The sequence below is a fragment of the Mucilaginibacter sediminis genome (genome assembly GCF_051903035.1).
Lineage (GTDB): Bacteria > Bacteroidota > Bacteroidia > Sphingobacteriales > Sphingobacteriaceae > Mucilaginibacter.
The window spans coordinates 5,764,223-5,879,565 of the sequence record NZ_CP170602.1; the positions used below are offsets into that span (position 1 = coordinate 5,764,223).

The window sequence follows — 115,343 nt, forward strand, 5'->3', positions numbered from 1 at the left end:
AAGTTGCCCAAATCAAAATCTTTTTCCTTTACATCGCCATCCCTCAATACCTGTAGGTATTCGCTCATCAGGTAATCATAAAAGGAGTTGAAGCTGGGGAACACCTCATGATTAACCGCGAGGTATTCGTAATAGCCGTTAATGGCACCGGAGATGGCCACGTATTCTGACCGGTTATAATCGCTGCTCTCTTTTTTCCATAAAGCGAGTAAGAGGGTTTTCAAACTTTCCTTTTTCTCTACATCAAGTACATCATCCTTACCAATGTAAAAAGGGTTAAAGCGGATGGGATTGTCCTCGGTATAAGTGAAGTAATAACCGCCTACCAGGTCACAAAGCCCTTTATAGCTGCCGCCAATATCAATCGTTACGCAATGGGTACCCTCTTCGTATAAGCTGCGCAACAGGTGGTTCATTGCAAGCGATTTACCTGCACCGGATGAACCGCAGACAAAAAGGTTCCGGTTGGTAATCAGGCCTGACTTCATCGGCGCGTTAAACAGGTCGATATGTACCGGCCTGCCATAACTCCGGTCGCCTAAGCGCAAGCCAGAACCATCCGACCGGCTCATGCCCTCCAGGTTAAAAAAGCAGGTGGCCTGTTCTGCGAACGTATCAAACGTGTCATTCATTGGGAAATCCGCTTCGTTGCCGGGCATGCCCGCGTACCAAACCTGCGGTGCTCCGTCGGTTTCCTGCTTGCATACTGCGTCCATTTGCGCCATCGCCGAACCAACCTTGTTTTTCAATTCTGCCAGTTCTTCCCGATTATCCGACCAGGCCAGCACGTTAAAGTGCGCTTTTACAGGCAAGCGCTGCTGACTGATAGCCTCGTTTAAAAAATCATTGCAAGCATCACGGGATATGGCGTTTTCTCGGGAGTAAGCGGAAAGCGATTGTAACCGTAGCTTCTTCGCCTCTAATAGTTTAATGGTTTTCTGCGTATCGCCAATAAACACGAACTGGTTGTAGATATGGTCACAATCCAAAAACTGGCCCAATGGTGAAGCAAAGCCAATACTGTATTTTGTCCGGTCAGTAGAATATTTATCATAATTGATCCGGCTGCCGCAAAGTGGAGGCAGATCTTCCGCATCGGCCAGTGTGTATAATTCCACATGCTTATCGCCAACCCGTATCTCGTCCTTAATATGGATATCCCGGATAATCGGCTGTTGTCCCCGGTTCAACAAAAAGCAGTATTGCTCAATAATACCTGCCTTATTCGCCGTTCCTGCCAATTCATCATCGGTAAGCCGGTTTAAAGCAAATAAACCGCTATCGGTCAATATCCTTTCAAACTGCCCGCAGGTAGACATAAAGTTTTGAAACAGGCGCTCGTCTTTCAATTCCACCGGGGCGATGGATTTTCGTAGGATATTGGAATAGGCTGAACTGGATAGCTTGCGGCCCAGAGGCTGTAAGGTCAAAAAGATATAACACCGGTGGTCTAAATATGGCCTGCCGGCAAAATGCTTTTCTGCTGCCGCGCCCAACATACTTTCGGCTGCTCTTTTGCCGTCCGCTTTTACTTTCGCCGTGGTGAACCAATCCAATTTATGAAATATGGTGCCCGGTAAAAATCCTCGCATCGCTTTAACAAATGCCTGGTGCCCGGCTTCAAAGTCCTGAGCTGCCTGTGTACCGAACTCCGGCAAGTTCAATTCATAGCCAATTGTCCGGTCCCCCTGCATGGAAATCATCGTACCGTTCTCTACTTTCCAAATGGGCAATATTTTCTCGATATCGATCATACAGCAGCCTTTCCCGACGTTTTTAATGTCGTAAATACCCGCCTCGACTTAAACCGGACATAGGTTGGCAGCCCGCGTTTTGCAAAGAATTTCCCTAAACCATGCACACCAAAGCGTTTTGATAAGCGGAATACGCTAAATATCAATACACCGCCCAACGCAAATACCAGCGGAACGGTAATAAGCAACCCAGCACCCAAAAGATATAAAGCCACGAAGGTCAACAACAAAACCACCAGGCCCCCGGCAAGCCAGCCTATGTATTGACCGTACAGCCCCTTAAACTCAATTGGTTTATTGATACCTTTGTTTATTTGATATACTGAACTCATAATTTCTGTTGTTTAAGGACCAGGTACGAGCAAAGCGATCTTGCCATTCTTTTTGCAGGCTTTGCGCTTTGCCCGTCCTGATCCAGTTAATTTTTTAAACCGGCTTTATATCCCGAAAAAGGATTTTAGTACCGTTGCCACCACCACTAAAAAGATACAGGAGCCGAACCATGCCGCTGCCACCTTGTTGGTATCAGGTTCCCCGGCATTCCATTTATTGAAGACTTTTACTGCCCCAACCAAACCGACGACTGCACCGATGGCATACATCAAGTTACAGCCCGATTCAAAATACCCTTTGACCTTATTTGTCGCTTCATCGATCCCAGCTGAACCGTCGGCCGCGTAAACTGATATGCTGCAAAGCATATTGTACACGCAAAGCGTCATCGATAACAGCCACCATTTCGCCAAGACTTTTTTGTCCGCTTTCTTAAAGATTTTTTTCATGCAGAATAAATTTTGTTTTCGTTTCCTTGCAGGCCGCACCATGCGGCCCATTTTCTCGTCAAGGATTTGAAACCAAACCTTACTTGCTCAAAAGCACCCCGTTAAAGTGCGCCTTTCAGCTCTGTCGCGGTAACCTCGAAATCCAGCGTGGCGGATTCGTTCACCTGATCGGCCACCATCAGGTAAAAGGTTTCCAATAGGTTACTTTTCCGCAACCGCGGGTACCGGCGTACCTCAGCATTAACCGCTTCAATTAAATCAGTTTTATCCAGTTCCTTCGAATCAAACAGCTGTTTAACGTCTTCCATCAGGTCGAACAGATCCGTTTGCAACACTTCGGCAGCCTGACCGGCATCGTCAGCAACCTGTGCTGCGTCAAATGTTTCAGGAGGAAGGAAACTGAAATGGTTTTGATTGACCACGCTTACCCCATCAGGTTCGGCAACCTTGCCCATCAGGTCGTCGGGGCCTTCTTCAAAATCGTCCTGCCAGGCATGTTTTAAAGGGTCGACTTTAGGCTTACTACCGGACAAAAAAGCGAAGACCTCTTTACGGTAAAAGAGCAGTAAAATGACCACCAGCCAGATCAGGCTGAACACCCATGCGGCAATCAGGAATTGTTGCCATGTGAATAATTGTAACATAAAATATTTTGTTTTTAACCCGGCACGACATTGTACCGGGATGACATTTCAAAAGTGGGGTAATTGTCAAAACTGGTTAGGGGACTTAGATGGTGTCACCCTAAGGATTCAAAATAAGTCATTGATTACCAGTGTTTAAATTATTGCTGTTTTCATCTTGTTTGTGTCTCGACTTAGCTGCCGCCTTTGCACGCCGTTCCTTACGTGCGCGTTTTTCTTCCTCCGCTTCGGCATCATAGACGTTTTTACGGTCGATCCTTGCAATGATTTCCCACCGCATCCTGTCTAAAAAATCAGTAGGGCTGATCTTTTTTCTGCGTTCTATTTCTTCGAACCGCCGCGTAGGCCTGCCGATCCTGATGTGCAATGACTCTTCCATCCATTCGAAGATTTCCGATAGTGTTGCATTGCCATCGTTGACCTGTTTCGTTTCATAGATTCCATAAGCCAGTTCAGCCAGGTTGATACTATCTCCCGTCCAGCGCATTTTGCGGGCCTGTCTTTGTTTTGGTAGCGGAATATCAACCGTGCCACTACTTTTATCTAAGATGTTCTTGACCGCTATGCTCAACATTTCGTAGGCTCTGAACTTCGCAAACAAGTAACCACACGTGGTAGGAAAGATTTGATCAAATTCCGGGATGTCAGGCGCTAAACTACCGGCGTCAGCATTTTTTATAAAAAATAATTTGTCCAGTTCAGTTCCGCAGTTTTTATAATAGCTATGGTGTAAGGGGTATCTTGCGGTTAAACGGCCAAGCATACGTAATTCATCAAGCCAAAAAGCTTTCATTTTTTTTTGCGTGGTACAGGGCCGTGTTGTATTCATTAGGTACCATTCATGATGATAAATAGACCAGGCGTAAAATTTTGGCAATACAGACTTGCAGTAAATAATAGCCTCTTCACCCGACGCAATTGGATACTTATACAAATGATCTGATAAGAAATGAAGAGAATTACGGATGATACCTAGAGCTTTTATCAATCTTTCGTGGGAAGACATGGTTTCCTCTGCCAGTATTTGTAAAGCTGCCTCCATGCTTTCATAAGCCCGTTCACATACATCTAATAACATAAAACTGAGAATTAAAATGAGTATCCTTTCGGCCCCTGTATACCGGGGTGTTAACTCTCACCCGAAAAGAATAATGAGTAAATATTCATCCATAGGCGACCACTTATTAAACACCCACACAATAAAAAACAAAACCAAATGTTAATTATTAAGCAAGTATTATTTAATACAAAGTAAATTGATCGGTATTTTTTCTGATTTGACATTTATCAAAAACAAATTAAATATTTAATAGCGATGGATACAGAACTGATCATGCAGACCGTCAATCATATTTCGCCGGTATCAGATGCCGTTAAAATCCGGCTGAAAGAATATTTAAAAGAGGAACGCTTTCCTAAAAAGTACCAACTATTGCAGGAAGGCCAGACAGCAAAAAAAATTTATTTCATCAAGGAAGGATTTGCAAGAGCATTTTACTATACTGCCGACGGCAAAGAATGTACAGCTTGGTTTATGGGAACCGGTGAATTCATGATTTCCGTATTCAGCTTCTTCACCCAAAAGCCGGCAGCAGAAAATATCGAACTATTGGAGGACAGTACTCTGCAATCTATTACCTGGGCACAATTGCAAACGCTTTATAAAGAATTCACAGAATTTAACCTTATCGGTCGGATCATTACTGAAAAGTACTACATTGAAAGTGAAAAAAAATCGATACTACTACGAACCCTAACAGCCAAGGAACGATACCAACAACTTGTCAAATCTAATCCTGACATTTTGCAAAAAGCTTCGCTTAGCCAGATCGCGTCTTTCATTGGCATAACACTCGAAACACTTAGCAGATTAAGAGGTAAACGAGCACATTAGACAAAAAAAGAGAATAAGCTGAATAGCTTTTGGTATTATTTCGTTAAGGTTAGTTCATCAATCGTTAACAATGAGGCTTTAGATTCGCACTGCGAGAGAGAATTATACCTGGTTTAAAGCTCTAAGGCTTACCCCATAAAAGAATCTCTCGCATCTTTAATCAATACAAATATCATCGTACTTTGACAATTCAACTTAAAAAGATTTTTTTCAATCTTTTTAACACCATATCTTTTCAACTTTAAGTCAATAAAAAAAGAAGGAGATACTTTATCCTTTTAATTATTGATTTCTTAAAAAACGGTTAAAAGTTTGTTAACACTACCCCCATAGTTTTGCTTCGCGAGAGGGAATTATACGTGGTTCGAAGTTTTAAGGCTTACCCCATAAAATAATCTCTCGTATTTTAAACACAAACCCATATCACAATACCTTGACAACTCAAACTACCGAGGACTTCTGTAAAGTCAATCCACCTAAACCACGAATTTTTTCTTATTTCATTGGTATAGATGTTTCCAAAAACAAGTTGGATATCGCATTATATCAAGATAATATTTTTATCAGCCATAAGGTAATTGAAAATAAAGTTGAAGATATTTCAGATTATGTCAAAGAAATTAAATCGCATAACAGATATATGGTTAGCAAATCTGTTTTCTGCATGGAGAATACCGGCAATTATTGCAATCCTCTTTTAACATTTTTAAGTAAGATTAAGGCAAACATTGTAGTCGAAAGCTCGCTTCATATACGTAATTCATTTGGGACCGTCCGGGGTAAATACGACAAAATAGATTCCATGCGTATAGCTCAATACGCTTATAAAGATCGTGATAGACTTCGAATATGGGAGCCAAGAAGGCCGATAATTAACTCACTCGCTAGCCTATTTACGTTGAGACGCAAACTGTTGGATTTGAAGGGAGCAGTAACGATACCACTGACCGAGCAACTTGCCTTTTCGACCCCAATAATTAAGCAGCAAAATAAAGCGCTTTGTAAAAATAGCCTTGATGCAATATCTAATGACCTAAAACAAATAGACGGTTTTATAGCTAACGTTATAAGGTCTGATCCTCGTTTGAATAGATTAATGGAAATCATTACCTCAGTTTCCTCTGTGGGGCCGGTAACAGCTCTGTTAATTATAATAACAACAAATGAGTTTAAAAATATTAGTGACCCAAAAAAATTCGCCTGTTATGCCGGTGTTGCTCCGTTCGTTAAAGAATCCGGAACAGTTACAGGAAAGGCAAAAGTCTCCAATATTGCCAATAAAAAAATGAAAGCTCTGTTAAATTCATGCGCAGTAAATGCGAGTCGCTTTAGCCCGGACCTACGCGAATATTATATAAGAAAGACGGAAAAAGAAGGTAAAGCTAAAATGTCAGTTCTAAATGCCATTCGGAACAAGTTAATATTAAGAATATTTGCCTGTGTAAAGCAAGACAGGCTATACAATATAAAGCAGCCCGACATCAAATATAGTAGTAAAATTTATTTTAATGAATTTGATCCAGTTTCCTAATTGGCAAGGTCCACTATAAAGATTTAAACGGCTTGGAATTTTCAGAAATCTCAGGAGCAAGACCTAATCTTGGATATAATTCAAGCCGTTTTTCATTATTTAAAATAAGTGGTAAGGGAATTATCAGAAGTCGCAGATTAAAGATCTAATCCTTGATAAAATCTTATCACTTATTTTAATCGTGTTTTTTGTGTGGTGCTATCTGTTGTAAGATTTCAACTTTTTCGCGTTCGCTCGCTAGAAGTCGTTCATAAAGTTTTTTATTTTCTTCAATCACTTCAAGCCATTTGTCTATCGGGTTAAACGTACAGTGCAAATTTGTAGAGGAAAAAAACGCCCCTGCACCGCTGCTGTCATAAAAAGAATTAAAATAAGTCACAGCCGCTTGTTCATCAAAATTCTTGATCGCTTCTTCAGGCACTTTCAACACTCTTGCTACTTGTGTTAGTAATTCAGGCTCTAATGTTTCCTTGGATTCAAGTAACGACACCCTTTTCTGACTCCATTCCTCACCAAGTGCATAGGCTAAGGCTTCTTGTTTAAGGCCAAGCATTTCCCTGAAACGTTTAATGTTACGGCCTTGATGAATGTTCTTTGGTGTGTCAGTGGTAGCGCTCATGGGTCAGATATATGATAGTATGATATATAAACAAATGTAACAAAAAAATATGCTTGTGTTGAAACGCCTGTTTTAGAAATACCAGGAGAATAAATTATGCCCTGATATTTCTTCGATAGAAACAGGCGGGAATGGTTTAGCATTTTCCGTCTCGTCAACTTTGTATTGTCGGCCATTATAGACAGGAGTGATTAAAGCATATCTACTGTATTTATACGCATTATCGCCGCGAAACTAACGATTAAGGTTTGCACAACCTACATTCTATGGGGTATTGAATTCTTTAATCTATTTAAATATTGGCTCTGGTGATGTTAAGCGGCTCAATGGTTGGGTGGCAACCCAACCTTGACCGCTTTCAGGAATTAAAAAGCTTATACAATGTAGAGGGTTTACAGTGCATGCAGATTCCCAATAACATCTTGTTGGACTACAAGATGATTGGCTGAGACAGATTGAAAACGTATTTAAAAAATGGCTTAAATCGATTATTTATGAAAAACAACGACTTTGCACCATGGGAGTATTCGCCAGGATATTTACGCCAATTTGAGACACAAAATCCACTTTTGGTATTAACAAAGAGCTATAACTCAGAATGGACACCCCATTTTAATAAATATTTCAAGGAGTTGAAACCTTACGGATTTCTTGGAGAAGATAATCATACAATTGATGATGGTCCTATTTCAGAAGCTTATGTCTGCGATCACAACAGTATTTTGATAGAATCGGCTTATATGCTTTTCCTTTCGAATGATCATAACGGCAAGATGTTGTCTATTCCAACAGACCAACAGCTACAAAAGGAGAGGGCGACATGGTTATATTTCCCCAAAAAAAATTCCACCGCTGAATTGAAGAATCCGTATCTCGCTATTGAAAGTGTATTTAAACAGTTAAGCCCCTTTGCAATGCACGGAATTCTTTATAAATTTTTTAATGATAAATTAAATAACAGGACACCGAATCCCGAAGAAGATCCGATCTCCCCGGTTAGGTTTTACGAAAGCATTACAAAATTGTATTCAGCATTTTGGGTAATTTCTCAGAGGAATTCTAAAAATCCATACTTGAAAATCCCAATTAAGAAGAATGTTCAAACGAAATCCGATCGATTAAAAAGAAGTTTTTTTTCTAAGGGCTCATTTCATGAAACTTATTTCACTAATACTATTAGTCAAATCGAACAAATGATCCTCGATGAATTGATTAGGATAATTACCAGAGAGATACCGGCAATTTCAATGATGAGTTATTTAGGTAAGTATTCAAAAGTCTTTGCTTATTTTCTGCTTGTAATCATTGATGATAAAAACTCGTCCTCTTGTATTGAAGTTGCCAATAAAATTGAGAATCTGTGTAATAAGCGTGTACCGGTTCTCGTTTTAGTGCATTTCGGCAAAGATTTCAAAACTGGGATATCCGTTGGGCGGCGTTTTTTTATCAATGCATTAAAAAACGGAATTATAGTTTATAGATCACAAGATTATCAAATGGCTGATCTGCCAATTTTGGCTCAAAATATCATTCGGATCGAGGCAAACATGGATTGGTTGCACTGGGGCAGCAAAGCGAAAGATTATCTTCAATCGGTCGAATTTAATTTTGAGAAAGAAAATTATGGTACGGCTGCATTTCATTTGCATCAACTGGCAAAGAACACTTTAGTTCAAATAATTAAAGTTATATGTGGCTATAATACAGACACTAATGACCTTCTAAAGTTATTAAAAATAACCCTTATTGCTACAAATGAGTTATTTAAAATCTATGAATCTGACCAAACAGATTCAAATTTCATTGTGATTCTTCAAAACGGCTATGTAAAATATATGGTCAAATCGGTTTATCGGCCGGAAAGACATATAATCGAAAATGCCATAAAAAAAGTGGGTAAACTGATCGATACAGCGGAAGGGTTGTATAAGGAATTCTTAAGTACACTTAATGTAGGTAGGTAGCGTATTTATACACCCAAAGTGATCATTTGTTTTTTTTATAATACGTCAATTAAGAAACCTAAAGCTGCATTGTCTCAGGTATGGCCGGCCATATTATTTTGTAATTAGTAGCTTGGTCAGGCGTGGCATTTTAGTTGTAAATTCGCATACCAATCATTAAGCAATGAAATATCTCAGGCTCAATAATAATCATGAATACTTTAAAGATGGGCTACCTGCGCGATTTCTGGGCAATATTGGCGACCTGAATATCATAATCGGGGCTAACAATACTCGCAAAAGCAGATTCTTGCGCACCATAATTAACCAGGAGCACAATGTATTATTTGAGGCACCAGAAAATTTCAATTTACTTTATAATGAAAGCCTTTGTCTTTTTGATGAACTTTCAAAAAAAGGTAAAGAGACATTGGATGAAAAAATCCTGCAATTCCAGTTTGTCCCTGGCGGAGAAGGTCAACCTATCTATGATAGTATTAAGGAATACTTTGGTGCTAACAGCCAAATAGATTTTTTTCAGTTTAAAACCACATTAAATAATCTAAATGAGTCTTTAGTAGCAGTAGCTATTCCATCTGGTTTCGACTCGCTAAAAACGATTGCTAATCGGGCCTACCATGCCGTAAATTTATTTATATGGGTTTATGACCTTTTAAAGAAGGACGTTCCTAATAGTAGGCATTTTGAAAAAACAAACGTGTTAAATGTGCATTGGAAGCATAATTTAAGGGACAACGAAGCCTTTCCTGATTTTGCCCTAAAGTTCAGCATATTGAAAAAATTGCAGAAATATCTAAAAATAATTTGTGATCTTAAATTTGAAGATTTCAATAAAACCTTAATTTACATTCCTGTCTTACGCACTTCCAGAATGATTGTGGGCTTTAAAGATGATGTTTATGCACAAACGATATTAACACAACATTTCTCCGGCCCGACCAGTAAACTTAAAATTGAAACTGGAATGGAATTGTACAAAAAAATAGGGATGGCCAGGAATACCAGCCGTAAACGGGCAAACAGTTTTCGCGAATTCGAGAAATTTATCGGAAAAACATTTTATCAAAACGAGGATATTCATATTGTTGCCGAGCAAACAGAAAAAGGCGAAGAACGAAATATAAAAGTCACTCTGCCGGGGGAAAATGAGGATGTGGCTATGCATAATTTGGGAGATGGGGTACAGGCGGTCATAAATTTATTGTTTCCCATTTTCGACGCCGAAGATGGAGCTTGGGTATTTATTGATGAGCCAGAAAATCATTTACATCCTGGTTATCAAAACATTCTAATTGATGCCTTAGCGAATAATAATTTTTTAAAAGAAAAAGAACTTCGGTATTTTATCAACACGCATTCAAATCATATTCTGTCCGCTGCCCTAATGACTGCAAGCGCGGGGGAAATCATGGTATTTAGTCGACGTGACAAAGATTCATCATCTATCCAATCTTTTAATGGGTTGGCTTATCATACGCTGGAATTATTAGGCGTATTTAATACTTCAGTACTTACCAGCAATTGCAGTATTTGGGTCGAGGGGGTTACAGATCGCTTTTACCTGCAAGCATTCTTACATGCTTATGTTCAAACTTTGGCGGCCGATAAAATAAGGCCTATTGAAGGCCTCCACTTTTCGTTTGTCGAATATGGGGGAATAAACCTACTGCATTATGAGTTTGACCATGAATTTCATACAACTGAAAAAATAGGAATTGAAAACAAGATCGAAGCCTACTTCATTAACAGCAACGTATTTTTACTTGCAGATAACGATTTAAAGAATAACAAGCACCTGCCCTTTGAGAATATAACGCGAGGTAATTTTATCTACTGCCAAACTGAAGTGCCAGAAATTGAAAATGTATTGCCTGACTCCATTATTAAAGGCTATTTAGAGGATGTATTTGGTTATGAGGATAGCATTTTAAAGAAATGCTTTCCGATAAAAGCCGGTATAAAATTAGGTCGTCATTTTAAAGACAAGCTGCCTTATGGAAAAGGTTTTAGGAAAATCGAAGGTGATGGTGGTACATTGAAACCATTCTATAAAAAAGGGCTGGCAGATTATGTTCATAAAAAAATTATAGCGAACAAGTTTGAATGGAAGGATCTAGAAGCCTCGTCTTTTTTGGTAAAAAGGATTCCAGAACTCTATGAGTTTATCAGCAGTAAAAACCATGTTGTCAGTTGATACCCGATTTTGGCGTTATACAACCGTTATTGATTATAAACACTGGTTTCTTTTGCTTTTCTCTCAGGCGAATGAAAGTAAAGTAGTCCAAATCTGTAATCTCAATGAATAAATTATAAACTCCAGGAATAAATCGCAATGCTCTTAATGAATAAGGTTCTTTCAAAATAACGATTAATACGGATTGTTGCAATGTAGTCTAACATCAATTTCCTCCCCAATATCCTTTAAGATGAATGAAAATTGGAGCCTCACATTTATTTAAAGGCGAAGTACCTCCCTTTTTTAGAAATACCGGGAGAATAAATTATGCCCTGATTTTTCTTCAATAGAAACAGGCGGGAATGGTTTAGCAGTATTCAAGTGACCAACTTTGTATTGCCGGTCAATGGAGGCCGGCTTAATGAATTGGTTATGTATTGCGGTGTTTATGCTCCCTGGGATCACTACCCCAAATTTCTTCGCCAATCAGAGGTTAGGAATCCGCTGATCACTCTTAAAGGGTTCTTCGATGCCAATGATGTCGAAGGCCATTATGAAAAGCTGAAAAGGTGGCGACATTACGTTGTTAATGATGAGCATTATGATGACGAGCGCTTCGGGCCGGGTAATCTGCTCTATGATTACGAACTAAATTTGAGGTTACTGGAATCGCTTTACCTGCTGTTATTGGAAGACGAAGAGCCGTCCTATAGTGATGATAAGATCACCGAAGAACAGCTTGCCAGCGAAAAAGAAGAATGGGCCTGGTATCCCAATCATTTTACTAAGAAGGAATTGCTTAACCCGTACCTGGTTATAAAAGCCGCCTTTAATGAAATACAGCCGGAAGCGTTCAGAGATCACCTTTGGGAATGGATAAACGCAGCTTTATCAAGTAACGCGATAGACGAGACAACAACACCCGGAGAGATCATTACGGTATATGAGCACATTAAAAAAATGTACTCGGCAGCGTGGCTGATCTTTCAGCGGGAAACGGCACAGCCATTTTTAAAAGAAAAACCGGTAGAGGATAATAAGATATTGTGCGAATCTGAAGATAAAAAAGCTTTAAGCGTTATGGCAGACTCGGTCAGAAAGAACGTTTCGATTAAAGCGACACCGGCCCAAAAACTTGGGTTAAAAGAAGTCACGAAACTGATCTTAAAAATAGAGCCCACCGTACAGATGGTATGCCACTTCCATACTTCTGAGGAGCCTTTTATTTTTTTCCTGCTGATCATTGTTGCAAACGACCAGGCATTTACTAACGATGAAATCGCCGCCAGGATAGAGCAGGGCTGCGCTCACCTGGTAACCATCGCGGCGTTTGTCAAAAAACAGAAGTGGTTTGAAAAACCAGAGCGTAAAAGTTCAAGCTTTTACTATTATGCCTTTAGACTAAAGGATGTCACCTACCAATCTACATCTGTAACGATACCGGAGTACCCGAAATACGGGCCGTATATGACCCAACAAGAGATCGATGAAATATGGGATAGAACGGGTCATCATGGACATGAACTGTACTTTAAAGCACAGCAATTGCAAATGGACAAGAATTACACTGAGTGTCTTTCAACAGTAAAAGAAGCCATAAACTATACACTGAAATCAATGATTGCGATGATGACAGGCTTCATGCCGGCAACAAATGATCATAACCGGTTATTAAAAATGTCGCTGCTTTGTTCCGTAAAGATCTGGGGGATTTTTCATAAAGATACAGAATCCAGTATTGCCGCTATGGACTTGCTCAATCTGAATGAACCTCTCCTAAATGGCCCTATAGCACAAACAGAGAATGAAACAGGTATGAATGTATTGATGCTGAATGCTTACCTTCTGAATATGATAGCAAGGGATGAATACCAGGAACGCATGGCAGATGTGAACCACCATTCAACCTGATAACTAAAAAAAAGTTTTTGATATGGAAAAACAGCCGATAAAACTCAGCGACGGGCAATATAACGAACTGCAGGAAATTGCAAAAGTATTGACCAGCAATTATCAAATTGAAAAGGTTATCTGCTTTGGTGCGTTAAGTTCCATGACTACAGGTAATACCTGTTTTATGCAGCCAGATCATAGTATGAAAAATACCTATTATCTGTTAGTCCTGACCACAGAGACCAAAAGGATTGAATATGTCATGCAGGATTTTATCAGTAGCCATTTTCCCGGCGTATTTATCATTGCGCATGGGCTGTCTACGGTGCTGGAGGCGGTGTACAGGTACGACCGGTTCTTTGTGGATGCCTGCCTGAATGGTCTGTTGGTATACACGTCTGATGGTTTTACCATGTCCCCGGAAGGTAATGCAGACAATACGGAGGGAAGTTATTTAAAAGACGAGGAAGCTTTTTCCCGAATGTATAGCATGGCTTCCGGCTTTTTAGAAAGCGCCTTAGACTGCTTTGAAAAAGGATTTTTCAACAATGTGGCTTTCCTGCTGCACCAGTCAGTGGAACAAGCCTGCCGGGGATTGATCCGGCTGTATACTGGTTACAGGGCCGATATACACAACATTGAGCGTTTGTTATACCTGTGTGAATGTTTTTCCGCCGAACCTTCAAGGCTGTTTAAGCGGCACTTTAAAGAAGATAAAAGACTGTTCCGGGTATTGGCCGGAAGTTATACAGAGGCAAGATACAGGGACAATTACGAGGTCGGAGATCAAGATGCAGACAAACTTTGCTCACTTGTCAAAGCATTCCTTGACTTGACGCTTGAATTGTCATCAAAAGAACCGAACCGGGAAACTGCTAAGAGCACAGTGGTAGAACAGGCAGCGGTCGTGGATTATTCCCCGGCCCTGCCTGCCTCCCTGTGAGTATCAAATCTTGTTGGGATATTATATAAAAACGATGTAACCGAAAATAATCAGTTAAGACACTGAGGTTGACAGCCAGGGGCCGTGACATTTGTCCGGCTCCCCTGTCTCTTAATCCCCAATTAATAAATGAGATAAAATATCAGTTCAAAACAGCTAAATAAAACGAATATGTATTGCGGAGAAACAGCGCCATGGGATCATTTCCCTAAGAATTTACGGATAGGCGAATTCCTTGACCCCTTACAGGTCATCGTTGAATTTTTTAGCACCGGGCAGCCGCCTGAACAGTTGAGGAAATTAGAAGCGTGGCGATATTTTGTAGTTGAGGAAGAATACTACAATGATCCGAAATTGGGTCCTGAGCCACTCTTGCTAAGGTATGATCTGCATTTAAGATTGATGGAAGCTGCTTACCTCAAACTACTGAAATTTAAGGATGACAACATAGATACGCAATCAATACAGCCCGGACAGCTCGAAAACGAACGCCGTATGTGGCCATACTTCCCGGCGGATTTCTCAGGTGAAGAATTATCTGACCCCTATGCAATACTCGAACAATCTTTTGATCGTTATCCGCCGCAAGCCTACAGGGACAACCTCCATGCCTGGCTACATGTTGCCTTATCTACTCGTACAGATTTCGAAACGCTGCCTCCGGGCGAGATCATGTCATTTTACGAAAACATGCGACGATTATGTAATGGGGCATGGTTGATACGACAACGAGAATCGGGAAACGCCATAATGAAAAGTTAAAAGGAAGCATTGCCATAATTATCCGCTAATTAGCGTTACAACAATAGCATAGCATCATAAGCAGTATTGGCGGGCGGTTCGGGTTCTCAGGCCGCCCTGCCTTGCTGCAAAAGGGGCAGTTTTGGTTTCGCGAAATAAATGGCCATATTTGAAAATATAAAAGGGTCAACTCTGACCCTATTGTGATAAGGTTTAGGTTTAAAGTCCCGGCGGCGAGCGCTTAGGGACTTTTATTCGTTAACAGCAAATTGATGTTGTGCTAATTTACTTCAGGGTTTAAAAATCTAGGCGTAAAACGTGACAGAACTTATAATGAAACAGCTCGTTGCGATTCCTCACCATTTGCCTGCGTTTCATCAACCGCTTCGGGTTCGCTGACATCCAGCTTTTTAAGTTCAGTAGTCAACAACCTTTCAATATCCCTTTTGATACTTTTATATTTTTCGTGAATATCTTGCTCCGTTACCTTAGCGATTAAGGGAAGTGGCTCGTAATTTTCTTCTTCCCGTTTAATAGCCGCATGGTCATTTTGTAACTCCGCATGGAACATCTTTAATTCGATTTTACAATCCGGGTTATCCGCCACAATTCCCACAAACTCTCCGGAGGAAAGCGCAGCTATCTTCGATGCAGGTATAGCATAATCCAACTGCGTTGACTTGGAAATAGATGTATCTGAACTGTTAATACTCAGGCTTTCGCGGTTTTGCATGATCTTCCCGAAATTTTCGCTCATCTTTTTCGCTGTGTCGCCGGTTACCTGACCGCAGATAACATTACCTACGATTCCCGTAATCACATCTGCGTGATCGACCCCGTAATCCTTCTTTAACTGGCTGAAATCCTGGATACCGATAGCCACACTGATCAAATTCGATCTGCCGGTACTGATCGTGGGGATCAGGTCGGCTGTCAAGGTTGGGAATTCATCGAAGATCAGGCTACTTTTTAATTTTCCTTTCTTGTTGATCAGTTTAAGCATCCTGTTCACATACAAAGAAAGTACCGCACCATACACCTGCAATTTTTGCGGGTTGTTACCCATACAAACGATCTTAGGCTCTTCGGGGTTATTAATATCTAAGGTAAAATCATTACCGGATAGCACATAATACAATTGCGGTGAAGCTAAACGGGCCAGACCAATTTTGGCGGAAGCTATCTGCCCCTCTAATTGCGCCATTGCCTTGTTATGATAGGCCGATATGAACGGATTGATCAACACCTTGATCTCTTCTTGCTGTTCCAATACCGCGAAAAGCCTGTCATAGTCCGTTTGCATCAATTCGATGACATGCGGTAAAGTACAATACTTGCCGTCCTCATATTTGCGCAAATACCATATAATAGCCGTCAGGAAATTGATCGGGCTTTCCACGAAGAAGTCACCTTGCTTTTTTAGCCATTCCCGGTTTAAACCCAGCATAATGGTGCGGCTGGATTCAGTAGCATCCGTAATATCCTCCATGCTTTGTGGATCGAGGGGGTTACAGCGATGGTAGATTTTGTCAAAGTCAATCACCCAAAAAGTGGGTTTGATCTTATAATTATTTTTATATTTTAACAAGGCGTTGTAGGCGATCCGGGTCAGGTCATCAAACTTGAAATCATATAAAAATATACTATGGCCTTTACGAATGTGCTGGTCTATAATGTGACGGATTACGAAATATGTTTTTCCGGCACCTGCCAGGCCCAAAACCGCCGTTGAGCGATGGGGATTTATAACGTTTACCCAAGAATCCCTTATCTTTCCGTTCAATTTATACTTAGCGGGCAGGTTAATGGAGTACTCATTTTCCAATAGTCTTTCTTCCTGCGGGAATGTCTCATTGTCCCTGTTAAAAATGTCCTTATTTAGGTTCGCCTTAATTAACCTTGACAACCAGGTGCCGCCGGTCAGGATCAGCAGGTAGCCTATTCCGGTGATGCCCATGTATAGGGTAGCTAACATGCTATTTCCGGCAGGCAGATGGAAAACCAGCAGGCTCGAAAAGTAGATAAGCAGCCCACAAAGCAGGTAGGCTACGATGCTGTTCCACTGGATTTTCTCGTCTTTTTTACCCTTTGCACCCAGGAGCGATACGAACAAGAGAAGTAATGCTGCCAGTTTGGGTATGAGCAGGCCCCTGAATAAGCCGGTTTTGGCGATGTTGCCGATAATACGGTCAGTAAATAACGCCGTCCAGTGCCATTCTTTGAACGCCTGGTAACAAGCCAAATAAAAATGAACGCTTAATATCAATAAGCTGATAAGCCTGGTCAGATCAATGATCTTGCGTAAGCCCTGTGTATCCTCGCCTGTATTCATAATAATTTCTTATAGTGTTAATTGGTTGTCTTGTGAGATGCCCTTACGTTTCTTTCTCCGGCGTTTTCGCGACATAGCTGCCGATGGTTCGTATTCTGACTTTTCAAAAAGCGCTTCTAAAAACTTTGTTGGCTCCGGTGGCCGGAGATAGATATTATCCGGTTCGCCTTTTTTGAGGTATTGCGTTTGCTGCTGTGCTTTTAAATAGCTTTTTGGCTTTACGGATTTGTCGGTTAAAGCGAACCTTTCCGTTAGGGCTTTGGCACTATATGCCTTGCCAAGGTCGCTGCCATTAAATACCGTACGGTTCTTGTTATCAATAACGGTCAGGCCATAAACAAAACCGTTTTCGTTCTGTCGGAAAACTGCATGGATTTGATGCCGTTGTAGTTCTTTCAGAAAAGTGGCTTTGGATATGTCCGTATAATTACTGAAGACTTTATCAATAGATTTCTTCAAGTCATCTTTAAATGGCTTCCGCTTCTCGTTGTTCGGCTCAAATTTTTCTTCGAGGGTTTTAAAAGTCGGCTTGCCGTTCAAACTGCTGGACTTAAATGGGATCCCGATCTTGTTACCGTCCTTGTCCAGTATCGAATAGATCAATCCTTTCTTTTCAAACATCAACGTATCCTCCCGGCCCCGGTCGGCAACAACGTTGAATTGTTTGAGTACCGCATTTAGTTCTGCTATAGAGGTGAATTTGTAGGTGCGGGTGACTTCGTTGACAATATTGGTGATCGCCCTTTTGGTCGGTGTTTTTCCGTAAACCGCTTTTTCTATGTTAATCGGCTTGATGCCTAATGCTTCTTTTAACCCTTTACCCTCGGCTTTAACCAGGCCATATGCGACCTCCAGTTCTTTACGGGCGGGTTCAGAAAGCAGCGTGCCGATGTTATGCACATCAATACGTTTACCGTCAGCCTGCATATTGGTGGTGACGATATGTACGTGATCATGTGCCGCATCTCGATGCTGATACACCAAATAGGGCTGGTCGTCAAATCCGATCTTATCCATATAGGCAGCCGTGATCTGTTGCAGCTTCGCCGTGCTGATCTTTTCCGAGGTATCAAAATTTAGCATAATATGCAGTGCATTGGTTTTTACCCTACTGTTGAGCATTGTCAGGTTTTCGAAGCGGGTTAGCTTGTTTTTAAAACTCAATTGTTCGATATCGCCGCCAAAACGGCTCGCCATAATGAGTACGGCTTTGTTAGCCTCAACCTTTTTCTCATTATACATCAGCAAGCCACGGATATTTTTACCGGTGATTATTTTTGCAACCATTTTGCAGATAGTTGGGATATGATAATTAATAACCTGTCTATTTTTTCTTCGACTTTTTCATACCGCTCGGCTACCTTTAGGATAAAAAAGTTCTTTTGTGCCTCATTTTGGGAGATGTGAAAACTGCGGGTCAGCTGGTTGATGTTTATGCCAATGGCTTTCAGTTCTTTTCGGATTGTGCTCAATTCTTCCATCGGGCCGTTGAGACTGATGTCTTTATGAAAATAGAGGATGCGTTGTTTTCGCAGGATCTTCCTGACCACTTCGCCTAATGACTGACAGTTGCTGTTGTCCCGTATCTGTTCCAGCTTTTTAAACTGGCTTTCGCTCACCCGCATGATGATAGGGTGGCTCAAAATCTCGTCCTGGTCTTCGGCTTTTTTACGGCTCATAAATACATGTTTACTGGTGTCCAGAAACCGCAAGCTCCGAAGCGGTTTCCCCGAGGGATGAGGGCAAGATCTTTTCGTGTATACGAAAATACATCTTGCCGTTAACTGGCGTTAACAGTCTCCTGGGAAAAAGTCCTTCATTTAAGCGAAGTTTCTGATCTAATTAATGTTTGTAATTTGCAGCCTTGCGGCAATTAAATGATGGTGTCCAAACTTTCCATTTCACTCCGTGAAACGGAAAGGCGTAAGCGCCTTTTGACTGTGTGCCTGGGATGCTCCCGGACACGTTTAATGATGGGCTTGTCGTTTAACTTTGGTTTCCATTTAGTATGCGTTCTTGCGATTGTTCTGCTCATGGTGATTCGTTTCAATGAGCCAAAAGTGAAGAAGGGGGAGTTTGTTATTTGGGGAGTTTAATGGGGTGACCCCTTAGATTTCATCGTCTTCCTGCTCGTGCCAATCACCAGTATCAATATTAAGGCCTTCCATTTGTATGTCACCTTTTGGAAAGTTTTCGTCTATGACCATCGTTAAAGCACTGGTAAAAGGGAATGAAGTCGGCGCTTCTAGGCCGTCACCATTTCTCAGATCACTGTTGGAACCCCATTGTAAGATCACCTCAATGTTACCGCTGACTTCGATATAGACCAGGTCGCTGCTTAATCCGGTAATTTTGATCATGGTGGTCTCAATATCTTCCAGGCTGTAATGGCTGGCTAATTCATCTAAGGCCTCCATACTATCCACGATTGCGTTTCTAATGAAAGCTTCATCAATATCGCTTTCCAGTACATCGATCAATTTTTCTCGACAATTTTCAATCGCAATCATAAATTCCTGGAAGGCGCGGACTACCCCAGAGGAAAGTTCCGCTACTTTTTCTTCCGGAATCCCGAATGTGCTTTCATTTACGTGGGTATATTTGCTCAAGAGCGCAACCGTGCTAATCACTCCTTTAATGTAAGTCTTGATATCAAAAAGATTTTCTTCTATATAATCTATGTCAAGGCCACCATGTATTGCATATCTAACACGCTGGGCGCGGCTAATGCCATTCTCCTTATCTGTTTCGTTTTGATACCAGGAACATGCTAAGACTTCTTCATCCGGCGCTAGGCTGCTTAATACATGCCTGGATAGCTCACGTATACCGCAAGCAAAATTATTGAATCGAAGCTTGTTGTTTTGATCTGATAGATTGTTAATTGATGCGATAAGCAATTCCTTTTGAAAATCGTTTGTGGCAAACTGTTCTGACTGATGTAGAAACTCTTCTATCATAATGGATGAATGTAGCTAATATTTAAAATTAACTGCAATAAATTTAAGGGGTGACCCCGTTTATCACCCCTTTGTAGAAATCATATTTGTTCGATTATTGGTCTTTAATATTTACTAGATGAGTAAACACTATAAACCATATACACCGGAAGAAGTGATTGAAATACTAAAAAAGCACGACCCAAATATTACCCTTGAAAAGGCAAAATTAATCTTGGATGCCATGCGAAAATTGGCTAAATTAACGCTGGAACAAGAATTTAATATATGAAAACAGCACATTTATACGTGCGGGTCAGCACGGATGAACAGGCCGATAAGGGTTATTCTCAACGTGACCAACATGACCGGTTGGTTCGGTATTGTGAACATAGCGGATATAAAATCGGAGAGGTCATATTTGAAGATCACTCGGCTAAAACTTTTAAACGCCCAGCATGGGAAGCGTTTTTAAAAACCTTAAAAAAGCAAAAGGGACGTGCCGACTTGGTTCTATTCACAAAATGGGATAGGTTCAGCAGAAACGCCGGTGATGCTTATGCCATGATCAGTAAGTTAAAGTCTATAGGAATCGATCCGCAGGCTATTGAACAACCATTAGACATGTCTGTTCCCGAAAGCAAGATCATGTTGGCGGTCTATTTAGCTACCCCTGAAGTGGAAAATGACCGTAGGGCAATGAATACCTTTAATGGTATGCGGCGGGCAAGAAAAGAGGGGCGATATATGGGACCAGCGCCAGTTGGCTATAAGAATAAGGTTACAGAAAATGGCAAAAAGTATATTGCCGTGCAAGAACCGGAAGCCAGTTTAGTCAAGTGGGCATTTGAGCAGATAGCGGAAGGGGAGTTTGCCGCCGATCAGGTGCGCAAGCAACTTAATGCGAAAGGTCTGAAATGTGGCAGTGCGCATTTCTGGGGTGTGATCAGAAATCCTACTTACTGCGGCAAAATTGAGATTGCTAAATATAAAGATGAAGAAGCCTACTTGGCCGAAGGGCAGCATGAGGCGATTATTTCTGAAAGTTTATATTATAAAGTGCAGGAAATCCTTGCATCACGCGAAAAGGGGAGATACGGGCCAAAAATGGTTTCTTTAGATCATTTGCCGCTTCGTCAACTTATCGTGTGCGAAAAGTGTGGCAGACAATTGACCGGCAGCTCTTCAAAAGGGTATAGTGCGTATTATACTTATTACCATTGCACGAAAGGATGTAAAACGAGGTTTAAGTCGGAAGAATTAAATGAAAGATTTGAAAAGTTGCTTTTCTCTTTCGAAGTTAAGCCAGGCATGCTGGAAATTTATGAGAATGAATTAATGGCCGAATACAGTAAAAGGAATACCAATAGAACTGTAGCTGGTAAGCGTAAAGATATTATTGCCCAGATACAGACCGTTAATCTCAAACTGACCAATGCGAGAAATAAATATTATTCAGGCGAAATAGATGCGGATGAATACCGGAAATTTAAATCGGATTGCGATCAAAAAATCAGACAGTTTGAAGTTCAGCTTGAAGGTGTCGTTTCGGGGGCTGTCAAGATAGAGAGATTGCTTAAAAATGCCGTTTCCTGCGTTTCAAGGCTGCTTTTATTGTACAAAAAATATGATTCAGTGGGCAAAAGACAGCTGATCATGTATATTTTCCCTCAAAAATTATACTTTGATGGAACACGTTTTCGAACTGTTTTGCTTAATGAGGCTATTGCTGAAATGTTCCTGATTCCCAGTAGTTTACGGGCGAAAAAAAAGCAGGAAAGTGAAAAATTTTTCACGTTTCCTGCTGTAGTAGCGGGGAGCAGGATCGAACTGCCGACCTTAGGGTTATGAATCCTACGCTCTAACCATCTGAGCTACCCCGCCGTTTTTATTTTAATCCTCTTTTTACATGGTTGTTAAAAAGAGCAGCCCTGTTTATAAAACAATGGGCTTCCTTAAAAAGGTTTGCAAATATAGCAGAAATTCGTTTTCTTTAGAAAAAATGTTAACATTTACTGCATAACCTGTTTTCAAGTATAAACCCCGATGTCCGAAAAAAAGAAATTTACTATTGAGTATGAGATAAAATCATCTCCAAGAATACTGTTCACGTTCCTAAATGAGCCTAACGGGTTAGCACAATGGTTTGCCGATGATGTAAATGTTCGTGACCAGGTTTTTACTTTTACCTGGGACGATGAACCGCAAAAAGCCAAACTTATTTTAGTTAAAGAAAATAAACTTGTAAGGTTCAAATGGCTTGAGGACGAGCCGCAATGCTATTTTGAAATGGAAATTTTGCAAGACGAACTAACCAATGATGTAGCCCTGAGCATCACCGATTTTGCAACGGAAGACCAGATCCCCGAACGAAAACTGATATGGGATAACCAGATTGATTACCTCATTAGCGTACTGGGCGCGTAAGGCCAATTTAATTTTAGCTAATTTTGTATTATCAAACGCTAATTTTGCGTTAATGAAAATTAACCTGCACGGTTGCGCGTTTTTTATCCTGTAAATACAAATTGCCCTGATGAAAAAGATCCATCTTTTACTGCTTAAATCATTTATAAGGCCTTTTGTAAGCACGCTGTTCATCGTAATGTTTGTGTTGCTGATGTTGTTTTTGTTTAAATACATCGACGACCTTATAGGCAAAGGCTTTGCCTGGTATATCATCCTGGAGCTGATGATGTACAACTCGGCAACCAACGTGGCAATGGCGCTGCCGCTATCGGTATTACTATCAACCATTATGACTTATGGCGCACTGGGCGAAAATTATGAGTTGGTGGCTATTAAAGCTGCTGGCATTTCGTTACGCCGGGCAATGTATCCCATGATAATTGTTGTATCAGTATTAAGTATCGCTGCATTCTTCTTTTCAGATTATATGTTGCCGATAGCTAACCTGAAATATTACTCCTTATTGTATGATGCCCGGAAGCAGAAATCGGCCGATTTACTGCCCGAGATGATATTCAGTTCCAGCTTTCCGGGTTACACCATTCGTGTAACCAAAAAAGATCCAGATGGGCAAAGGCTGTATGGTATTATTATTTACAAAAAGAACGAGGAAACCAATAATACCGAAGTGACAATGGCCCATGAAGGTACCATGTTTCGTACTATGGGTGATAAGTTTTTGGTGCTAAAACTAAAGGATGGTGTAAATTATGTGGAATCAAAAAGCGACGGTGCCAACTATGATTTGCGGCAACGCTTCACCCGTTTCCGTTTTAAAGAAATGGAGCAAAAATTTCCGCTGGATGCCTTTAAAATTAGCCGCACCGATGAAAATGAGTTTAAGTCGGCATCGCAGATGATGAATTTAAGGCAGCTTAAGTTTTTTGTTGATTCGAGCCAAAAGGCCACGGATGCCGCTGTAATGCTCAATTATAAGCTTATTACACCCTACATCAAGTATTTTAATTTGCCGGCCAAATCAAAAGTGAAATATATTGCTGCCGATAAAGATGTACTAAAAAGTATGAAAATTGCAGATCAGCAGATGGCCTTATCAAGCGCTGCATCTGAAGTACGGTCGGTAAAAGATTTTTTGAAAAATCGTGCCGATAAATATAGTAACGATGCTTCCACCATCCGCCGGTACGACTCGGAAGTGCAAAAGAAATATACCTTATCCGCAGCATGTATCGCTTTATTTTTAATAGGTGCTCCCCTGGGCGCTATTATCCGCAAAGGTGGGCTGGGGCTTCCGGTGGTAATTTCGGTGATATTTTTCCTTATCTATTATATTATATCAACCATAGGCGAAAAATCAGTAAAGGCAGGTAATGTTAATACGGTATTTGGCATGTGGGTAGCTATTATTGTGCTAACGCCCATCGGGCTCTTCCTTTCCTATAAAGCCGCTACCGATTCGGTGATATTTGATATGGAGGCCTATAAAAGATATTTTAATAAAATCTTTAAACGCAAGGACGCCTGACACGCGCCCCGCCTCCAAAATCATTTTACATAGTACCGACCAGAATCATTTTAATATAGTTTAAATTTGTTTAAACTTTAATACATCATGGCACCCTTTTAGGCTTGCCATACGTAATATACAGATAATGTTAAATACAATACAAGAAGCTATAGAAGATATACGGTCAGGTAAAATGATCATTGTGGTTGATGACGAGGACAGGGAAAATGAAGGTGATTTTTTAACCGCTGCCCGCAATGCAACCCCCGAGGCAATAAATTTTATGGTACGCCATGGCCGCGGCCTGGTTTGCGCACCTATTACGGTAGATAGAGCCCGCGAACTTGAACTGGAGCCGATGGTGAGTCACAATACTACGTCGCACGAAACTAATTTTACGGTCTCTGTTGATTTATTAGGGCACGGTTGTACAACCGGCATATCGGCTACCGACCGTTCAAAAACAACACTGGCATTAATTGACCCTGCCACTAAGCCCGAAGATTTAGGAAGGCCAGGCCACATATTCCCGCTTATTGCCAAAGATGGAGGCGTTTTGCGCCGGTCGGGCCACACCGAAGCCGCTATCGATTTGGCTGTTTTGGCTGGTTTTGAACCCGCCGGAGTTATATGCGAGATCATGAAAGAGGATGGCGACATGGCCCGCCTGCCCGATCTGCTGGTTATGGCAAAAGAATTTAACCTGAAGATTGTATCTATAAAAGACCTGATAGCATACCGTTTAAATGCCGAAACACTGGTTAAAAAAGAGGTTTCGGTGAAAATGCCAACCGAGTGGGGCGATTTTGAAATGATTGCCTATACCCAACTGGATACCGGCGAAAATCATCTTGCCCTGGTAAAAGGCACCTGGGAGCCCGGTGAGCCTATTTTAACCAGGGTACACAGCTCATGTGTTACCGGCGATATCTTTGGATCATGCCGCTGCGATTGTGGCCCACAGTTGCACAAAGCAATGGAGATGATAAGCAAAGAAGGCAAGGGGGTTGTTGTTTACATGAACCAGGAGGGTCGTGGTATAGGCCTTATCAATAAGTTAAAGGCTTATCACCTGCAAGAGAACGGTTATGACACCGTTGAAGCAAATGTTAAATTGGGCTTTAAAATGGATCAGCGCGATTATGGCGTTGGGGCGCAGATATTACGCAGCCTTGGAATTTCAAAAATGAGGCTGATGACCAATAATCCTAAAAAACGCGCAGGCCTTATTGGCTACGGGCTGGAGGTTGTTGAAAATGTACCTATCGAAATAGCATCAAACCCACATAACGAATTATACCTGCGTACCAAACGCGACAAAATGGACCATGCCATTATGCGCGATCATTAAGATTTTAGATGTGCAGATTACAGATGTGCAGATTTTAGATTACAGATGTGCAGATGCAGAGAAATTAGATAATAAAAAGCAGGTTGATTAATGTCAGCCTGCTTTTTTGCATTAAAATCTGTCTTTTTCATTTTCAAATCTTCAAATTACCAAATTTTCAAATTTTCTTCATCTGCATATCTGAAATCTGAAATTTGCACATCAATATTCCATCTGCACATCAATCTGCTAATCCTCATCATCCGGTTTGGTAACAATAGGATTGAGGTTTGTTACCGGTAATGGTGTTACCGGGGCCTGGGTGCGTTTGCCGCTTCTGAAAAGGTTGCGGATAAACTCGCGGAAGGTGTCAAAATCCCGTTGATAAACTAAGCCCAACCCGTTTACATACTGTGGTAGTAACTGGTTATTTAAATTGTTTAAGGTGGTACTGTTTAATATCCGGTACGAGTACCTGGCAGTTAAGTTACCATCTTTCCTGATGCGGTACAGGGCTTCAAAATCCTTGTTAATATTGTTAAAGCTTTGATTGAAAAGGGTAGTGTTATTGTTGTTAAATAAATCGTTTGAGGCCGTGTTGGTAAACAAACTTCCGTTGAAGGAAAGCCTGTCATTAAAGAAGCGAAGCGAAGCGCTGGCTTCATTAAACGAACGGATGTTTAAATCAAAGTTTTTAATGTTTGATTGCGCTATCAGGTTATTTAGTTTATTAAAAGCGAATTCGGTAACAGCATCGCCGGCTGTACTTATTACCTGGTTGGTTAAACTGTTATTACTGCCCGACGAAAACTGCCTGCGCACAATGATGCTTAACGCCTGCTGGCTGCGGTTGTTATTATCAGACAGGTAAGTAGCCACATCATCCTTTACCGAAGGGTCGGTAGGGAAGTTAAAGTCAAAGTCGATAACAGGTAATAATAACGATTTGGTTAGTATCAGCTCGGCCTGCACCAGTACCTGCTTGTTGCCCTGCGGCGATTGCAAGCCCGCGGCCGTATATAACGGCGAACGATCTGTACGTACCTCGTATAACGCTTTCAGGTTTATTTCGGCGTTTGCCGGGTTGCCTGTCCACCTGATTGTACCGCCCTGGCTTACTGTAAAATTTTTACTGATAAAGTTTTTGGCCGTAAATTCAAATTTGCCCGTGGTTATTAAAAAGTCGCCATACATTTCAAAATCGCCCAGGCTGTTAATGTTCAGCTTTAGGTTATTGGCCACGCCGCTGCCTTCCAGCAAACCATAATCGGTGGCTATTCTTACAACGGTTTTTTCATCGGCGGTTAAATCAAAATTAAGGGTTACGCCATTAAATGCACGCTCTTTGGCAACAACCTTCGCGGTATCGCTATGACTTACAAATTTTATAAAATCATATTCGCTTGCTGTTGATGAGGTGTTAAGCGGGATATTGAAAATTGTGCCGGCCTCGGTACGCGCGGTTATATCAATCTTCATGTTATCAACCGGGCCTTTGAAACTAAAATTCCCGGTTCCGTATGCTGTGCCATAGTATACGTGGTTATTCTTAAATGTGGTATTCAATGCCAGCAGGTTTTTGGCAACAAGGTCAACCTCGATATCCGGGTTAGATGGGTTGTTCAAATCTATAGTGCCATTGGCAGTTCCTGTGCCGCCTCGCTTATCTTTAAGCACCATGTTATCTATCTTAATAATGCTGTTAGCCACGTTTACCCTGGTATTAACCGTATACGCTGTTTTTAAATAATTAACCGTTACTCCTGTATTTACCAAAGTCACATCACCGTTTAATTTTGGTTTCGACGGGCTGCCCGAGAGCTTCAAATTGGTAGAAATATTTCCTTTAACATCCGACACCAGGTCTTTAATGAATGGCTCAAAAATGATGGCCTCGGTTTGATTCATTTTTACATCAAAGTCCAGGTTATCTTCAGTGTCTTTACCGAAGGCGTATATCCCCGATAGGTTCATGGTTTCAAGGCCGCGGTTAACAATGTTTAATTTCATGTCGGCCTGCTTGCGGTCGTTATCCAGTGTTGATACCAGTTTTACATTACCAATAAGCGTTTTGTTCATGGTAAGCGAATCGATAGTCAGCTTGGCATCAACACCTGGATCTGCGGTAATGGCGGTCATATTTACATCGCCATTGAGGTAGCCCTTTAAAAATATGCCCGATGTTTTGGTGAGCTGGTTAAGCGTACGCATGTTAAATTTCTCAAACGTGAGTTTTAATACATCAGTAGGGTTATCAGATATAAAGCCATTTATCCTGACCTTTTGACTTCCGTTTGATAACTCGAACCCCGTTACCTGTGTTTTGCCATTAAGTAGCCGGATGCGTACCTGCTCCTGTATTTTCCACTTTTCATGCTCCAGGATCACGTCTGAGGGTAGTAGTTTTAATTTGGCTGTAGTGTCTTTGCCAAATTCAACCAGGCCGTAAAGATCCAGCTGGTTTACAGCATTTTTATCGGATAGCTTAACGTTAAAGTTTAAACTATCGTTTTTAAGAAAGTTGGTTATGTTAATGTCCTTGATAAAAAGGCTGTCGGTCAGGTCAACCCTTTTTAGCGAAACGTTAAGTCCCAGCAAATTATCGGATGTGCTCTCGTCAATAATAAAATCATGAAAAACCGTTTTGCCAATTTTAAACGTTTTTATATAGCCCGATAGCGTAGCTGTTTTGTTATTGGAGTCAAAATGGCCCGTAAAATTCCCCTGATCAGGTATTTTTAATTGAGGTAAAAATATCGATGTCAGCGGATCGAGTTTTTTTAGGTTGAGGTTAAAATCAAACTCTTCTGGTTTAGGCGGTACAATAGTAGTTTGCAACGATGGAATGTACTTTTTAACAATGGTTTTAAAATACGATGGGAGGGTAGCAAGGTCAAAACTGCCTTTAATATTGGCATCGGCAAAGTCAGATTTGAGGGCTATTTCCCTGGCATTACCGCTGCCGCTGGCCGAAAGGTACAGTGAATCGGCCTGGTAATTATTACGTGGGTCCACAATCTTTATCGGCGATAGCAAAATATTGCCCTGTAAATTTTTAAGGTCATCACCCCTGAACGTGGTTTTTAGCTGTGTACTAAGGGTGATGGTATCTTTTATCAGTTTTAAGGCGTTTAGTTTGGCATCCTTAATGGTGGCTGCCAAATCATACGCGGGCAGTTGGCCGTTTAGGTTTACCTTTCCTTTCAGGTCGAGCTTTATGTTTTTATCGTTAATGGTGATATGCCCGTTAGCAAGTTTTTTTATAAACGAGCCATTGATGGTAAGGTTATTATAGGAGTAATTATTAAAATCGATGTATTTAATTTTAGCATCGCCTTTTTCGCTCAAGGTTTTAAGGTCGTCGCCGCTACCCTTTATGTTTGATGTAAACGTGGTGCGGCCCAGGCTGCTTTCATCAAGCAGGGTGCCCAGGTCAAAGTTAAAGGCATCCAGTTTGCCGCTGTAACTGGGGTTTCCTTTTTTGTCGATTTTTAAATTAATGTCCGAATCAAAACGGCCAAGCTTAGTTTTGAAAATACCGTAGGCCACAAAATCGTTTTGCAAACCGCTAAATCTGCCTGTGAAATTGACGTTACCAAACTTGTTGATAATATCAGGCACTTTTAGGTTGGACTGGCCCGAAAAATGACTGATAAGATAATCGATATCCTTTTTGTTAGATGCTATCTGGTCAAAGCGCAGCTCCAGGAAGGTATTATCCCAATCGGGCAAACCTCTTAAATTAAAGTCGCCTTTTATAAAGGTAGCCTGGCCGCCGGTTATGGTAACTCCTTTTGATTTTATGTTACTAACCGTCCCGTGGGCACGACCGTCTAAACCAAGGTCGAAAGTTACTTTTTCGAGCCCGCTGGTAAAGTAGGCAATATCTGCCGACGATACCCGCGACGATTTAAAATCGCCATCCATATAAACCTTAGTGTTAAACTCGTCAAAATCGCTAAACGATTTGAATTTCATCCTGAAATAATCTTTCAAATCAGAATGCCCGGTTTTTAAATGAAGGTTTTGTGCCAGTATCTGGTTAGTATCTATGGTGATATTTGATGTTAAATTTTTAACGTAAAACCCGCTTTTTTCTGCAAGGGTTAGCTTTTGCACATTGCCCTTAAACAGGTGGTTTTTGATATCCATATTTAAAACCACCGTGCTAAAATGTTTTACGTCAATATCGTCAAAATTAACCTGGGCCATTGCGGTATCAATCAGCTGGTTTTTGTACCGGAAATGGAAGTTATTAATGGTGATCTTATCAAAATTCAGCGTCCAGGGTTTGCTGGTGGTTTTTGCAGTATCGCCCGAGTTAAAATAGTTGATAATAAAATCGAGGTTGGTGGTACTATCCTTTTGTTTTTTCAGGTAAAAAGACCCGTTATCAAGCTCAATGGCCGAGAAAGTAATAAGCCGTTGTTTGATGCTGTTAAAAATAGAGAACCCATTAATATCTACCGCCAGCTTTGGGGTATTTAGCAGCGTATCCTTCTTTTTATCCAGTACATATAACCCTTCAATAACTACGGTGCTAAAAGGCCTTATATAAAGGCTTTTTATGCTTACGGTAGTACGCAATTCGTCCGACAAATATTTGGTCGCTTTTTTAGCGGCCCATGTTTGTACGGGTTTATATTGAAAAGCCAATAAAAGTATGCTCAGTGTCAATAATATCAACAACACCAGCCCGAATACTATTTTGAGTGCTTTTTTAATAACTTTGCTTTTTATTTAGTGATTTAGCGAATTATTGAATTAGTGATTTAAAACTCATCAATTACAATTAAGGCATTGATTAGTTTGATGATCTTTTATTGAGATCGGAAAATTCAGCTAAACAGGAATTCACTAACTCACTAATTCATTAATTCAATAATTAAAACAAGTGCCTGTAATATTAGGAATTGAATCTTCTTGCGATGACACATCTGCCTCTGTTTGCGTTGATGGGGTTATCCTGAGCAATGTTATTGCTAACCAAAGCATTCACGAGGCATATGGTGGCGTTGTCCCCGAGCTTGCCTCAAGGGTGCATCAGCAAAATATTGTTCCTGCCGTTCAACAAGCACTATTGAACGCAAAAGTAAACAAAAATGATATTGATGCGGTAGCTTTTACCCGCGGGCCGGGCCTTTTAGGCTCATTATTAGTTGGTGTGTCATTCGCCAAGGCATTTGCGCTTGCCCAAAACGCGCCATTGGTCGAAATTAATCACATGCAGGCCCATATCCTGGCCCACTTTATTGGCGATCATAAGCCCGTGTTTCCATTTTTATGCCTTACCGTATCGGGCGGGCACACGCAAATAGTTTTGGTAAAAGATTATTTTGAAATGGAAATTATTGGCCAAACACTGGATGATGCTGCAGGTGAAGCAATGGATAAAACCAGTAAGATATTGGGCTTACCTTATCCGGGCGGCCCGCTTATAGATAAATACGCGCGGCAGGGTAATGCGGATGCTTACAAGTTTCCCGAGCCGCAGATCCCGGGCTTTGATTTTAGTTTTAGCGGGTTAAAAACGTCGATATTGTATTTTATTCGCGATAACGTGGCTAAGAACCCCGATTTTATCAGCGAAAACATGGCCGATATTTGTGCCTCGGTTGAAAAACGGACAGCAACCATACTGCTTAATAAATTTGAAAAAGCCGCAAAACAGTACGGTATTAAACAATTGGCTTTGGCCGGCGGTGTATCGGCCAATACAGGTTTAAGGTTGGGACTACAGGCGCTTTGCGAAAAAAACGGCTGGGAAAGCTTTATTCCGGCTATGCAATATTGTACAGATAACGCCGCAATGATTGCAATTGCCGGCTACTATAAATATTTAAAAGGTGAATTTTCGGGGCAGGAAATTGCACCCATGGCAAGGATGATATTTTAATTTTGAATTACTGAATTATTGATTTATTGAATTGAAGGGAATGTCTAATAATTACTTTGCAATTCAAATCAGTAATTCACTAATTCAATAAATCAATAATTTATGACTATTCCATCATTAATATTCTGGGCGGTATTTGTGCTGCCGCTGGTTGCATTTTTAGTATGGCTAATGCGCCAGGATAAAAAGAAAGGTGTTACCGGGCTTATTGTATTGGCCATTACCGTTATTGGCGGTATTATTTATATGTACGTTAAAACGGGTGGCAAATAATTAGTTGAGTGGTTGATTGGGTGATGAGTAGTTGATTAAGTTAATGGCTTACACATGTTGATTATATTTTATGAAACTGGAAAATAATTGGCGCTACAAATCACTGCAAAACCTGGAAAAGATAGGCGTTGAAGATCCGGCAGCGGCGCCAACAACACTTGTACGGCGCTGCCAGGAGCTATTGAAGCTCCCGCTAAATGAATTTACTACCGGGGATTTGCGTTTAATGATAGGGCAGGAGTTTAGCTTGCCATATCTTGTACCGCTTGCCATCGAAGAACTTACAGAAGATCTTTTTGCCGAGGGCGATTACTACCCCGGCGACTTATTAGCGATTGTGTTAAAAATTAAAACTGCCTTTTGGGAGGAAAACCAACAATTATTTAACGCTATAACAAGCTTAATAATCAACCGGCATGGCCAAATTAAGGAAGCCGGAATTTCACTGGGCTCTTTCGCCGCCTAAATTCCTTTGGTTATTTACACCGGGGCAGTTAACCCTTTATAAAACGTTTGAGCATATCCTGCAATAGTTGCTGCCTGGTCAAGGCCGTTAATTATTTTGCGGGCGTTTACCCAGTCGGTTAAGTCGGCTGTGAAATATTTGCCAAGGCTCTTGCCCGTAAACAGGCCACCAACCATCCCTTTAACCATAATGTTTGCAGCTATAGTTGGATCTAAGGCCAGTTCTGGATTTCCGAGCAGGTCAACATGCAGTAAGTGGCCCATGCTCTCGTAATTCTCATACCAGGTTAGTTGTACATAGCCCCTGCCGTAATATAATTTATCGGGAGTGGTATAGGGTATCCGGTGACCGGGGCCGGTCCCCATTTTTAATTTTTTACCATAGTCATGGCCTGCCCCCTTGCCAAATTCGGCTATTGGCTGCATTTTTTTGGCGCATTCATGAAACACAGTAGCCAGCATGTACGCTGTTTTGCGGTTATCGGTTATACCAGCTGCAGCAATAGCCGTTAAAATAGTTTCGATGCCATCAATCTGGCTTTGAGAGAAGTGTCCGCCAAACATAGGACGAATGGTGTCATAAAGGTGTTTTGTACCCGACATAAATTGAAGATTTAGAAGTTAATAGCCTGTGGCCGTTATCGTATCTTTTACAGATAGATATTGTTGGAAGAGGAAAAAATAAGATGTTAGGCCGTGTTATGTAAATATAAGCATTAGCATAACAAATATCAACAGCAAATTAACCTGGATTGATAATAAGGACAAAAAAAGGCCCTTACAGTGTTTATGCTGCAAGCGCCTTGTTGTTATAGCTTGATAGGGCGGTATTACTTTACAAACCGCTCTTTTAAATAATGCCCGGTGTGCGATTTTTTTTCTTTGATAAGGTTTTCAGGCACGCCTTCAAATACCACTTTACCGCCACGGTCGCCGCCTTCGGGGCCAATGTCAATCACCCAGTCGGCGCATTTAATAACGTCCATGTTATGTTCAATAACAATAATGGTATTACCATGCTCCAGTAAGGCATCAAATGATTTCAGCAGCTTTTTAATGTCGGCAAAATGCAGCCCGGTAGTGGGTTCATCGAAAATGAACAGCGTTTTGTGCGTGTTGTTACCTTTTACCAGGAACGATGCCAGCTTAATACGCTGCGCTTCGCCGCCCGATAACGTATTTGATGATTGGCCCAGTTGTACATAACCTAAACCAACATCAACCAGGGGTTTTATTTTTGAAATGATCTTTGGCTCTTTGGCAAAAAACTGCAAAGCCTCATCAATGGTCATGTGCAGTACTTCGGCTACGTTCTTTTCGTTGTAGGTAATATCCAGGATGTGCTGTTTAAAGCGATTGCCTCCGCAGGTTTCGCAGGTGAGAAAAATGTCGGCCATAAACTGCATTTCTATCTTCACTTCACCCTCGCCCTGGCAAACATCACAACGGCCACCCTCTACGTTAAACGAGAATGCGGATGGTTTTAAGCCGGCTGCTTTGGCTGCTGGTTGTGCAGCGTACAGGTTGCGGATCTCGTCCCAGGCTTTTACGTAAGTAACCGGGTTTGAACGTGATGAACGGCCAATGGGATTTTGATCAACCATTTCTACCTGTTCTATCTTGGCGTAATCGCCTTCAATACTATCGTATGATCCGGTTTGCTCGCCCGAGTAATTGCCCAGCGTTTTTTGCAGGGCAGGGGCCAGTATGCGTTTAACCAAACTGGTTTTACCAGATCCGGACACGCCGGTAACCACCGTAAGTACGCCCAACGGGAATTTGGCATTTACATGCTGCAGGTTGTTTTCGCGGCCGCCCTTTATCTCAATAAAATCGTGCCATTTACGGCGGGTGGCTGGTATAGCAATTTCGTCCTTACCGCTCAGATAGCGGCCGGTTAAGCTGTTATCGTCTTTTATAATCTCGTCATAAGTTCCGGTAAAAATCAATTCACCTCCATGAGTGCCGGCTTCGGGGCCAATATCAATAATATGGTCGGCCGCCTTCATAATCTCTTCCTCGTGCTCAACCACCAAAACGGTGTTGCCCACATCGCGCAGGGATTTTAATACGCCAATTAAGCGCTGGGTGTCGCGCGGGTGCAGGCCTATGCTTGGTTCATCCAATACATATATCGAGCCCACCAGGCTGCTTCCCAATGAGGTAGCAAGGTTAATCCGTTGCGATTCGCCACCCGATAGCGTGTTAGATAAACGATTTAGCGTTAAATAGCCCAAGCCAACATCATTCAGGAAAACCAAACGATTGGTTATTTCCATTAATAAACGTTTACCAATTTTGGCGTCGGTTTCGTTCAGTTCCAGGCCCTGGAAAAACTCCAGCGCTTTATCAAGCGGCATCAAAACCACATCGGTAATAGAGCGCTCATTAATTTTTACATACGATGCATCCTGGCGCAAACGGCTGCCCTTACACTCGGGGCAGGTGGTTTTGCCCCTGTATCGCGATAGCAAAACACGGTACTGGATTTTATAGGTTTGCTCTTCCATCTCCTTGAAAAATTCGTCAAGGCCACGGAAAAACTTATTACCGGTCCACAGTAATTTTTGCTCTTTGGGAGTAAGCTGATTGTATTGGCGATGTATCGGGAAATCAAATTTCAGGGCATGCCTAACCAGGTTGTCATTCCATTCGCGCATTTTTTCGCCGCGCCACGGGGCAATAGCTCCTTCATATATCGATTTACTTTTATCGGGGATAACCAAATCTTCATCAATACCAATTACCTTGCCATAGCCCTCGCACTTTTTGCAGGCGCCGTAAGGGTTATTAAAGCTGAAAAAGTTGGGGGTAGGCTCTTCAAACTTAATGCCGTCCAGTTCAAAGCGATCGCAAAAAAAGCGCTCGGTTTCGTGCTCCGTGTCGGTCTCCTGGTAACGCACGTAGCAATCGCCTTTACCCTCAAAAAAGGCGGTCTGGATAGAGTCGCCCAGGCGACTTACCGTTTCATCCTCTTCGTTTTTGCTTATACGGTCGATAACGATGCGTACAGCGTTATAAGTGGTGAGTGGTGAGTAGTGAGTGGTGAGTTGATCTGTTTCATTTTGCTTTTCGCTTTCAACCTTTTGCTTTTTGCCTTTCGCCTTTAAGCTTTCACCTTTTACCTCTTCTATCAGCCATGACCCATCATCAACAATACTGGCGTCCTCTAACAATGCCTCTATTTTCGATAGCTTTCCCTGGTATTCCACGCGTACAAAACCTTTTTGCATCAGCACGGCCAACTCTTCTTTCAGGCTGCGGTTATTGTGCGGATATAAGGGAGCCAATATGGTTACCTGGCTTTCGTTGGGCAGGCCGAGTACAAAGTTTACCACATCGGTAACCGAATCTTTTTTCACCGGCAGGCCGGATATAGGTGAAATGGTTTTGCCAATGCGCGAGAAAAGCAGTTTCAGGTAATCATAAATTTCTGTCGAGGTGCCCACAGTTGAGCGTGGGTTTGATGTGATTACTTTTTGCTCAATAGCTATTGCGGGCGCTATACCTTTTATATAATCAACGTCGGGCTTGTTCATGCGGCCCAGGAACTGGCGGGCATATGACGAAAGGCTTTCTACATAGCGCCGCTGGCCCTCGGCATATAACGTATCAAAAGCAAGCGACGATTTGCCCGAACCCGACATACCCGTTACAACAACCAGCTTGTTTTTGGGGATGGCCACATCCATATTTTTAAGGTTGTGTACACGCGCCCCTTTTATAATAATATGTTTTGATGGATCTTTTTCTGCTTCTTTGCTCATGCGTTGAATTAGTTCATGGTTCATAGTTCATGGATCATAGCTGTTAGGAAGCTAAATAGGTTGATGGCAAAATTTATACCATGAACCATGATCTATCAACTATGAACTTTTTGCGAGTGCAAAAATCCTAAAATATTTAGCATAATCCAAATCGCTTTCACTTTGTTTAGATGATTATTGCAATTAAATACCCGAGTTTACAGTTTGTTGACTTTTAATTGTTTAGGAAGGATTTTTGGGTTTTAGCCCCCAAAGCCCATTACGACAATTTGATTTGCACCTTCCGGTGATAGCCATGTTGATCTTATAAAAATTCTGCCCCTTTGTTTGTCCCGATGTTTAAATAATAATTTGCCCGAAAAACTGTATTTGCTTAAGCAGTTATAAATTTAATCAGTGTAGCGCCACTTTAAATTTCCCATTTAAAAACTGGAGCGAGGCGGGTTTATCAGCGGGATATGTGTGTTTGAATTTTAAGTTGAAAGTTCCTGTTGCCACTTTGCCTGCCTTGTCATATGCTGTTATATTAACCGTATTTGCATAAGTATCGTCTAACCCATATTCGCTGGATATCACATCGCGCCCTATGGTGTTATAGTATAGTGCCTGGCTGCCTTTCAGGCTATAAATTCCTGTTGCCGATGCCTTAAATTGCAGGGTAGGGCTTCTTCCAGCTGCGTACTAAAATTGCTGCCAAATAAAGCGATGGTGTCCTGGCTTATATTACTGCCGGATGCGTCGGCACTCCACTGGGTATTGTTTTTATCGGCCACCATATACGTAGTTTGTGGTAAAACGCAGCAGTTTTTTTGCCGCAGTCAGTTAAAAGTGCTGTTAACACAACAAAAGACAGGATGTATTTTTCATGATGCAGGAGGTTTGAATAGCATACGCTCAAAAGTTGCCATATGATACATTCTGTGCCGAAAACAGTTATCTGCTGTTTATTCATAGCCTAATTGCTTAAGTTTGCCGTCATGAACCCTAAAGTGAGCCTGGTTATTGGCATTTTATGCATCTCGTTTTCGCCAATATTTGTAAAGCTTGCAGGGGTATCGCCAATTGGCTGCGCGTTTTACCGGGTTTTTTTTGCCTGGCTTTGTTTGCTGCCCTATTGCATCATCAAGGGCAAGCTCCGGGTTAAAAAAAAGCAATTGGTAATTGCCGTCATCGCGGGCGTAATTTTCGCTGCCGATGTAGCCGTTTGGAATTTATCACTGTTAAAAATAAGCGCTACCGTATCAACCCTCATAGCTAACCTGGCACCGGTTTGGGTTGGGTTGTTCAGTTTCCTGTTATTTAAAAAAAGTTCGGGCAAGTTGTTCTGGATAGGTACCGTAGTGGCCATAGCAGGCATGGTGGTGCTGGTAGGCTATCAGCATATTTTACACCTGGAGCTTAACGCGGGTATTTTGCTTGCCGTGTTGGCCAGCCTGTTTTACGCTACGTACATCATGACATCAAAAAACATCATGAGCGGTATTGATGTATTTACCTTTATGTTTTACAGCATGATGGGGGCAAGTGTGTTTTTACTGGTAGTTAACAACTTTATGGGCACCAGTATTTTACATTTTTCGTTAAAGGTTTGGTTATGTTTTTTAGGTATGGGGGTAATATGCCAGCTTGTTGGCTGGCTTACCATAAATTATTCACTACGTTACCTCGAATCGACCAAGGTATCTATCGCCTTGCTGAGCCAAACTGTTTTTGCCGCCATCCTTGCCGCTATTTTACTGAGCGAAAAACTGGAACTGAACGAGATTATCGGCAGCGTAATTGTGCTGGCCGGTATTGCGGTAACATTTTTAAAGCGCAGGCAAGCAAACATGGTTTAGGTTAAGGATATAATTTATTATCTTCAATTAATGAATTTTCTTCCCTTCGAAAACCTTGTCATTTTAACTCCTCATCAGCCAGCCGAGGTTGAAACTATATTGCAAAAGGCTGTAATGCCCTCCCACTTTAATTATGAAAACTGGGCGTTTTACAACAAAAAGGAACCATTATTTATAGGTGATGTATTTAACCTTCAATTCAGGTTTAAGCCGCTACATAGTCCACGCGCGGCCATGGTGCCCATAGCCAAAGGCGGTATTGCGCCGGATTTGCAGGGAAGTAAAATAAGTTTGAAGATTTTTCCATCAATGATCATCTTCGTGGTGATTGGTGTTTTTTTTTGCTGGGAAGTGGCTTTTATATTTATTTCAAGGACAGTTAAAGATAATTTTAGTTATTGGTTGCCTTTCGTAGCCCCAATTTTTGCTTACCTGCTACTTATCGTTTTCTATAAATATGAAGCAAGCGGTGTTAAATCATCACTGCTTAAATTGTTAGATGGTAAGTTTGCTTAGCGTTGGCGTTTGAATTTTAAAGCCCTCGCCATCAAATAAAAGTGTAATTTAACGTTTGCGGATTTAGGGCAACGCGCATCTTTGCCTACATTTGCATTTTAGCGCATGATCATAAAATCCACCATCGACCGTATTATGGAAGCCACCGACATTGTGGAGGTGATAGGGGAATTTGTGCAGTTAAAAAAGCGCGGGGCCAATTACGTGGGCCTTTCGCCATTTGCCAATGAGCGTACACCGTCGTTCACGGTATCGCCCGCAAAAGGCATTTTTAAAGATTTTTCTACAGGTAAAGGTGGCTCGGCAGTTACTTTTTTAATGGAGCTGGAAAAATTCAGCTATCCCGAAGCCTTAAAATGGCTGGCAAAAAAGTACGGCATCGAGGTTGAGGAAACCGTGGAAGCCCCCGAAAACCGCGAAGAAGACCTGCGCCGCGAAAGCCTGATGATTGTATCGGGTTATGCCGCCAAATTTTTTCACGAAAGTTTGCTTGAAACCGATGAAGGTAAAAGTATCGGCCTAAGCTATTTTAAAGAGCGCGGTTTTAGTAACGATATCATCAAGAAGTTTGAGCTGGGCTACTCGCCCGATCAATGGGAGGCATTTACCGGCAGCGCCCTGAGGGAGGGTTATAAAGAGCAATTCCTGGTTGATAGCGGCTTGTCTGTTAAACGGGATAACGGTACGTTGTATGACCGTTACCGCGGCCGGGTAATGTTCCCGATACATAATTTTACCGGCAGGGTTATCGCGTTTGGCGGCCGTACCTTAAAAAAAGATAAAAACGTACCCAAGTATGTAAATTCGCCCGAGAGCGAGATCTACCATAAATCGAATGTACTTTACGGCTTGTACTTTGCTAAAAAGGCCATCCGCGAGGAAGATAACTGCTACCTGGTTGAAGGCTATGCCGATGTGCTTTCGGTAGTGCAGGCCGGCATCGAAAACGTGGTGGCATCATCCGGTACATCTTTAACCGTTGAACAGATCAAACTCATAAGCCGGTTTACAAAAAACATTACCATTTTATATGATGGCGATGCAGCGGGTATAAAAGCGGCCATCCGCGGGTTGGATATGATCCTGGAGGAAGGTCTTAACGTAAAGGTAGTTACCTTTCTTGATGGGCACGATCCCGACTCGTATGTGCAGGCCAATGGCTCAAGTGCGTTTAAAAAATATATCGAGGAGAACAAAAAGGACTTTATCCTTTTTAAGGCTAATACACTGCTAAAAGATGCAGGCAACGACCCGATAAAAAAGGCTGGTGTTATCCGCGAGATTGTAGAAAGTATTGCCAAAATTCCCGATTCCATCAAGGCATCGGTGTTCATTAAAGAGTGTAGCTACATTTTGCAGATTGATGAACGCGCGTTGCTATCCGAGCTTAATAAAATGCGGCAGGCCAAATCCAAAAAGGATGGCCAGCAACAGCAAAATCATAACCGCTACCAGCCGGAGATGCCGCCTGATGAGCCTCATTTTTTTGACGAGGTTGATCTTGCGCCAAGCGCCCCTAAAAAAGAATATTTCCAGGAGAAGGAGGTCATTCGCCTGCTGTTATTATACGGCAGTAAAATGATTGACTGGGATGGCATTGCCAATACCTACATTGGCCCCTTTATGATAGCCGAATTGGGTGATGTTACCTTTGAGCATGAAACCTGCAAGCTATTTGTTGAACTATATCAAAAAGAGGTTGAAAACGGTATTCTGCCAGAGGATGCCTATTTTATTCATCACGCAAATAAAGGCATTGTTGATATCAGTATTGATTTGTTGAGCTCCAAATATACTCTGAGCGAAAACTGGTACGATATGCACAAGATCATGATACATGATGAGCAGCATAATATGAAGGCCACCATCCTGGGGGCTATTTTTCACCTTAAAAAGCATAAGGTTGAGGGAATGCTGGATAACCTGCGGATTGAACTTAAAAATGCACAAACCGAAGCCGACCAAGAAATACTGCTTAACCAGTATATGCGTATGAAAAAAGTTGAAAAAAGTATCTCCGACTTTTTAGGGTCAGTAATTATCAAATAATGGCCCAACACCTTGATCTTGGTCGCGCGGGCGAAGCTTTAGCCAAAACACACCTGGAAAATGCCGGTTATGAGATCCTGGACGAGAACTGGACACACGGCAAAGCCGAAATTGACCTGATTGCATATAAAGACAAGGTTATTATATTTACCGAAGTGAAAACGCGCACCGGCACTGGCTTTGGCATGCCCGAAGATTTTGTTGATGCGCGCAAGCAAAAGCTACTGGCCGATGCCGCCGATGAATATATTTACATCATGAACCACCAGGGCGAGGTGCGGTTTGACATCATTGCTATTTTGTTTGATAAGGATAAAAATTATATACTAAACCATATCGAAGACGCGTTTTGGCCGTCGGGCACATTATGAAAAACATGAATAACACATTAAAGATATTTTTTGCAGCAGGTTTACTTTTGGCTTTGGGCTGTAACAGTTGCAAACAAAAACCGGCCGATAACGGTGCCGATTATACGATCAGCCCGGAAGCGGGCACTACTTACAAAGCGGGCGATGTAGTAAAAGTAAAAGTGGGCCTGCCTGCCGATACCAAACCCGATTCGGTAGTGTACCTAATGGAAGAAACCCGTTTAGGCGTAGCTAAAGATTCATCGGCCATCAGCGTGAAAACAGATACCATCCCCCTGGGTATAAAATTGATAACCGCCAAAGTTTACCAGGCAGGTAAAAGCCAGGATGTAAGCACCAATATATTGCTGCTGGCTGCAAAAGCACCTGAGGCTTATACTTATAAAGTAGAGAAAACTTATCCGCATGATACCAGTTCATACACCGAAGGACTGGAGTATTTAGATGGGATTATGTATGAAAGTACCGGTGAGGCTGGTCATTCTACTATTCGTAAAAACAATCTCGAAACCGGAAAAGCCATACAACTCACTAAATTAGGGGATCAGTATTTTGGCGAAGGGCTGTCAGTTGTTGGGAATAAGGTGATTCAGCTTACCTACCGCGAAAAAGTTGGTTTTGTGTACGATAAAAGTTCCTTGAAGCTGCTTAATACTTTTCCAAATAATGTTGGAGCCGAAGGCTGGGGCATGTGCTTTGACGGTAAAAAGCTTTACATGGACGATAGCACCAACAAAATCTGGTTCCTGAACAAGGATACTTACCAGGAAATGGGATCAATCAATGTATGCGATGATAAAAAACAAATAGATTCGGTAAACGAATTGGAATACATCGACGGAAAGCTATATGCCAATGTTTACCAAACAGACGATATCCTGGTTATAAATCCGAAAACAGGCGCTGTTGAGCAAAAAATTGACATGAAAAACCTGTACCCCGAATCGGAACGCCCCGCTGGCCGCGATTGGGGTAACAATGTACTTAACGGCATAGCTTATGATGCTGCAACCAAACGTGTTTTTGTTACCGGAAAAAAATGGCCCAAAATGTATCAGGTAAAGTTTGTGAAGGAATAGTTTATAAGAATAATTCGATTCTGGTTGAAGCCAGTTTGCGTTTTGTACCCCGTCCCATTTATGGGACGGCAAAGAACCTGAATAGTATATATTCATTGCCATTAATAAAGCCTCTTTTGATAAAAGCAGTAGGGGAAAATATCGGATAAAATTAAAAATCGAAATTCATTGCCGTTGGCTTCAGCCGACGGGTCTCAAAGCGTGAAACTGGTCTTAGACCCAACTATTATGCAGTTTGGTCATATTGATTGCTTTCTGTCAATTAATATTTATCCTTTGATAATTTGCCATCCATATTTCGTCATAAACTCATTTACCTCATCATCGAACGATTTTTTTGAATGATGAATTTCTTGGTTTTTTATATAGCTGATAACTGTTTCTACCTGTGATTCACTAACCGATACAGCGAAATAATCATCCTGCCAGCTAAATTGTTCATCAACTAAGGTATTCTTATTGATCCAAAACGAAGACTCGCCTTTTATAAGTTGCGTTATTTTGGCAATATTTTGATCTTTTCCTAATGAAATCAGGCAATGTACATGATCTGTATACCCATTAATAGCTTGCAAGAATATTTCTTTCTCTTTACAGTTTTCGGCGATGTGTTTGTATACATCGTGTCTAAACTCCTTTTTAAGCCAAGGACTGCGGTTCTTGGTTGAGAATACTAAATGGATCCAAATTTTTACGAACGACATATTCGTGATGGTTTTATAAACTGATCAAAATTTAGCTTACTTCTAAGGTATAGTTTAATTTGGCTAAAGCCAAAGCCCGTTGTTTTATAATCCGTCCCATAAATGGGACGGCAATGAATCTGATCAAGATTTATTCAAAACCAAATTCATTGCCGTTTGCTTCAACCAATGGATCCAAAAATGAGATGGCACTGAATCAAATTGGGGTTTATGTAAACCAAATTCATTGCCGTTGGCTTCAGCCAACGGATCGCCCACATGCAAATCTGGCTTTAGCCTAAAATCAACGCCACGCCTTATACAAATTAATCAACCCATTAGTTGATGAATCGTGGCTGCTTATTTCACTATCATCCTTCAATTCAGGAAGAATTTTGCCGGCTAATTGTTTGCCCAGCTCAACGCCCCATTGGTCAAAGCTGTAAATGTTCCAGATAATGCCTTGAACGAAAATCTTGTGCTCGTACATGGCAATCAGTGAACCCAGGCTGTGCGGGGTGATTTTTTTAAGCAGGAATGAATTTGTTGGGCGGTTGCCTTCAAATACTTTGAATGGCGCTATAGCTGCAATTTCTGCTTCGGTTTTGCCGGCGGCTTTTAATTCTTCAATAACCACTTCTTCTGTTTTGCCGTTCATTAATGCCTCTGTTTGGGCGAAGAAGTTTGATAGCAACATGTTATGGTGCTCGCCAAGCGGGTTGTGCGATTGCGCCGGAGCTATAAAATCGCAAGGGATTAGTTTGGTACCCTGGTGAATCAATTGGTAAAAAGCGTGCTGGCCGTTGGTGCCGGGCTCGCCCCAGATGATTGGGCCGGTTGAGTACTCCACATGTTTGCCGTTACGGTCAACATGTTTGCCATTGCTTTCCATATCGCCCTGTTGAAAATAGGCGGCAAAACGATGCATATATTGGTCGTACGGTAAAATGGCATTGGTTTCGGCTTCGAAGAAGTTATTGTACCAGATGCCCAAAAGCGCAAGCGTTACCGGGATGTTTTCTTCAAACGGCGCGCTCTTGAAATGGTTATCTGTAGCGTGTGCGCCGTCCAGCAACTGGGCAAAATTATCAAAGCCGATGCTTAAGGCAATTGACAAACCAATGGCGCTCCATAGCGAGTAACGACCACCAACCCAATCCCAAAACTCAAACATATTTTTTGTATCGATACCAAATTTTTCCACGGCGGCAGCATTGGTTGATAAGGCAGCGAAGTGTTTGGCTACATCAGCCTCGGTAGCACCGGCAGCTAAAAACCAGTCGCGGGCGCTGTGGGCATTACCCATAGTTTCCTGGGTGGTGAAAGTTTTGGATGCTATCAGGAATAAAGTAGTTTCGGGGTTAACCGCTTTTAATGTTTCGGCTATGTGCGTACCATCAACGTTACTTACAAAATGCAGGTTAAGGTGGTTTTTGTAAGCTTTTAATGCTTCGGTAACCATTACCGGGCCTAAATCAGAGCCACCTATACCAATGTTTACCACATCGGTAATAGGTTTGCCGGTATAGCCTTTCCAGGTGCCGGATATAATGGCTTCGCTGAATTCCTTCATATGATCAAGCACCTTGTTAACATCGGGCATTACATCCTTGCCATCTACATATATAGGTGTATTGCTACGGTTACGCAGCGCAATGTGCAGTACCGGACGTCCTTCGGTTACGTTGATGGTTTCGCCGGCAAACATGGCTTCTATTGCCTTATTTACAGAACATTCTTTGGCCAATTGTATTAATAAAGCTATAGTTTCATCGTCGATGCGGTTTTTAGAATAATCCAGCAGGATCTCCTCAAACTGGATAGAAAATTTATTAAATCGCTGATCATCAGCATCGAATAATTCTTTCAGGCTTTTTGATACGATATCAATGTAATGGTCGGCTAAATATTTATAGCTCTGGGTGGTTGTGAAATCGATATTTGGCAACATAGTTGAAGTGTTTTTGACAAAAGTAACAAGTTAATTGTTAGATGGATATTATTTATCAAACTTACTATTCTCAGTGTTATTTTAACACTACGCACATAGTGTTTAGTTTACACCTTTAAATTGCGAATTTTTAAAAAATATTTGCAAATTGTTTGGAGATTTAAAATTATTATTTAATATCTTTGTATTGTTGGTAATCAAATGAGTGATTTATCATCAATTTGTAAATTTCGGTATAAAATTGTTGCTGCTTATGTTTGGAAAACTTTTTTTGCTTGTAAAAAATAACGCCGGGACGGCTGTTATTAACAACCCCTCAATCCCTGTAAAACACCACGAAAGCGTGCTGATTGAAGCATCGAGCGCTATCATCGAGGTATTAAAAGGACAAATGGAAAACGGTAAATTGAAAGATTTAGTGAAGTATTTTCGCTCGTCGGGTATTTACAATCAATCATTGGTATCCAGTATGGTTAGCAGGTTTGCCAACCGGCTCAATACTTTTTATCATATCGACCCCGAGCAGGCGATGATCGCGTCAAAAGCATTGATTCCGGCTGTGATGACCGAGCTGGTAAAAGCTTCAAAAAGCGAGCAGGTTAAAGAATTTGGCCTTAAAAATATGCTTACCAAGCTAAATGGTAACCGAGCCGACTTAAGTTTGCTGGTTGACCGCGCTATGGTTGCTTAATATATTCATCTACCTTTTAAAAACGGGTCTGCAGATTGCTAAACAATTTGCAGGCCTTTTTTTATTTATGCCGATAATCTAATTACCTATATTTGCCACATGACTAAAGAACAGATTCAGGATTTAAGGGATAGAGCAGCTTCCCTGAGGAGGCATCTTTGACATCGACAAGAAATTAGAGCTACTAAAAGCCGAACAGGAAATAACCATTGGCCCGCATTTTTGGGATCACCCTAAAGAGGCCGAAAAGGTACTGGCATCCATCAAAGTAAAAAAAGTTTGGACAGACGAGTTTCAAAAAGTATTGGCAGTAATTGAAGATACCGGCGTGCTGTTTGAATTTTACCAGGGCGGTGATGCTACCGAAGCCGAAATGCTTGAGCAGTATAATATGGCTATAAAGGCCGTAGAAGAGCTTGAATTTAAAAACATGCTCTCGGCCGAGGAAGATCAGTTTAACGCCGTACTGCAAATAACAGCAGGCGCAGGCGGTACCGAAAGCTGCGACTGGGCCGGCATGCTCATGCGTATGTACATTATGTGGGGCGAAAAGAACGGCTACAAAGTTACCGAGCAGGATTACCAGCCCGGCGATGTGGCCGGAGTAAAGACCGTAACCCTGCAATTGGAGGGCGATTTTGCCTACGGATACCTTAAAGGCGAAAACGGAGTACACCGTTTGGTCCGCGTATCGCCATTTGATGCCAATGCCAAGCGCCATACTTCGTTTGCTTCAGTTTATGTTTATCCGCTGGTTGATGATACCATAGAGATTGATATTAACCCGGCCGATATCGAGTTTGAAACCTTTCGCTCGGGCGGTGCCGGAGGACAGAACGTGAACAAGGTAGAAACCGCTGTGCGTTTATATCACAAACCATCGGGCATTATTATCAAAAACCAGGAGTCGCGCTCACAGTTGCAAAATAAGGATAATGCTATCCGCTTGCTGAAATCGCAGCTATATGAAATTGAAATGCGCAAGCGCATGGAAATAAGTAATGCTATTGAGGGCAACAAAAAGAAAATAGAATGGGGGTCGCAGATCCGCAATTATGTTTTGCACCCTTACAAGCTGGTTAAAGATTTGCGTACCGATCATGAAACCTCAAACGCCGCCGCCGTATTGGATGGTGAACTTAACGAGTTTTTAAAGGCTTACCTGATGGAGTTTGGTGGGCCGAAGAGTTAGTAGTAAGTATCAAGTAGTAAGTATCAAGATCGCTTTTGCGTTCGTAAAAAATAGCAATATGATAGCGATGGGTTTATTCCATCGCTATTTTTTTTGCTGATGTTCAATACATAATTTGTAATTTGCCCAAGCCTTTTAGCTACCTAACAAGTTATGAAAACCATTTTATCAGCCTTTGTTTTGACCATTGCAGCAACTATAACCTACGGCCAGGAAAAACCGATGCCCTTATATCCAAAAGGCATACCCAACTCAAAACCAACACCGGCAGCCTATGTAGAAAAAACGGATGCCAATAACTGGATAACAGGTGTAAGTGTGCCAACCCTAACCACCTACCTACCCGAAAAAGGGAAAGCCAACGGTGCTGCTGTTGTAGTTTGCCCCGGCGGCGGGTATTCTGGCTTAGCCAATGCGCACGAGGGGATGGCCATATGCCGGGAGTTTAATAAAATTGGTGTAACCGCCTTTTTATTAAAATACCGTTTGCCAAGTGATGATATTATGGTTGATAGGTCAATCGGTCCGCTGCAGGATGCGCAGATGGCTATATATACTGTACGTAAAAATGCTAAGGAGTGGGGCGTTAATCCTGCAAAAATAGGCATCATCGGTTTTTCGGCCGGCGGTCACCTGGCATCAACCGAGGGAACGCATTTTGATAAGCCTGTGATTGATGATAAAGACAACATCAGCCTGCGCCCCGATTTTATGATGCTGATATACCCGGTGATTAGCTTTGGAGAACAGGCCCACGTTGGCTCTCGCGAAAATTTGATAGGTAAAACACCATCGCAGGCGCAAGTTGATTTGTACTCCAACGAAAAACAAATTACCACCAACACCCCGCCCACGTTTTTGGTACATGCCGAAGATGATAATGTAGTGCCTGTGCAAAACAGCCTGATGTTTTATGATGGCTTATTAAAAAATAAAGTTAAAGCCGAGATGCACATTTTCCAGGAAGGCGGCCATGGCTTTGGGATGAATAACTCAAAAAACAAAGGCAAATGGTTTGACTGGGCTACAAGCTGGCTTGAAGAGAATGGTTTTTTGAACGGGAAGTAATTATAGGTCAGTAAGTCTGATGAAGAGTTTTTTATTAACAATACTGCTGAGTGCCTTGGTTTTGCCTGTGCTGGCGCAAAAAATTACTTACAAAAGGGTTGCGAATGAAGGCCTTGTGGAAGTTTTGAATAACATAGAGAGTTATCATACAATTGAAGCAAATAGCTTTGCTGTTAATGTTTTTGTTGTGGCCAGGCCCCATGAAAGTGCCGAAAACCCCGAAACAGATGAAACTATGGAAGCCATTTACATCGCCACTTCCGAATTTGATTTGGCACCGGAACAACATTTATTCAAGCTTACATCGGTTTATAACGCTAAAATTATCAGTTGGTCTAAGTCAAAAAAAAATCCGCAGTTTGTATTTACCTATGGGACTGCGAATAAGCTCAGCAAGGTAACAGTTTCGATATCGTTAAAAGGTTTGAAGATAGACGAAAAAGCAATGTAAAAGGTACAACGTGGTGCAGCATTTGGATGTATTTTAATTTATAAATCTTAGTTTTCAAAACTTCACGATCCTGGATTGGTTTAAATTACGATGCAACACAAACTGCCTTTTATAACTCTCTTTCTTCTCCTTTTTCTTAAATCAAGTGCACAGCAAATCGTTGATAGTACTTCTGCCGCCCACCCTAAACGTGAGTTCCGTGGCGTTTGGGTAGCTACCGTCGAAAATATCGATTGGCCGGCTACGCCCAATGAAACTACAGCCCAACAGCGACAGGAGTTAATAACCATTTTAGATGCCCATCAAAAAACGGGTATCAATGCTATTATGCTCCAGATTCGGCCTGCTGCTGACGCTTTTTATGCCAAAAGTCGTGAGCCCTGGTCCAAATGGCTTACCGGGAAGCAGGGCCTGGCGCCTAACCCCGTTTACGATCCACTGGAATTTGCTGTTAGCGAAGCACACAAACGCGGAATGGAGTTGCACGCCTGGATAAATCCATACAGGGCAACTAAGGATAGTGCCTATTCGCAGCTTAGCCCACAGCATATTACCCGTATAAAACCCGAATGGTTTTTTACTTACGGCGGCATGAAGCTGTTTAACCCCGGCCTGCCCGAGGTAAGGGAGTATATAGTGCAGGTGGTGTTGGATATGATAACCAATTACGATATCGATGGCATTCACATGGACGATTATTTTTACCCTTACCATGTAGCCGGCCAGCAAATAAACGATCAGCAAGCTTACCAGCAATACGGCAAAGGTTTTGCTAATATTGACGATTGGCGGCGCGATAATGTAAACACCTTGATAAAAATGCTGAACGATAGTATCCATCAGCATAACCCACGGATGAAGTTTGGCATTAGCCCATTCAGTATCTGGGCCAACAAAACCCAGTTGGCCGATGGCTCTGATACACATGGCAGCGACTCTTATTTTGCCCTGTATGCCGATTCGCGCAAGTGGGTGCAGGAGGGCTGGGTAGATTATATTAACCCGCAGCTTTACCGCCCAATTGACGATAAACTGGTGCCGTTTAAAACGATGATTGACTGGTGGGGCAACAATGCCTATGGCCGGCATTTGTACATTGGGCAGGCACCATACCGTATTATCGAAAATAAACTGCCCGGTTTCAGGTTGCCGGGCGAACTGCCGGGCCAAATAAAATACCTGCGTAAAAACGCGAGGGTGCAGGGCAGCGTATATTTTAGTTCCAATTCATTAATGAATAATCCGCTGGGTTTTACAGATTCGTTGCGGGCAAATTATTACCATTATCCGGCCCTGCCGCCGGTGATGCTCTGGCGCGATTCAATAGCGCCAAATGCGCCGGTAGGGCTTATCGCGAAGCCAGAGGCCAATGCCGTTAAACTGATGTGGCAAACACCATTGATAGCAAAGGATAATGAGCCGGTTTATGGCTATGTAGTTTATCGTTTTAGCACAGTTGCTAAACTAAACTTAGATAATGCCGAAAACATATTAAGCATTCAATATAACAGCAATACATTCTATTTGGATACTACCGCAGAGAAAGGGAAAACGTATATTTATGTGGTTACTGCTATTGACCGGCTGAAAAATGAAAGTGAGCCAGCATTGGCTGTTGATGGGGCGAGGTTATGAATTTAGACTTTGGCTATACTTGAATTTAAAAAACAATGGAAGTATTAGGAACTATTTTTGTTATTGTATTTTGCCTGGTACCTTATTCCTGGTTTTTTTATAAAGGAGTAAATATCCGTATCCGATTGCTATTTGCTTCCATGGCATCCTTGTTAATTTTATGTATAATGGTCACTTTGGTTTCTTTTGGAATCGAAAATTTAATCGGGATAACCAGCTTATATGGCATGTTTGTTTCAATAAGTGTATTGCTTAATATCGCCGTGATTATTGTGAGCTGGGTAGCTTCAAGATTGGCCAAGTGGTTGTAATATAGATTTCATAAATACTATAACCGGATTTACTACCCTACGATATTTGCTACCCCAATATCCCCAACAATTCATTCAACTCCACCACTTTCTCGGCCGCCCCTAAGTTTTCGTAGGCGCTTATCAGGTTACGGATAACGCGTTTAATAATATCGGTGTTGGAGCAGGGCTCATAAAACTGCTTGTCGAACTTGAGGTTAAGCTGTTTTAAAAACATATCTACATCGCGGCGGCCAAAAATAAAGCCTTTGTTAAAGGCATTGATATAAAACAGGATACCGCCTTCAAAATTAGTTTCCATGCTTTCGTCAACATAGGCCAATATAAAGTGTTGCGGCAGGTTTACGCCGTATACCGGGATATCCAGTTTTTGGGCTATGATGGAGTAGATGATTGCCATCGAGATCTGGTTGCCTTTTTTTGTTTCAAGAACCTGGCTCAGGTAGCTGTTTTGCGGGTCGAGGTGGTTGGAGGTATTGCCGCTGAAACCATAGATATTGTAAAATACATGGTTGATGAGCTTGATCTGCTCCTTAGGGCTGGCCTCGTTCATCATCTGGATCCAGATATCGCGTTTAATGGATTCTACCTGGTTAATAACCCTTTGTTCGTCCAGGTCGGGGTATTGATAGCGGTTAATGATCAGGACGCCTTGCAGCAGGTCAAATGCGCCGCTTTGATGCCACAACTGCAAGTCGGTTTTTAACGATCCAAATTGAATTTCGTGCACCAGGTTAGCAATCCGCTCCTGTTGTATGGCATCAAAAGCCTGCTCAAAAGCGGTTTCCAGGTAGGCTATCACTTCGCTGCCGTAACCAAGCAATTTTTCGTGCACGTGATCATAGATCTCGTTATCGGGATCATCCAGCAATCGGATCAAAGAGTTTACTTCTGTCGGATTTATCATATGCTATAATGCTAAAATACTAAACTTTTTTACTTTTGCGGGGATGTGGAATCTCAGATTTGTGCAAGATTATTTACAACACCGGATTACGGCCAATAACCGGCATGGCATTCACTCGCCATTTGTTTACAAACTGATTGACCACGTAATTTATGATTACACCGACCAAAAGGTATACCACGAGCCCGGATTTGTACAAAAAACAGGAGAGGGAAGTGTAGGTTTAAAGCCCAAAGTAGTCCGGCTAATTTACCGGCTGGCAAAATATTTTAATCCGGCCAATATTATCGAACTGGGAGCAAAAGGGGGGAAGGAAAGTGTTTATTTGCAACAAGCAGCTCCCAACGCCAATTTTTTCCTGCCAAAAAACGATGCTGAATTTGCGCGCCTTGATAAAACACAACCGGCGCTTGTGATTTTTCATGTCGATAATTTACGGCAAGAAACAATAAGATACTTCGATCAATATCTGCCCGAAGTACATCCGGATACCATTATGCTTTTTACCGGCATGTACCTGAATAACCAACTGAAGCAAACCTGGAACCAAATTAAGCTAAATCCCAACGTTACCCTCACCATCAACCTGTTTTGGATAGGCCTGGTGTTTTTTAAGCAAGACAGGAAAGAAAAGGAACATTTTAAAGTGAGGTATTAAAAATACGCTCATCGGGAAGGTTATCGCCCGGCATCACTCTGTTGCAGGGTTATTCTTCTGTTAAAACTGTAAACTCAAAATTAAGCGGTTCAAAATGGCGGATGAGTTCGTCAATGAACATTTGTCCCCACCTTACATACATCAAACCAAAGTTTTCGGTGCGTTCCTGCAAACTGTCTTTAGGGAAAAGCTCGGCTTTAACTACAGCCAATTGTTCAAGTCTGGTAGCATAGTTGCGTTTTTCTGCTTTGATCAGTTTTTTCTCCAGGTTATCTATGGCGTGTTTTAACCTTGCCTGTACTGCAGCTGCAGAAGGCGATAGCGTAGGGTCAATTTTATAGGAACGGAGTTTTATCTTTTCGAACAAGGCGCTCATTTCGCGCCATTCGCCGTCAAGGCTCAAGGTATGGTTGCTGTGTTTTTTTATCCAGTCGGTTTTAAGCGTATCGTTTGGTTTAAACAAATCGGCAGTTGTAAGGTCCATGTGTTTAACTTTGGCTGCCTGGTCTTTCTTTACAACCAGTGCCGAGTTACGCAGGATGAGTATGGGGAAATCAACCTTGTAGAAATCGAAATTAGATTTTAGTTCCAGCCAGTAAACCACCTCCGCACCGCCGCCAATGTAGGCTATGTTTGGCAAAATGCATTCCTGATACAGGGGGCGCATTACTACGTTAGGGCTGAAACGCTCCGGGTAAGTGGCTATTTCTTCCTTCAATTCCGCTTCAGTAAAACGGATTTCGGTATTCATCACCTGATAGCTGTCATGCTCAAATATTACGCGCTCGCGCAGGCTATCCTTCAGGTAAAAAAAGTTAATCTCGCGCGGGTTTACCTGGATGTGCACACTAAGTTTGTGCAATTGCTCGTTAGTGGCCGTGATGTTTTTAAAGCTGTTTTGATTGATGATATCCTGCTCCATAATTGGGGCAAACTGCTTTTTAAACTCATGGTCGTCGGCATCGATGATCACTAAACCATATTGGCCAAACAGCGCGTTTACCAGGTAACGGGTAGCATCGGCCAGTTTATCAAAACGGGTGTAAGCGGTTTCTACAATTTCGGCAACCTCTACGGCGTGGCCCTCCATCCCTAACACACCTTTATACTGGTTTAGCGCCTGCCGCATAGTATCCGGGTTAATACGGCCCGTAGCTCCCGAAGCTTCATACCACCAATGCACTTTTTTGCCGCCGATGTTGGTATAGTTGATCTCGGCAAAATCATGGTCTTCGCTGGCCATCCAGTAAACGGGCACAAAGTTTTTGTCGGGATGAGCAGCTTTTAATTGTTGGGATAATTTAATTGCGGTTGCAATTTTATAAAGAAAATAAAGCGGGCCGGCAAAAATATTGAGCTGATGCCCGGTTGTAATGGTGTAGGTGTCGTCGAGTTTTAGGAGTTCTAAGTTTTGGGCGGTAAGTGGTTGTACGTTATACGTTATACGTTTTACGTTACCCTCACCTTCAGACTTCCCGACTTCCGGACTTCCCGACTTCCGGACTTCCTGACCTTCGGACTTCTCCGCGTATTGCTTTGATAAAACTCGGTATAGAATTTCACGATCGGCAACAACTTTTTTATTTTTAAGCAGTTCGGCAAATCCGTCCATATCAGGGCGGTAGCCGTAAAAAGGTTGCAGGTCGGCCCGGTTTTCGATGTAGTCAATAACAGTGGGCGAAAAAAATCCGGTTTCTTTATAACTTATACAGGAGGCTTCCATCTTGATTTTGGATTTCGGATGTTCGATTTCGGATTTAAAAAATCAGATAAGAAACATCGGCTAAGCATCAAAATATTAAATGCTGGTGTCGAAATTAGATTTTTAATCTCAATTCACTCAACAGCAAGCCGCAAATTAATATTATTTTACAATTTGTCCATAAAGATCAAAGTCTTCGGCACTGTCTATCTCCACGTTAACAAAGCTGCCAACGGTTGCATAATCAATGCTGGCATCAATTAACACCTCGTTATCAACCTCGGGCGAATCAAATTCTGTACGGCCAACAAAGTAATTGCCGTCTTTTTTATCAACCAAAACCTTAAATGTATGGCCAATTTTTTCCTGGTTCTTATCAAAAGAAATTCCCTGCTGAATCTCCATAATGGCGTCAGCACGTTCTTGTTTTACTTCGTCGGGTACATCATCAACCAGTGAATGGGCATGTGTTTTTTCCTCGTGCGAGTAAGTGAAGCAGCCAAGGCGATCGAATTTGGTATCCTCAACCCATTGGGCCATTTCTTCAAAATCTTGTTGGGTTTCGCCAGGGTAGCCGGTGATGAGGGTAGTACGCATGGCAATGCCGGGCACTTTATCACGAATCTGGTTTACCAGGTCGATAGTTTTTTGTTTGGTGATACCGCGACGCATAGATTTAAGCATATCATCGCTGATGTGCTGTAAGGGCATATCCATGTACTTGCAAATATTATCACGCTCGTTCATTACATCTAAAATCTCCATCGGGAAGCCGGATGGGTAAGCGTATTGCAGCCTGATCCACTCTACACCGTTAACGTCGCTCAGGCGGCGTAATAACTCATCCAGATTACGTTTACCGTACAGGTCGAGGCCGTAATAGGTTAAGTCCTGGGCAATGAGTATTAGTTCTTTGGTGCCGTTTTTTACCAGGTTTTGGGCATCTTTAACCAATTGGTCAATAGGTGTGCTCAAATGCTTGCCGCGCATCAGCGGAATAGCGCAGAACGAACATGGGCGGTTACAACCTTCGGCAATTTTAAAATAAGCAAAATGGGATGGAGTGGTTAGCAAACGTTCGCCAATCAGTTCGTGTTTGTAGTTGGCACCTACAGAAGCCAGCAGGTTTTGCAGGTCATTGGTACCAAAGTAAGCGTCAACATTGGTTATTTCGGCTTCCAACTCGGGTTTGTAACGTTCGCTTAAGCAACCGGTAACTATTACCTTACCAACTTTGCCTTGTTCTTTAAGTTCGCTATATTGGAGGATGGTATCAATAGATTCCTGTTTAGCGTTATCGATAAAGCCGCAGGTATTGATAACTATGATATCGTTTTTACCCACTTTTTCGGCCTCGTGTACCACGTCAAACTGGTTGCCTTTCAGCTGGCCCATCAATATCTCAGAATCGTATATGTTTTTTGAACAACCTAAAGTAACCACGTTAACACGTTGTTTAACAGGTTTAGCTATCGGCCGGGAAATTTCTTTTGTCTTCATAACACACTAATCATTGCAATGAAAAAATTGTCATTGCGAGGAACGAAGCAATCGCGAACTATACAGAGTTGAATTGCAAGGGAAGAGATTGCTTCGTCGTTCCTCCTCGCAATGACATGATTTTATTGCTTGAATAAAGAATCGACGAAAGCCTGCCTGTCAAACAACTGCAGGTGCTCCATGCCTTCGCCTACACCTATATATTTTACCGGGATTTTAAACTGATCTGATATCCCTATCACCACGCCACCCTTGGCCGTGCCATCAAGCTTGGTTAAAGCCAGGGCGTTTACGTTGGTGGCCTCGGTAAACTGCTTGCATTGCTCAATTGCATTTTGACCGGTTGATGCGTCCAATACCAATAGTATTTCGTGTGGCGCGCCGGGAATTACCTTTTGCATCACATTTTTAATTTTGGTAAGCTCGTTCATCAGGCCCACTTTATTATGCAGGCGGCCGGCGGTATCTATTATCGCTACATCATCACCGTTGGCAACAGCTGAGCGAAGGGTATCATAAGCTACAGAAGCAGGATCGGAACCCATTGGCTGCGCCACTACTTTTACATCAACCCGTTTGCCCCAAAGTTGCAATTGATCAACTGCAGCCGCACGAAAAGTATCGGCAGCGCCAAGCACTACTTTATTGCCGGCTTGCTTTAGCTTATGTGCCAGTTTGCCAATAGTAGTAGTTTTACCTACCCCATTAACGCCAACCACCATAATTACATAGGGCTTATGATCGCCATATTCAAAATTACGGAAATCGTTACTGTTATTTTCGGCCAGGAGTTTTTGGATCTCGTCTTTCAGTAACACATTCAGTTCGCCGGTGCCGATGTATTTATCGCGGGCTACACGTTCCTGAATGCGTTCGATGATCTTGAGCGTGGTTTTTACACCCACGTCTGATGTTACCAGGATCTCTTCCAAATCATCCAGCACATCATCATCAACGGTTGATTTACCTGCGACGGCCTTGGTTATCTTTGAAAAAAAATTATCCTTGGTTTTTTCTAAACCGGTATCAAGGGCTTGCTGCTCCTGCTGTGTATTTTCCTTTTTCTTAAAAAAATCAAATAATCCCATTTTAGATGTGCAGATTATATTGTCTGAATCAGAATTTACAGAATTAGAGAATTTTCAAAATTCTAATGGCCTGATTCACCCAACAATTATGTCATACAATTATTTTGTCTGAATTATTTTCAATTAAAGATACAAGGATTCTGAAAATTGAAAAATTCTGTAAATTCTGATTCAGACCTCAACAAAAAAAGCCCTCTCGTAAAAACAAGACGGCTTCGATATTTTGATCAAAAGTTTAAGCAAATATTATTTGCCTGCAATGATGTCCTTAACAGCGTCGTTAGGAACAATTTGCTCTTTGAATGAATAAGCACCGGTTTTTGGTGATTTGTTCATTGTGATAACTTTTGAATATTCTTTGCCTTTACCTGCTACTTTCAGTGTTGCAACTACTTTCTTTGCCATTTCTTTTAATTATTGAATTAGTGAATCATTGAATTAGTGAGTTAACTGATGCCAGGGATCTAAACCTAATCAACCAATCAACTTAATCAACCAATTACTTAATCTCTTTATGAACAGTTACTTTCCTTAAAACCGGGTTGAATTTTTTCATTTCCAGTCTTTCAGTGGTATTTTTTTTGTTCTTGGTGGTAATATAGCGAGACATGCCTGGCATACCGCTTGTTTTGTGTTCAGTGCACTCTAATATAACCTGAACCCTGTTGCCTTTTTTTGCCATTTTCTTTTTATGTTGTACGCATCACCGTCACGGCTTACGTAATTTTTCAAATTATACCTTGTACGCTTTTAATTTTACAATTTGTAAAACCGTTAACGTACAACTACTAAATGTATCCTTTTTTTACAAATTTATTGATACATGCAGTAATACCATTTTTTGTGATGGTTTTTACAGCCGAAGTAGATACCTTTAAGGTAATCCATTTATCCTCTTCAGGGATATAAAACTTTTTAAGTTTTAAGTTAGGATGAAATCTGCGTTTAGTTTTAACGTTTGAGTTAGAAACGTTGTTACCAACTATAGATGCTTTTCCTGTTAGATCACAAATTCTTGACATGACAAATATTTTTAATTATCAACCCTTTATTCAAAAAGAGTTTGCAAATATCAGACTTTTTAATCAAATATTCAATAGCGGTATTAAAAATAATTCAAAAAGATTTTAGATAGGCTAAACACCTCAATAATAGCTGATTTTACGGGTTATGGTATCCGTTCTTGAATCAGCTTCTGAGGTCATGTAGTTTTTAAAGTGAACTATAGCCTTAACCCAGTTTTTCTTTGAATCTAAGGTTTTATATTCATAGGTCGTTCTTTGATAAGTGCCACCGTAAGGAGAACAGAAGCTCGCGTCAATGACACGACCTTGATTGTCATACATAAATTTAAAGGTAGTAGGTTCAACTTTTATTCCTGATTCATAGTTTACACACTCTGTCAGGTTGTTTTTCTTATCATATTTGTAAGTGTTAACGTCATAGTTCTCTGCCGTTGTATCTCCCTTGTTATTCATTAATCGCCCTAAAGCGTCAATTTTTAATGTTGATGAAAATTTTCCATCTGAAGAAACCTTCTCACAAATTATCGATGCTACCTTGTCACTTTCGTATTGATAATTGTAAGTAGTATTTTCTTTTTCTTCGGTTGAGTCTGTTTTATATTCTGTTGTAACAACACGTAGCCAGCTAACACTCAAAGCAGACATGCGGCCGTCACTATCAAATGTTAACCTGGAGAAATTGTGTTTTGAATATGACGATGAGGAATATATTTCTTTCACGTGGCCGTTCAAAGTCTCTATCCCGCTGCTGCTGTAAATCTTTACTTGTGTTGGTGCTGGTTTTTTGCAAGCAAATATTAGTAGGCTAATAGCTGTTAGTAGTGTTATTCTGGATGTCATGATTCAGGTTTGTTAAGCATTGTCTAAAACGAAAGAAATTCTTTAATATTTCGTTTTGTCTAATCAGCTGCGCTTATAAAAATAGCGTTTTTATTGAATATCAGGAGGACAGCGGAATTAATCTTTTATGTACTTTTTAAATAATTTTAAAAAGTTACAGAATTAATATTTACATCATATATAAATTATTAAATTAGGCCCTCCATTATAAACACTATGAAGATTACATCATTTGACGAATACAAGCAGGTATACCAACAAAGTATTGAGCAGCCCGAGGAGTTTTGGGCTGGTATAGCCGAAAACTTTTTGTGGCAAAAAAAGTGGGATAAGGTATTGGACTGGAATTTTAAGAAGCCTGAAATAAAATGGTTCCAGGGTGCCAAACTTAATATAACCGAAAACTGTCTCGACCGTCACCTCGACACTATTGGCGATAAGCCCGCCATCATCTGGGAACCTAATGATCCGCAGGAAGATCACCGGATATTAACCTATCGCCAGCTGCACGATAAAGTTTGCCAGTTTGCCAATGTATTAAAAAATAACGGCGCAAAAAAAGGCGACCGTATTTGTATTTACATGCCAATGATTCCCGAATTGGCTATAGCCGTTTTGGCTTGTGCCCGTATTGGCGCTATCCATTCTGTAGTATTTGGCGGTTTTTCGGCACAATCAATTGCCGATAGGATAAACGATGCCGAGTGTAATATAGTTATTACTGCCGATGGCGGCTTCCGTGGCAATAAGGCCATACCGTTAAAAGGTGTTATTGATGATGCGTTGGTGCAATGCCGGTCGGTTAAAAGAGTAATTGTGTTAACCCGCAGCCGCACGCCGGTATCCATGATAAAAGGCCGTGACGTTTGGTGGGAAGATGAAGTTAAAAAGGTAGAAACCCAGGGTAACCCCGATTGCCCTGCCGAGGTAATGGATGCCGAGGATATGTTGTTTATTTTATATACCTCCGGCTCAACAGGTAAACCCAAAGGTGTGGTGCATACTACAGGTGGTTACATGGTTTATACAGGTTATACCTTTGCCAACGTATTTCAGTACAACAAAGGCGAGGTTTATTTTTGTACTGCCGATATAGGCTGGATAACCGGGCACTCATACATTGTTTATGGCCCGTTATCGCAGGGCGCAACGACCTTGATGTTTGAAGGCGTACCAACCTACCCGGATGCCGGCCGTTTTTGGGATATTGTAGATAAGTTTAAAGTAAATATATTATATACCGCGCCAACCGCTATCCGTTCATTAATGAGCTTTGGCGAGGAGCCTTTGAAAGGTAAAGACCTAAGTTCGTTAACCAAACTGGGTTCGGTAGGCGAGCCGATAAATGAGGAAGCATGGCACTGGTACGATGAAAAGATAGGCCACGGCAAATGCCCTATTGCTGATACCTGGTGGCAAACAGAAAATGGCGGGTTAATGATATCTCCAATTTGTAATGTTACGCCAACAAAACCGGGGTATGCAACTTTACCATTGCCAGGTGTACAGCCGGTACTGGTTGATGAAAATGGTAAAGTGATTGAAGGTAATGGCGTAAGCGGGAACCTTTGTATCAAATTTCCATGGCCGGGAATGCTGCGTACTACCTATGGCGACCATGAACGCTGCCGCACTACCTATTTTGCTACCTATGAGAATATGTATTTTACCGGCGACGGTTGTTTACGTGACGAAGATGGATACTACCGTATTACAGGCCGCGTTGACGACGTGCTGAACGTATCGGGCCACCGTATTGGTACCGCCGAGGTAGAGAATGCCATCAACATGCACAGCAGTGTGGTTGAATCAGCCGTTGTGGGTTATCCGCATGATATTAAGGGGCAGGGCGTTTATGCCTTTGTGGTATGCCCCAACCAGCATGGCGATGCCGAACTTGCTCGTAAGGATATCACCATGACGGTTGCCCGCATTATAGGCGCTATAGCCAAGCCTGATAAAATCCAGTTTGTGACCGGGCTGCCAAAAACCAGGTCTGGAAAAATTATGCGCCGTATTTTGCGCAAAATAGCCGAGGGGGAAACCTCCAACTTAGGCGATACATCTACCTTGCTTGACCCGGCCGTGGTTGAAGAAATTAAAGCAGGAGCGTTGTAAGGAAGAGAGTCAAGAATTAAGAGTCAAGAATCAAGATAGTTAAATCTTCGGTTCTTGGCTTTTTGTTTTTATTCGATGATGCTTCAGGCCTTAACTCTTTTTTTAAATAACTTGCGCATCCTAACTTATTGTATGAATAAACGACAGTTGTATCGTACACTTTTATTCCTTTTCATAGGAGCATCAATGGCTTTTTTTTCTTTTAAAAGCCGACCTTCTGCACGATACCGGCTCGATTTTTTTACCAAAGAGAACCAGTTTTACCTTTGTGATTCGGCGTTTACCGGCGAAACAGGCGACCCTGGTTTTTGGACATCCTCGGCATATAACGATAGGATGGCGACAGCAAAAGACAAGGATATAGTTGGCCTCAGCATTGGAAGCTTTGGTCATGTAAAAGCACAGCTTGATATACTGGATGCCGCAAGCAGGGAAAAAGATTTTAAAAAATATGATCACGTGGTTGAGGCCGGGGTAAGGATAAGCTCAGGGATACTGGAAGTACTTGATTATCCGGATAGCAAAATTCAACTGAAAGCTATCGTAACGCCCGGCTACTACCGCATCAGGGTTTATTCGTACGATTTGGCCAATAATGATCCCGAAGCGGATGAGGGTACAGATCATTACAAAATAGAACTTTGGCCATCTCATGATTTTGAACGAAGGGTGCTGAAACAGTTTGTGGAAGAATAGGGGGAGAGTCAAGAGATTAGAATCAAGAATCAAGAAGCTGCCATGACATGCATTAATTTGGCTCTTTATGCTTTTCGTCTTAACTCTTGATTCTAATATCTTGACTCTTCCTCAAAAACCATATAGTTTCCGGGGTGTTATACAAATACATCTAAATAGAAAACATCATGGATAAATTACAAATTAAGGGCGGCTGGAACGAGTTGAAGGGTAAAATAAAACAAGCCTACGGCGATCTTACCGACGATGATTTAACTTACGAACAAGGTAAAGACGACGAAACGTTAGGAAGACTCCAGCAAAAAACCGGTAAAACGCGCGATGAACTGGTGAAATGGATAAACAGTTTATAACATTGAAAAGGCTCCGGGAACGGGGCCTTTTTATTTGAAAACCTTTGCAAGTTCAATTGCAAAGCCAGGCAAGATTAAAGAATGGACTATCTCATTTTTCTGCGTTTTTTGATGAAGGTAATAAACGCCATCCCTTAATACATAAAGATCGGCGTTCTGCGCTATAGGGTCAATAATGACGTATTCTTTTACACCGTATTTTTCGTAGATGTCTTTTTTAGGGCGAAGGTCATAATAGGCGTTCTTTTCCCATAGAACTTCAACAACTATATCGGGCGCGCCGTAAACATAATCCCTAATGATATCGCGCCTTTCTTCGGCAACGTAAACAATGTCTGGCTGAAAGGAGTTTTGATTGCCGAGTATTACTTCAATTGGTCGCATTAAATAAGTGCCTTCGTTTTTAACCCTGTCTTCATAAGTTATAAAGGCTGTAGCTACCGCTGCAAGGGTAAGTTGATGATTTACTGTTCGGGATGGCCAATCAATCAAGCACCCGTTGATGTATTGGTAAGGTGCACCAACGGGCATCTGCAGATATTCATCAAGAGTTATTTCTTTTCAGTCGTCAGCATAAATCAAATATAATTAATTTCGCATGATGAAATCAATCAAACCCACCATACTTGTTGTTAACGATGATGGCATAACCGCCCCCGGCATCAAAGTATTAATTGAAGCCATGAGCGAGATAGGCAGGGTAGTGGTTGTTGCACCCGATAGCCCGCAATCGGGCATGGGGCACGCCATTACCATAGGTAAACCCTTGCGTTTAGATAAGGTAGATATTTATGAGGGCATCGAAATGTACCGCTGCTCTGGTACGCCGGTTGATTGTGTGAAGCTTGCCGTAAATAAAGTATTTAAAGGGCTTAAGCCCGATTTATGCGTATCGGGCATTAACCATGGCTTAAATAATTCCATTAACGTATTGTACTCCGGCACCATGTCGGCAGCTGTTGAAGGCGCTATTGAAAGTATTCCATCTATTGGTTTTTCTTTAGATGATTATAACCTGGATGCTAACTTTAGCCATTGCGTTAAATATATTAAGGAACTTGCCCTGCAGGTTTTAGCCAATGGTTTACCGGCAAATACGCTGCTTAACGTAAATTTTCCGAATACGCATGATATCAAAGGGATAAAAATTTGCCGGCAGGCTAACGCCAAATGGGCCGAAGAATTTGATGAAAGGGTTGATCCGCATAAGCGACCTTATTACTGGCTCACCGGGGTTTTTCAGTTAAACGATGGTGGCGAGGATACCGATGTTTGGGCTTTGGAGCACAATTACGCATCGGTGGTACCTGTTCAGTTTGATATGACGGCGCACCACGCCATCCCGTTTTTAAACACCTGGGCATTTAATGTGTAAATTGCTGTGCTAAATAAAATACATGCTTAAAAATAACAGTATATTGGTTGGTTTACTTGGTGGCTCGATATTGCCGGGTATCAGCCTGTTTATTTTTTTATACCTGCTTAAAGGCAGCTTTTTGATATTAAATAAGCCGGGTATTCCGTATTTGGTTGCCATAGCGCTGAATCTTTTTATCATCCGATATTGTTTTAAGCAGGGGAAAGACAATACAGGCACGGGGATGATATTGATCACCTTTGTATTTACGGCAGCGGTGTTTTTACTCAAATTACAATCCATCCGATGAAGTATTACCTGGTAGCCGGCGAAGCCTCGGGCGATTTGCACGGGGCCAACCTGATGAAAGCACTGAAGGAGCTTGATCCGGCGGCCGAATTTCGTTTTTTTGGTGGCGACCTGATGCAGGCCGAAGGTGGAACCCTGGTGAAGCACTATGCCGATATGGCCTTTATGGGTTTTGTGGAGGTTGTTGTTAACCTGCGTGCCATCCTCAAAAACATGAAAGCCTGTAAAGATGATATTGCGGCATACCAACCCGACGTTTTGGTGTTGATTGATTTTCCGGGCTTTAATTTAAAAATAGCAGAATACGCTAAATCCATCGGCCTGCGGGTTAACTACTACATTTCGCCCAAAGTATGGGCCTGGAACCAAAAACGGGTATTAAAAATCAAGCGGATAGTTGATCATCTGTTTTGCATATTGCCTTTTGAAGTTGATTTTTATAAAAGCTGGGGAATGGATGTTGATTATGTAGGCAATCCGTTGCTGGATGCAATAACTGCATTTGAGCCTAATCCCGAATTTTTAAAGCAAAATAATGTATCTGGTAAAAAGATCATAGCGCTGTTGCCGGGCAGCCGCAAACAGGAAATAAATTATTTATTGCCGGATATGATTGCCGTAGCCAGGCAGTTTAAAGACTATCAGTTTGTTATAGCAGGAGCGCCATCATTTAAGCCAGGGTTTTACAGCCAGTTTGTTAAGGATACCAATATTCCTGTAATATTTAATGCCACATACGATTTGTTAACCAACGCGCATGCCGCCATTGTTGCCTCGGGAACTGCAACTTTAGAGACTGCCTTGTTTAACATACCACAAGTAGTAGTATATAAAGGCAACGCGTTAACCATCGCGATAGCCCGTATGTTGGTAAAAATTAAATTTATATCGTTGGTTAATCTTATTGTGGATAAGGGCATAGTAAAAGAGCTTATCCAGGAAGACTGTAATGAGCTGAAAATAGCTGCCGAACTTGGTGCACTGATTAATGAAGGCAGTTACCGTGAAACGATGTTGAAAGATTATGATGCCCTTGACCGAAGGATGGGCCAACCCGGCGCATCGGCCAAAACTGCGAGCCTGATTGTGAAATACGCCACAAAAAATAAAGCCCTGTTTTAGCAGGGCTCTATCGTTTTCATAGGTGCGATGTTGTACTTTAATAGGTAGATGTAGATATATGATGGTCAGGCAGCTTTACGTGTTGATTGTACTGCTACCTTCTTGTTGTTGTGCACAAATTGATTTCTTTCTTTGAAGTTCCTAAGATCTTCCAATAAAATGTTCAGTAACTCGTCGTCAAAGCGGGCAATTAATTCGCTGATGGTTGGGTTTGTTTTAGAAGCTTTCATAGGTAGATGTTTTATATATAGGTAAGTGTGTTGTAAGTTTTAATTAGGCTGCGGTTGCTAAACGGGTTGCTCTAGCTTTTATAGATTTCAAATCATTCATCAGTAACAATTTTAATTCGTTATCAAAACGCGCTACTAATTTGTTGGTAGATAATTTTTTGGTGCTTTTCATAGTTTTAGTTTTTTTGTATGTTTTAAATGTCTTTGTTTAATCTTTCTTTTCAGTTTCCTGGTTTTCGGTAAGGTTATTTTTGCGGCGTTTTGCTTCATTGTATTGCCTTACAATTTGCTCCTCATCGCGTGCATCTGTTGTTTTTGTTGGCTCCACCGGGTTTTCCCATTCCTTTTCGCTTTCCTTAACCGTTGTTTTCTTAGTTTCCATAACAGCTACGTTTGCTGAGTAGTATTCCAACAGCGTGCCAAAAAGTCAAAAAAAGTCATTGGTGGCTCAAAATATTTTTACAATAACATGTAAATATCTGTTTTTGAGTAACTTTTATTTTTAATAAAAATTCAAATTTTTGAAAGCGTGGATTTCAAAACGCAAAAATCACTGTTCGCTTAGTACTCAATAACCGAACACTTGCTTTAATTCCGAACGTTTTTTTTGTAGTTAATAAAGTGCGCAGCCAGCGCGATGGCTGCCAATGTAACACCAATGGCACACAAGCCGGTCCACTGGTAAGTTTTCCAAACCAGGCTGGCCAAAAATGTGCCCGATGCGCCGCCTATAAAATAACACACCATGTATACCGTGTTTAGCCTGTTACGCGCCTCGGGGATCAAGCCGAATATGATAGATTGGTTAGAAATATGTGTAGCCTGCACACCCATATCCAATACAATTACCCCTATAATTAAACCAACGATGCTGCTGTTGGAGAAATAGAAGATGATAAAAGAAACGAGTACTAATAATAGTGTATATCCTGACAGTTTGTATGAATCCATTCTGTCGCTTAACCTGCCCATTAAGCCGGCTGCCAACGCGCCAAACGCGCCGACTAATCCAAAGAGGCCGGCAACAGAACTACCTTCGTTGAATTGGGGCTGTTTTAGTAAAAATACCAGCGTTGTCCAAAACGCGCTAAAACCGGCAAAGCATAGGGCCCCCCGGAAGGCAGCCATCCTGAGTTTTGGCTGAGTTTTAACCAGGTGGATGAGCGATTTCATCAGGTTTTTATAATTGCCTTTATAATCGGGTTCAACTTCGGGCAAAAAGAAAAATATCATTAGCCACATGGCCAGCATTAACCCCGTAGCTATATAGTACATTGTACGCCAGCCAAAATGTTGGCCAATAAAACCACTTAACGTACGTGATAATAGTATACCTATCAACAGGCCGCTCATTACAAAGCCAATTTTTTTACCGCGTTCGGCCGGTTTGGCCAGGTGCGCGGCCATAGGTATCAGTAATTGTGGTATTACCGAAGATACCCCCACTAAAAATCCGGCTATTGTTAACACCAGCACCGATGGTGCTACCGCGCTTATTAATAACGAGATAATGACAAGGGCAAAATCCATCAATATTAATCGCTTACGTTTAAGCATATCGGCCAGTGGTATAATAAACAATAAACCGGTTGCATATCCAATTTGAGTAAATAGCGAAACCTGCTGGGCTTTTTTATCAGAGATTTTAAAAGTGTGTGCAATATCGGCCAGCAAAGGTTGGTTGTAGTAAATATTGGCCACCACCAGGCAAGTGGCAATGGTCATGATCCATAAAGTGAAAGACGTTAAATGCGGGTGTGTTTTTGTAGGCGTGGTGGCAGTCATAAATTGAAAAACGTTAAAACGCGCTGCAAAAATGGGGAAGCCGTTTTTAAATTGTGCTTATTTAAAGTAAATTTTATACCCAAAACTCACAATATCTTCGGATGTAGGGAGTTTAGATTATCAATAAAAAATCGGATTTTTTTGATGGATGGGATAAAAAAAAATGATTTTTATGTATTTTTTTATTTAAAGATGATTTTTTGGAATAAAATTTGACATAAATTCAATTGAAAATCATTTTGAAATATTTTTTAAGTGATTTTTTGATTTTTACTCTGTTTATTTTGGCTTATTTTAACTTTTGATGGAAAAAAATGAATAAAAGTATAAAATTCTTTTTGTCTTTTTGGTTTTATAAAACGTAAGAATTAATTTTTTTAAAAATTATCACATTAATAATGAATTATTTGTATTTTTGAAAATCGAACAGCGGTATTAAGGTGTTTTGATAAAAGTTACAATAAAATTACAAAATAATTTTTAATAATATAAAAACTTAGTGTTACTTTTACACCGTAACACAAACACAAAAAAAGTCTTCTCATAATTTAGGTTTATAATTGGTTAGTAAAGGCCCCTGCCCATCAGGGGCTTTACTTGTTTTAAGGACTTGAGTTTAAAACCATCGTTTGAGTAATTTTGACGAAAATCTTCAGGGGTTAAAACTATTGAAGAATGCTTTCAGGGTTTATGTTTATATAATGGATTAAAATACTATGGAAAACAGAAATACTGATTTGACCATTCGGCTGGCATCAATCAAAGATGCCCAAGGTATACTTGATATTTACAATGATGCCATATTGAATACAACGGCCGTTTATAGTTATGAACCCCATACTATAGATATGCGCCTGCAGTGGCTGGAGGATAAGCGCCACCACAATATTCCTGTTTTAGTGGCCGAGGTTGATAGCATGGTAACCGGATTTGCAACTTATGGACCCTTCAGGGCGTGGCCTGCCTATCAGTATACCGTTGAGCATTCAGTATACGTTCACAAAGCCTACAGGCAACAAGGCATAGCCGAAAAACTTTTGCGGCAACTCATCGAAATAGTAAAACAGCAACCAATACATACTATCGTTGCGGGCATTGATGCCGGGAATGTCGCGAGTATTAAACTGCACCAGAAGCTTGGTTTTACAGAGATAGGTACTTTTAAGCAGGTTGGTTATAAGTTTGACCGTTGGCTGGATTTGAAATTTATGCAATTGATATTGGATAGCGATTTTAAGCCCGGTAGCTAATTTTTTAAAATCAAATTCTTTTTTAATACTTAAAATTATATATTTGCCACCCGCAACGGGGGATTAGCTCAGCTGGCTAGAGCGCTTGCATGGCATGCAAGAGGTCATCGGTTCGACTCCGATATTCTCCACTAAGATAATCAAGGCTTTACGATAATCCGTAAGGCCTTTTTTATTGTTAATAAAAAAATAAAAAATGTTGAAGCTGCCCGCAAAGAATCAACGTTAAATTTACTTACAGGAAAGTCTGGGTGTGATCATTAAACGTGACCTGCAACGATTTTTGGGCGGATTTATCCCTGTAAATTAAACAAGTCGCCAAAGAGTCAAAGATTATTGTACCCCAGACGAAGGAGCGCCTGATTATCAGGTGGTGATGGTGGTAAAAGGCTGTCTTGTGAGCAAACGGAATAATTTCGGTTTATTTTAATCCCGGCGCCGCCATTATTTGTATGGGGAACAGGCTTATCGCAAAAACTTATTAGTTATAACTGCTTGTATAACAAATTATATTGCGCCAATTTCCTTGCAGGTAAAATCTCAAATTACTTCTGTCTCAAATCTCATAACTCACATCTCAAATCTATCTTTTTAGCTAACTTAGCAGCGTTAAAAACACACAATGAAAAGAGATAAACTGATATTTAAACTTTTGGATGAAGAGCAACAACGCCAGGAGGAAGGCATTGAGTTAATAGCATCTGAAAATTTTGTAAGCCGTCAGGTAATGGAAGCAGCGGGTTCTGTTGCTACCAACAAATACGCCGAAGGTTTACCGGGCAAGCGCTACTACGGCGGCTGCGAGGTGGTTGACGAAATTGAAACCATTGCTATTGAGCGTGCCAAACAATTGTTCAACGCCGAGTGGGCAAACGTACAACCGCACTCTGGCGCGCAAGCTAACGCCGCGGTAATGCTGGCCTGCCTGCAACCTGGAGATAAAATATTGGGCTTTGATCTTTCGCATGGTGGCCACTTAACACATGGCTCACCAGTGAACTTTTCCGGCAAATTATACGAGCCGCATTTTTACGGTGTAGTAAAAGAAACCGGTTTAATTGATTATGATCAACTGAAAAGAGTAGCTTTGGAGCAAAAACCAAAGCTGATCATCTGCGGTGCTTCTGCCTATTCACGCGATTGGGATTATGAATTTATCCGTGCCGTTGCCGATGAAGTCGGCGCTTTGGTATTAGCCGATATCTCGCACCCATCGGGCCTTATTGCCCGTGGCCTGCTGAAAGATCCGCTTCCGCATTGTCACATTGTTACTACAACCACCCATAAAACCTTACGTGGCCCGCGCGGTGGTTTAATTTTATTGGGTAAAGATTTCGAAAATCCATTCGGTGTAAAAACGCCAAAAGGCGAAACCAGGATGATGTCGTCCTTACTTGATATGGCTGTATTCCCTGGTACCCAAGGTGGCCCACTGGAGCATATTATTGCCGCTAAAGCCATTGCTTTTGGCGAGGCTTTAAGCGATAGCTACATGAAATATATTGTACAGGTTAAAAAGAATGCAGAAGCTATGGCCGAAGCATTTGTAAAACGCGGATACCAGATCATTTCGGGCGGTACAGATAACCACCTGATGCTTATTGATCTTCGTAATAAAAACATTACCGGTAAAGCTGCCGAGAATGCTTTGGTTAGTGCCGATATCACGGTAAATAAAAACATGGTGCCTTATGATGATAAGTCGCCATTTGTAACTTCGGGTATCCGTGTGGGTACTGCTGCCATCACTACACGCCATATGAAGGAGAAGCATATGGAAGAGATTGTAGAGTTGATAGATGCCGTAATTTCTGACCCCGAAAACGAACATTCTATCAAGAAAATTCGTAAAAGGGTGCACAAACTGATGCACGACTTCCCGTTGTATCGCCAGGAAGGATCAGAATAAATAAATGGCAACAAGGCAGCATGGATTTATAGATGATGAGAAAGGGCGTTTAACCGCGCTGCAATCATACCATGTGCTTGATACACTGCCCGAAGAAGAATATGACGCTATAACGCGCCTGGCATCCTATATATGCCAGGCGCCTTTAGCCTTTATCACTTTTATCGACGATCACCGGCAGTGGTTTAAATCAAAAGTTGGCCTGCAGATTGATTATATCCCCAAAACTGATTCCTTTTGCCGCCATACCATTTTGGGCGATGATATAATTGTCGTTCCCGATGCCTCCAAAAATGATTTGTATGCCAATACCGATCTGGTAAACGGCGATATGGGGATCCGATTTTATGCGAGCGCGCCTTTGATTGACCCGCAAGGTTACCGCATAGGTACACTTTGCGTTTTTGATCAAAAAATAAAGGTTCTGAACGTTGAACAGGAAGACGCGTTAAAAACACTTGCCAAAGATGTGATGTCGCACCTTGAATTGCGTAAACAGAAGCGCGAATTGGAGCACAACCTGCAAATTCATAAAGATTTTTACAACCTGTTTGATAGTTCGCCCGATGTTCATTGCATTATGGACAGGGATTTTAACATTGAACAGATCAATCGCTCGGTTGATACTGTTTTGGGCATCAGTCCCGAAAAGGCTATTGGTCAGCCCATCTGGAATTTTTTCCCCGAAGAAGAAAGGGTTCGGACTTTGAATGTGCTTAAAACAGGGCTAAGTAAGCAACAACGTAAATTTGATATCGAAACCATTGTTTTAACACCCGAAGAAGCTATTAAATGGGTAAGCTGGTCGGTTAAATTTAGCGGTGATAAATGGTTTGCCAGTGGACGCGATATTACCTATCAAAAACATATCTCGCAGGAGTTTGAACAATTGGCGCTGGTGGCAAGTAAAGTTAGTAACGGCGTTGTAATAAGCAACGCTGCCGATGAGGTTGTTTGGGTGAATGATGCATTTGAACACATTACTGGTTTTACCTTAGCCGATGTCAAAAATAAATGGTTGGGTGCTACACTCAAAGGCACCGTTGTAGATGCGGCTGCCGAGGCTAAATTGATCGCCTCGATAAAAAATAAAGAGTCATATGAGGTTGATCTTTTAATAACACCCAAAAACAGTAAGTCTTTATGGGTTACGGTTATTAATTCTGCAATACGTAACAGCAAGGGCGAAATCGATAAATATATCAGGGTGATTATTGATATATCGGTCCGCAAAAAAGTTGAGCAGGATCTGGAGATATTATCATTTGCAGCCCGAAAATCGCCCGGAGGTATATTTATCCGTGATATCGAGGGGCGGTTTATGTGGATGAACCAGGCCCTTGAAACTATTATAGGTTATTCATTTGCCGAGCTGGAAGGGAAGGCAATTGGTACATCGTTGTTGGGAAAGGACTCTGACCTGAGTGTTTTTGAAGGCGCTGTACAGGCTGTTAAAGAAAACCGGCCGTATGAGGTTGAAATAAAAATATACAAAAAAGACGGCACGCCAATATGGGTATGGCTTTCAAACAGCCCTATATTTAACGAAGTGGGGAAAGTTGACCGGCAGATAGGCGTAATGGTTGATATCACAGAACGTAAAAAGGCCGAAGAAGAGCTCACGCTGTTATCCCTTGTGGCAAGCAAGGTTACCAGTGGCATTGTTATTAATAATAGTGAAGGCCGGGTTGAGTGGGTTAACGAGGCTTTTGAGAAAATTACAGGCTACCGGATAAATGAGGTAAGTGGCAGGCATCTGGGCGATATATTAAAAGGGGCGCTAACCGATGTTGCCATTATCGAGCGTGCACGTGAGCTTTCCAGAAACAAACAATCTTTTGAGGTTGATTTGCTAATTTACCGTAAAGATGGCCAGCCTTTATGGGTTTCTGTTATAAATTCGGTGATATCAGATGCAAGTGGAAAAGTTGACAAATACGTTGAGGTAATTATTGATATCACCGAAAAAAAGAAGGCCGAAATTCAATTGATTGCCGCTAAAGAAGAGGCGCTGCAACTGAGCAGGGCTAAGGATATGTTTATATCGGTAATGAGCCACGAAATTCGTACGCCGCTTAATGCCGTTATTGGCATGTCGCACTTGTTGCTGGATGAAGATCCATTGGAATCGCAGAAAGAAAACCTGGGCATTCTTAAGTTTTCGGCCGAAAATTTACTGACGCTGATAAACGATGTGCTTGATTTTGCTAAGATGGAAACGGGTAATGTGGAACTTGAGTATGCGCGGATGGACCTGCGCGATGTTGTACAGAGTATCAATAACTCATTGCAATACAAAGCAGTCGAAAAAAATATATATCTTAGCAAAAGCATTGATGACACTGTGCCGTCAATTATTTTAGGCGACCGAACCCGTTTAAGCCAGATAATTTTAAACCTGGTGAGCAACGCGGTTAAGTTTACCGAAAAAGGGGGCGTTAACGTTGATTTGAAAGTTATCCAGGAAACGGATAAGGATGTAAGGATTAGGTTTTCGATCACAGATACCGGTATAGGTATTGCGCCTGATAAAATAAATGTAATATTTGAGCAATTTAAACAAGCCGAAGCCGATACTACACGTAAATACGGGGGCACAGGATTAGGCCTGGCCATCAGTAAACGCCTTATTGAATTGCACGATTCGCGTATTAACGTGGATAGCGTGCCAGGTCAGGGTTCAACTTTTTGGTTTACCATTACTTTCAATAAAGCAGATAAGCAACTAAATAGCAATAATAACAAAGTGGAAGAAGGACTGAAAATTAACGTTTTAGTAGTTGATGATAACCAGATAAACAGGTTATTGATCAATAAAATCCTTAAAAAATGGGGCGCGGATGCCGATTTTGCCGAAAACGGGCTCGAGGCAGTAAACAAGGTTGTAGCCAACCAAAATTATAATGTAGTGTTGATGGATATACATATGCCCGAAATGGGCGGCCTGGAAGCTACCCAGGTGATCCGTTCAAATCCCGAACCATATTTTCAGCAATTGCCTATTATCGCTTTAACCGCATCTATGCTTAGCAACCAAATGGGCGAAATAGATAACGCCGGGATGAACGATTACATCCTGAAACCATTTGATCCAAAAATACTTTTCGAAAAATTGAGCAGGTATCAGCATCAATAGGCCCCCCCAGCCCCCTGTAGGGGGAGCTAAAATAAACGCAGCTAACCGCTGCCGCGAGCTTCCAGCTCGTGGTTGCACATAGTTTCAGCTTTCAGCTGAACTTACTGGCAGGCTAAACCGCATAGGCAATTGTAGCAATACTCAGCTTCAGGCCAGGTACCTTCAATAATTCTATCCCGCAAGCTTCCAGGGTTGAGCCGGTAGTTACAATATCATCTACCAGTAAAACGTGCTTACCTTCCAGTCTGTCTGGTTTATCCACTGCAAATACTTCCTGCATGTTTTCAAACCGGGCAAAGCGCGATTTATGGGTCTGGGTAACTGTGGCGACTTTCCGTATCAAATTATCCAATTCAACGGTAGCTGTCAGCTTATCGGCCAATCCATCGGCAAAACAGGCACTTTGATTGTAGCCGCGCTCTTTTAAACGCTTTTTATGAAGTGGAACTGGGATAATGTAATCTATGGTATTAAAAATCGGGTTCTCTTTTAATTGGTTGCCGGCAATATTTCCTGCCAGGTTACCAATTTGTTTCATGCCGCTATATTTAAAATGGTGCATCAGGTTTTGCACCCGGCCGCCTTTATTAAAAAAGTAAAGGGCATAGGCTGCTTCAATCTTTATTTTTCCATAAAACTGTTGCGCAACAATGTTATCGGCCTGGGTATGAAAGTTGGTAAATGGCAAATTATACCGGCAGTCCGAGCAAATGATACGCTCATTAGTTACCAGGCTGGCATTGCATGCGGGGCAAAGCTGAGGGAAAAGTAACGAAACAAAATCGGCAAGGTAGCCGCCTGGTAATTTCATGCCCTTAAGGTAAGGCTGATTTTTTTAAACTTCTACAGTTTTTGCTTTTTCTTTAATAGCAAGCTGGCCGCATGCCGCGTCAATATCTTTACCCCGGCTGCGGCGAAGGTGCGTATTAATACCTTGTTTAGTTAAATAGTTGGCAAAAGCCTCTACCTTATCCTCATCGGCATTAATATAACTGGCGAAAGAAATGGGGTTATACTCAATGATGTTCACTTTGCAGGGCAGGTGCTTGCAGAATTTGGCAAGCTCCATTGCATCCTGGATGCCGTCATTTACACCATCAAAAATAATATACTCGTAGGTTACCGGGTTTTTGGTTTTGGCGTAATAATATTTAAGGGCTTCGGCAAGCGCTTTTAACGAGTTTTGCTCGTTAATGGGCATAATCGTGTTACGCTTCTCGTCGTTAGCGGCATGTAATGAAAGTGCCAGGTTAAATTTTACTTCGTCGTCGCCCAGTTTTTTTATCATTTTAGCTATCCCTGCAGTTGATACGGTGATGCGCTTTGGCGACATGTTCAAGCCATCTTCGGCGGTTATGCGTTCTATTGAGTCCATTACATTTTTGTAATTCAGCAATGGCTCGCCCATTCCCATGTACACAATGTTTGATAGCGGGATGCCATAATTTTCTCGTGCCTGCTGGTCAATCAGCACCACCTGGTCGTAAATTTCGTCGGGATTAAGATTTCTTTTACGCTCCATGTAGCCCGTAGCACAAAATTTACAGGTAAGGCTGCAGCCAACCTGCGATGATACACAAGCCGTCATGCGGCCGGGGGTTGGAATTAAAACACCCTCAATTAGGTGAGTATCGTGTAAAATAAAAGAATTTTTTATAGTTTTATCAGCACTAACCTGTGACGTGTTTATTTTAACGTTGTTAATGACAAAGTTTTCATTCAGTTTAGTGCGCAGTTCTTTTGAAATATTGCTCATTTCATTAAATGAGAAACATGATTTTTTCCAAAGCCATTCATAAACTTGTTTAGCCCTGAAACCTTTTTCGTCCATGCGGATAAAATGTTCCTGTAAAGCACTCAAACTCAGGCTGCGGATGTCTATTTTGTTTTTTGCAATATTCACGTTGCAAAGGTACTTAATTTAAAAAAATGTTTTTCTTTTTTAAAGTCATTCTTTTTGATGATAAAAAACAATAACTAAAAGTTAATTGTATTAATTGAAATTGGGCATATTTTGGAAAAACTTTTTTAGACAGATACCAAGTTTTACAGATGAATGAAAAGTTTTAGAGCCGATTACATTTTCCCAGTTTATGCCGATCCTATTAAGAATGGAATTGTTACCGTTGATGATTTTGGTAAAATAATTTCGGTTACCGATTCAAACAACCCGCCAGGCGGCCCGATAGAAAATGTTAGCGGTATTATTTGCCCCGGATTTGTAAACACCCATTGCCACCTTGAACTTTCACATCTAAAAGCCAAAATTAAAACCGGCGGTGGGCTGGTTTCTTTTATAAAAGATGTTCAGGCTTTCAGGAATTCCGACGGGCAGTTGGTGACAGAAGCCATTGAAAAGGCCGATCAGGAAATGTATAACAATGGCATTGTTGCTGTTGGCGATATTTCAAATACCAATTTAAGCTTAGCCACAAAAGCTAAAAGCAAACTTTATTACCACACTTTTGTAGAAACCTTTGGCTTTTTACCGCAAAATGCCGCAGATGTTTTTGATAAAGCTATGGCCTTGCTTAATGAGTTTAAGCCACTATCAGCTTCCATAACGCCACATGCGCCATACTCTGTATCCAAAGAGCTGTTTAAGCTGGTAAGGAAACACAGCGAAGAAGGGCACAATCTTATCAGTATCCATAACCAGGAGTGCGAAGACGAAAATAAGTTTTATCGTTATAAGCTCGGCGGCTTTTTGGACCTGTACCAGCATTTTGGCCTCGATATCAGTTTTTTTAAGCCGCAGGCCCGCAACTCTGTGCAATCAATTATTCCGCTGCTTAGCAATAAGCAAAAGGTGCTGTTGGTGCATAATACCTGTACCAATTTAAAGGATATCTATTTTATTAAACGTTTTGACCGAAAAGTTAATTTTTGCTTTTGCCCGAATGCCAATGTATATATTGAAGGCAAACTGCCTAAAATTGAACTTTTTGTTGACCAGGGTTTTAATATTACCCTGGGCACCGATAGCCTGGCATCCAATGATAGCTTATGTATATTAAGCGAAATGCGCGCTATTCAAAAAAAATTCCCGGCTTTAAGTACCGAAAGGTTAATAAAATGGGGCACACTTAACGGGGCTGAGTTTTTAGGAATCGACGATGAAAAAGGCTCGTTGCAAGTTGGCAAAACACCCGGCCTTAACTTAATAACCGGCCTTGATGGTTTGAAGATAACACCGGAGAGTAAAGTTAAGAAGTTGATTTAGTTGGATTAGGTTGATTGAGTTGAATTAAGTTATTTTGCATGTTGAGAACGGTTAGTCGTTTAAAGTTTTTAACTGCTCACCTAATCAACTTAATCTAACTCAATCAATCACAAATGAAACATCTCAATATAACAGTTAAAGGCAAGGTACAGGGCGTTTCCTTTCGTAAATCAACGAAGGCAACGGCCGATCAGTTGGGTGTAAAGGGCTTTATTTTGAACGAACCAAATGGCGACGTATACATTGAAGCCGAGGGCGACGATTTTGCGATGGGCATGTTTATGGATTGGTGCAATGAAGGCCCCGAGTATGGCGAAGTAACTTCTGTTGAAACCCATGAGGGCGAATTAAAAAACTATCGTAATTTTGAGGTTGTAAAAAGGCGCCCGTAATTGTAACGGAAGCAGATTAATTACACTGAACATCAACATTGTCAACCGCTAAAAAATTTGCAGGGCAAACCGCCGTTTATGGCTTAAGCACCATTGCCGGGCGAGTGCTTAGTTTTTTCCTCACCCCGATTTATACTCACGCCTATGCCGCCGGTGTTTACGGCATATTAACAACTATGTTTGGCTGGGTTTCTATCTTAAACGCGGTATTGTCTTTCGGGATGGAGACAACTTTTTTCAGGTATCTGAATAAGTATCCCGAAAATAAAAAACGGGTTTACAATAATTCCTTTATAGCCATTTTTGCAGTTACACTGCTCTTTTTATTAATTACTCTTCCTTTTTTAAATTTTATAACTGGCTTTATTAAAGTTGGTGAGCTTACCAGTCACGATGATTTTTTAATTTTTATAAAAATCTTCATAGCCATATTGGTATTAGATGCCTGGGGCACGGTACCGTTTGCCAAATTACGAGCTGATGGCCGTCCTGGCCGGTACGGAGCTATTAAGTTTTTGAACATTATCATTTTTATCGGTTTTAATCTTCTTTTTATTTATGTGCTGCCGTTTTGGCTTAGTCATAATCTTGTTGGTGCGGCTTGGATACATACGTGGTATGTGCCGGGTTGGGTAGGGTATGTTTTCGTATCTAACCTTATAGCCAGTATTTTTTCATTACTGATGCTGTTGCCCGAGTTTTTAAGGCTTAGTCTCGATTTTGACAGGAAGATGTTTGCAGAAATGTTTAAATATAGCTGGCCTGTGCTTATAGCCAATTTATCTTTCCTGATTAATGAAAATTTAGATAAAATACTTTTGGGCAAGTTGCTGCCCCAGCACATCAGCGTACGCGAGGTTGGCATTTACGCTGCTTGCGCCAAGATATCCTTATTCCTGAGCATTTTTGTACAGGCGTTCCGATTGGGGGCCGAGCCATTCTTTTTTAGTCATGCTAAGAATAAAAATGCGGGGCAAACCTACGCCCGCATTATGGATTACTTTGTAATTACTGTGTGTATAATATTTGTAGCCCTGGTGGCCAATATCGAAATCCTTAAGTACTTTGTTAAGGGGCACGATAAAACGCAAACTGATTTATATTGGACTGGTTTAAAGGTGGTCCCACCATTGGTGTTCGGGTATGTCAGTCTGGGTATTTATATGAATCTTTCGGTATGGTATAAGCTATCCGATCAAACTAAGTATGGTCTGTACATTTCTGGTATAGGAGCAATTTTAACCATTGTTTTAAATGTATTGCTTATACCTAAATACAGTTATATAGCCTCTGCCTGGATTTCGTTTGCTGCATATACTACCATGATGATATTATCATACATCTGGGGACAAAAAAATTACCCAATCCCGTATAATATCAAAAAAAATCTGGCTTACATTGTAGCGTCAATAATACTGGTGTACATATCGTTCACTATATTTAAACGAAATATATTTGTAGGCAACGCTTTAGTCCTTTTGTTTGCGGGCACAGCTTTTTATTTTGAACGTAAACCGCTTTTAGCTATTTTAAAAAGATAATGAACATACGCATAATCAACAAATCAAGCAACAGCTTACCTGCCTACGAAACCGCCCATGCCGCCGGTATGGACTTACGGGCCAACCTGGAACAATCCATTCGGTTGAACCCAATGGAGCGCAAACTGGTGCCAACAGGTTTGTATATTGAATTACCGGTAGGGTTTGAAGCGCAGATACGGCCACGTAGTGGTTTGGCGTTTAAGCATGGTATAAGTATTGTTAATTCGCCGGGCACTATTGATGCCGATTACCGGGGCGAAATAAAGGTACTGCTCATTAATTTGGGCGCAGAATCGTTTGAGATTAACCATGGCGACAGGATAGCCCAGATGGTAGTTGCCAAACACGAAACCGCAAGCTGGACCCAGGTTGAGGTATTGAATGATACCACCAGGGGTGAAGGTGGTTTTGGACATACAGCGGTAAAGTGAAATAAAACAAGAGGTTAGAGTCAAAGAATTAAGACTTTTTGAGAATAGGTGAGCAGGCGAAATGAGCAATTTAGTGTAAATTTGAATATGAAGGACAAGGGTTTGGGATATAGGAATACAATAAACAGGACATGGCACTTGCAAATTGCAGCTGTCTTGATTCTTGGTTCTTGCTTCTTGCCTCTTCACCTCATTGCCCAAACCACTGCTGCATCAAAACAAATGGGGGGCCTCGATAGCAGCGAAATCAGGCAGCTGTTTTTCTCGGCTTTGCGAGAGAAAACGGTAGAAAACCTGAAGCATGCATCAGAGTTGTTTGAGCGCGTGATTCAGGCCGATCCGGCGAATGATGCCTCGCTGTATGAACTGGCCAATCTTAAAAAAATACAAAACGATTATACCGGTGCACAACCATTACTTGAACGTGCCGTTGCCGTAAAACCTAATAACGAATGGTACTGGAGCGCACTTGCCGATAGTTATGAAAAAAGTAACAACATCAATAAATTGGAGAACGTGTTTAACCAGCTTATTCGCCTTAATCCAAGCAAGCCCGAGTATTATTTTGATAAAGCCAATGCGTTCGTCATCTTGAAAAAGTATGATGATGCGTTAAAAGTTTACGATCAGTTAGAGCAAATTACCGGCCCCAATGACGACCTGTTAGGTAGTCGTCAAAAAATATACCTTAAACAAGGCAAGGTTGACCAGGCCGCAGCCGATGTTGAAAAAGCGATAGCCAATAATCCCGGTCAAATTCGTTATTACCTGTTACTTTCAGAGATATATAACTCAAACGGATTTGGCGATAAGGCATTGAAAGCTTTGTTGCAGGCCGAAAAAATTGATCAGGGTAACGGCATGGTACACCTGGCACTTGCAGATATTTACCGCGAAAAAAAGAATAATGATGCAAGCTATAAAGAACTTACCCAGGCGTTTGCCATACCCGAGGTCAGTATCGATCAAAAAATAAGAATCATAACCGGTTATTACCCCAAATTTCCAGATCCGAATGCCAAAGCCAGCGCACTTGAGTTAAGTCGTATACTCACAATTACGCATGCCAGGGATAGTAAAGCTTTTGCCATGTATGGCGATATGCTGCTACAGAGCGATAAATTGAAGGAAGGAAAAGACGCCTACAGAAAATCGATAGAACTGGATGGGCAGGTATACCAGGTACATGAGCAATTAGTGCGTATTGAGCTAAGTATGAATGATTTGGATGGTGCTGTTAAAGACGGGGAGAACGCCCTTTCGCTGTTCCCGAACCAGGCCTGGATGAATTATTTGGTAGGCGTGGCCTGGGCGCAAAAAAAAGATTTTAATAAAGCGTTGGGTTATGTTAAAAATGCAACTTCATTAGAAATTCAGGATAAGGAACTACTTTCGCTAAGCTTTTCGTTATTAGGAGATTGTTATCACGACCTGAAGAACAACAAAAGTTCGGATGATGCTTATGATAAGGCCCTGGCCATTAATCCCGATAATGCATATACCTTAAACAATTATGCTTATTATTTATCGTTAAGAAATGAACAGCTGGATAAGGCGGCCCAAATGTCGGCAAGATCAACACAGCTGCAACCAAACACGGCATCATTTGAAGATACTTATGCATGGATACTGTTTATGCAGAAAAAATATCCCGATGCCAAAGTGTGGATGGAGAAGGCGCTAACGCACGATAAAGATAAAAGTGCAGTTAAGTATGAACATTACGGCGATATTTTGTTTTACCTTGGTAAAGCAGATGAAGCAGTAGATAACTGGAAAAAGGCCAAAGGCTACGGTGAGCAATCGCCGGTTTTAGATCGAAAGATAAATGAAAAAAAATATTTTGAATAGGTTGCTGATAGTTTGCGGTTTGCTTGCCATAGTAAGTTGTAAAGCACGCAAGCAGGTTATGGTAGCCCGCAAAGCCGATGTTGTTGCTACGCCCGATAATAAAATAAACACAAAACTGGCAGCTATAAAAGCGCAGCAGGTAAACTTTAATACATTTTCGGGCAAGGCCAAAACTAACCTGGATATTAACGGCAACAGTAATGATGTTACACTTAATATCCGCATCAATAAAGGTAAAAAAATCTGGGTATCTATCACAGCGATATTAGGTGTGGAGGTTGCCCGCGCGGTAATTACGCCGGATAGCATATTACTCATAAACAGGCTGGAGGGTGTTTACCTCAAAAAGCCATTTAGCTATGTTTACGCATATGCCAGCAAGCAGGTGAATTATAAAACACTTGAATCATTACTGATAGGTAATGCTATTCCTGAACTGCTTACCGAAAATGCCGATTTGACAACCGTAAACGGCAATACTACATTAAGCGGCACCCTTGATGATTTGCTTTACAAATTGATAGTTGGGGCCGATAATAAGGTAACGCAAACCAACTTGAACAACCAAAGCGAAGGGCAATCATTACAGGTAGCCAATAATACTTTTATACAGGCCAATAACCGTATCCTGCCATCGCAGATAGATATAGCATCAACAGTAAAAGATAAAAACATCCATGTAAACCTGCATTATACCAGGGTCGATTTTGACCAGCAACAGGAGTATCCATTTAGTATTCCGGATAGATATGAGCCGGCCAAATAATTCCTATTTTTGTTTGATGAAATTTTTAAAAGCAATTCTCTTTTTTATAGCAGTACTAATCGCTGTTGATGCACATGCACAAAGCAGTGCCGAACTAAAGCGCAGGCGCGATAAATTATCGGAAGAACTTGACCAATTGAATAAGGATTACCAGGAAACGTCAAATAACAAAAGGGCGACATTAAAGCAATTAAGCTTGCTAAAGGCGCAGATAAGCCTGAGAGAGGAAAAAATAAGCAACATTAACTCCGAAGTAAGAAATTTGGATAGCCAGATATCCGAAAGCAATAATACTGTACATAGCTTACAAAGCCAGCTGGACCAGTTAAAAAAGGAATACGCGGGAATGATACTTTTTGCCTACCGTAACCAAAGTGCTTACAATAAGCTGATGTTTATTTTTGCATCAAAAGATTTTAACCAGGCTTATAAACGGCTAAAATATTTACAGCAGTTTGGCGCCTACCGTGAGCGCCAGGCCGGTTACATACAGGGAACGCAAAAAGAACTGCATGTAAAAATAAATGAGCTTGATAAAACCAAGCAGGAAAAAAGCAATTTGCTTCAAGACCAGGAGAAAGAAAAGAAAACCCTGGGTGCGCAGAAAAACGATCAGGTTAAAGTAGTTAAAGACCTATCTCAACATGAGGGGCTGTTAAAGCAGCAACAAAAGGAGGTTCAAAACAAACTTGCTAAAACAAACCGCGAGATTGCCAATGCTATCCGCCGGGAGATAGAAGAAGCACAGCGCAAGGCAGAAGCCGAAGCGCGGGAAGCAGCAAGGTTAGCCGCCGCGAAAGCCAAGGCTGAAAATAAACCGGCCCCGGTAGCTCCAAAGGCGGTTGCCAAAACAAGTTCCGGGTATTTGAACGCTACCCCCGAAGCGGCAAGGCTATCCAACGACTTTTTGGGCAACAAAGGCCGTTTGCCATGGCCGGTAGCCAACGGTATAATAACCCAGGGATTTGGAACTTATACTTCTGAAGGTATCAGGAGCGAAAATACAGGGGTAGACATCCGCACGAATGCCGGCAGTGCTGTAAGAGCAGTATTTGAGGGAGAAGTGATCAGGGTGGTTGATGTGAGCGGTACGTACCTGGTAATGATAAAGCACGGAGAATACTTTACAGTGTACGGGAACTTACGCTCGGTTACTGTGGCACGCGGACAAAAAGTAACCACCAAACAAAATTTAGGTGTTGTTGCCACCGATCCGTCAACGGGCGAAACTGAAGTTAACTTTGATATATATAAGGCTAAAGATGCGCAGAATCCTAAGTTTTGGCTGGCGCCTAATTAGTTGTGAATCAAAAAGAAGAATCAAGAATTAAGAGTCAAGACAGGAAACAATAATAGGCTAAATTATGCTCAGCTTAGCTGAAGAAACAGCTTACAAGGCAGTAATTTAATATAAAACTTTTTTGCAGTTATCTTGATTCCTGACTCTTAACTCTTGATTCTTAATTATAAAGATATTAATTGTTTATATTTGTAACCTTAAAAAAAATGCAATGCTAAGTACAGTTTTTTTATTTTTAAATATTGGTACGGGCGAGATGGTACTGATACTTTTTGCAGCATTAATGCTATTTGGTGGCGAAAAGCTTCCGGGTATGGCGCGTACGCTGGGCAAAGGCCTGCGCGATTTTAAAGATGCATCCGAGGATGTTAAACGCGAAATCAATAACCAGATCAATAATTTTCAGGAAAAACCGGAGGCTACTAAAACTGTTGAGCCGGTAATTGAAGAGCATGTTACGCCACTTATTGAAGAACACTCTGTTGACGAAACGCCGGTTGCCGAAAGCGTAGAGCATCACCCTAACCCGGTGATTGCCGAAAATAAAGTTCCAAATACAATCCCTGCAGCCGAGTTTCACGTAGGTACCGATCAGGAACCGGTTACTGAATCAAAAATCGACCTTAACAAACACTAAAAAAGCTGCTTCGGCAGTTTAATAAAAAGGACATTCTATCATTAATAATAATATTAACTTATATAAAACTTAAAATCATGGGTTTAGGGGCACCAGAAATTATTCTTATCATCTTGGCAATTCTTTTATTATTTGGCGGTAAAAAAATACCCGAACTAATGAGAGGTTTAGGAAAAGGCGTTAAAGAATTTAAAGACGCGCAGAACAACGAAGGCAGCACATCTTCTACAGAAGAGAAACCTAAAGTTTAATACTTTAGACCGCTGTTTTTTAATACCTTATTTACGATATAAACTTATCTGTTGAATTAATTTGTTATTTCAACGGATAAGTTTTTTATTTTAGCCCCATGGCTAAATTTTATTCCTCTTTAACCGAGATAAAGAGCGGGTTGCTGCGTGCGGAAATTACTGTTCAGGGCTTGGTGAAAAACTATTTGGGCGAAATTAAAAAGAACGCCCATTTAAACGCTTTTAATGAAGTGTTTGAAAAAGAAGCGCTTATCAATGCAAGAAATGTTGATGAACGGATAAAAAACGGAACAGCCGGTAAACTGGCCGGTATGGTGATAGCCATAAAAGACAACATTTGCTACAAAGGACACCAGGTAACCGCCTCGTCAAAAATCCTTAAAGGTTTTACGTCCATATATTCATCAACTATAGTTGAACGCCTGCTTGCCGAAGATGCCGTAATTATAGGCCGTTGTAATTGCGACGAGTTTGCTATGGGAGGCTCCAATGAAAATTCATTTTACGGACCGGTAAAAAACTACGCCGATCAAAAAAGGGTATCGGGTGGTTCATCAGGTGGTTCGGCGGTTGCTGTACAGGCCAATATGTGCCATGCGGCCATTGGTACTGATACCGGAGGCTCTGTTAGGCAGCCGGCTGCGTTTTGTGGGGTGATAGGCTTTAAGCCTACTTACGGTCGCATCTCCAGGCACGGCATTATTGCCTATGCCTCGTCCTTTGACCAGGTTGGCCCAATTACCCGCTCGGTTGAAGACACCGCCCTGTTGTACGAAGTAATGGCCGGTCCGGATGATTACGATAATACGCTGATCCAGCAAAAGGTATCGCCAATAACCGTTGATACTGAAAAACCGGCAAAGAAAAAGATAGCTTATTTACAGGAAGCCTTGTCAAGCCCAGGCGTTGATGCCGAGGTTAAGGATGTCCTGGTACAATACATTGAAAAATTACGTGCAGAAGGCCATACGGTAAAACCCATCGCGTTTGAACAATTGGATTACCTGGTACCTACTTACTATATATTGGCAACGGCCGAAGCTTCGTCAAACCTGGCGCGTTTTGATGGCGTGCATTACGGGTACCGAAGCCCGGCTGCCGATGATTTGCAATCAACTTATAAACGTTCGCGTTCCGAAGGTTTTGGCAAGGAGGTTAAGCGCCGCATTATGCTGGGTACCTTTGTACTTAGTGCCGGGTACTATGACGCGTACTACGCCAAAGCCCAAAAAGTACGTAGGCTAATTAGGGAAAAAACCAACGAGATACTGAACGAATACGACTTTATACTTATTCCAACCGCGCCCGAACCGGCCTTCCCGATAGGTGCCGAAGAAAAAGATCCCGTGGTAACGTATCTTTATGACATTTTTACCGTACAAGCATCTTTAACCGGGGTACCCGCCATATCGTTGCCAACCGGCAATAATAGCCAGGGTTTGCCGTTAGGATTACAATTATTAACAAAACATTTTAACGAACAACAACTGTTAGATTTTGCTGAATATTTCTTAAAGCTATAAAAAAGCCATATTTTAGTAAAATTAACCGATGCAGGAAGCATCATTACTTAATCAAATCCCACTAATGAAGAGATTATTTACGCTTACCATCTGCCTGTCGCTGTTACAAATCATTCAAGCTAATGCTCTCCCGTCTGTAAAGCAAAGTCATCATTTTGCTGCTTTTCATGGCGAAATTAATGCCGATACCATCATTTTGCCGGTTATCAACCATCCGCTGCCAATAGGCGCGCAAGGCAATATTTATAAGCGCCGTCTTGACTCGATCAGGAAGGATATCCAGCTTGATTATAATGAGTATGTGCAAAGCTACATTGAGCTATACATGCACAACCGCGATGAAATGGGCCAGGTTGCCGGCCTTACCAGGTATTATTTTCCTATTTATGAGAAGGCCTTTCATGATGCGGGGATTCCCGACGAAATAAAATTTTTATCGATAGTTGAATCCAAACTTGATCCAAACGCGGTATCAAGGGTAGGGGCAACAGGTTTGTGGCAATTTATGGGCACTACCGCAAAAATATATGGCCTTAACATGAATGAGTATGTTGATGAACGCCGCGACCCAATACAAGCAAGCTATGCTGCAGCAGCCTATTTAAAAGATGCCTACCAGGAGTTTGGAGACTGGCTTTTGGCTATAGCATCATATAATTGCGGCAAAAGCAATGTGGAGCATGCTATGGAAAAGGCCGGTGGCGGCAGCGATTTTTGGGCTATACGCCAATACTTACCCGCCGAAACCCGTGGTTATGTACCTGCTTTTATAGCCATGAATTATGTGATGAATTATTTTGGCAAGCACAACATTGTAGCTCAGGCATGCAACTTTTCGTTAAAGACGGATACCGTTATGGTTAAAAAGTTTGTGTCGTTGGGTAATGTTGCCCGGGCTTTAAATGTGGGCATCGGCGAAATAACCATTCTTAACCCGGCCTATCGCAGGTTAATTGTAAATGGTACGCCAAAAACTCCACGCAGGCTTATCCTGCCGCAAACCTCAAAAGAAAACTTTGCTGCTTTATATAATGTGCTGAACAGTGCCGGCGATGCGGTGGCCCCTATGGAGTTTGCCAAACCTACCCCGGTTTATGCAGTAGCGGCTCCTGCGGCCCATCCTGCTTATGTGGACCTGCCTAAGTCTGATCGTAAGATAACTACCTATCATAAAGTAAAAAAAGGGGAGACTTTGGCTGGTATAGCCGACTTGTTTGGCTGCGAGGTACGTGACCTTAAATTATGGAACAACCTGGAAGGTAACCGCGCTCCAGTTGGCAGAACAATAAGAGTAGCTGCCGGCGGCGATATTTCGGCAAGTGTATCTGCTGATACAAAACCTACGTTGTAACCGCAGGATAATATCTGCTTAAAGACTAGCCCGATTTTGACATGTTTCAAAACCGGGCTATTTTATTTCAGGTTACCATAAAAAGAATTGTAATTTTGAGCGCTTGAATTTTGAGAAGATGAACAAGAACAACCGTAAACAGGACGCGCTGAATTACCACTCCATGGGCCGCCCTGGTAAGATACAGGTAGTGCCCACCAAGCCTACCAATTCGCAACGAGATTTAACCATGGCCTACTCGCCTGGTGTTGCCGAACCCTGCTTGCGCATAGCCGAAAATGTTGATGACGTATATAAATATACTGCTAAAGGCAACCTCGTGGCCGTTATCAGTAACGGTACAGCCGTGTTAGGCCTGGGCAATATTGGCCCCGAAGCTAGTAAACCGGTAATGGAAGGCAAGGGCCTGCTGTTTAAAATTTATGCAGATATTGACGTGTTTGACCTGGAGGTGAATGCTAAAAGTGTAGATGAATTTGTTGCGATAGTAAAAGCGCTTGAGCCTACATTTGGCGGCGTAAACCTTGAGGATATTTCGGCTCCAACCTGTTTTGAGATAGAGCGCAGGCTTAAAGCCGAAATGAACATCCCGGTAATGCACGATGATCAGCACGGTACGGCTATTATATCGGCCGCTGCTTTGATGAACGCGTGCGAAATTCAGGGTAAAAAACTGGATAAAATAAAATTGGTAGTTAATGGTGCAGGTGCCGCCGCGGTGTCCTGTTCAAAAATGTACCTTTCCATAGGGGTTAAAAAAGAAAACCTGGTAATGTTTGATATCAACGGCGTGCTCGACCAGCACCGTACCGATCTGGATGATATCAGGATGGAATTTGCCACCACCCGTACCGATGTGAAAACATTATCGGATGCCATGAAAGATGCCGACGTATTTGTTGGCCTGTCTGCCGGTAATGTGGTTACCCCGGCAATGCTCAAATCGATGGCTAAAAAGCCGGTGGTTTTTGCAATGGCTAATCCCGTTCCTGAGATTGATTATGATTTGGCAACTGCCGCCCGCGAAGATATTATTATGGCAACCGGCCGATCCGATTATCCTAACCAGGTAAATAACGTGTTGGGATTCCCGTACATTTTCCGTGGCGCACTTGACGTAAGGGCTACCGCTATTAACGAGGAGATGAAGATAGCCGCTACCCACGCTATTGCCGAAATGGCTAAAAAGCCGGTTCCCGAAGCCGTAAACCTGGCTTACAATATCACCAACCTTAAATTTGGAAGGGATTACATCATCCCAAAACCGATGGATCAGAGGTTGATAACTGAAGTCTCTATGGCGGTTGCCAAAGCAGCTATTGATTCAGGTGTGGCCCGCAAGGTTATTACCGATTGGGATGCCTACGCAGAGGAGCTTAGGTCGCGTTTGGGTAACAACGACAAACTACTGCGCAACCTTACCAATAAGGCCAAGCAGAGCCCTAAAAGAGTAGTATTTGCCGAGGCAGATAATTATAAGATCCTAAGATCGGCCCAGATAGTAAAGGATGAAGGTATTGCTACCCCGATACTGTTGGGTAACATAGAAAAGATAAAACGGATCATGCGCGAAAACGAGCTTGATCTGGGTGATGTACAGATCATCGACCCGCGCGAGGGCTGCGAAAACATGGATGAATACGTTAATTATTTATACAATAAACGCCAGCGCCGCGGCATCACTATGTACGAGGCCAAAAAACTTATGGTCGACCGTAATTATTATGGTGCCAGCATGGTACAGTTTGGCCGGGCCGATGCGCTGATTTCGGGTTTGACAAAAGATTACGTAAGCACCGTAAAACCGGCTTTACAAATCATAGGTACCGAAGAAGGTGTAAACCGCGTGGCGGGTATGTACATGATGATAACACCCAAAGGCCCTGTGTTTTTTGGTGATACTACAGTAAACGTGAACCCAACAGTGCAGGAACTGGTAGATATTACCGTATTGATAGAACGGTCGGTAAAACGCTTTAACATTACCCCCAGGGTTGCTTTATTATCTTATTCCAACTTCGGATCGAACGAGGGCGTAATCCCCGAAAAAACAAGGGAGACGGTAAGGATACTGCACGAAAAATATCCTGATATGGTTGTTGATGGCGATATGCAGGCAAACTTTGCCCTAAACTCCGATTTGCTGGCCGATAATTTTCCTTTCTCGACATTAAACGGAAAGCCGGCCAATACGTTGATATTTCCTAACCTTGAATCTGGCAACATCGCTTACAAATTACTGCAGGAAATAGGCGGTGCCGAGGCAGTTGGGCCTATATTGTTAGGCTTAAAAAAGCCGGTTCACGTATTGCAGTTAGGTAGTTCAGTCCGCGAAATTGTGAACATGGTTACTATTGCCGTAATTACCGCGCAGGTTAAGGCAGCCAACCAATAGCTTTTTTGATAAACTAAAGAATAAAATAATATTTATGTACGATTATATTAGTGGTAAACTGGTTTCTAAAAACCCATCGCATGTTGTTATTGATGCCGGCGGTGTAGGTTATCACATTAATATATCGGTAAATACATATTCAAGGCTTGGCGCCGATGAAAGCTGCAAGCTATACATATGGCAACATGTAAAAGAAGATGCGCTCACCCTGTACGGCTTTGCCGATGATGGTGAGCGCCGCTTGTTTATGCACCTGATTTCGATATCTGGCATCGGGCCAAATACAGGCCGTATGATGTTGTCGTCTATAACACCTGCCGAGATCCAGGCAGCCATAGTGAGCGGTAATGTTTCGCTTATCCAACGGATAAAAGGGATCGGACCTAAATCAGCACAAAGAATCATTTTAGAACTCCAGGATAAGCTACGTAAAGAAGGGCCTGACACCTTAACTGTAGTGCCGGTAAATAAAACCGCTAAAGATGAAGCACTTACTGCATTGGTAATGCTTGGCTTTGCACGCAATACTGCCGAAAAGGTTTTGGAACAGGAAATGAATAAAAATAGCGGCGATTTAACTGTTGAACAACTTATTAAATTCGCTTTAAAAACCTTATAATTACGTATAAATTTCGACTTGACTTTTGATTAGAATATTTACTTATAATATTATTATAAGTGTATTGGTAATTCTCACTTTCGGTGTGCTTAACGGCGCTTATGCGCAGCAGATACCGAAAATAAGGACCGATACGACTCAAAAAAGCGCACCAATGGACTTAGCCCAACCCAAAAATGTTAGGGTCAGGGAAGGTATTTTTAGTTCCGATCCTCCGGGGCTTGTGCGTACAGTTGAATATGACGCCGCCACAAACCGCTATATTTTGTACGAACGTGTGGGTAACCTGCTCTACCGCCCGCCGCAGTACCTCACTTTTGCGCAGTATTTAAAGCTTACAGATAAATCAAAGCAGCGTAATTACTACAAGCAACTGGCAGATAACTATGCCTATGACTCGCAGCAGCCGGGCTTTATTCCTATCATCAAAGTAAGAAGCCGCACTTTTGAGCAAATTTTCGGTAGCCAGAATATCGATATCCGTCCGCAGGGATCAGCCGAGATGATATTGGCCGGGCAGGTAAACAAAAATGAAAATCCGTTATTTAACACCCGCCAGCGCAAGCAGTTCAATTTTAATTTCGATCAGAAAATTCAACTAAACGTAACCGGTAATATAGGCGATAAATTAAAAATTACCACCAATTACAATACCGATGCGCAGTTTCAGTTTGAAAACCAGGTAAAGCTGGATTACACCGGCTCGCCCGACGAAATCATCCAAAAGATAGAAGCAGGTACCGTGAGTATGCCGCTGCCTACCACACTGATAACCGGCAGCCAGGCGCTTTTCGGTGTAAAAACCAAACTGAAATTTGGAAGGTTGGATATCACCAGTATTTTATCGCAGCAGCGGTCGCAGTCAAAAACTATTACGATAACCAATGGTTCGCAGCAGGGCGAGTTCAGGCTTACACCCGCGGATTACGAAGCAAATAAGCACTTTTTTTTATCACAGTATTTTCGCAATAATTATAACAAGGCGCTGGCCAATATCCCGATCATTAGTTCAAATATTAACATTACAAAAATTGAGGTTTGGACAACTAACCGAACCAATGTAACCACCGATTCAAGGGATATATTAGCTTTCCTTGACCTGGGCGAAAATAAACCATATAATACATCAAAGATACAAGGCGGGGCCGGCTTTAGCGGTTTGCCCGCCGGTTTTAAGGGCCCCGGCTTTGCACAGCAATCCAATTCTTTATTAAATAATTTACCAGCGGATGCAAGACATACCAACTCAAACGCCGTAGCCAGTTATTTTCAATCAACAGGTAATACAGATAACTATGCCAAGCTAACTTACGCCCGCAAGCTTACCGATAAAGAATATACACTGCACCCGCAATTGGGCTACATCTCTCTCAATTATCCTTTAAATAACGATGAAGTTTTGGCGGTTGCTTATCAATACACCATTAATGGCGTTCAGTATCAAGTTGGTGAATTTAGCAGCGATGTGGCGGTTGATCCCAATACGCCTAAAGTGTTATTTGTAAAATTGCTAAAAAACGAACTGCTGAAAACCAATTTGCCATCCTGGGATCTGATGATGAAAAACATCTACTCGCTGGGCGCGTTCCAGATTGCTCCAACAAATTTTAAATTAACAGTGACCCGCCTGGACGATAAGTCGGGGATCGAAAAAACGGTGATGGAGGAGGGGGCCAACCTTAAAGGCAAATTGTGGCTGCAGGTTGCAGGGCTTGATAATCTTGATCAGCAAAGCGCTAAACAACCTGACGGGTATTTCGACTTTTTGGAAGGCGTTACCATCGACTCGCAAAACGGCCGCATCTCGTTTCCAACCATTGAACCTTTTGGGTCCGACCTGGCTGCCAAATTTAACGCCGGCGAAACGGACCTTACCAAGCGTTACGTATACCAGCAGTTATACGATTCTACGAAAACTATAGCACAGCAATATTTTCCGGCCTTAAACCGCTATGTCATTAAAGGTACTTACACTTCAACCGGCGGATCAGAATACCAGCTGAACGCTGTGAATATTCCACAGGGTTCAGTAACAGTAACTGCTGGCCAGCTTAAATTGACTGAGGGCACAGATTATACAGTTGATTACAACTCCGGCCGGATAAGGATCTTGAACCAGGCCTTGCTGTCGTCGGGCCAAACCATCAGCGTAAAGCTGGAGAATAATGAGTTGTTTGGGGTTCAGCAAAAGTCATTATACGGATCGAGGTTTGATTACCATGTGAACGATAAACTGAATTTGGGCGGTACGCTGATGCACCTTACCGAGCAGCCTATTACTCAAAATGAAACAGCAGGCGAGGAGTCAATTTCCAACACCATATGGGGTTTTGATGTTAACTACAGTTCAGATTCGCGCATGCTTACCCGCCTGGTTGATAAAATACCGCTGATCCACACCAAAGCGCCATCGTCGGTTACCTTTTCGGGCGAGTTTGCACAGTTATTGCCCGGTAGCCCCGGGGCGTTAAATTTTGCAGGCTCAAAAAACGGCACATCGTACCTGGATGATTTTGAAAACAGCCAATCCGTCATCGATATAAAAAGCGCCAATGCCTGGCAAATTTCGGGTACGCCGCAATTGTTCCCTGAAGCCAGTCGGTTTGACGATCTGAGCTATGGTTACAACCGCGCCCGCCTGGCATTTTATAATATCGACCCTATATTTTACACCAATTCAAATAACATCGCCATATCCAGGGCGGACTTATCCAATCATTACGCAAGGCAGGTCCTGGAGCAGGAAGTATTCCCTTATAAGCAATCGAGCACCGGGCAGCCATTAACCCTGGCTACGCTGAATATGGCATTTTATCCCAATGTGCGCGGTCCGTACAACTATACCACTACAGGCTTTAATCCTGATGGTACTTTGCAAAATCCAAAAACACGCTGGGGCGGTATGTTCAGGAAACTGGAAACCAATGATTTTGAATCGTTAAACGTATCATACATTGAGTTTTGGGTGCTCGATCCCTTTATTTACAAACCCAACTCGGCAGGCGGCGACTTGTATTTTAACTTAGGCAGCGTATCTGAAGATATATTGAAAGATGGCCGTAAAAGCCTGGAGAACAGTTTGCCCGTGAACGGCGATGTTACCCAGGTTGACGAAACTAACTGGGGCCGGGTATCCAAACTACAGCCGGTAATAAACGCCTTCGACAATAATCCGGATGCGCGCCGTTTGCAGGATGTGGGCTTGGATGGATTGAATGATGCCGACGAGCAGAAGAAATTTGCGCCGGTAGTTACCCAGGTTAAAGGGCAACTGAGCGGGCAGGCGGCCACCAATTTTGCTAATGACCCATCGTCTGACGACTACCAATACTACCAGGGCTCGGCACTTGACCAGGCCAGGTTAGGTATCCTTGACAGGTATAGTAAGTACAACGGTACCGATGGCAACTCCAAAACATCGCAACAATCGCAAGCGGAACTGGGTATTCAAAATTCGGCATCAACCTCGTTACCCGACGGCGAGGATATTAACCGCGATAATAACATGAGCCAGGAAGATTCGTACTTTCAGTACAAAGTATCTATCCGCCCTGGCGATATGGTTGTTGGGCAAAACAACATCAGCGATAAGGTAACGGCCAATGTTAAACTGCCCGATGGTACAACACAATCAGTAAACTGGTACCAGTTCAGGATTCCGATTACGGATTACCAAAGCAAGGTGGGTAATATTGGCGATTTTAAAGCTATTCGTTTTATGCGAATGTTCATGACCAATTTTGCCGATACCGCCATCCTCCGCTTCGCGACATTAGAATTGGTGCGCGGGGAATGGCGGGCTTTTAATATCGAGAGAAATCCGCTTAATGTTATTGCCGATCCATCGATCAGTAATCCGCCTTTAGATAATTCGACGCTTGATGTGCAGGCAGTGAATATCGAGGAGAATGGTAACCGTACGCCAATCCCTTACGTGGTACCGCCGGGCATTCAGCGCCAGCGTAATTATAATAACCTGCAAACAAATACCAAGCTGAACGAGCAATCGCTATCATTAAATGTAAAAAGTCTGCGTGATGGTTATTCAAGGGCGGCTTTCCGGACATTTTATAACGATTTGCGCAAATACAAACGTGTACAAATGTTTGTGCACGCTGAAGGCGAGTTACTGAAAGATGATGACCTGAACGCGTTTTTACGCCTTGGCGTTGATTACCAGGATAACTATTACGAGTACGAAGTGCCTTTAAAAATTACGCAGCCAGGTACCAGCAGCCCTGATGCTATATGGCCCGATGCTAATGCCATCGACCTGGAGCTTGGTTTGCTTACCCGCGCAAAGCTTGCCCGCAACCACAGCAACGTAGCCTTTAACCAGGTATTTAAATATACTGAAGGCACCCAAACTGTTTATATAAAAGGTCAGCCCGACTTAAGCCGCCTGCGTACCATCATGATTGGTGTGCGTAACCCTTTAAAAGGCAGCCAGGCAACCGGTACAGATGATGGGCTGGATAAAACAGGCACGGTTTGGTTTGATGAACTGCGCTTAACTGATTTTGACCAGCGTGGCGGCTGGGCGGCCACTGCCAGACTGGATACCAAGCTGGCCGATTTTGCCGACGTAACGGTATCGGGCAGTAAAACCAGCATCGGTTTTGGTACGCTGGATTCACGGCTGAACGACAGGAGCCAGAGCGATAACCAGGTTTACGATATATCGGCCACTGCCGAGTTAGGTAAGTTTTTTCCAGCTAAAAGCGGGATCAGCATTCCAGCCTATATCAATGTGTCATCGCAAAAAAGTATGCCTCAATATGATCCTGGGTCGCCCGATATTGAACTGAAGCAATCACTTGCTGCTGCTACCAGCACTAAGGAACGCGACTCGATAAGGAACGCTTCTGTTGACTATACTTTCAGGAAGAGTTTCAATTTTACTAACGTCCACAAAACAAAGCTTGATCCAACGGCAAAAAACCACGTTTGGGACATTGAGAACCTAAGCGCCAGCTATGCGTTTACACAATTTACCCATCATGATTTTACCACCCAAAGCGATTTGGAGAAAACTTATCATCTAACCCTTGCCTATAACTTTACCAATGCGCCAAAATATTATAATCCATTTGCCAAAATCATCAAAAGTAATTTGCTGGCGCTGGCGCGCGACTTCAATTTTAGTATACTGCCATCAAGGTTAAACTTCAGTATTAACTTTGATCGTTTTTATTCGGAAAATACCTTGCGGGATAACGACCCCAACAATTTTATCCCCGTACCTACCACTACATTTAATAAGTATTTTAACATTACCAGGGTTTACGGAATAGGCTGGAATTTATCAAAATCCTTATCGTTAGATATTGATGCCACCAACCTATCGGTAGTTGATGAGCCGGCGGGGCGCATTAATGGATTAAAGCGCGATACCCTTTGGGATAACCTTAAAAAGCTGGGCCGCACTACCAACTACAACCACACCATCAATATAAACTATACCCTACCTATCAACAAGATACCGGGACTGGATTGGACGTCGGTAACTACCCGGTACAGCACGCACTTTAACTGGCAAACCCAGCCCTTGTTTGCCATCAATGATCCATCATATGATGTGGGCAACAGCATCAGCAACCTGCGTGAGATACAGGTTAACCCTACTTTAAATATGGTATCTCTGTATAATAAGTTCCCGTTCATCCGCAAGGTTGCTAACCCAAATTCGCCGGGCGGGTTGGCTAAAGTATTAATAGGGCTGCTTACCAGTGTTAAAAATGTAAGTGCCACTTACTCGCGTAAACAAGGCACCTATTTGCCGGGTTACCTGCCGCAATCAGGAATTTTTGGCCAAAATGCCGATTATAACGCGCCGGGTATCGGGTTTTTATTGGGCAGCCAAACCGATATCCGCGCCAAAGCTGTAGCCAATGGATGGATAACTACCGATACCCTGCAAAACCAATTGTACACAACATCGCTTAATGAGGATATGCATTTTAGGGGTGTTATCGAGCCATTTAACGGCCTCAAGATTGACCTTATCGCTTTTAAAACACAGGATCATAACTACCAATCAAACTTTAAATACCTGGCCGCAACCAACAGTATTGAATCATTAAGCCCGGTTACCACGGGTAATTATAGTATCTCGTATTTAACTATAGGTACGGCGTTCAAAAAAACCACGGGTATTGATAACAAATCGCCACTGTTTCAGCAGTTGTTGGCCAACCGTACCATTATATCGCAAAGATTGGCCGCCCAAAACCCTAATTCAACACAACTGATAGATTCGGTCGGTTTTAGGGACGGATATGGACAAAATTCGCAAAATGTGTTGGTGCCGGCGTTTTTGGCTGCCTACACCGGCAAAAAGGCAGCGAAGGCCAGCACATCGCAGTTTCCTAAAATACCTATCCCCAATTGGGACATCAGGTACAGTGGCCTGGCCAAAATCCCTTTCTTTGCCGATGTTTTCGACTCCTTCGATCTGAGTCACGGTTACCGGTCGTCGTACAACGTAAATGGTTTTACTACGTTGTTGCAATACCGGGAGGCGGCTGGCGCCAGTAGCGCGCGCGATTTAAACAACGATTTTTTACCGCTTTACCAGTTTTCGCAGGTTACCATATTTGAGCAGTTTGTGCCTTTGCTTGGCGCCAGCGCCAGGTTTAAAAACAGCATGACCGCCAACATAGAGTTCAGGCAGAGCCGTACACTGAGCCTGAGCCTGCTCAATAGCCAGCTGGCGCAGCAGAACGAAAGAATTATTGTTTTTGGTTTCGGCTATCATACCAAAAATTTCCACTTCCCATTCGGATTGCTTCCGGGAGGCAGCCCTAAGGATGTTAACTTTAAACTCGATTTCTCGCTGCGCGACAACAAAACGCTCATTTACCGTGCCGATGTAGAAGCAGCAGAAATTTCGTCCGGCGCGCAAAACATTACCGTAAGGCCATCCATCGATTATGTGATAAACCAGCGTTTTAACCTTAACCTGTTTTACGATTCAAACATCACCCGGCCATACACCTCGCAAACGTTTAATACCGCGTTTACCAATTTTGGCATCAACCTGAAATTATTACTTCAATAAATTAAAACTGATTTGAAGATTTGAGAATTTGAAGATTTGAAAATGCATTGTCAACCCCTTTATGTTTCAAATTCTCAAATCTTCAAATTTTCAAATCGAATTGATTTCCTTTGCCGCCTTTTTATCGGCCCTCCGTTTTTTGCGCTCGGCTTTCCTTACTAATCTTTCCTGCTTGTTTTTTTTGTGTTCCGTTAGGCGCCCAATCGCAGCTTGCTGTGATTTTTCATCCAGACCGGTGCATTCTTTTATGCCCTGTAATAACGTGCGCCAAACGGTTTTAAAAAACGGCGAGTCTTTTGGCCGCAAATAATTAACATCCGAAAATCGGGGCGCTTTGCCTGCAACATCCGGGTTATTGCGTTTTATAACAAACAGGTTGGCAAATATGGATATCAACTGTTGCTTTTTTAAGCGGTTGTTGACGGTGTCTGCTTCCAGGATGGATACTTTTAAATCGTTATATAACAATGCTATCCGGCCTTTAAAAGCCTTGCGGTTGGCGTGGATATCAAAATTAAATTGGTTGATATTGCCCGATGTTATTTTGAGCATGGCCAGCGGCACAGTTGCCTGGTTAAGCTTGTTGGCCACCATATTGCCCAACGATCCGTTATAGTTGAATGAGCCATCAGCATCGGTTAAATTAAACAGGAACTGCACGTCCAGTCGCCCACGGTTCATGAAATAGCTGCTAAGGCGGACATCAGTAATGTTGTTTTTGGCAATTGCTACCTTGTTTGTAGTAACATTATGAAACTCGCCGCTGGTGTTATTAAATTCTACCGATCCCGTTTTTTTCGTCTCCGCATTAAATTCCGAATATGATACATCGATGTGTTTTAACCGGATAGTATCTATTGTCAGGTCGGTATCTGTGTTACGTACCAACACATTGGGGAAGGTGGATACTTGATCTGCCGTCACCCGCTTACTTTTGTTGGGGTTGCCAAACACCCTTAAGTCGCCATCGGCAAGGTCAAGGCTTGATGCTTTAAGGCGCCGGTATTTATGGTAATTCAAAAAATCGAAGTTGTTGAGTTGTAATGAATCAACCCCCAGGGTAAAGCTGTCGCTTTGGCTTTTGTTAAAAAACAGGTCGTTTTTTGCGGCCTGCAATTGCAGGCCCCTAATGTTGAGCCTGGAGTACATGGTTGATAGCCTAAGGTAATTTATTTTATAATGGTACAACCCATTGTCGGTTTTGCCGCTATAATTATTAAGCTCCATAACAATATCCTTGCAGTACAACAGCCGCGATTTGTCAGTCTGGGTCGCCGAGTCGATCAGGAGGTCGGTAGCGCTTAGGTTCATCTCTTTAAGAGTAGATATAACCACCTTATGGCCCGAGTAATCCTCATACTTAAATTTCACATCGTTAAAGTAAATCTGGCCTACGCTTATGGAGCGTAGGGCTTTGGAAACTTTTTGCCAGGTTGTCTGGTAATCCTTTAAAACGGTATCCTGTGTATGGTTAAGCGTGTAGCTAACATTCAACTCGGGCTCGTTCAAAATAATTTGGCTGATATTTAACTTATGCCTGAAATAATAACTAAAGGGGTGAATATGTTTTAAAATCAGTTTTTTTACATGCAGGGTCACCAGGTTATTTGGCGCTATGTGCTGCTGTTTTTTGCGGTTGTACACCACAGTATCCGGTATAAGACTGATATTATATATGGTAACTTTTCCTTCTAATAAATGCAGCTCGGCTTTGGTAAAGTCGGCGTGGTACAGGCTATCGCTGCCGGTTAAAACAGCCTCACGCACCTGCGTGGCCAAAATGGGGGCCAGGTAGTGGTTAAGTATAAGGGCTATTATAAAAACAATGAGTACCGGCACCAATACAAAGCTAAATGCTATTTTTTGCCATTTGTGCCTTAAGAAATTCAGCTTCATTTATAAATATCCGTTTACTTTTATGGTGTTACTGGTACTCTTATACGTATAGAATCAGAAATATAACAATATTTTTTTGATTTTGTTAAATGCTGACAATATGTCATTCGCGTATTTAAATTTTGTGTATTTTTGCAAACTAATTTTTAATGGAATGATGGATTTGGTTCTTCCGGATAAGGTACATGATGAGAGCAGGCAAGGCGAGGCTTTGGTTTTAGAGCAGCCGGTGACGGGTAAAAATAATGGCCGTAAGCTTTATATTGAAAGTTATGGCTGTGCAATGAATTTTAGCGACAGCGAAATTGTTGCATCCATATTAGCTGAACAAGGTTTTGAAACCACCGGCGATCATAACATGGCCGATGTTATATTTATAAACACCTGTTCTATCCGCGAAAATGCCGAAACACGTGTGCGTAACCGCTTAAAGGAGTTTGCCATTGCCAAGGTAAAAAATCCCGGCCTGGTGGTAGGCGTGTTGGGCTGTATGGCTGAACGCCTGAAATCGAAATTTTTAGAAGAAGAAAAACTGGTTGACGTGGTTGTTGGCCCCGATGCATACCGCGACCTACCTAACCTGATAGACCAGGTTGACAGCGGCCAAAAAGCTGTTAACGTATTGCTATCCCGTGAGGAAACTTATGCAGATATAAGCCCGGTACGTTTAAACAGCAACGGCATTAATGCCTTTGTATCTATTATGCGTGGCTGCGATAACATGTGTTCGTTTTGCGTGGTTCCGTTTACCCGTGGCCGCGAACGCAGCCGCGACCCGCAATCGATAGTTGCAGAATGTACCGATCTGTTTGATAAAGGATACCGCGAGGTTACTTTGTTGGGGCAGAATGTGGATTCGTATAAGTGGAAAAAGAGTTCTGAGTCGGGAGTTCTGAGTTCTGAGTTGGAAGCGCAAACTGATCAAAAGGTTTCTTCTACCGGGCCAAATTTGGGAGTGGCTGATGCGCCCGTTACCAACTTCGCCAATCTTTTAGAGATGGTGGCGCTCATTAATCCAGATTTGCGCGTGCGTTTTTCAACCTCGCATCCGAAGGATATTACCGACGAGGTTTTATACACTATTGCCAAATACGATAATATTTGTAACTACATACACCTGCCGGTACAATCGGGCAATACCCGCATCCTTGATTTGATGAACCGTACTTACGACCGCGATTGGTATATCAACAGGATTGATGCCATCCGCAGGATTATTGGCGATTGCGCAATTTCGACCGATGTAATAACTGGTTTTTGTTCAGAAACCGACGAGGAGCATGCCGACACTGTAAGCATGATGGATTATGTGAAATACGATTTTGCGTACATGTTTAAGTATAGCGAGCGCCCGGGTACCCTGGCGGCAAAGCGTTATGCAGACGATATCCCCGAGGAAGTAAAACAAAAACGCTTAACCGAGATAGTAGCTAAACAGCAGGAATACTCTTACTACCGTGCACAGGCACGTGTTGGTAAGATAGAAAAAGTGCTGATAGAGGGCTTCTCCAAAAAATCAAAAAACGATTATTGCGGCCGCAGCGATCAAAACGCCATGGTGATTTTCCCGGTAGCCGATAATTATAAGCCCGGCCAATACGTGAACGTTTTGATTGAAAGGACTACTACGGCTACGCTCATTGGAAAAGTAATTGATTAATTTGAAGATTTGAAAATTTGAAGATGAGGTAATTTTCAAATTTTCAAATTGCCGAATTTTCAAATTGAATACATGGAAATACAAGAAATAAAACAACGCTTCGGTATCATTGGCAATTCGCCATTGCTTAATCGGGCCATAAATATAGCCAACCAGGTGGCGCCTACAGATATTTCGGTGCTGATTACCGGCGAAAGCGGGAGCGGTAAAGAAGTGTTTTCGCACATTATACACCAGATGAGTCCGCGTAAGCATGGGCCTTTTATAGCGGTGAACTGTGGCGCTATACCTGAGGGAACTATCGATTCGGAATTGTTCGGCCACGAAAAAGGTTCCTATACCGGTGCTGTTGGCGAACGTAAGGGTTACTTTGAAACCGTAAACGGCGGTACCATATTTTTAGATGAAATTGCCGAGATGCCATTAGGCACCCAGGCCCGTTTGCTTAGGGTGCTTGAATCTGGCCAGTATATTAAAGTGGGGTCGTCAAAGGTAGAGAAAACCAACGTGCGTGTTATAGCCGCTACCAATGTTGATGTTTACGATGCTGTAAAAAGTGGTAAGTTTAGGGAAGATCTGTACTATCGTTTAAATACAGTACCCTTAAAAATACCGCCTTTACGCGATAGGAAAGAGGATATTTACCTGTTGTTCAGGAAATTCACATCCGATTTTACTGATAAATACCGTACGCCGCCAATTCAGCTTGATGAAGAGGCGCAACAGGTATTAATTAACTACAGCTGGCCGGGTAATGTAAGGCAGCTTAAGAACATGGCCGAGCAGTTAGCTGTATTGGAGCGGGACCGCATTATTACGGGGCCAACCTTGTTAACATATATCCCACAAGAGGCTAATGGCCGCAATTTGCCTATGCGTGTAGGTAACCCCGGTAAAGAAGACTTTTCGGAACGGGATATATTGTATAAGGTGTTGTTTGATATGAAACGCGATATGGTTGAACTGAAAAAGCTGGTGGCCGATATTATTGAGCATGGCGGTGTATCAGCCAATTACGCCAGCCACTCGCAAACGCTTAACCAGCTGTACCGCGATATTGAAATTCCGGGTAGCCCCGAAGGACAATTTACTTTGCAGCAACCCGTTAATACAAATAATAACAGCAATTTAGGCGGCAACGATGCTTATAACATAACCCACGAAGCCGAGGAGGTAGAAGAGTCACTATCGCTGATTGAAAAAGAATCAGACCTGATCCGTAAAGCTTTAAAAAAGCACAAAGGAAAACGTAAACTCGCCGCCAATGAGCTGGGCATATCTGAGCGTACATTGTACAGAAAAATTAAAGAGTTAAATTTATAGTTGATGAAAAGGTTATACGGAGCAATTATTGTTTTAAGTTTGGGTTTACTTTCATCGTGCTATACACTTAAAAACTCTGCCATACCCCTTGAGGTAAAAACCATCAACATCCAGTTTTTTGAAAACAACGCGCCGCTGGTGGTAAATAACTTGAGCCAAACTTTTACGGAGGCATTAAAAGACAGGATTCGTACCCAAAGCCGTTTAAGTATTGTGAGGAACGAGGGCGATGTGATCATGTCTGGTGCCATTATTGGCTACCAGATTGCGCCGGTATCTATCGAGGCTACTAATAACAATACGGCTCCAATTGCCGATGCCAATAAATTAAGTATTACGGTAAGGGTGAAATGCGTTTACGAGAAGGATAAAAAGGATAAAAATCTTAACTTTGAGGAAAGTATGACCCGGTTTGCTAACTACAGGGGAGATATAAATTCGCAAGAACAAAAGCTCATCCAGGAGATTACAAAGCAAATAACCGAAGATATTTTTAACAGGGCCTTTTCTAATTGGTAGGCATTTCGTACTTTCAACCACGTGGATCAATATTTAAATAACAGGCAAAACGAGATATTATGGGAGTTATTGGCCAATCCGGCCGATAATGGCCAGTTGCATAACTATGATTTGCAGCAGTTGGTTGATGAATTTCCGCAAAGTGGCATATTAAGGGCCATGCTTGCCCATGCAGGTAACGGAAGCGACTTAAAACACGCCGCCGCTTACTTTAGCCCCAGGTTGCTGCACAAACTTATTAACGATCCTGAGAACCTGCCTGTAGTTTCTGCCGGGCAAATTGCAGGTTTTAAAAATGGGGCGGCACCTGTTTATACACCACCCGCCCGCGAAAGCGAAAACTATTTTAACATAGGTACGGCAACCGAAGTAACCGGGGAGCCGGAAGGCCTCAACGGATCGGAAGACCAATTTGAAATATTAACAGAGACGTCCGCGCCCGAATCTGTAACAAATAATGAAGCTGATGCGATAACTCAAGAGTTGGAAGAACCCGGAGCAGGGCCTGCTGTGGAAGAGTTATCAGCAGCAAATGATCAAACAGATGCTGAAGTACCGGTGTTTGTTGCAGAAGATGCGCCGCCTGTTGTTGTAAAGCCAGAGGTAGCCGACGAAAAAAACGAGGAAGATATCGAAGATGAGATTTTTGACGAAATTGTAGGCATTGAAAACATTAGTTTTGATGGCAGCTCATCAGATATAAAACCCGGGCAAGAAGTTAAAAACGATGCTGCAACCGAACAAGCGCCAGTTACTGCCGAAGAGCCTGACATGGGTGGGCAGGCCGTTGCGGAACCCAGGAAAAACCCGGCAGATATTAATTTTGAAACAGAAAAATGGATCATTGGAAGCATTGCCTCCACCGATTATTTTATGTTTGATAATTCGATAGCTGATCAAAAAGGAGTTGATAACCCTGCTTCGGTTGCTACAAGGGCGCTTCCTTTAGTTACCACAGGAGTTGATAATGCCCACGAAGCCGAAACTGTATCAAAGTATCATGATGAAAAGATGCCTTATACCTTTATGTGGTGGCTTGATAAAACACGTAAGGAGTACGCATCAACCTATCAACCATATTTGTCTCCGGTACAACAGCATGCGACGCAAGGGATAACTGCCGAAGAGAAAAAGGAGCACGCTGCCGACGAATTGCAACAGCAATATTTTGAAAATATATTTCACGATAAATCGCTTCTCGACCTGGAAAACGCCCCAATACCGGATGCTCCTGAAGTAAAGCGCAAGGAAGATATTATTATTGAAAAGTTTATCAAAGAAGAGCCGCAGATAAGGCCGCCATCAATAAACAAAATAGATAATGAGAATAAGGCCAAAAAAAGTTCGGAAGATAAAAATGAGTTGGTAAGCGAAACCCTGGCGCAGATATACGCCGATCAGATGCTATATCACAAAGCGATTGCTACTTATAAAAAATTGATGTTGAAATTCCCGGAAAAAAGCCGTTACTTTGCCCACCAAATTGAACAATTAGAAAAGAAAACGAATTAATATAAAATAAAGAAATGTACATTTTAATTATCCTTACCGTTATTGTATGCGCTCTGTTAGGGCTAATCGTATTAATCCAAAACCCTAAAGGCGGCGGTTTGTCATCTAATTTTTCAAGTTCATCGCAGTTGATGGGCGTTCAAAAAACAGGTGACTTTTTAGAAAAAGGCACCTGGGTATTGGCAATTACCGTAATGGTATTGGCGTTAGCCATTAACGTGGTAGCCAAAGGTGGTTCGGCAAGTACCGTAAACCCTTTGCAAAACCAGATTGATAAAGCTTCAAAACCTTCATCAACCGCGCCCGTATCACAGCCGTTGAATCTGCCTGCAACACAAACTCCAAATAAAACGAAATAAGCTTACGCTTAGTAAATAGTAAAAAACGGCTTTGGAACAATCCAAAGCCGTTTTTTTGTGCCCAGCTTAACTGACACGATGGCACGGGCAGGTTAAAATACTGTTAAGGGTAAAAAGTAAAAAAACGTTTTTGCTGCCATTACAACAGTTATGTATGTCAATATTTGCCATTGCCAGCCCTTGGCATAATTGATGAGGATTTGGTGTTTGAAAAACTTAAATAAATAAACAGTTATAACTATGTCATTAAACATTAAACCAATCGGCGACAGAGTGGTTGTAGAGGCCGCAGCGGCCGAAGAGAAAACCGCCTCGGGAATCATTATCCCTGATACCGCTAAAGAAAAACCTCAGCGTGGAACTATCGTTGCAGTAGGTAACGGTAAAGTAGATGAGCCTTTAACAGTAAAAGTTGGTGACCAGGTTTTATATGGTAAATATGCCGGTACCGAAATTACCTACGAAGGAAAAGAGTATTTAATTATGCGCGAATCTGACGTTTACGCGGTATTGTAAATTAATTAGTGAATTATTGAATTAGTGAGTTAGTGAATGCCCGACTTACTGATCAACAAAAAATCACTGGAATAATCAAAAACAAAACGGAAAAACAATTATTGAGCGTGAAAATTAAATCACTAATTCACTAACTCAATAATTCAATAACTAAAAAAATGGCAAAACAAGTTAAATACAATGTTGAAGCACGCGACGCCTTAAAACGCGGTGTTGATATTTTAGCTAATGCGGTTAAAGTAACATTAGGCCCTAAAGGCAGAAACGTAATTATTGATAAAAAATTCGGCTCACCATCAATCACCAAAGATGGTGTTACTGTTGCTAAAGAAATCGAACTGAAAGATGCTTTAGAAAACATGGGTGCCCAAATGGTTAAAGAAGTTGCATCAAAAACTGCTGATATTGCAGGTGATGGTACTACTACTGCTACCGTTTTAGCACAAGCTATTGTAACCGCAGGTATTAAAAACGTAGCTGCCGGTGCAAACCCAATGGATTTAAAACGTGGTATTGATAAAGCTGTTGCAGCTGTTGTTGAGGATTTAAAAGCTCAATCACAAACTGTAGGCGAAGACAATAACAAAATAAAACAGGTTGCTGCAATTTCTGCAAATAACGACGAGATCATCGGTTCGTTAATTGCCGAAGCTATGGCTAAAGTTGGTAAAGATGGTGTTATCACTGTTGAAGAAGCAAAAGGAACTGAAACTGAAGTTAAAACTGTAGAAGGTATGCAGTTTGACCGTGGTTACCTTTCTCCTTACTTTGTTACCAATGCTGATAAAATGGAAGTTGAGTTAGAAAATCCTTACATCCTGATCTACGATAAAAAGATCTCGTCGATGAAAGAATTGCTTCCTATCCTTGAAAAACAAGTACAAACAGGTAAACCATTATTGATCATTGCCGAAGACCTTGATGGCGAGGCATTGGCTACTTTGGTAGTTAACAAAATTCGTGGTTCGCTGAAAGTGGCTGCCGTTAAAGCACCAGGTTTTGGTGATCGTCGTAAAGCTATGTTAGAGGATATTGCTATCCTTACTGGTGGTACTTTGATCTCGGAAGAAAGAGGTTACAAATTAGAAAATGCTGACCTGACTTACTTAGGTACTGCCGAGAAAATCATTATCGACAAAGATAACACAACCATCATCAATGGTGCCGGTTCTGCCGATGAGATCAAAGGTCGTGTTGGCCAGATCAAATCTCAAATCGAATCAACTACATCTGATTACGACCGCGAAAAATTACAGGAGCGTTTAGCCAAATTATCTGGCGGTGTTGCTGTACTTTACGTAGGTGCTGCTACAGAAGTTGAAATGAAAGAGAAAAAAGATCGTGTTGACGATGCTTTACACGCAACACGTGCTGCTGTTGAAGAAGGTATTGTTGCTGGTGGTGGCGTTGCCTTCATCCGCGCGGTAGCTGCTTTAGCTGATTTGAAAGGTGATAACGAAGACGAGAACACTGGTATCCAGATCATCCGTCGCGCTATCGAAGAGCCTTTACGTCAGATTTGCCAGAACGCTGGTATCGAAGGTTCAATCGTAGTACAAAAAGTTAAAGAAGGTACAGGTGATTTTGGTTACAATGCCCGTACCGATAAATACGAAAACCTGATTGCAGCAGGCGTTATCGACCCAACTAAAGTTGGCCGTGTAGCTTTAGAGAACGCAGCTTCTATCGCAGCTATGTTGTTAACAACAGAAGTTGTATTGGCTGATGATCCTGAAGATGCTCCAGCCGGTGGCCCACCAATGGGCGGCGGCGGCATGGGCGGCATGATGTAATAGCCCCCCGGCCCCCTGAGGGGGGTGTCTGAAAATATATACTATTTGAAACCCTGTATGCTTTTGTATACAGGGTTTCGTTTTTTCATAGGGTGACTATAGTCATTTGAACGTAAACGGATGGTCATTAATTAATCATTTGATTAGTTTTTAAAATTATCTTAACAGCTAACCTGTATTTTTGCGTAACAATCCTGAAAGATAGTTTCTTAGGCACAGGATTTGAATAGCGTAGGATGATATGAAAAATATAACACAAAAATCAAAACAAATACACAGCGCCATAGTAGACTGGTTGTTGTTTAAGGGGCCCGAATTATTTATAACTATTTACGGTAAGTAATTAATTTTTACTTTTGCCTCCAGTTATGGAGTTGAAAGATTTTTATATTGATACACACAAATGGATAGTTGATAATTGGGTTCGCTATTCATTCGGATTAATAGTTCTGATTGTTGGTCTTTGGTTCATCAAATTTTTAAGGGCGCGGCTACGCAACCGGATGCTTCAAAGGCAGGTACACTCATCGTTACAACCTTTTCTTCTTAGTCTTACAATTACCAGTCTTTATATATTACTTATCATTTCGGTAATTAATATTTTTGGCTTCCAGCTTACCATTTTCACCACCATAATTGGCGCGTTTAGCGTTGCCGCCGGTTTGGCCCTTTCGGGGACATTTCAAAACTTTGCCGGTGGTGTGCTTATCCTGTTGTTAAAGCCATTTGAAGTTGATGATAGCATAATAGCCCAGGGACAGGATGGTAAAGTAGTATCTATCCAGATTTTTTACACGGTTTTGATTACTGCCGATAACAAGCAGGTAATTATTCCTAACGGAAAGCTTTTTAACGAAGTGATTGTAAACGTAACCCGCGAGGGTAAACGCCGGTTGGATTTTGAGATTAAGATAGCCTACGCCAATGACCTGGATAAAGTGAAGGGTATCATTAACCAGGCCATCAGTTCAACCCATGACCTGCTTACAGAGCCGGCCGCAAGGGTAGGAATTATCAGTATGGAAATAGACTCAGTACGTATTACCATAAACGTATGGGTGGAACCGGCCAACTTTTTAACCGCCAAAATAGCCCTGCAGGAAAAGATATTTAAGGATTTCAGCGCTAATGGAGTTGCGTTCCCGAAGGCGGGGTAGGGTAGAGTTAACGGACGATTTCGCCCTGAAACCAAAGAATACCCCTTACAAGCATCCCCTTGCGAATTTGATCTGCTTTGATATTGTTGTTGGTGATGTAAGTATCAATTACAAAATCGCTGCCAGTTTTTTGGCCACGGTCGAGTTTTAACATCATCATGCACCCTATCGAAACAGGATCGACCGGAGCACCTTTTATTTCGAGAATTACAGCTTCAAATGAAAAATAACTTTTGTTGCTGTACTTGTTGTTTGCCCAAAATCCCTTAGGTTGCTGATTTATTTCATTGGTGTTTGTGTCTGCCTCAAAAAGCTCTAACACCAAGGCCGATAACCGGACTTCAACATTAGGTTGAGTTTGGTAAATCTGTTTATTAACCGCGTAATCTGTAGCAAAAAAACTCACCGGAACAGTCCTGTTCAGGTTGCCTTCAATTTCGGCTTCTATAATAGGTTCGCCGTCGTTCCACTCTACAATTTGTTGTGTATAAAAAAGGGTTTTAAATTCAGTTTGTATGTAGGGGTATACAGCTTCTCGTTGCTGGCCAATTGTCACCACGCGTAAATATGGATTTCCTGCTTTACCGCCTACCTTTGCAAAGGTTGATTGAGTGATACCGGCCACTTCGTTTATTAATACTGGAGCATTTAGCAGTGCCTGGTTAACAATTGTATATAATACGCTTCTGCCTGGTAGCAGGAAATACCTCCTGAAACCAATTAAAGCACAAAAATGTAAAGCATGATTTTCTCCTTTGTGTGAAATTATTTCAACCGATGGTTTTGCATGGCGTTGGGTTGATTGCTGATATAATTCCAAAACGGTTAACGCTGGTTTGCCGCCAGTTTCATTAAACCATACTTTGTAATTATATTGTGCCCGGTTTAATACCGCATCGAAGTGATCCTCATGTAGGCCCCTATTAATTAATATGGTTTTAACGTCGTCCACTTTTTTTCCATCATTGACCATGGCTTTGGTGGCGATATCAATGTATTGTGAAATGCTTGTTGCCCGTCTTACGTATAAGGCCGGTTCTAATTGAGGAAGTGCGGGCTGGCTTTTTTTTGCAATTTTAGTAACGATATCTATTCCATCCAAAAGCAATTTAAGTGTATGCAGCATAACCTTAAATCTTCTGTTTAGCCTTTAATTCCAAATACTTGTTGATGGTATTAACCGTCAAATTTTGCGGCGCACTTAAAATAGATTGGATACCATATTTAGCCAGCTCTTTTACAATCAATTTTTTATCGTAAGCGAATTTTTCTGCGATAGTTTTTATGTAGATGCCTTCAAGGTCGGTTGCCTGTTTTTCGCTCAGGGTTTTAAGCTCTGTGTTTTCAAAAAAAACAACCAGCAGCAGGTGAAATTTGGCTATCCGTTTCAGGTAGGGCAATTGCCGGTTAAGGGCGTTCATACTTTCGTAATTGGTAAAAAAAACTACCAGGCTACGCTGTTTTATTACCGTACGTACGGTGCTGTATAGTAGCTCCATATTGGTTTCCAGGTAACGGGTGCGCTCCTTGTACAAAACCTCCAGTATCTTATTCAATTGCGACGATTTTCTATCGGCAGGTATAACGGCGCCAATTTTTTCAGATGCCGTAATTAAACCGGCTTTATCTTCTTTTATCAGCGCAACACTTGAGAGTACCAGGCTGGCATTTATAGCATAATCCAACAGGCTTAAGCCTTCAAAAGGCATTTTCATCGCCCTTGACTTATCTATTATACAATATACGTGCTGCGATTTTTCGTCGGTATAGGAGTTAACCATCAGGTTGCCTTGCCTGGCGGTGGCTTTCCAGTTAATGGTGCGGTAGTCATCGCCGGCAACATAATTTTTTACCTGTTCAAATTCAAGGCTGTGGCCAATGCGACGTATTTTTTTGATGCCGATATCTGTGAGCCGGTTAGAGATAGCCATCAACTCGTATTTACGCATCTGGAGGAAGGATGGGTACACCGGCAATGTCTCGGATTGCTGAAAAGTATAACGCCTCCTGATGAGCCCTAATGGCGATTTGGCGTAAACCCGGATATCGCCAAATTCGTACTCGCCGCGTTTGGTAGGCCGCAAGCTATAGCTTATCAGTTTGCGCTCATGTGGTTTTAAGGTTGTTTTAAACCAGATGTCGCGCTTTTGAAACTGAAAGGGAATCTCGTCGATAATGCCAATGCTGATATTAAAAGGATACCAGTTTTCACAATAAACACCCAGTTCGTTTTCGTCGCTGTTGCTTAATCTTTCGGGAGCATGGCGCTTGGCAAACACGCCTTTGGCCGTTTTATAAAGCATGAGCACATCAATCATAAACAGCAATACCAACGCCCAGAAAACCAATGCCGGTATTACTCCAAGCCAGGGAAAAAAGAATGATAGCACAAACACTACCACGCTTATTCCCAAACCGGTAAACAGGCGGTTGGTTAAAAAAAGATCTTTGTAAAACAGGCCGTAAATGTTTTTCACAAAAAATGGGTTATCGTGGTACCTCTATTTTTTGAATAATTTGCCCAATTACATCGTCGGGGCTCAGGCCTTCCATTTCCTTATCGGGCGTAAGCATTACACGGTGCCTTAATACCGGGGCTGCAGCATAAATAATGTCATCAGGCGTAACAAAATCACGCCCTTTTATAGCCGCCAATGCCTTGGCCGCGTTGATCATAGCCAGCGTAGCCCTTGGCGAACCACCCAGGTATAATGATTTATGGTTGCGGGTTTCATGAACAATTTTGGCAGTAAATTCCAGCAGCTTGCGCTCAACATGTAAGGCCCTTACCTGTTGTCTTAGCGAAATAATTTCGGCAGCCGATAATACAGATGCAATGTTGTTTAACTGATCTGTAGTTTTTTGCTGATGTTGTTGGGTTATAATAGCAATCTCTTCTTCAAGAGTTGGATATTTAATTTCTATTTTAAATAAAAATCTATCTAATTGTGCTTCGGGCAGTCGGTAAGTGCCTTCCTGTTCAACCGGGTTTTGGGTAGCTAGTACAGTAAAGGGCTCCTGCATTTTATAGGTATGTCCGTCAATTGTAACCTGCTTTTCTTCCATCACCTCAAACAAAGCCGATTGTGTTTTTGCCGGTGCGCGGTTAATTTCATCTATCAGGATGATATTGCCAAATATAGGTCCCTGCTTAAATTCAAACTCAGTTGATTTAGGATTGAATACAGAAGTACCTAATATATCTGATGGCATCAAATCCGGAGTAAACTGAATGCGGGAGTATTTGGCATCAATAGCTTTTGAAATAAGTTTGGCGGTGAGTGTTTTGGCTACTCCGGGTACCCCTTCAATCAAAATGTGCCCATCGGCCAATATGCCGGCTATCAGCAAGTCGATAGACACAGTTTGCCCCACAATAATTTTACCCAGTGTAGCTTTTATCTGGTCAACAGCCAGGCTTAACCTGCTCATATCAGTTCGTTGTTCAAAAAAATCATTTTCCATTGTGTCCGGTTTGGCTGTAAAATTTCTCTATAAGTTTATTTAATCTGATTAATTCATGGTCGGTAACATGGTGTTGCGCACCTACAAAAATTACCGAATGCACCAGGTCGGTAATAAATTCGATGGCTACGCCCGTTTTTTTTGATAAAGTATCTATAAATTCATTATCAAGTTTGTTGGTTTTAAGGCGATAATAGTCCCTGAAATGCTCCAATAAATAAATCACTTTTTTGTGGGCTATGTTGGCATTGTCGCGTTTTTCATAATAAACCTGCCCTACAACAGTTACAAACTCCAGGGTCGAATTTTGTAAAGGCTCTACTACCGGTATAACCCGCTGGCGGCGTTTCATTTCGAAAAAAATAAAAACTAAAATACCGCAAAGGCTCAGGTAATATGCCCATTGCAAAGCTGGGTTAGCAAAAAATACCCTTAATGGTGAAAGATCTTCAGGGATATCGCCATTTTGAAATTGGTCCCAATACAAATGGCCGGTAGCCGGTAGGTAGGAGAATGCTTTTTCGACAAAGTCGGATCCTTGCCTGGTTAATAGGCTGTAGTTGGTGAATAAGTCGGGTGTAGCACATAAATACAGGTGCCCCTTGCCAAAACTGTAACTCATAAAAGTGCAGTGATTGGCATAATTTTGAGCCAAAACGGTTGCTTTAGCTGTATCAAGGCTGCTAAAATATTGGTTTGCAATATCTCGGTTAAACAGGTAGTTACTTTGAGCCCGTAATTTGCTGTTAACAAAATTAAAAGATACGTTATGTTTAGCATACTCGGCCTGCGACTCAATTTTTAGCGAATCGGCAAGGTAGCCACTCCAATTAAATGCCGACATAAACACCGAATTGCCTGCTTTGACGTATTTCATCATTTCGTCAAAATCAAATTTATTGAGCTTTATGCTTTTGGCTATAATGATGTAATTACCCTGCTGCAGGCTATCGTTATGGAAAACATTGTAAATAGATTTGTTGGTATTGGCAATTTCGGCGCCGGGAAAAAGCTTTTCAAGCTGGTTATGCAAAATATAAGTCCCAAACGGAATTTTATCGTTTTTGGCAAGTGTTGATTGCCAGTTAATAGCGTTGGGCTTATTGTACTGCGCAACAAGGTATACTATAAGCAGGATACTGGCAATTGAAATATAGATTTTAAAATCCTTCATGATATCTCCTTTTTAAAATCTGTAAATAACGTACTGATGTTTTTAAAAACGGAGGCATCAATGCCAAACTCGCCATACCAAATATATTCAAACTGTAGTGTTAGGGTTTTAAATACCTGGCGCTGATTGGGGTTGGTTAATTCATTAATGTAGGCATTGTTTGTTTTGTCAATCTGCCATTTAATAAGGTCGGCATCGCTAAGCTGTTTCAGGCATTTTAAATACAGCAGCCTTACAGCCAGGCGGTAATTGTGCTGCGCGATGGCACGCTCCAGTTCGTCGTCAAAATTGATGTCGTGGATGTTTTCCAACGATTCCTGGTAGGGTAAATTTGCCCCCATTGATTTGCGCCTGAACACATGCAATAAATCGATACCGGCCAGTTTAAGAACCAGGAACACCACAGCCGCAAGCCCTGTGCCTATGAAAAGATACTGCAGTACATATAACAGCACCTGGAAAAACGGGTTCACTTTATTATCCGAAATTTTTGCTGGTTTAAACAGGTTTTTAAGCCAGGTCCAAAACCAATGCCAAAAGCGTGTCCACCATGATGGGTCTTTTTGTATTTCTTCATCGTATTTAAACTCGGGAAGTTTGCTGTAGGCTTTAATAGCTGCGCTATCCAGGTGCCGCACATTTACCTGTTGGGTGTCCAGCTTCAGTATTAAAGGTTTCGTGCTCTTTTTAGCAGGAACAACACCTTTAGCTGAATGAACGGGAATAGCGAATGAAAAAAATATAAAGCAGAGCAGGCGCAGCATATTAATATTCTTCAAGCGGTAAATCATTGTCGGGCGTTGTGGTGCCTACTTTGTTTATCCTGTTTAATAGGCTGGTGCCATCTTTGCTTTCGGTTAAATTGAAATAGCAAAGACAAAGGCTAACTACGGGTATAATAATAAATACCTGGCACACTTGCTGAAGTGCCGCGCCAATTACTGCAGCAGCTATCGAAAAATGTGCACCCCCTTTAACATGGGTTACTAAACTGATAGCATTAACAATGCTAACTGGCACAACGATAATTGCACGGCACACCGAGAATATTATCCAGGTAACTACCAATGCGCCAAAAGTTGCCCACCAGTTTTCCTTTATCAAAACAAAACTGCGGTTAAAAGCGTAGCCAAAACTGGTGTTTTCCATGATCATTATAGGGGCCACTAATGCCAGGATAGGAGACATGTATATACCAGGGATTAAACAAAATACAAAACCAACCGCCAGTAGGAGGTTGATCAATATTGAGCTGCCTAATATTTTTAGAAAATAAAATTTGATATAACCCCACATCTCTTCCGCTGTAGGCACCTGGTTGCCCTTCTCTTTATACAAAGCCATATAGCAAAAAACAGTAACCATTATGGCCGTGATGCTTAATAGTGTAAACACCATGGTTAATGCAAATTCGATACCGAAAAAATTAAAAAAGGATGGTGCGTATTGATTGGTATAAGCCCCGCTTGTAAGATTATTAAAATTAGTGGTCATTTTTAGCTGCATCAGGCAAGCGCTAATGGTTGCTGCTACTATAAAAATACCGCAAAACGTAAAAAAGTAACTAAGCAGGGGCTTTAGGTTTTGTTTAATAAAAAGAAACGTGTCGCTTATTATTTCGCCAAAATCGCGGGTTTTAGCTAACTCAATTTTTGGTTGCATAGTGGTTTAGGGTTTTATAAATTTTATTGGGGTATATAATTACATACCAAATGATAAACAATAATGACGAAGTTAAAATGCTAACACTAAGCCAAACAGGCATTTCGGTATGGCGGGTAACAAAGCCTTCAAAAAAAGCGGCAACAATTAAAATAGGTACTATGCCAACGGCCACCTTCATACCGTCTTTAGCCCCTCTTTTTAAGGATACCATACGGGAAAAGGTTTTGGGGAATAAAAGGCTATTCCCTAAAATAATGCCGGCAGCACCGGCTATCATGATTGCTGAAATCTCTAAAGTGCCATGAATCCACACCACAAGGATTGATTTTATACCCAACCCCTTACTAAAAAAGTAGTATTGGAACGAGCCCAGCATCAGCCCGTTACGGAAAAGAAAATAAACAGATCCGACAGAAAATATAACGCCGCTTACAAACGTAATCAGCGATACATAGATGTTGTTGGCTGCTATAGCCAAAAACATCAATGTTTCGCCACCTTGTTTGTACACACCAAACGGGTCGCCTTTGGCAATGTTTGCATTGGTCATGTCTATATAACTGTCGCCCAAAATAAGACGCACAAAGTTTTCATCATATTTTGCCGATAGCGCACCTATCGAGCAAAATATGATGAAAAATATAAATGAGTATAGCAACGGCCTTTGGTAGGTTTTAAACAAAATGGGCAATTCGTATTTCCAAAAGGTTAAGAAGCGGTTGCTTTTTTCGCTTTTGTTTTTGTAGATGGATTGATGTAAACCTGCTGCCAGCCCGTTAAGGTAGGCCGTGGTTTTTGATTTTGGATAAAATGTTTTGGCGTAAGCAAGGTCGTCGGTTATTTGGATAAACCTTTCGGCAAGCTCATCGGGATCGTCCGTTGGCGATTGTTCAAAGCTGCTCCATTTGGCAGCGTTTTGTTTTACAAAAAGAGGTTCGCGCATCAGTTATCCAACATTGAAATATTTTGTTAAAATAATTACAAATGCGATATATAACAACTAAAAAAAACATAATTAGCGTTTATATTTGATGATATGCAAACTATAAGAATAACCACATCACAAAACATTGATATTGACTACGAAGTTGCCGGCCTGGGCGAACGTATTGTTGCTTACCTGATCGACATGGCCATGTTTATAGTAATATTTATTGCAGCCATGATTGTGATGTCGATGTTAAACATACTAAATTCCGAAGGGGCGCTAATTGGCGTTTTGGTTATTATATATGCATCGCTATACGTGTTTTATGACTTGGCTTGCGAAATTGCCATGAACGGGCAAAGTGTTGGTAAGCGCATCATGAAAATAAAGGTGATAAGCCTTGACGGTGCCCGGCCCCGGTTCAGCCAATACTTGTTACGCTGGCTGTTTAGGATTATTGATTTTTTCCCGGGCACTATGCATTTGTGTGGATTGATAAGTGTTGCCGTATCTGATAAATCGCAGCGAGTGGGCGATATGGTTGCCGGTACTACACTCATCCGCACCCAGGCGCGCACAAAAATCAACAATATAGCTTTTAGCCCCTCTGCCGATGATTATCAGCCGGTTTTTGCTGCCGCTGCCAGCCTTAATGATAAAGATATTGAATTGATAAATGAGGTAATAAACAGCTATATTAAAAATCGTAACAGCGTGCTGGTGTTTAATATGGCACAACGTATCAAAGACCTCTTAGGGATAACACCGCCAGCCGAAATGAACGATATGTTGTTTTTGCAAACCATTATAAAAGATTACAGCCACATTGTAGCTCAGGCAGATGTACTATAATGCCGGTAAAGGCTGTACATTTTGATGCAATAGCTAATAAGCACTATACTGCCAACAATCATAAACAGTGTTTTTTTTACCGCTGATTTTTTGGTGTCGAGCTTAAAATAGTTATCTGCAATACCGTAGGCAAAAAATAAAAGGAGAGGGATGGCAGGAGGGTATAACGCGAAGCTTTTATTTAAATCGCCTTGTACAAGGGCAATTACCGAACGCTGAAAGCCGCATCCGGGGCAATCAATACCGGTGAAATATTTAAACGGACAGGGTATTAAATGATTTTGCAGCCAGTGGATAAAACCCAACTGACTGCAAAATAATTGTAATGTGATAAAATTGGGCAGCATTAAGCTTGCGGCGTATTAGGGTTAAATGGATCCTGATAATCTTTTGAAGGATCATATGGTTGAAAACCCGCAAAACCAGCACCAGCAGGGCCAATATATTGGTAATTACCAAAGCCGAGTATTGGATAAAATATAAATGGCAATAGTAATAAGCCTATGGTAAAACCTTCGCTTTGGCCGTAGCTTTTGCTTAATAGATTAATAGTCCAGATGCCAAAAATAAAATTGACGCATGGTATTAAAAACATAATAATCCACCATACAGGTTTGCCAACAATTTCAAGTAGTACGATAACATTGTAAATAGGAATAATTGATGCCCATCCTGGCTTACCAGCCTTTTCAAATACTTTCCACATACCAACAACTACAATTACCCACGTAATAATAGCTGGTATCATCATAATTCCAAATAAAGCGGCAAACACCGCGGGAGAACCGGAAGAAGCGTCGTAAGTTTCCATTTTTTAAGGTTTGAGTGTTTTTATAAGTTTTAGTTCCTGCAAAATATAAATTTTTTAAATAAAAATTAAGCACTCCATCATATTTATTACAAAGCTTAGTTAGCTTATTATTTTTAAATTTGATGCCGATGGTAAGGGAGCAAATTTCGGTATTTGATATGTTTAAAATAGGGATAGGGCCGTCAAGCTCGCATACCCTTGGGCCGTGGCGCGCTGCCCAGCAGTTTGTATTATCGTTACAACAGCAGAAGGTGCTGCCGCTTGTTAACCAGGTACAAATACTGCTTTATGGCTCTTTAGCCAAAACGGGCCGGGGCCATGGTACCGATATCGCTATTTTGCTCGGCTTGAGCGGAGATGACCCTGTAACTTTTGAGGTTGACAAGATTACCCCTAAAATTAACCACATCACTACATCACATAAATTGATTTTAGGTGGAATTAAAGAAATTGAATTTTCGGTAATTAACGACCTGTTGTTTTTGTTTAACGAAAGTTTGCCTTTTCATCCCAACGCGGTTACTTTCCAGGCGTTTTTGAGTAATGGCAAAGCGGTGTCCGAAACGTATTACTCCATAGGCGGAGGATTTGTGGTTAAGGATGGCGCATCAGCCCAATCAAAACATGAGGTCGATCTGCCGTTCCCGATTGATACTGCTGCCGATTTATT

At 41.8% G+C, this 115,343-nt stretch carries 100 protein-coding genes and 2 tRNA genes (2 of these 102 running past the window's edge); 60 read left to right on the plus strand and 42 right to left on the minus strand.

What is annotated here, in order from left to right:
* The 5 genes from ACFGVS_RS23815 to ACFGVS_RS23835 all read right to left on the minus strand — a co-directional run.
* Positions 1-1,754: the 5' portion of a TraG family conjugative transposon ATPase gene (locus ACFGVS_RS23815; protein ID WP_439695863.1), read on the minus strand. The gene continues 712 nt to the left of window position 1, outside the view; 1,754 of the gene's 2,466 nt are visible here — the first part of the coding sequence; it begins with the start codon at positions 1,752-1,754; its stop codon lies off the left edge, out of view.
* Entirely contained in the window at positions 1,751-2,086 is a 336-nt protein-coding gene (locus ACFGVS_RS23820) for a DUF4133 domain-containing protein (protein ID WP_439695864.1), read from the minus strand. Before ACFGVS_RS23820 ends, ACFGVS_RS23815 begins: the two co-directional genes overlap by 4 nt.
* A 105-nt stretch (positions 2,087-2,191) precedes the next feature.
* Positions 2,192-2,476, minus strand: coding sequence for a DUF4134 domain-containing protein (locus ACFGVS_RS23825; RefSeq protein WP_439699260.1), 285 nt, complete (start codon positions 2,474-2,476; stop codon positions 2,192-2,194).
* A 161-nt stretch (positions 2,477-2,637) separates the two neighbouring features.
* Positions 2,638-3,180 carry a hypothetical protein gene (locus ACFGVS_RS23830; RefSeq protein WP_439695865.1) on the minus strand — a complete coding sequence of 181 codons (543 nt, stop codon included), beginning with the start codon at positions 3,178-3,180 and terminating at the stop codon, positions 2,638-2,640.
* A gap of 118 nt (positions 3,181-3,298) precedes the next feature.
* Complete coding sequence (locus ACFGVS_RS23835) at positions 3,299-4,258, minus strand: RteC domain-containing protein (RefSeq protein ID WP_439695866.1); 960 nt, start codon at positions 4,256-4,258, stop codon at positions 3,299-3,301.
* 237 nt (positions 4,259-4,495) lie between these two features.
* On the opposite strand from ACFGVS_RS23835, the gene ACFGVS_RS23840 reads away from it, so the two are divergent.
* Together ACFGVS_RS23840 and ACFGVS_RS23845 are read left to right on the plus strand one after the other, a co-directional pair.
* On the plus strand, positions 4,496-5,074 hold the full coding sequence (locus ACFGVS_RS23840; protein ID WP_439695867.1) for a Crp/Fnr family transcriptional regulator: 579 nt from the start codon (positions 4,496-4,498) through the stop codon (positions 5,072-5,074).
* A 433-nt stretch (positions 5,075-5,507) separates the two neighbouring features.
* The gene (locus ACFGVS_RS23845) at positions 5,508-6,605 is read left to right on the plus strand and encodes an IS110 family transposase (RefSeq protein WP_439695868.1); all 1,098 of its coding nucleotides are present in this window, start codon (positions 5,508-5,510) and stop codon (positions 6,603-6,605) included.
* A gap of 175 nt (positions 6,606-6,780) precedes the next feature.
* Here the strand turns inward: ACFGVS_RS23845 and ACFGVS_RS23850 are convergent, their stop codons facing one another.
* The gene (locus ACFGVS_RS23850; RefSeq protein ID WP_439695869.1) at positions 6,781-7,224 is read right to left on the minus strand and encodes a helix-turn-helix transcriptional regulator; all 444 of its coding nucleotides are present in this window, start codon (positions 7,222-7,224) and stop codon (positions 6,781-6,783) included.
* Positions 7,225-7,718: 494 nt separating this feature from the next.
* Between ACFGVS_RS23850 and ACFGVS_RS23855 the strand changes: the two genes are divergently transcribed.
* The 5 genes from ACFGVS_RS23855 to ACFGVS_RS23875 all read left to right on the plus strand — a co-directional run bounded on the left by ACFGVS_RS23855 (position 7,719) and on the right by ACFGVS_RS23875 (position 14,962).
* Entirely contained in the window at positions 7,719-9,188 is a 1,470-nt protein-coding gene (locus ACFGVS_RS23855; RefSeq protein WP_439695870.1) for a HEPN domain-containing protein, read from the plus strand.
* 163 nt (positions 9,189-9,351) lie between these two features.
* Positions 9,352-11,382 (plus strand): AAA family ATPase, encoded by a 2,031-nt coding sequence (locus ACFGVS_RS23860; protein ID WP_439695871.1) that lies wholly within the window; start codon positions 9,352-9,354, stop codon positions 11,380-11,382.
* Positions 11,383-11,745: 363 nt separating this feature from the next.
* Positions 11,746-13,275 (plus strand): hypothetical protein, encoded by a 1,530-nt coding sequence (locus ACFGVS_RS23865; RefSeq protein WP_439695872.1) that lies wholly within the window; start codon positions 11,746-11,748, stop codon positions 13,273-13,275.
* 22 nt (positions 13,276-13,297) lie between these two features.
* A complete protein-coding gene (locus ACFGVS_RS23870; RefSeq protein ID WP_439695873.1) occupies positions 13,298-14,200 on the plus strand; it encodes a HEPN domain-containing protein in 903 nt (300 codons plus the stop codon).
* Positions 14,201-14,371: 171 nt separating this feature from the next.
* A complete protein-coding gene (locus ACFGVS_RS23875) occupies positions 14,372-14,962 on the plus strand; it encodes a hypothetical protein (protein WP_439695874.1) in 591 nt (196 codons plus the stop codon).
* A 307-nt stretch (positions 14,963-15,269) separates the two neighbouring features.
* Here ACFGVS_RS23875 and mobC read toward each other — a convergent pair whose 3' ends face one another.
* The 4 genes from mobC to ACFGVS_RS23895 all read right to left on the minus strand — a co-directional run bounded on the left by mobC (position 15,270) and on the right by ACFGVS_RS23895 (position 20,233).
* Positions 15,270-17,273: a conjugal transfer protein MobC gene (gene mobC / locus ACFGVS_RS23880; protein ID WP_439695875.1), complete on the minus strand. Its 2,004-nt coding sequence runs from the start codon at positions 17,271-17,273 to the stop codon at positions 15,270-15,272.
* A 9-nt stretch (positions 17,274-17,282) separates the two neighbouring features.
* Positions 17,283-18,560, minus strand: a complete 1,278-nt coding sequence (locus ACFGVS_RS23885) for a relaxase/mobilization nuclease domain-containing protein (RefSeq protein WP_439695876.1) — start codon at positions 18,558-18,560, stop codon at positions 17,283-17,285.
* A complete protein-coding gene (locus ACFGVS_RS23890) occupies positions 18,545-18,952 on the minus strand; it encodes a mobilization protein (RefSeq protein ID WP_439695877.1) in 408 nt (135 codons plus the stop codon). Before ACFGVS_RS23890 ends, ACFGVS_RS23885 begins: the two co-directional genes overlap by 16 nt.
* A gap of 429 nt (positions 18,953-19,381) precedes the next feature.
* Positions 19,382-20,233, minus strand: coding sequence for a hypothetical protein (locus ACFGVS_RS23895; RefSeq protein WP_439695878.1), 852 nt, complete (start codon positions 20,231-20,233; stop codon positions 19,382-19,384).
* A gap of 118 nt (positions 20,234-20,351) precedes the next feature.
* Between ACFGVS_RS23895 and ACFGVS_RS23900 the strand changes: the two genes are divergently transcribed.
* Entirely contained in the window at positions 20,352-20,504 is a 153-nt protein-coding gene (locus ACFGVS_RS23900) for a hypothetical protein (RefSeq protein WP_439695879.1), read from the plus strand.
* Positions 20,501-22,063, plus strand: coding sequence for a recombinase family protein (locus tag ACFGVS_RS23905; RefSeq protein ID WP_439699261.1), 1,563 nt, complete (start codon positions 20,501-20,503; stop codon positions 22,061-22,063). The genes ACFGVS_RS23900 and ACFGVS_RS23905 overlap by 4 nt, the downstream gene beginning before the upstream one ends.
* Here the strand turns inward: ACFGVS_RS23905 and ACFGVS_RS23910 are convergent.
* Positions 22,023-22,096 (minus strand) — tRNA-Met (locus tag ACFGVS_RS23910). The genes ACFGVS_RS23905 and ACFGVS_RS23910 overlap by 41 nt on opposite strands.
* A 162-nt stretch (positions 22,097-22,258) precedes the next feature.
* On the opposite strand from ACFGVS_RS23910, the gene ACFGVS_RS23915 reads away from it, so the two are divergent.
* The 3 genes from ACFGVS_RS23915 (at position 22,259) to ACFGVS_RS23925 (ending at position 25,500) form a co-directional block, all read left to right on the plus strand.
* Complete coding sequence (locus ACFGVS_RS23915; protein WP_090642033.1) at positions 22,259-22,639, plus strand: START-like domain-containing protein; 381 nt, start codon at positions 22,259-22,261, stop codon at positions 22,637-22,639.
* 109 nt (positions 22,640-22,748) lie between these two features.
* Positions 22,749-24,167: an LptF/LptG family permease gene (locus tag ACFGVS_RS23920; RefSeq protein ID WP_439695880.1), complete on the plus strand. Its 1,419-nt coding sequence runs from the start codon at positions 22,749-22,751 to the stop codon at positions 24,165-24,167.
* 118 nt (positions 24,168-24,285) lie between these two features.
* The gene (locus ACFGVS_RS23925; RefSeq protein WP_439699262.1) at positions 24,286-25,500 is read left to right on the plus strand and encodes a bifunctional 3,4-dihydroxy-2-butanone-4-phosphate synthase/GTP cyclohydrolase II; all 1,215 of its coding nucleotides are present in this window, start codon (positions 24,286-24,288) and stop codon (positions 25,498-25,500) included.
* A 228-nt stretch (positions 25,501-25,728) separates the two neighbouring features.
* Here ACFGVS_RS23925 and ACFGVS_RS23930 read toward each other — a convergent pair whose 3' ends face one another.
* Positions 25,729-30,078 (minus strand): translocation/assembly module TamB domain-containing protein, encoded by a 4,350-nt coding sequence (locus tag ACFGVS_RS23930; protein ID WP_439695881.1) that lies wholly within the window; start codon positions 30,076-30,078, stop codon positions 25,729-25,731.
* Between the two features lie 295 nt (positions 30,079-30,373).
* Between ACFGVS_RS23930 and tsaD the strand changes: the two genes are divergently transcribed.
* The 3 genes from tsaD to ACFGVS_RS23945 all read left to right on the plus strand — a co-directional run bounded on the left by tsaD (position 30,374) and on the right by ACFGVS_RS23945 (position 32,114).
* A complete protein-coding gene (gene tsaD / locus ACFGVS_RS23935) occupies positions 30,374-31,375 on the plus strand; it encodes a tRNA (adenosine(37)-N6)-threonylcarbamoyltransferase complex transferase subunit TsaD (protein WP_439695882.1) in 1,002 nt (333 codons plus the stop codon).
* Between the two features lie 102 nt (positions 31,376-31,477).
* Positions 31,478-31,648 carry a hypothetical protein gene (locus tag ACFGVS_RS23940; protein WP_274210229.1) on the plus strand — a complete coding sequence of 57 codons (171 nt, stop codon included), beginning with the start codon at positions 31,478-31,480 and terminating at the stop codon, positions 31,646-31,648.
* Between the two features lie 70 nt (positions 31,649-31,718).
* A complete protein-coding gene (locus ACFGVS_RS23945) occupies positions 31,719-32,114 on the plus strand; it encodes a contact-dependent growth inhibition system immunity protein (RefSeq protein ID WP_439695883.1) in 396 nt (131 codons plus the stop codon).
* 14 nt (positions 32,115-32,128) lie between these two features.
* Here ACFGVS_RS23945 and ACFGVS_RS23950 read toward each other — a convergent pair whose 3' ends face one another.
* The 3 genes from ACFGVS_RS23950 to ACFGVS_RS23960 form a co-directional block, all read right to left on the minus strand.
* On the minus strand, positions 32,129-32,716 hold the full coding sequence (locus tag ACFGVS_RS23950; RefSeq protein WP_439695884.1) for a glycoside hydrolase family 19 protein: 588 nt from the start codon (positions 32,714-32,716) through the stop codon (positions 32,129-32,131).
* Between the two features lie 227 nt (positions 32,717-32,943).
* On the minus strand, positions 32,944-35,880 hold the full coding sequence (gene uvrA, locus ACFGVS_RS23955; protein WP_439695885.1) for an excinuclease ABC subunit UvrA: 2,937 nt from the start codon (positions 35,878-35,880) through the stop codon (positions 32,944-32,946).
* A 617-nt stretch (positions 35,881-36,497) separates the two neighbouring features.
* Positions 36,498-36,656, minus strand: a complete 159-nt coding sequence (locus ACFGVS_RS23960; protein ID WP_439695886.1) for a hypothetical protein — start codon at positions 36,654-36,656, stop codon at positions 36,498-36,500.
* Positions 36,657-36,857: 201 nt separating this feature from the next.
* Here ACFGVS_RS23960 and ACFGVS_RS23965 point away from each other — a divergent pair, with 201 nt between their 5' ends.
* The 5 genes from ACFGVS_RS23965 (at position 36,858) to ACFGVS_RS23985 (ending at position 41,733) form a co-directional block, all read left to right on the plus strand.
* A complete protein-coding gene (locus ACFGVS_RS23965) occupies positions 36,858-37,718 on the plus strand; it encodes a DMT family transporter (protein WP_439695887.1) in 861 nt (286 codons plus the stop codon).
* Between the two features lie 30 nt (positions 37,719-37,748).
* Positions 37,749-38,234: a hypothetical protein gene (locus ACFGVS_RS23970; RefSeq protein ID WP_439695888.1), complete on the plus strand. Its 486-nt coding sequence runs from the start codon at positions 37,749-37,751 to the stop codon at positions 38,232-38,234.
* Between the two features lie 105 nt (positions 38,235-38,339).
* Positions 38,340-40,283 carry a DNA primase gene (gene dnaG / locus ACFGVS_RS23975; RefSeq protein ID WP_439695889.1) on the plus strand — a complete coding sequence of 648 codons (1,944 nt, stop codon included), beginning with the start codon at positions 38,340-38,342 and terminating at the stop codon, positions 40,281-40,283.
* On the plus strand, positions 40,283-40,654 hold the full coding sequence (locus ACFGVS_RS23980) for a YraN family protein (RefSeq protein WP_090641244.1): 372 nt from the start codon (positions 40,283-40,285) through the stop codon (positions 40,652-40,654). The genes dnaG and ACFGVS_RS23980 overlap by 1 nt, the downstream gene beginning before the upstream one ends.
* A gap of 5 nt (positions 40,655-40,659) precedes the next feature.
* On the plus strand, positions 40,660-41,733 hold the full coding sequence (locus ACFGVS_RS23985) for a glutaminyl-peptide cyclotransferase (RefSeq protein WP_439695890.1): 1,074 nt from the start codon (positions 40,660-40,662) through the stop codon (positions 41,731-41,733).
* Between the two features lie 269 nt (positions 41,734-42,002).
* On the opposite strand, the gene tnpA is transcribed toward ACFGVS_RS23985, so the two are convergent.
* Positions 42,003-42,437, minus strand: a complete 435-nt coding sequence (tnpA, locus tag ACFGVS_RS23990; protein WP_439695891.1) for an IS200/IS605 family transposase — start codon at positions 42,435-42,437, stop codon at positions 42,003-42,005.
* Between the two features lie 283 nt (positions 42,438-42,720).
* Positions 42,721-44,367 carry a glucose-6-phosphate isomerase gene (pgi, locus tag ACFGVS_RS23995; RefSeq protein ID WP_439695892.1) on the minus strand — a complete coding sequence of 549 codons (1,647 nt, stop codon included), beginning with the start codon at positions 44,365-44,367 and terminating at the stop codon, positions 42,721-42,723.
* 253 nt (positions 44,368-44,620) lie between these two features.
* On the opposite strand from pgi, the gene ACFGVS_RS24000 reads away from it, so the two are divergent.
* The 5 genes from ACFGVS_RS24000 to ACFGVS_RS24020 all read left to right on the plus strand — a co-directional run bounded on the left by ACFGVS_RS24000 (position 44,621) and on the right by ACFGVS_RS24020 (position 49,404).
* Positions 44,621-45,058: a hypothetical protein gene (locus tag ACFGVS_RS24000; RefSeq protein ID WP_143065358.1), complete on the plus strand. Its 438-nt coding sequence runs from the start codon at positions 44,621-44,623 to the stop codon at positions 45,056-45,058.
* 99 nt (positions 45,059-45,157) lie between these two features.
* A protein-coding gene (gene prfB, locus ACFGVS_RS24005; protein WP_143065359.1) for a peptide chain release factor 2 occupies positions 45,158-46,250 on the plus strand; the annotation gives its coding sequence in 2 pieces (ribosomal slippage) (positions 45,158-45,217 and positions 45,219-46,250; 1,092 coding nt in all).
* Between the two features lie 153 nt (positions 46,251-46,403).
* Positions 46,404-47,318, plus strand: a complete 915-nt coding sequence (locus ACFGVS_RS24010) for an alpha/beta hydrolase (protein ID WP_439695893.1) — start codon at positions 46,404-46,406, stop codon at positions 47,316-47,318.
* A 19-nt stretch (positions 47,319-47,337) separates the two neighbouring features.
* On the plus strand, positions 47,338-47,769 hold the full coding sequence (locus ACFGVS_RS24015; protein ID WP_439695894.1) for a hypothetical protein: 432 nt from the start codon (positions 47,338-47,340) through the stop codon (positions 47,767-47,769).
* 90 nt (positions 47,770-47,859) lie between these two features.
* A complete protein-coding gene (locus ACFGVS_RS24020; RefSeq protein ID WP_439695895.1) occupies positions 47,860-49,404 on the plus strand; it encodes a glycoside hydrolase family 10 protein in 1,545 nt (514 codons plus the stop codon).
* Positions 49,405-49,764: 360 nt separating this feature from the next.
* Here ACFGVS_RS24020 and ACFGVS_RS24025 read toward each other — a convergent pair whose 3' ends face one another.
* The gene (locus ACFGVS_RS24025; protein WP_439695896.1) at positions 49,765-50,622 is read right to left on the minus strand and encodes a transglutaminase family protein; all 858 of its coding nucleotides are present in this window, start codon (positions 50,620-50,622) and stop codon (positions 49,765-49,767) included.
* A gap of 43 nt (positions 50,623-50,665) precedes the next feature.
* Between ACFGVS_RS24025 and ACFGVS_RS24030 the strand changes: the two genes are divergently transcribed.
* Entirely contained in the window at positions 50,666-51,280 is a 615-nt protein-coding gene (locus tag ACFGVS_RS24030) for a hypothetical protein (RefSeq protein ID WP_439695897.1), read from the plus strand.
* 49 nt (positions 51,281-51,329) lie between these two features.
* Here the strand turns inward: ACFGVS_RS24030 and bshC are convergent, their stop codons facing one another.
* From bshC to ACFGVS_RS24065, 7 genes are all read right to left on the minus strand, one after another.
* Positions 51,330-53,003: a bacillithiol biosynthesis cysteine-adding enzyme BshC gene (gene bshC, locus ACFGVS_RS24035; protein ID WP_439695898.1), complete on the minus strand. Its 1,674-nt coding sequence runs from the start codon at positions 53,001-53,003 to the stop codon at positions 51,330-51,332.
* A gap of 141 nt (positions 53,004-53,144) precedes the next feature.
* Positions 53,145-54,482, minus strand: a complete 1,338-nt coding sequence (rimO, locus tag ACFGVS_RS24040; RefSeq protein WP_439695899.1) for a 30S ribosomal protein S12 methylthiotransferase RimO — start codon at positions 54,480-54,482, stop codon at positions 53,145-53,147.
* A gap of 122 nt (positions 54,483-54,604) precedes the next feature.
* On the minus strand, positions 54,605-55,570 hold the full coding sequence (ftsY, locus tag ACFGVS_RS24045) for a signal recognition particle-docking protein FtsY (protein WP_090641298.1): 966 nt from the start codon (positions 55,568-55,570) through the stop codon (positions 54,605-54,607).
* 246 nt (positions 55,571-55,816) lie between these two features.
* On the minus strand, positions 55,817-55,975 hold the full coding sequence (locus ACFGVS_RS24050) for a DUF4295 domain-containing protein (protein WP_090641302.1): 159 nt from the start codon (positions 55,973-55,975) through the stop codon (positions 55,817-55,819).
* A 94-nt stretch (positions 55,976-56,069) separates the two neighbouring features.
* On the minus strand, positions 56,070-56,252 hold the full coding sequence (gene rpmG, locus ACFGVS_RS24055; protein WP_067063463.1) for a 50S ribosomal protein L33: 183 nt from the start codon (positions 56,250-56,252) through the stop codon (positions 56,070-56,072).
* 106 nt (positions 56,253-56,358) lie between these two features.
* A complete protein-coding gene (rpmB, locus tag ACFGVS_RS24060; RefSeq protein ID WP_090641306.1) occupies positions 56,359-56,592 on the minus strand; it encodes a 50S ribosomal protein L28 in 234 nt (77 codons plus the stop codon).
* Between the two features lie 123 nt (positions 56,593-56,715).
* A complete protein-coding gene (locus ACFGVS_RS24065) occupies positions 56,716-57,435 on the minus strand; it encodes a hypothetical protein (RefSeq protein ID WP_439695900.1) in 720 nt (239 codons plus the stop codon).
* A 216-nt stretch (positions 57,436-57,651) separates the two neighbouring features.
* Here ACFGVS_RS24065 and acs point away from each other — a divergent pair, with 216 nt between their 5' ends.
* The 3 genes from acs to ACFGVS_RS24080 all read left to right on the plus strand — a co-directional run bounded on the left by acs (position 57,652) and on the right by ACFGVS_RS24080 (position 60,602).
* Positions 57,652-59,553: an acetate--CoA ligase gene (gene acs, locus ACFGVS_RS24070; RefSeq protein WP_439695901.1), complete on the plus strand. Its 1,902-nt coding sequence runs from the start codon at positions 57,652-57,654 to the stop codon at positions 59,551-59,553.
* Positions 59,554-59,739: 186 nt separating this feature from the next.
* Complete coding sequence (locus ACFGVS_RS24075) at positions 59,740-60,249, plus strand: hypothetical protein (RefSeq protein WP_439695902.1); 510 nt, start codon at positions 59,740-59,742, stop codon at positions 60,247-60,249.
* Positions 60,250-60,416: 167 nt separating this feature from the next.
* The gene (locus tag ACFGVS_RS24080) at positions 60,417-60,602 is read left to right on the plus strand and encodes a CsbD family protein (protein ID WP_274210205.1); all 186 of its coding nucleotides are present in this window, start codon (positions 60,417-60,419) and stop codon (positions 60,600-60,602) included.
* A 30-nt stretch (positions 60,603-60,632) separates the two neighbouring features.
* Here ACFGVS_RS24080 and ACFGVS_RS24085 read toward each other — a convergent pair whose 3' ends face one another.
* Complete coding sequence (locus ACFGVS_RS24085; protein ID WP_439699263.1) at positions 60,633-61,157, minus strand: Uma2 family endonuclease; 525 nt, start codon at positions 61,155-61,157, stop codon at positions 60,633-60,635.
* Positions 61,158-61,203: 46 nt separating this feature from the next.
* On the opposite strand from ACFGVS_RS24085, the gene surE reads away from it, so the two are divergent.
* From surE to lpxB, 3 genes are read left to right on the plus strand one after another with little or no spacing between them, the layout of a single operon-like run.
* Positions 61,204-61,977, plus strand: coding sequence for a 5'/3'-nucleotidase SurE (surE, locus tag ACFGVS_RS24090; RefSeq protein WP_090641345.1), 774 nt, complete (start codon positions 61,204-61,206; stop codon positions 61,975-61,977).
* Between the two features lie 22 nt (positions 61,978-61,999).
* Positions 62,000-62,269, plus strand: a complete 270-nt coding sequence (locus ACFGVS_RS24095) for a hypothetical protein (protein ID WP_439695903.1) — start codon at positions 62,000-62,002, stop codon at positions 62,267-62,269.
* On the plus strand, positions 62,266-63,390 hold the full coding sequence (gene lpxB, locus ACFGVS_RS24100; RefSeq protein WP_439695904.1) for a lipid-A-disaccharide synthase: 1,125 nt from the start codon (positions 62,266-62,268) through the stop codon (positions 63,388-63,390). Before ACFGVS_RS24095 ends, lpxB begins: the two co-directional genes overlap by 4 nt.
* 65 nt (positions 63,391-63,455) lie before the next feature.
* Here lpxB and ACFGVS_RS24105 read toward each other — a convergent pair whose 3' ends face one another.
* The 4 genes from ACFGVS_RS24105 to ACFGVS_RS24120 all read right to left on the minus strand — a co-directional run bounded on the left by ACFGVS_RS24105 (position 63,456) and on the right by ACFGVS_RS24120 (position 65,405).
* Complete coding sequence (locus ACFGVS_RS24105; protein WP_274210201.1) at positions 63,456-63,620, minus strand: hypothetical protein; 165 nt, start codon at positions 63,618-63,620, stop codon at positions 63,456-63,458.
* A 43-nt stretch (positions 63,621-63,663) separates the two neighbouring features.
* On the minus strand, positions 63,664-63,792 hold the full coding sequence (locus ACFGVS_RS24110) for a hypothetical protein (protein ID WP_439695905.1): 129 nt from the start codon (positions 63,790-63,792) through the stop codon (positions 63,664-63,666).
* Between the two features lie 36 nt (positions 63,793-63,828).
* The gene (locus ACFGVS_RS24115; RefSeq protein ID WP_439695906.1) at positions 63,829-64,002 is read right to left on the minus strand and encodes a hypothetical protein; all 174 of its coding nucleotides are present in this window, start codon (positions 64,000-64,002) and stop codon (positions 63,829-63,831) included.
* A 206-nt stretch (positions 64,003-64,208) separates the two neighbouring features.
* Positions 64,209-65,405 (minus strand): MFS transporter, encoded by a 1,197-nt coding sequence (locus tag ACFGVS_RS24120; RefSeq protein WP_439695907.1) that lies wholly within the window; start codon positions 65,403-65,405, stop codon positions 64,209-64,211.
* 716 nt (positions 65,406-66,121) lie between these two features.
* Between ACFGVS_RS24120 and ACFGVS_RS24125 the strand changes: the two genes are divergently transcribed.
* The 4 genes from ACFGVS_RS24125 (at position 66,122) to ACFGVS_RS24140 (ending at position 71,700) form a co-directional block, all read left to right on the plus strand.
* On the plus strand, positions 66,122-66,655 hold the full coding sequence (locus tag ACFGVS_RS24125) for a GNAT family N-acetyltransferase (protein ID WP_090641367.1): 534 nt from the start codon (positions 66,122-66,124) through the stop codon (positions 66,653-66,655).
* A 57-nt stretch (positions 66,656-66,712) separates the two neighbouring features.
* Positions 66,713-66,786: transfer RNA gene (locus ACFGVS_RS24130), tRNA-Ala, on the plus strand.
* A gap of 491 nt (positions 66,787-67,277) precedes the next feature.
* Complete coding sequence (gene glyA / locus ACFGVS_RS24135; protein ID WP_090641370.1) at positions 67,278-68,564, plus strand: serine hydroxymethyltransferase; 1,287 nt, start codon at positions 67,278-67,280, stop codon at positions 68,562-68,564.
* A gap of 4 nt (positions 68,565-68,568) precedes the next feature.
* Positions 68,569-71,700, plus strand: coding sequence for a PAS domain S-box protein (locus ACFGVS_RS24140; RefSeq protein WP_274209952.1), 3,132 nt, complete (start codon positions 68,569-68,571; stop codon positions 71,698-71,700).
* Between the two features lie 112 nt (positions 71,701-71,812).
* Here ACFGVS_RS24140 and ACFGVS_RS24145 read toward each other — a convergent pair whose 3' ends face one another.
* Entirely contained in the window at positions 71,813-72,511 is a 699-nt protein-coding gene (locus ACFGVS_RS24145) for a ComF family protein (RefSeq protein WP_090641377.1), read from the minus strand.
* Positions 72,512-72,535: 24 nt separating this feature from the next.
* The gene (gene rlmN, locus ACFGVS_RS24150) at positions 72,536-73,597 is read right to left on the minus strand and encodes a 23S rRNA (adenine(2503)-C(2))-methyltransferase RlmN (protein ID WP_369829628.1); all 1,062 of its coding nucleotides are present in this window, start codon (positions 73,595-73,597) and stop codon (positions 72,536-72,538) included.
* 159 nt (positions 73,598-73,756) lie between these two features.
* Between rlmN and ACFGVS_RS24155 the strand changes: the two genes are divergently transcribed.
* The 14 genes from ACFGVS_RS24155 to sprA all read left to right on the plus strand — a co-directional run bounded on the left by ACFGVS_RS24155 (position 73,757) and on the right by sprA (position 95,043).
* A complete protein-coding gene (locus ACFGVS_RS24155; RefSeq protein WP_439695908.1) occupies positions 73,757-74,923 on the plus strand; it encodes an amidohydrolase family protein in 1,167 nt (388 codons plus the stop codon).
* Between the two features lie 113 nt (positions 74,924-75,036).
* Positions 75,037-75,315: an acylphosphatase gene (locus tag ACFGVS_RS24160; protein WP_090641718.1), complete on the plus strand. Its 279-nt coding sequence runs from the start codon at positions 75,037-75,039 to the stop codon at positions 75,313-75,315.
* A 38-nt stretch (positions 75,316-75,353) separates the two neighbouring features.
* Positions 75,354-76,856 (plus strand): oligosaccharide flippase family protein, encoded by a 1,503-nt coding sequence (locus tag ACFGVS_RS24165; RefSeq protein WP_090641386.1) that lies wholly within the window; start codon positions 75,354-75,356, stop codon positions 76,854-76,856.
* Entirely contained in the window at positions 76,856-77,290 is a 435-nt protein-coding gene (dut, locus tag ACFGVS_RS24170; RefSeq protein ID WP_439695909.1) for a dUTP diphosphatase, read from the plus strand. Before ACFGVS_RS24165 ends, dut begins: the two co-directional genes overlap by 1 nt.
* 177 nt (positions 77,291-77,467) lie before the next feature.
* The gene (locus ACFGVS_RS24175; RefSeq protein WP_439695910.1) at positions 77,468-79,141 is read left to right on the plus strand and encodes a tetratricopeptide repeat protein; all 1,674 of its coding nucleotides are present in this window, start codon (positions 77,468-77,470) and stop codon (positions 79,139-79,141) included.
* The gene (locus ACFGVS_RS24180; RefSeq protein WP_439695911.1) at positions 79,119-79,907 is read left to right on the plus strand and encodes a DUF4292 domain-containing protein; all 789 of its coding nucleotides are present in this window, start codon (positions 79,119-79,121) and stop codon (positions 79,905-79,907) included. The genes ACFGVS_RS24175 and ACFGVS_RS24180 overlap by 23 nt, the downstream gene beginning before the upstream one ends.
* A gap of 16 nt (positions 79,908-79,923) precedes the next feature.
* A complete protein-coding gene (locus tag ACFGVS_RS24185) occupies positions 79,924-81,207 on the plus strand; it encodes a murein hydrolase activator EnvC family protein (protein WP_090641398.1) in 1,284 nt (427 codons plus the stop codon).
* A 211-nt stretch (positions 81,208-81,418) separates the two neighbouring features.
* Positions 81,419-81,844: a Sec-independent protein translocase subunit TatA/TatB gene (locus tag ACFGVS_RS24190; protein WP_090641402.1), complete on the plus strand. Its 426-nt coding sequence runs from the start codon at positions 81,419-81,421 to the stop codon at positions 81,842-81,844.
* 77 nt (positions 81,845-81,921) lie between these two features.
* Entirely contained in the window at positions 81,922-82,095 is a 174-nt protein-coding gene (locus ACFGVS_RS24195; RefSeq protein WP_090641406.1) for a Sec-independent protein translocase subunit TatA/TatB, read from the plus strand.
* A 98-nt stretch (positions 82,096-82,193) separates the two neighbouring features.
* Positions 82,194-83,618 carry an Asp-tRNA(Asn)/Glu-tRNA(Gln) amidotransferase subunit GatA gene (gatA, locus tag ACFGVS_RS24200; protein ID WP_439695912.1) on the plus strand — a complete coding sequence of 475 codons (1,425 nt, stop codon included), beginning with the start codon at positions 82,194-82,196 and terminating at the stop codon, positions 83,616-83,618.
* Between the two features lie 64 nt (positions 83,619-83,682).
* Positions 83,683-84,969 carry a transglycosylase SLT domain-containing protein gene (locus tag ACFGVS_RS24205; protein WP_439695913.1) on the plus strand — a complete coding sequence of 429 codons (1,287 nt, stop codon included), beginning with the start codon at positions 83,683-83,685 and terminating at the stop codon, positions 84,967-84,969.
* A 118-nt stretch (positions 84,970-85,087) separates the two neighbouring features.
* Positions 85,088-87,364 (plus strand): NADP-dependent malic enzyme, encoded by a 2,277-nt coding sequence (locus ACFGVS_RS24210; RefSeq protein WP_274209944.1) that lies wholly within the window; start codon positions 85,088-85,090, stop codon positions 87,362-87,364.
* A gap of 34 nt (positions 87,365-87,398) precedes the next feature.
* The gene (gene ruvA, locus ACFGVS_RS24215) at positions 87,399-87,983 is read left to right on the plus strand and encodes a Holliday junction branch migration protein RuvA (protein WP_090641422.1); all 585 of its coding nucleotides are present in this window, start codon (positions 87,399-87,401) and stop codon (positions 87,981-87,983) included.
* 154 nt (positions 87,984-88,137) lie between these two features.
* Positions 88,138-95,043, plus strand: a complete 6,906-nt coding sequence (gene sprA / locus ACFGVS_RS24220) for a cell surface protein SprA (protein ID WP_439695914.1) — start codon at positions 88,138-88,140, stop codon at positions 95,041-95,043.
* A 90-nt stretch (positions 95,044-95,133) separates the two neighbouring features.
* Here the strand turns inward: sprA and ACFGVS_RS24225 are convergent, their stop codons facing one another.
* Positions 95,134-96,939, minus strand: a complete 1,806-nt coding sequence (locus tag ACFGVS_RS24225) for a hypothetical protein (protein WP_439695915.1) — start codon at positions 96,937-96,939, stop codon at positions 95,134-95,136.
* 154 nt (positions 96,940-97,093) lie between these two features.
* Here ACFGVS_RS24225 and ACFGVS_RS24230 point away from each other — a divergent pair, with 154 nt between their 5' ends.
* The 8 genes from ACFGVS_RS24230 to ACFGVS_RS24265 all read left to right on the plus strand — a co-directional run bounded on the left by ACFGVS_RS24230 (position 97,094) and on the right by ACFGVS_RS24265 (position 105,778).
* A complete protein-coding gene (locus ACFGVS_RS24230) occupies positions 97,094-98,599 on the plus strand; it encodes a MiaB/RimO family radical SAM methylthiotransferase (protein WP_439695916.1) in 1,506 nt (501 codons plus the stop codon).
* 72 nt (positions 98,600-98,671) lie between these two features.
* The gene (locus ACFGVS_RS24235) at positions 98,672-99,922 is read left to right on the plus strand and encodes a sigma-54 interaction domain-containing protein (protein ID WP_090641430.1); all 1,251 of its coding nucleotides are present in this window, start codon (positions 98,672-98,674) and stop codon (positions 99,920-99,922) included.
* A gap of 3 nt (positions 99,923-99,925) precedes the next feature.
* The gene (locus tag ACFGVS_RS24240) at positions 99,926-100,441 is read left to right on the plus strand and encodes an LptE family protein (RefSeq protein ID WP_090641433.1); all 516 of its coding nucleotides are present in this window, start codon (positions 99,926-99,928) and stop codon (positions 100,439-100,441) included.
* 21 nt (positions 100,442-100,462) lie between these two features.
* Positions 100,463-101,953 carry a hypothetical protein gene (locus ACFGVS_RS24245; RefSeq protein WP_439695917.1) on the plus strand — a complete coding sequence of 497 codons (1,491 nt, stop codon included), beginning with the start codon at positions 100,463-100,465 and terminating at the stop codon, positions 101,951-101,953.
* 14 nt (positions 101,954-101,967) lie between these two features.
* Positions 101,968-102,312: a preprotein translocase subunit SecG gene (gene secG / locus ACFGVS_RS24250; RefSeq protein ID WP_090641438.1), complete on the plus strand. Its 345-nt coding sequence runs from the start codon at positions 101,968-101,970 to the stop codon at positions 102,310-102,312.
* A gap of 240 nt (positions 102,313-102,552) precedes the next feature.
* Positions 102,553-102,828, plus strand: coding sequence for a co-chaperone GroES (gene groES / locus ACFGVS_RS24255; RefSeq protein ID WP_090641441.1), 276 nt, complete (start codon positions 102,553-102,555; stop codon positions 102,826-102,828).
* A 158-nt stretch (positions 102,829-102,986) separates the two neighbouring features.
* Complete coding sequence (groL, locus tag ACFGVS_RS24260) at positions 102,987-104,621, plus strand: chaperonin GroEL (protein ID WP_090641444.1); 1,635 nt, start codon at positions 102,987-102,989, stop codon at positions 104,619-104,621.
* A gap of 368 nt (positions 104,622-104,989) precedes the next feature.
* Entirely contained in the window at positions 104,990-105,778 is a 789-nt protein-coding gene (locus ACFGVS_RS24265; protein WP_090641447.1) for a mechanosensitive ion channel family protein, read from the plus strand.
* Between the two features lie 7 nt (positions 105,779-105,785).
* Here the strand turns inward: ACFGVS_RS24265 and ACFGVS_RS24270 are convergent, their stop codons facing one another.
* Genes ACFGVS_RS24270 through ACFGVS_RS24300 form a run of 7 tightly spaced genes read right to left on the minus strand, consistent with a single transcriptional unit; the run spans position 105,786 to position 113,025 of the window.
* On the minus strand, positions 105,786-106,904 hold the full coding sequence (locus ACFGVS_RS24270; RefSeq protein WP_439695918.1) for a hypothetical protein: 1,119 nt from the start codon (positions 106,902-106,904) through the stop codon (positions 105,786-105,788).
* A gap of 4 nt (positions 106,905-106,908) precedes the next feature.
* Entirely contained in the window at positions 106,909-108,255 is a 1,347-nt protein-coding gene (locus tag ACFGVS_RS24275) for a DUF58 domain-containing protein (protein ID WP_090641453.1), read from the minus strand.
* Positions 108,256-108,265: 10 nt separating this feature from the next.
* Positions 108,266-109,243, minus strand: a complete 978-nt coding sequence (locus ACFGVS_RS24280) for an AAA family ATPase (RefSeq protein ID WP_274209935.1) — start codon at positions 109,241-109,243, stop codon at positions 108,266-108,268.
* Positions 109,233-110,417: a DUF4350 domain-containing protein gene (locus ACFGVS_RS24285; protein ID WP_439695919.1), complete on the minus strand. Its 1,185-nt coding sequence runs from the start codon at positions 110,415-110,417 to the stop codon at positions 109,233-109,235. Before ACFGVS_RS24285 ends, ACFGVS_RS24280 begins: the two co-directional genes overlap by 11 nt.
* The gene (locus tag ACFGVS_RS24290) at positions 110,414-111,196 is read right to left on the minus strand and encodes a DUF4129 domain-containing protein (RefSeq protein WP_439695920.1); all 783 of its coding nucleotides are present in this window, start codon (positions 111,194-111,196) and stop codon (positions 110,414-110,416) included. The genes ACFGVS_RS24285 and ACFGVS_RS24290 overlap by 4 nt, the downstream gene beginning before the upstream one ends.
* Positions 111,183-112,079, minus strand: coding sequence for a hypothetical protein (locus ACFGVS_RS24295; protein ID WP_439695921.1), 897 nt, complete (start codon positions 112,077-112,079; stop codon positions 111,183-111,185). Before ACFGVS_RS24295 ends, ACFGVS_RS24290 begins: the two co-directional genes overlap by 14 nt.
* A complete protein-coding gene (locus tag ACFGVS_RS24300) occupies positions 112,063-113,025 on the minus strand; it encodes a stage II sporulation protein M (RefSeq protein WP_439695922.1) in 963 nt (320 codons plus the stop codon). The genes ACFGVS_RS24295 and ACFGVS_RS24300 overlap by 17 nt, the downstream gene beginning before the upstream one ends.
* Positions 113,026-113,118: 93 nt before the next feature.
* On the opposite strand from ACFGVS_RS24300, the gene ACFGVS_RS24305 reads away from it, so the two are divergent.
* A complete protein-coding gene (locus tag ACFGVS_RS24305; protein WP_274209930.1) occupies positions 113,119-113,862 on the plus strand; it encodes an RDD family protein in 744 nt (247 codons plus the stop codon).
* On the opposite strand, the gene ACFGVS_RS24310 is transcribed toward ACFGVS_RS24305, so the two are convergent.
* Both ACFGVS_RS24310 and ACFGVS_RS24315 read right to left on the minus strand, forming a co-directional pair.
* On the minus strand, positions 113,844-114,209 hold the full coding sequence (locus ACFGVS_RS24310) for a DUF2752 domain-containing protein (protein WP_274209929.1): 366 nt from the start codon (positions 114,207-114,209) through the stop codon (positions 113,844-113,846). The genes ACFGVS_RS24305 and ACFGVS_RS24310 overlap by 19 nt on opposite strands.
* On the minus strand, positions 114,209-114,673 hold the full coding sequence (locus ACFGVS_RS24315; RefSeq protein WP_274209928.1) for a DUF5684 domain-containing protein: 465 nt from the start codon (positions 114,671-114,673) through the stop codon (positions 114,209-114,211). Before ACFGVS_RS24315 ends, ACFGVS_RS24310 begins: the two co-directional genes overlap by 1 nt.
* Before the next feature lie 128 nt (positions 114,674-114,801).
* Between ACFGVS_RS24315 and ACFGVS_RS24320 the strand changes: the two genes are divergently transcribed.
* On the plus strand, positions 114,802-115,343 hold the beginning of the coding sequence (locus ACFGVS_RS24320; protein WP_439699264.1) for an L-serine ammonia-lyase. It continues 886 nt past the right edge of the window; the window shows 542 of its 1,428 coding nt (coding positions 1-542); its start codon is at positions 114,802-114,804; its stop codon lies beyond the right edge, outside the window.

Bases quoted from the DNA above. Each gene is read 5' to 3' on its own strand.
- ACFGVS_RS23825 (WP_439699260.1), bottom strand. From the start codon at position 2,476: ATGACGCTTTGCGTGTACAATATGCTTTGCAGCATATCAGTTTACGCG.
- ruvA (WP_090641422.1), top strand. From the start codon at position 87,399: ATGTACGATTATATTAGTGGTAAACTGGTTTCTAAAAACCCATCGCAT.
- ACFGVS_RS24075 (WP_439695902.1), top strand. From the start codon at position 59,740: ATGGCTTTTTTTTCTTTTAAAAGCCGACCTTCTGCACGATACCGGCTC.
- ACFGVS_RS24115 (WP_439695906.1), bottom strand. From the start codon at position 64,002: ATGGAAACTAAGAAAACAACGGTTAAGGAAAGCGAAAAGGAATGGGAA.
- ACFGVS_RS24230 (WP_439695916.1), top strand. From the start codon at position 97,094: ATGATGGATTTGGTTCTTCCGGATAAGGTACATGATGAGAGCAGGCAA.
- ACFGVS_RS24095 (WP_439695903.1), top strand. From the start codon at position 62,000: ATGCTTAAAAATAACAGTATATTGGTTGGTTTACTTGGTGGCTCGATA.
- ACFGVS_RS23860 (WP_439695871.1), top strand. From the start codon at position 9,352: ATGAAATATCTCAGGCTCAATAATAATCATGAATACTTTAAAGATGGG.
- ACFGVS_RS23915 (WP_090642033.1), top strand. From the start codon at position 22,259: ATGTCCGAAAAAAAGAAATTTACTATTGAGTATGAGATAAAATCATCT.
- sprA (WP_439695914.1), top strand. From the start codon at position 88,138: ATGGACTTAGCCCAACCCAAAAATGTTAGGGTCAGGGAAGGTATTTTT.
- ACFGVS_RS24240 (WP_090641433.1), top strand. From the start codon at position 99,926: ATGAAAAGGTTATACGGAGCAATTATTGTTTTAAGTTTGGGTTTACTT.
- ACFGVS_RS23885 (WP_439695876.1), bottom strand. From the start codon at position 18,560: ATGGTTGCAAAAATAATCACCGGTAAAAATATCCGTGGCTTGCTGATG.
- ACFGVS_RS24235 (WP_090641430.1), top strand. From the start codon at position 98,672: ATGGAAATACAAGAAATAAAACAACGCTTCGGTATCATTGGCAATTCG.
- ACFGVS_RS24270 (WP_439695918.1), bottom strand. From the start codon at position 106,904: ATGCTGCATACACTTAAATTGCTTTTGGATGGAATAGATATCGTTACT.
- ACFGVS_RS24010 (WP_439695893.1), top strand. From the start codon at position 46,404: ATGAAAACCATTTTATCAGCCTTTGTTTTGACCATTGCAGCAACTATA.
- ACFGVS_RS23950 (WP_439695884.1), bottom strand. From the start codon at position 32,716: ATGTCGGGTACAAAACACCTTTATGACACCATTCGTCCTATGTTTGGC.
- ACFGVS_RS23940 (WP_274210229.1), top strand. From the start codon at position 31,478: ATGACTATTCCATCATTAATATTCTGGGCGGTATTTGTGCTGCCGCTG.
- ACFGVS_RS23980 (WP_090641244.1), top strand. From the start codon at position 40,283: ATGGCCCAACACCTTGATCTTGGTCGCGCGGGCGAAGCTTTAGCCAAA.
- ACFGVS_RS23945 (WP_439695883.1), top strand. From the start codon at position 31,719: ATGAAACTGGAAAATAATTGGCGCTACAAATCACTGCAAAACCTGGAA.
- ACFGVS_RS23985 (WP_439695890.1), top strand. From the start codon at position 40,660: ATGAATAACACATTAAAGATATTTTTTGCAGCAGGTTTACTTTTGGCT.
- ACFGVS_RS24015 (WP_439695894.1), top strand. From the start codon at position 47,338: ATGAAGAGTTTTTTATTAACAATACTGCTGAGTGCCTTGGTTTTGCCT.
- dnaG (WP_439695889.1), top strand. From the start codon at position 38,340: ATGATCATAAAATCCACCATCGACCGTATTATGGAAGCCACCGACATT.
- mobC (WP_439695875.1), bottom strand. From the start codon at position 17,273: ATGAATACAGGCGAGGATACACAGGGCTTACGCAAGATCATTGATCTG.
- ACFGVS_RS23840 (WP_439695867.1), top strand. From the start codon at position 4,496: ATGGATACAGAACTGATCATGCAGACCGTCAATCATATTTCGCCGGTA.
- rimO (WP_439695899.1), bottom strand. From the start codon at position 54,482: ATGAAGACAAAAGAAATTTCCCGGCCGATAGCTAAACCTGTTAAACAA.
- secG (WP_090641438.1), top strand. From the start codon at position 101,968: ATGTACATTTTAATTATCCTTACCGTTATTGTATGCGCTCTGTTAGGG.
- ACFGVS_RS24185 (WP_090641398.1), top strand. From the start codon at position 79,924: ATGAAATTTTTAAAAGCAATTCTCTTTTTTATAGCAGTACTAATCGCT.
- ACFGVS_RS24050 (WP_090641302.1), bottom strand. From the start codon at position 55,975: ATGGCAAAGAAAGTAGTTGCAACACTGAAAGTAGCAGGTAAAGGCAAA.
- ACFGVS_RS23855 (WP_439695870.1), top strand. From the start codon at position 7,719: ATGAAAAACAACGACTTTGCACCATGGGAGTATTCGCCAGGATATTTA.
- ACFGVS_RS24155 (WP_439695908.1), top strand. From the start codon at position 73,757: ATGAAAAGTTTTAGAGCCGATTACATTTTCCCAGTTTATGCCGATCCT.
- ACFGVS_RS24300 (WP_439695922.1), bottom strand. From the start codon at position 113,025: ATGCGCGAACCTCTTTTTGTAAAACAAAACGCTGCCAAATGGAGCAGC.
- ACFGVS_RS24180 (WP_439695911.1), top strand. From the start codon at position 79,119: ATGAAAAAAAATATTTTGAATAGGTTGCTGATAGTTTGCGGTTTGCTT.
- ACFGVS_RS23970 (WP_439695888.1), top strand. From the start codon at position 37,749: ATGAATTTTCTTCCCTTCGAAAACCTTGTCATTTTAACTCCTCATCAG.
- ACFGVS_RS23850 (WP_439695869.1), bottom strand. From the start codon at position 7,224: ATGAGCGCTACCACTGACACACCAAAGAACATTCATCAAGGCCGTAAC.
- ACFGVS_RS24080 (WP_274210205.1), top strand. From the start codon at position 60,417: ATGGATAAATTACAAATTAAGGGCGGCTGGAACGAGTTGAAGGGTAAA.
- tnpA (WP_439695891.1), bottom strand. From the start codon at position 42,437: ATGTCGTTCGTAAAAATTTGGATCCATTTAGTATTCTCAACCAAGAAC.
- ACFGVS_RS24160 (WP_090641718.1), top strand. From the start codon at position 75,037: ATGAAACATCTCAATATAACAGTTAAAGGCAAGGTACAGGGCGTTTCC.
- ftsY (WP_090641298.1), bottom strand. From the start codon at position 55,570: ATGGGATTATTTGATTTTTTTAAGAAAAAGGAAAATACACAGCAGGAG.
- ACFGVS_RS23820 (WP_439695864.1), bottom strand. From the start codon at position 2,086: ATGAGTTCAGTATATCAAATAAACAAAGGTATCAATAAACCAATTGAG.
- lpxB (WP_439695904.1), top strand. From the start codon at position 62,266: ATGAAGTATTACCTGGTAGCCGGCGAAGCCTCGGGCGATTTGCACGGG.
- ACFGVS_RS24025 (WP_439695896.1), bottom strand. From the start codon at position 50,622: ATGATAAATCCGACAGAAGTAAACTCTTTGATCCGATTGCTGGATGAT.
- ACFGVS_RS24315 (WP_274209928.1), bottom strand. From the start codon at position 114,673: ATGGAAACTTACGACGCTTCTTCCGGTTCTCCCGCGGTGTTTGCCGCT.
- rpmG (WP_067063463.1), bottom strand. From the start codon at position 56,252: ATGGCAAAAAAAGGCAACAGGGTTCAGGTTATATTAGAGTGCACTGAA.
- ACFGVS_RS24020 (WP_439695895.1), top strand. From the start codon at position 47,860: ATGCAACACAAACTGCCTTTTATAACTCTCTTTCTTCTCCTTTTTCTT.
- bshC (WP_439695898.1), bottom strand. From the start codon at position 53,003: ATGGAAGCCTCCTGTATAAGTTATAAAGAAACCGGATTTTTTTCGCCC.
- uvrA (WP_439695885.1), bottom strand. From the start codon at position 35,880: ATGAGCAAAGAAGCAGAAAAAGATCCATCAAAACATATTATTATAAAA.
- groL (WP_090641444.1), top strand. From the start codon at position 102,987: ATGGCAAAACAAGTTAAATACAATGTTGAAGCACGCGACGCCTTAAAA.
- ACFGVS_RS24305 (WP_274209930.1), top strand. From the start codon at position 113,119: ATGCAAACTATAAGAATAACCACATCACAAAACATTGATATTGACTAC.
- ACFGVS_RS24205 (WP_439695913.1), top strand. From the start codon at position 83,683: ATGAAGAGATTATTTACGCTTACCATCTGCCTGTCGCTGTTACAAATC.
- surE (WP_090641345.1), top strand. From the start codon at position 61,204: ATGAAATCAATCAAACCCACCATACTTGTTGTTAACGATGATGGCATA.
- ACFGVS_RS24310 (WP_274209929.1), bottom strand. From the start codon at position 114,209: ATGCTGCCCAATTTTATCACATTACAATTATTTTGCAGTCAGTTGGGT.
- ACFGVS_RS24145 (WP_090641377.1), bottom strand. From the start codon at position 72,511: ATGAAATTACCAGGCGGCTACCTTGCCGATTTTGTTTCGTTACTTTTC.
- pgi (WP_439695892.1), bottom strand. From the start codon at position 44,367: ATGTTGCCAAATATCGATTTCACAACCACCCAGAGCTATAAATATTTA.
- ACFGVS_RS23920 (WP_439695880.1), top strand. From the start codon at position 22,749: ATGAAAAAGATCCATCTTTTACTGCTTAAATCATTTATAAGGCCTTTT.
- rpmB (WP_090641306.1), bottom strand. From the start codon at position 56,592: ATGTCAAGAATTTGTGATCTAACAGGAAAAGCATCTATAGTTGGTAAC.
- ACFGVS_RS24285 (WP_439695919.1), bottom strand. From the start codon at position 110,417: ATGAAGGATTTTAAAATCTATATTTCAATTGCCAGTATCCTGCTTATA.
- ACFGVS_RS23835 (WP_439695866.1), bottom strand. From the start codon at position 4,258: ATGTTATTAGATGTATGTGAACGGGCTTATGAAAGCATGGAGGCAGCT.
- ACFGVS_RS24110 (WP_439695905.1), bottom strand. From the start codon at position 63,792: ATGAAAAGCACCAAAAAATTATCTACCAACAAATTAGTAGCGCGTTTT.
- ACFGVS_RS24030 (WP_439695897.1), top strand. From the start codon at position 50,666: ATGTGGAATCTCAGATTTGTGCAAGATTATTTACAACACCGGATTACG.
- ACFGVS_RS23890 (WP_439695877.1), bottom strand. From the start codon at position 18,952: ATGAGCCGTAAAAAAGCCGAAGACCAGGACGAGATTTTGAGCCACCCT.
- ACFGVS_RS24105 (WP_274210201.1), bottom strand. From the start codon at position 63,620: ATGAAAGCTTCTAAAACAAACCCAACCATCAGCGAATTAATTGCCCGC.
- ACFGVS_RS23830 (WP_439695865.1), bottom strand. From the start codon at position 3,180: ATGTTACAATTATTCACATGGCAACAATTCCTGATTGCCGCATGGGTG.
- acs (WP_439695901.1), top strand. From the start codon at position 57,652: ATGAAGATTACATCATTTGACGAATACAAGCAGGTATACCAACAAAGT.
- ACFGVS_RS24280 (WP_274209935.1), bottom strand. From the start codon at position 109,243: ATGGAAAATGATTTTTTTGAACAACGAACTGATATGAGCAGGTTAAGC.
- ACFGVS_RS24140 (WP_274209952.1), top strand. From the start codon at position 68,569: ATGGCAACAAGGCAGCATGGATTTATAGATGATGAGAAAGGGCGTTTA.
- ACFGVS_RS23900 (WP_439695879.1), top strand. From the start codon at position 20,352: ATGAGTAAACACTATAAACCATATACACCGGAAGAAGTGATTGAAATA.
- gatA (WP_439695912.1), top strand. From the start codon at position 82,194: ATGGCTAAATTTTATTCCTCTTTAACCGAGATAAAGAGCGGGTTGCTG.
- ACFGVS_RS24120 (WP_439695907.1), bottom strand. From the start codon at position 65,405: ATGACTGCCACCACGCCTACAAAAACACACCCGCATTTAACGTCTTTC.
- ACFGVS_RS23905 (WP_439699261.1), top strand. From the start codon at position 20,501: ATGAAAACAGCACATTTATACGTGCGGGTCAGCACGGATGAACAGGCC.
- ACFGVS_RS24125 (WP_090641367.1), top strand. From the start codon at position 66,122: ATGGAAAACAGAAATACTGATTTGACCATTCGGCTGGCATCAATCAAA.
- dut (WP_439695909.1), top strand. From the start codon at position 76,856: ATGAACATACGCATAATCAACAAATCAAGCAACAGCTTACCTGCCTAC.
- ACFGVS_RS24225 (WP_439695915.1), bottom strand. From the start codon at position 96,939: ATGAAGCTGAATTTCTTAAGGCACAAATGGCAAAAAATAGCATTTAGC.
- groES (WP_090641441.1), top strand. From the start codon at position 102,553: ATGTCATTAAACATTAAACCAATCGGCGACAGAGTGGTTGTAGAGGCC.
- ACFGVS_RS23870 (WP_439695873.1), top strand. From the start codon at position 13,298: ATGGAAAAACAGCCGATAAAACTCAGCGACGGGCAATATAACGAACTG.
- ACFGVS_RS24000 (WP_143065358.1), top strand. From the start codon at position 44,621: ATGTTTGGAAAACTTTTTTTGCTTGTAAAAAATAACGCCGGGACGGCT.
- ACFGVS_RS23965 (WP_439695887.1), top strand. From the start codon at position 36,858: ATGAACCCTAAAGTGAGCCTGGTTATTGGCATTTTATGCATCTCGTTT.
- ACFGVS_RS24210 (WP_274209944.1), top strand. From the start codon at position 85,088: ATGAACAAGAACAACCGTAAACAGGACGCGCTGAATTACCACTCCATG.
- ACFGVS_RS24190 (WP_090641402.1), top strand. From the start codon at position 81,419: ATGCTAAGTACAGTTTTTTTATTTTTAAATATTGGTACGGGCGAGATG.
- ACFGVS_RS23895 (WP_439695878.1), bottom strand. From the start codon at position 20,233: ATGATAGAAGAGTTTCTACATCAGTCAGAACAGTTTGCCACAAACGAT.
- ACFGVS_RS23960 (WP_439695886.1), bottom strand. From the start codon at position 36,656: ATGGTGGCCGATAAAAACAATACCCAGTGGAGTGCCGACGCATCCGGC.
- glyA (WP_090641370.1), top strand. From the start codon at position 67,278: ATGAAAAGAGATAAACTGATATTTAAACTTTTGGATGAAGAGCAACAA.
- ACFGVS_RS24295 (WP_439695921.1), bottom strand. From the start codon at position 112,079: ATGCAACCAAAAATTGAGTTAGCTAAAACCCGCGATTTTGGCGAAATA.
- ACFGVS_RS23875 (WP_439695874.1), top strand. From the start codon at position 14,372: ATGTATTGCGGAGAAACAGCGCCATGGGATCATTTCCCTAAGAATTTA.
- ACFGVS_RS24265 (WP_090641447.1), top strand. From the start codon at position 104,990: ATGGAGTTGAAAGATTTTTATATTGATACACACAAATGGATAGTTGAT.
- ACFGVS_RS24195 (WP_090641406.1), top strand. From the start codon at position 81,922: ATGGGTTTAGGGGCACCAGAAATTATTCTTATCATCTTGGCAATTCTT.
- ACFGVS_RS24065 (WP_439695900.1), bottom strand. From the start codon at position 57,435: ATGACATCCAGAATAACACTACTAACAGCTATTAGCCTACTAATATTT.